Consider the following 105,644-nt stretch of genomic DNA (forward strand, 5'->3'; position numbering starts at 1 on the left):
CCGGAGATGTCGAAGGCGTACTCATCGCCCCATCTCTTCCCGGCGTTCCTCGATCCGCCTCACGATCCTGCCCCGCCGCCATCCGCTGCCCACGCGTCCGGCCAACGCCAGCAGGCCGCCTAGCGCGACCAGCACGCCGCCCAGCCAGATCAGCGAGACGAACGGCTTCCACCACAGCCGCAGCTGCCAGCGGCCATCGTCGGTCTGCTCACCGAGCACGGTATAGAGTTGCCCGTTCCAGCGCGTGTAAAGCGCCGTCTCGCTGGTCCCTTGTGGTGGCACCCAGAACATGCGCGCCTGCGGCTGAAGGTGCACGGGTGCGCCGCCGCGATAGCGGGCGTCGAGCTCGGCCTCCAACGCGGTCCAGTTTGGGCCCGCCTGCGGCTCGATGGCGGCAAGCCGCACGTTCCACGGGCCGACCTGGGTGCTCTGTCCAGGCTTCAGGGCCACGAGGCGCTCGATGGTCCAGTTGCTCTCGCAGCCCATGCCGATCAGCGCGACGCCGATCCCGAAGTGCGCAATCACCATGCCCCACAGCGGCAGCGGCGCCTTCAGGCGGCGGCGCGAGACCAGCGGCATCCACGAGGCCACGGCAAGCCCTGCCCCCAGCACCAGCACGAGGAACGGCAGCACGCTTGCCCCGCCCCACACCAGTACGGCGATGGCGGCCAGCGCGATCATGATCGCGGTGCCGGTCAGCAGCGGCAGCACACGCGGCAGTGTATCGCGGCGCCAGCGCAGCAGCGGCCCGACCATCAGCACCGCGATCATCGGCACCGCGAACAGCGCCGAGACCGGATTGAAGTAGGGCGGCCCCACCGAGACCCGCTCGCCCATGGCCTCGGCCACCAGCGGATAGAGCGTGCCGAACAGCACGATCGCCAGGATCGCCGTCAGCAGCACGTTGTTGAGCACCAGCGCGCCCTCGCGGCTCACCGGCTCGAAGCGCGCGCCTTCGTGGATGCGCCCGGCGCGCAAGGCGAACAGCAGCAGCGCCCCGCCGATGTAGAGCGCCAAAAGCCCAAGGATAAACGTACCGCGCGTGGGGTCGACGGCAAAGGCGTGAACGCTCGTCAGGATGCCGGAGCGCACCAGGAACGTGCCGATCATCGACATCGAGAAGGCGATCACCCCCAGCATCACCGTCCACACCCGCAACGCATCGCGCGAGGCCAGCACGTTCACCGAGTGAAACAGCGCGGTCGCCGCCAGCCAGGGCATCAGCGAGGCGTTCTCCACCGGATCCCAGAACCACCAGCCGCCCCAGCCCAGCTCGTAATAGGCCCAGTATGACCCGAAGGTGATGCCCAGCGTCAGGAATATCCACGCGCCCAGCACCCAGGGCCGCATCGCCACGGCAAAGGCGCGACCCGCCTCGCCGCTCGCCAGCGCGCCGACCGCAAAGCTGAAGGCGATCGAGAGCCCGACATAGCCGAGGTACAGCGTGGGCGGATGGAACGCGAGGCCCATGTCCTGCAACAGCGGGTTGAGCCCCATTCCTGCCGGCGGCGCCGGATCGAGTCGGGCGAACGGGTTCGAGGCCAGCAGCAGGAAGGCATAGAAGCCAAGGCTGACGAAGGCCTGCGCGGCGAGCGTCATGCGCATCGTGCGTTCGGGCAGGCGGTGCTCCAGCAGCGCGACCAGCGCGCCGGCAAAGCCCATCACCGCCACCCACAGCAGCATCGAGCCCTCGTGGTTGCCCCAGGTCGAGGCGAGGCGGAAGATCAGCGGCTTGTCCGCGCTCGAATCGCTGGCGACCAGCGCCACCGACAGGTCCGTCTGAACGAAGCACCAGGCAAGGCAGGCGAAGGCCGCCAGCACCAGCACGCCCTGTACGACCGCCGCCGGACGGGCGAGTGCGCCAAACGCTTCATTGTCTTCGCTGTCGCTACCGCCGCGCGCCGGCAGCACGCCTGCCAGAAGTTGCAGCAGCGCCAGCGCGGCCGCCATCCACAGCATCGCAAGGCCCAGTTCGGCGATCATTGCGTGTGTTCCACGAGTTCGTGTGCCTCTTGGGCGCTCATGCTCGCCATCTCGCGCGGCACGTACTTCTCGTCATGCTTGGCCAGAAGTTGCGTCGCCACGAACAGCTCGTGCCCCGCTGCCCCCGCTTCCATGTGTCCTGATTCCATGTGCCCCTGCGCCACCACGCCCGATCCCTCGACGAACAGCGAAGGCACGATACCGGTGAAGCGCACGGGCACGTTCACCTTGCCGTCGGTCACCTCGAACGCCACCGTCACGCCATCGGCCAGCGTGTGCAGCGAGCCGCGCCGCACCATGCCGCCAAGCCGGACCTCCTGACCGGGCTTGGGCGGATGGGCGAGGATCTCTGCCGGGAGGTAGAAATAGCTCGCCTCGCTGCGCAGCGCCCAGGCGGCCAGCAGCCCTGCCCCCAGCAGCGCCGCGATCGCCAGCAACACCAGCACCATGCGCTGGTTGCGCGCCTTCAGAACAGACGTCCGCATCAGCGACGCCGCTTGATCTTGTCGCGGCGCGTCTCGGCCCGCTTCATCGTCCACAGCGACCACCCCACCAGCGCAACCGTCGCGCCCAGCGCCGCGCCGTAGGCAGCGATCACATAGGGCCAGGCATCGAAGGCCGCGCGCATCAGGCCGCCTCCTCGCCCAGCGCCATGCGGCGCAGCCGCGCATCGGCCTGCCGGTCCGCCAGGATCGCGCGCATGCGCGCCAGCACGCAAGCTGCGAAGATCAGCGTGAAGCCGAGCGTCGCGGCGAACAGCGGATAGAGAAAGATCGGCGCGATGGCCGATTTGCCCAGCGTGATGCTGGGCGGCTGATGCTGGCTGTTCCACCAGATCACCGAATAGTGGATAATCGGCAGGTTCACCGAGGCCACCAAGCCGAATAGCGCCGGCGCCAGCGGCGGCTCCCCCCCCACAGACGCCTCGTCGCTCGCCCGCGCCAGCGCGATCCAGGCAAGGTACAGCAGCAGCAAGACCAGCATGCTGGTCAGCCGGCCATCCCACACCCACCACGCGCCCCACGCCGGGCGCCCCCACAGCGAACCCGTCGCCAGACACACCGCAGTAAACACCGCTCCCGGCACCGCGCAGGCCCGCGCGGCCACCGGCGCCAACGGGTGGCGCCACACGATCTGCGAAAAACTCCCCGCCGCGATCCCCAACCACCCCGCCATGCCCAGCCACGCCGCAGGCACATGCAGGAAGATGATCCGCACCGTGTCCCCCTGAAGCCGCTCCGGCGGAACAAAAAACAGCCCGAACACCAACGCCCCGCCCGCCAGCACGACACCACCGATCAGACACAACGGCATCAAAACCCGCGCCAAACGCACAAAACGAGACGGATTGGCTAAACCGTGCATGCCAGAAGCTACAGGGGCGGAAATCATGCAATATCTCGATTAGTTCTGGCAGGCGGAATGACAGCATTCACGCCTATCATTTCCCGCAAGCATGTCGCGAAAAAACTGCTCAGGGCTCCATAGACACAACTATCGCTCCAGACGGAACGGCGCCTTTCCGAAGTTTCCGGAAGACGCTGGCCGCTCCACGATCGCGAAGGAAGAAAGAGCGCAGCATCGGTGGATTGCACCGGTTGCCAGACCGATCCCCCCGATCTAGATTCATGACTCATTGATTGAGTCAGAAGAAAACGGTGGCGGCAATGCAGATGGCTGACATGAACGTGTCGGCGCATTGGTCGTAGCGTGTGTGAATGCGCCGCCAGTCCTGGGGCCTTAGCGAACAAGTTCTCGATCTTGTAGCGCTTGCGATAGCAGGAAGCGTCGTACGGGATCGGGACTTTCCGGTTTTTCTTCGACGGAATGCAGGCGACGATATTGCGATCCGCAAGCGCCTTGCGAAACCAGTCAGCATCATAGCCCCGATCACAGAGCAGTGCCTTGGCCCTGGGCAAGGCATCGAGCACCAGCGCCGCGCCTTTGTAATCGCTCATCTGGCCTTCGCTGAGCAGCATGACGAGTGGCCTGCCCCTGCCGTCGCACATGGCATGAAGCTTGGAATTCAGGCCGTCTCTGGTGCGCCCGATACGTCTGGGAACAGCCCCTTTTTAGAAGGCCTGCTCCGGTTCGATGTGCCCTTCAGGTGGGTCGCGTCGATCATCGACCCTAGGAACCCCGTGCGACAACGGAAAATACGGCTCGATCCGGCGCATCTGCGCCTCCGACAACCAGATCAGGCCAATCATGGCAACGTCTCCTCGCGCTGCCATCGAATCAACCAACCGCAATCGTCGCAAGCTATTTAATAGGTCCTGAGCCTAGGTTAGGCAGGTCTCTACCCCGGTTCTGTCCGTTTCAATCTGTACGCCTGCATTGCGGGCGCTTGACACCGGTTGCCCACAAAGTAGGATCATAGTCCATAATATGAAATAAAGAAGGGATGGGAGCGTGGTGTCTCTGATGAAGGGCAGCCGTGCCTTGCGACTGGGAGTGACCCTCTCTGCGGCGCTGAATATCGCTGTTTTTCCGGCCGTTGCGCAGGAGTCGACCAAGACAGATGTCCCCGTTCCGCGCGAATGGATTGACGCGAAGACCGGGCACCGGGTGGTGCGGATCTCGAACGAGCCTAACTCTTCCAGCCTCTATTTCAACTACAACGCCTATACCCCGCAAGGCGACAGGATGGCGATCGTCACGCCTGCCGGGATCGCCGCGATCGACCTCAAGACTTTCAAGGAAATTCCGGTCCTTGCCGTTAAGGAGCCGTTCCGGCTGCTGTTCACCGGCCACAAGACGCGGCAGGTCTATTACGAAACCTTTCAGGGTGGCCCAAATGGCGGCAAAACAATCTGGGGGGTGTCGATAGACGGCGGAAAACCAAGGAAAATCGCCTCGGTCGCCAGTGGCGATATCCAGACCATCAATGCCGACGAAACGCTTCTGGGTGGCGTCTCCGTGGATGGCGACCGCGGCGCCAACGCCCTGAAAGCGTTCCAGAAAACCGACCAGCGCTTCGATCAGGCGGACTATCAGGCCACCGGCAAGGACGGCAAGCCGCTGAACTACGCCGACGCCAAGGAAGTCCGCATGGACGAGCGACTAGAGTCCAAGGTGCCGATGTCGATGTTCGTGATCGACATAAAGACTGGTAAACAAAGGAAAGTCTACGGCTCTACCGATTGGCTGAATCACCTCCAGTTCTCCCCCACCGATCCCAACCTGCTGATGTTCTGCCACGAAGGCCCTTGGCAGAAGGTCGACCGCCTCTGGCTGCTGCATCTCGACCGCCCAAGCGCGCCGCCGGTCAAGATCCACACCCGCACGATGAACATGGAAATCGCGGGACATGAATGGTTTAGCGAGGACGGCAAGACGATCTGGTACGATCTCCAGACCCCGCGCGGGCAGGATTTCTGGGTCGCCGGATACGACATCGCGACCGGCCATCGCACGCAATATCACCTCACCCGCAACGAATGGTCGGTCCACTTCAACCGCAATGCCGATGGCACCCTGTTCTCAGGCGACGGCGGCGGACCGGACATGGTCGCCCATGCAAGCGACGGCAAGTGGCTCTATCTGTTCACCCCCCACGCGGTCATTCCCGACGCAGGCATCCCCTCGCCGCATTCCGAAGCGCTGATCCAGCCGGGAACTTTCACGGCGGAGAAACTCGTCGACATGGGCAAACAGGACTATCGGCTGGAGCCCAACGGCAAGTTCTCTCCCGATGGCAAGTGGCTGATTTTCAGGGGCAACATGTTCGGGCCAAGCTATGTATTCGCGGTCGAACTGACTCGCGCCAAGGAGCCTGCCCAATGATCGCAAACACCACCAGCCCTGCCCTCCTGCTGGCGGCCACCGCAGCCCTGCTCGTGGCCGCCGCGCCGCCGCCCGCGAACGACATTCCGCCCGACACGGCCTCTGCCCGCCCCGACAAGCCCGCCGCTCGGGTCTTTATCGCCAGCGATTCCACCGCCGCGCACTATGGCGCTGCGCAGTTCCCGCAGATGGGCTGGGGCATGTTCCTGGGCTGCGCGTTGCCGACAGACGTACAGGTGGTGAACATGGCCCACGGCGGCCGCAGTACGGGGACATACGTGTCGGACGGTTTCTGGAAGCAACTGACCGACGCGCTGCAACCGGGCGACACCGTGCTGATCCAGTTCGGTCATAACGACGAAGACACCACCAAGATGTTCCGTCACGTCGATCCGCCGCAATATGCTGTTAATCTTGCGAAATTCGTCTCCGACGTGCGAGAGAGGCAGGCCATTCCGGTGCTACTGACGCCTATCGCCCGCGACGAGTTCGATGCCGCAGGCCATATCCGCGAAACCCACGGCGCGTGGGCCGAAGCGGTGCGCCAGGTCGCGACCGAGACGCACACGCCGCTCATCGATCTCGACGCCAAGGCCATGGCGTGGTTCGGCGCGAAAGGCCCCGGCAAGACCGGCGCGGACCGCTATTTCCTGATCTATGACGCCGCCGATCACATCGCGCGCTTTCCCGAAGGCCACCGCGACACCACCCACCTGAACGAACTGGGCGCACGCAGCGCCGCCGCGCTGGTGGCGGACGATCTTGCCACGCTCGACGTGCCGCTGGCAAAGCGTGTCCATGTACCCGATCCCGCAGCCCAGCGCGCGCTGGGCGCGCCGACCTGCTGGTAGAGGGCGGCATGATGCGCCGGGATATCCTTGCCGGGAGCGCGGCCTTGGCGCTGATATCGAAGCCGGCGCTCGCGGCACAGACCACCGCTCAGACCTTCGACATCCGGCACTTCGGTGCACGCGGCGACGGTGAGACACTTGATACCGACGCGATCAATGCCGCGATCCGCGCTGCGGTCAAGGCAGGCGGCGGCGTGGTGGCGATCCCGGCGGGACGCTATCTGTGCTTCTCGATCCGCCTTGCCAGCCATGTCTCGCTACGCTTCGAGGCAGGCGCGGTGATCGTCGCTGCCGATCCCGCGCACCACGCCGGGCGCTACGATCTGCCCGAGGATCGCGGGGCGCAGCTCTATCAGGACTTCGGCCATAGCCACTGGCACAACAGTCTGATCTGGGGCGATGGCGTAGAGGACGTTGCGCTCGAAGGACCGGGCCGGATCGAGGGCTGGGCGTTAACCCGCAACGGCCCCGGCGCGCGCTGGCAGGCGCAGACCGGCGAACGCCCGCTGTCAATGCAGCACATGACCGCCACCGAGATCGCCGCGCTGGAGAGCGATCATGCGGCCATGGAAGGCCTCGGCAACAAGGCCATCGCGCTGCGCATGGGGCGGCGCATCCGCCTTTCGGGGCTGACCATCGCGGGCGGCGGCCATATCGCCGTGCTCGCCACCGGCACGCAGGGGCTGACCATCGAGAACCTGACCATCGATACGGGCCGCGACGGCATCGACCTCGACTGCGTGCGCGATGTGACGGTTTCGGGCTGCCGGATCAACACGCCCAACGACGATGCCATCGTCGTCAAATCCAGCCTCGCGCTCGGCGAGAAGATCGCGTCCGAAAACGTGACGATCCGCGATTGCCGGGTCTCGGGCTACGATCTCGGGACGATGCTGAGCGGCGCCAACGGCACCACGCAGGCGCTTGCGCCCGACCGTGACCGCCCGACCGGGCGGATCAAGCTCGGAACCGAGAGCAACGGCGGCTATCGCCATGTGCTGATCGAGCGCTGCCGCTTCGCGCATTGCCGGGGCCTTGCGCTCGAAACGGTGGACGGCGGCGCGATGGAAGACGTGATCGCCCGCGAACTGTTCATGGAAGACGTCACCACCGCGCCAATCTTCGTACGTGTGGGCAACCGGGGGCGCGGCCCTCAAGAAACCAAAATTGGTTCGACGCGCGGCATCCGCATCGAGCAGGTGTTCGCGCAAGGGATCGACCCGCGCTATCCGGCGATCCTCGCCGGCATTCCCGGCCATCCGGTGCGCGATGTGACGCTTTCGCAGATCAACCTGACGTATGCGGGCGGCGGCACCCAAAGCGATGCGGCGCGGCAGGTTCCGGAGGTGCCGAACGCCTACCCGGAGCCCAGCATGTTCGGGGTGCTGCCCGCCTGGGGCCTGTGGATGCGCGATGTGGAAGCGATCACGCTCGACCGGATCGCCCTTGCGACTGCCGCGCCCGACGCCCGCCCGCCTATCGTGCTGGATCGCGCCACCGCGATTACCGCCGATGCCTTTCCGCTCTGGGCACAACGCCGCATCCTGCCCTGATCTGACCGCCCTGATCTGACCGCTTCGAGGAGAGCCGCCCGTGACACCGCCCGAAACATCGCGTCGCAACCTGCTGGCAGGCGCCATCGCTGCGGCGGCGCTTGCGCCGTCACTGGCCCCCACGCTGGCCCATGCGCAAGACCCGAAATTCGCTCCGGCAAATTCCCATGGCCCCGGTGCAGACCTGAAGGTCGAGCGTTTCCCGATCTGGCCGGGAACACCGCCGGGATACCCTGCCGCGGGCGTGAAGGACGTGTTCGTCAAGCGCAGTCCCACCGGCGACGAGGACGATATCGCCTGGACCAATGTGGCAATGCCGATGCTGACCGTCGTTCACCCGGAAAAGCCGAACGGCGCAGCGATGCTGGTGGTGCCCGGCGGCGGTTATCTGCGGGTGGCGGTGGGACGGCACGGATCGGACATTGCCCGGCGCTTTGCCGCACAGGGGATCACCACGTTCGAGCTGCTCTATCGCCTGCCGCACGATGGCTGGGCGGCGGGACCGGACGTGTCGTTGCAGGATGCGCAGCGGGCGCTCCGGCTGATCCGGGCAGGCGCAGGAACGCGCTGGCAGGTCGATCCGGAACGCGTCGCCATCTCGGGCTATTCGGCGGGTGGACATCTGGCGGCACGCGCGGCCTCGCGCCCCGATCTCGTGACCTATACGCCGGTCGATGCGGCGGACCGGCAATCGGCGCGGGTGGACGTGGCGGGGCTGTTCTTCCCGGTCGTCACCATGCTGGATGAGGGCGTGCATCGCCAGTCGCGCGAGCAATTGCTGGGCGCCCGCAAGGACGATCCCGAGGCACGCACGCACTGGTCGACGCAGATCGGCCTGCCTGCCGACATGCCCCCCACCTATGTCGCCTGCAATGCCGACGATCCGGTGGTCCCGCCCGAGAACGCGATCCTGATGTTCCGCGCGCTCAATGCACTCAAAACCCCCACCGAACTCATGATCTTCGAGAAAGGCGGCCATGGTCCGCCAGCGCCGCACAAGGATGGCACGCCGACGCCGTGGATGGCACTGTTCCAGGCCTTTGCCGCCGATCATGGCTGGCCGGTGCGCGCGTGATGGCACCTTCCCCGCTTTCACTACCGGGCGCTTTCGACGGCCTCGCCGCAAGATTGCTGGGAGAGGCCGTAACGGGGCCTGCCTTTGCACTGGAGGACGAAAGCGCCGCGCTCGAAAGTGCTGTCGTCAGCAAGGTCGTGCAGGGCGCCCTCCTCCATTTCCCGGCACCGCACCCTTGCGGTACCAGCGCGCTGGTGATTGGGGGCGGCGGCTACGTCCAGTTGATGGCCGGGCGCGAAGGCGTGCAGATCGCGCGCTGGCTGAACGCGCTGGGCATCGACGCCCATGTGCTGATCCACCGCTTCCCCGACGCGACAAACGGCGTGATGGCGCCGCTGGAAGACGCGCGCGCGGCGATGCAATTCTTGCGACAGACCGGCGCCGCGCGGCTCGGCGTGGTGGGGCTGTCCTCGGGCGGACACCTTGGCGCGTGCCTGCTTGCCTGCACCGACGAGAGTTCACCCGATTTCGCCGTCATCGGTTATGCCCCGATCTCGACCAATGCCGCCGGACGCACGGTGATCGCCGACAAGCCGCCGCTGGCACCGCCGGAAAAGCAGGCACTCTACGATGCGCTCCAACCCGATGCGCAGATGGCGGAAAACCCGCCACCGTGCTTCGTGGTCTATGCGGCAAGCGATCCGGTGGTGCCGGTAGTTAATGCGCGCCGCCTCACCGCCGCGATCGAGGCGCGCGGCGGACATGCCGAACTGCATGTCTTTGCCGAGGCGCCCCACGGCTTCGCGCTCGATACGCCCGGCTTGGCGGTCTCGCTCTGGCCGCAGTTGTGCGAAGCGTGGATGCGGCAGACGGCCATTCTTCCGCCGAACTGACCCAAGGCGACTTGACCAAAAACAGAAGCAGCCCCATCTGAGGGGCGCAGGGGACGCCCCTTGCCTGCACCTCGCGCGCCTGAAGCGCCATGCCGTTATGCAAAGCCGGGACGGCCCGGACATGGAGTTACACATGTCCTGGATTATCCTTGGTCTCGCGGGTCTTCTCGAAGTCGTATGGGCGCTGGCGATGAAGCGATCGCAAGGCTTCACGCGCCTTTGGCCCTCTGCTGTCACGCTCGTTGCCATGGCCGGATCGTTCGGTCTGCTGGCTCTTGCCTTGCGTAGCCTGCCGCTGGGCACGGCCTATGCGATCTGGACCGGGATCGGCACGCTGGGTGCCTTCATTGCTGGAATCGTACTGTTCGGTGAGCCGATCAGCCCCATCCGGTTGGGCGCGGTCGTGTTGATCCTTGGCGGCATGGTGCTTCTCAAGCTATTCTGAACGCGGACGCCTGCATCCATCTGCAACCTTTTCGACAGATCGCGATGCAACTCCCGATATGTGAAATCCATGTCCACAATGTCATTGACACCGGTTTCCAACAAGAATAGCCGTTAGCCCAACGAAGGCGAATCCAACAATCGCCACACACGCGACGGCCGCGTTTCCAGCCGTAGCCCTTGGGAGGGATGTCATGAAATCGAAGGCATGGACAAAATGTGAAACCAGTCGGCTGGGCTTGATTGCTACCGGTGTCTTTACCGGAATTGCGGCGCTTTCGCTGTCCGCACCGGTGCTTGCCCAGACGGCTGCAGCACCAGCCACCCCCTCCACTCCTCCGCCTGCATCCGGCGCCCCGACGCAGACCGCGCCGACGCAACCTGCAGCTGCCGCTCCGACCTCCATCACCCCCGCCACCGCGCAGGAAATCATCGTCACCGGCTTTCGCCAAAGCGTCGCCACCGCGCTCAACGCCAAGCGGTCGGAGATCGGCGCGGTCGATGTCATCAAGAGCGAGGACATCGCCCAGTTTCCCGACAACAACCTGGCCGAATCGATCCAGCGCATCCCCGGCGTGACGATCACCCGCGCCGCCGGTGAAGGCCGCTCGATCACCGTGCGCGGCCTTGGTCCCGGCTTCACCCGCGTGCGCATCAACGGCATGGAGGCGCAGGCGACTTCGGGCGGTTCGGCTGCGGCAGGCGGCATCAATCTGGGGCGCGGGTTCGACTTCAACGTCTTCGCTTCAGAGCTTTTCAACTCGATCACCGTGCGCAAGACGCAGTCGGCAGACGTCGATGAAGGCTCGCTTGGCGCCACCGTGGACCTTGCCACCGCGCATCCCTTCGACTTCAAGAAGACCACCGCGACGATCTCCGCCGAAGGACAGTACAACGACCTGCGCGGCCGGATCGACCCGCGCCTCGTCGGGCTGTTCTCCACCACCTTTGGCGGCAGCGACTTCGGGCTGCTGGTCTCGGGCGCCTACAGCACCAGCCACAAGTACGAAGACGATCAGGGCGGCGCGGGCGGCTGGGACACGGTGAACACCAACGGCGGCTTCTGCTCGCCCCTGGGCGTCACCCCGACCAACCCGCTGGCCGGCAGCAACGCCTACGGCTCCAGCGCCACCCAGTGCTCGACCGGGGTGGACCGCCTGCCCGGCACCGCCAGCAACATTGCCGCCTACCAGACGGCAGAGGGCAACGGCACCGTCCAGATTCCCCACCTGCCGCGCTACGGACGCATCACCCATGACCAGAAGCGCCTCGGCCTGACCGGGTCGCTGCAATGGCAGCCGAGCAGCCACACGCTCGTCACCTTCGATGCGCTGTTCTCGCAGCTGAAGGAAACCCGGCGCGAGATGTACCTGAACGGCATCTCCTTTGCCCGTTCGCTGTCGAGCAACGGCCTGCCGCAGACCAGCGTGACGGACGCCGAAGTCAACGATGCGGGCGATCTGGTCTACGGCGTGTTCGACAATGTCGACGTGCGCTCAGACGACCGTCTGGTGCAGGACAAGACCACGTTCCAGCAGTACACGCTGAACTTCAAGCAGGACCTGTCGGACACCTTCCACATCACCGGGCTTGCGGGCTATTCGGACTCGAAATACTCGAACCCGGTGGACGTCACCGTGTCGATGGATGCGGTCAATTCGGATAACTACAGCTTCGATTATCGGGGCAACAGCCGCCTGCCGCTGATTACCTATGGCTTCGACGTTACCGATCCCAACGCCTACAGCTTCACCAGCGGCAACTCGCTGGCCCGCGTGCGCCAGTACTATGTCGACAACACCTTCAAGACCGGCGAGCTGAACGGCACGTTCGATATCACGTCCGACTTCCACTTCAACTTCGGCGGGTCGTACAAGCAGTTCGACTTCAAGGCCCAGCGTTTCGACCGCAATGCCGCCGAAACCAACGTGCCCGACCTGCCCGCAGGTACCTCGCTCGCCAGCCTGACCGATACCGTCACCGGCTTCGGCAAGGGCATGAACCTGCCCGCAGGTTCGGCCACCAGCTGGGTCACGCCCGACCCGCAGGCCTTCATCGACGCCTTCGACATCCTTTCCGGTCAGGGCACTTGGACGATGGGTAGCATCGACAATTCGGGCGCGCGGGGCGGCAACCAGAGCGTGACCGAGAAGACGAAGTCCGCCTACGGCCAGTTCACCTTCGATACCGACTTCCTGCCCGTCCATGTCCGCGGCGACGTGGGCATGCGCTATATCGACACGCAGCAGACCGCGCGAGGCTATCAATTGCAATCGGGTAGCGCCGCGCTGGTCTCGGTGCAGAACGACTATCACAAGTGGCTCCCGGCGGTGAACCTGACGGCGGATCTGCAACAGAACCTGCTGCTGCGCTTCGGCGCGGCGCGCGTGCTCGCCCGCCCGAACCTCACCAGCCTGTCACCGGGCGGCACGATCCTGGCGCAGGGCACCAAGAGCATCACGCTGGGCAATCCGCAGCTCGCCCCGATCGAGGCGAGCACTATGGACGTCTCGCTGGAATGGTACTTCGCGCCGCGCTCGATCCTGTCGGTCGCCTACTTCCACAAGAACATCCATACATTCGTGCAGACGCTCACCCGGTCAATCCCGTTCAGCGAGACGGGCCTGCCGGACTCGCTGCTGGATGGCTACCCGACAGTGCCTTCGGACATCTTCACCGTCAGCCAGCCGGTCAACACGCCGGGTGGCCCGCTGGACGGTGTGGAAGTGAACTTCCAGTCGGACCTACCGCTGAATTTCCTCCCGGACGTTCTCAACCACTTCGGCGTTCTGGCGAACTACACCTACGTCACGTCGAAGATCAATTACTGCACAAATTCTGCCTGCTCCACGTCCGTCACGGCGGAACTGACCGGCCTGTCCAAGAACGCCGCCAACGCGACGCTCTATTACGACAACGGCAAGCTCTCGGTGCGCGGATCGGTGGCCTGGCGCAGCGGGTTCCTCACCGGGGTGCCCGGCGGCAACACCGGCAACGACGTCAACGGCACGCATCGCTCGGCCGTGGTCGACGCGCAGCTGACCTACACCTTCAACGATCACCTCAAGCTCAAGCTCGAAGGTCTGAACCTGACCGATACTTTCATCGACCAGTACCAGGACTCCGACCGCGACAGCTCGCTCGACTACGAGCACACCGGCCGCCAGATCAACTTCGGCGTCCAGTACAAGTTCTAAGAGCCCCACTCCCCCTCTCGGCCGGATTCGCAAGAATCCGGCCGGTCTTTTTGCATTTGACGCGTGCGTGCGGCACGTTCGCGAAAGAGCCGAGGAGCCACCCGAATGCCCGCCCGTGTTTCCCCCAAAAAACGCCTTGCCCCTCTCGTTACCGCTCTTCTGAGCGCGAATTGCCTGGCGGGCGCACCAGTTGCACACGCACAGACGGCAAACGTTCCGGCCAGCAACGCACAAACCGGCGACGCTTCCGGCCTGCTGTTCAGCCTTTCCGCCGACAAGGGCACAACAGCGGATATGGCCGCCGGTTCGCCTTCCCCGATCTTCCAGAAGGGCGTGCGCACGATTGCCGACGGTGCTTCAGGCCCGGCGCTCGCGATGGACGACAATCTGACGCTGGCATGGTCGGCTCCGGGCAATATCCACGCGCAGCGCGGCACCGTCTCGTTCCTGTTCCGCCCCGGCAAGCCTCTCGACGAACAACCCTTCCCGATCTTCCGCGTCGGCCGCTCGGACGGTTCGGACTGGGACATGACATGGCTGCGGATCGACTGGAACGGCCATGGCTTCGATGCCTTCGTCACCGATACCGGCATGGCCCGTACGCGCCTCAGCACCACCGTCGCAACCATCCCGCCGCCCGACAGATGGATCGCCGTCACCTTCGCCTGGGACGAGACGAAAGGCGTGACGCTGTGGATCGACGGCCAGCAGGTCGCGACCAAAGCGGCGAGGGCCGATTACGATATGGGCCTGTGGGGCTTCGGCTTCTTCCAGCGCACCGTCTCGCCCTGGCAGGTGCAGAGCGCTTACAACTTCCTGCGTTCGGGCGACATCGACGAACTGCGCATTTACGATCATGCACTGGATGACGCCGAAGTGGCCGCGCTGGCGAAAGGGCAGGCGCCGAACGTCGCTGCCCTGCCTGCCCGCACGCTGGCCGATCCGGCGACACGCGGCGAGTGGGCGCTGCGCCACGGTTGGGCCAACGTCACCGGGCCTATCGACTACGACAAAGGCCCGGTCATCGCCGTGCGCAAGGTCGAGTTCGCCGATACCCGCGACCAGAAGGAAAAGATGCTGCGCGGCGCCGACGGCATTCGCGAGACGACATGGCCGGGCGTCTACAACCGCTCGACCCTGCCGGGGCGCGACGACTATTTCGAGCTGCCGGACTGGGACGTTTACTCGACCGGCGGCAGCGCCTACACGCTGGCGCTGCCCGGCGAAGACTGGAACCATATCGAGATCACCGGGCCTGCCTATGGCACGCTCGACTGGTCAGGCGACGGTGCGAAGAGTGAAACCGTGCTGCGCCGCGCGCAGGGTTTTGAGCAGACCTCGACGCAGCTTGGCGGCACGCGTCACGGCGGCACGCTCACCTTCCGCAACCTCGCGCCCGAAACGCCGATACAGGAAATCGGAGCCTACGATATCCGCGCCATCGACGCCCCGCCGCAAGGCATCGCCACGCTGACCTACGCGCTGACGCCCGAGGCCAGTCCCGAAGGCTACGCCAGCCTCAAGCCGCTCACCGACTTCATCACGGGGCGCTATCCGACGGACGAGCGCACGGTTGTCGTCGCACTGCCCGAAGGCGCGCCGCTGGTCCCCGCCGATGCGGCGGTACGCGCCCGTTTCCCCATCGCCAGCGGCAAGGCACTCCCCGAAGTGCGCGTGCTGATCCCCGCGACCTTCCGCGATCAGCCCGCCGGCGAAACCGCACGGCGCTTTTCCTACGGCTGGGAGAACCTCGACGGCGGGCTCGACGGGCTGGTGCTGCGCCTGCACGCGCTCGGCCTGAAACCGGAGAAGGATGGGCTTGTGCCGTTCACGGTGCGTGTCCACGATCCGCTCTGGCCCGAACGCGATCTGCTCGACGTGACCGTGCGGATCGATCCGGGCAAGCCCCAGACGCTGTGGCTCGACACCCGCGACCGCATCCTGCGCCCTGAAGACAGCCTCTCGCTCTCGCTCGCCAGCGCCGATCCCGATTTCGATGCCGCGAGGCTGAAAGGCGCGAGCGTCTCGCTGGTGTTCAAGCCGCGCGAGGCGGCACTAGCCGAACATGAAGCCGACCGTCTGGAACAGGCGCGCGATGAACTCGCCTGGCTGGTCGAGGAACAGCCCTCTACCCGCCTCTACCCCGTCTGGAATCGTTTCGAGCGCGATGTGTCCGACGTGCTGCGCGTCGCGCCCGAAAACCGCGAAGCCCGCGCGCTGTGGAACGAGAAGAACCCCGAACAGCCCTACTGGCAGGTCGATCTTGCGCCGCCGCCGGATGCGAAGACCCCGCTCTGGGCCTGGCGTCAGGTGCAGGATCTGGCGCTTTACCGCCAGTTCGTGGACTGGTGGATCGACCACCGCCAGCTGCCCTCCGGCGTCCCCGGAGCCGGCGAACTGGGCGGGGGGCTTTCCGACGACACCGATCTCGTCAACCAGTGGGTCGGCCTTGCGCTGATGGGCGTGGAACCCGATCGCCTGCGCGCCTCGCAGCGTGCCGTGCTCGATGCGACGCATGAAAACGGCATGTGGAACAACGGCTTGAGCCATATCATGGCCGACCAGTTGCACAGCTATGAAGAGGGCATCAATACCCTCGCGCAGGCGATGATGCTCGATCGCGGGAACCCGCAGCTGATCGAGCAGGCCATGGCCACCGCACGGCGCTATCCCGATCTCATCCGCACCAATCCCGCAGGGCACCTGCATTTCGCCACCGCCTTCTTCAACGGCAGCCGGATGTTCACCAAGGGGCCGCTGGGCTGGCAATATCCCTACAGCTACCTCGTCACCCATCCCGGTATGCTGCTGGTCGACTGGAACGGCGCGCCGCAGGTGAAGTCGCTGCTGATGCACTCGCTCGACGATTGGCTGACCCATGGAAAGCAGGACAGTCAGGGCCACTGGATCTACCCGCAGGAGATCGAGTGGGCGACCGACAAGACACGCGGCACCGGCGTCTCCAGCGCGATCCACAGCTTCTGGGCGGCATGGCGCTGGACCGGCGATCCGAAATACCTGCGCCCGATCGAGCCCAAGGGCCTCGCCGCAGGCTCGCTCAACATGCTGTTCGGCGTCAATGCCGATACGCTGGCGCAAGTCCCCGGCGGCCCGGTCCTCGCCGCCGACATCTCTTCCGGCAAGGTCACGACCGACAGCCACGCCTACGATCCCAACCTTGGCACCGTCTCCGATGCGCAGATCGGCAAGTTCGTGCGCTGGCAGGAAACCGGCGATAACAGCCTGCTAGCCGGGCTCTATGCCGACGAGGCAGTCGAGGACATGCACCGCATGTATTACATCACCGAAGCCGAAGCCTGGATCGACCGCGTTGCCGTACCCAGCGACCTGCTCCAGCGCGCCCGCATGGGCGGCGTCGCGCACCTGCGCAACAACTACTACCCCGGCAATCTCGTCAGCTGGCGGTTTGCCGGACCGGACGATGCCGAGAAGGTCGGTATCATGATCCCACACGGCGACCCGAAACACTTCACCGTGACCGCCTACAACATGACCGACGCCCCGATGCATGCCACGATGATCGGCGGCGAACTGGCATCGGGAACATGGGAGGTGCGATCCGGCATCGACTCGAATGGCGACAATCGTGCCGATGCACCGGGAGCACCGCAAACGATCCAGCTGGAGAAGCAGCTCGGCACCGACCTGACCTTCCCCGCGCACCAGACGGTGGTCTACGAATTTACGCTCAAGACCCCCGGCGATAATCCGGCGACCCGACCAGACGTCGGGCTATCGTCACAGGATCTCGCGTGGAAGGACCGTGCCTTGCAAGTCACGGTCCACGGCCTCGGCGCCAAGCCGACACCGGCGGGCGAGGTTACGATCGCCGGACCGGATGGCCGTGTCTGGGGCAAGGCAGCTTTCCCTGCGCTTGCCGCTCCCAGCGACCTCACGCCCAAAACTGCCACAGTATCGCTAAAAATCCCGGCGGAAGCGCCCAACGCAGGGCTGGCGGCCACGCTGCGCCTCGACGGTGACGTTCATGAGATCACCGCCGACAACAACACCGCATCCGTACCCGCACGATGATACGTCGCGTCCTTACAGTACTGACGGCAGCAATGCTCGCCAGTCCCGCTCTCGCGCACAACGTGCGGGAAGAACCGGCGGGTCAGATGGCAGACGGTCGCCCGGTTTCCGCCTGGTTGCTCACAGGCGACCGTCAACACCCGATCCGTGTGCGTATCCTGTCACTTGGCGGGATCATCAACGCGCTGGAGGTGCCCGACCGACACGGACGGATGACCAGCGTTGTCCTCGCGCTGCCATCCATCGCCGCCTACGAGAAACGGCCGAATTTCAGCGCGGTGATCGGGCGCTATGCCAACCGCATCTCGCATGGCGGCGTGACCGTCGACGGACAGTTTCACAAGCTGGCCACCAATGCAGCCGGAGTCATATCGCACGGCGGCTCGGGCGGACTGGGCGCTCAACTCTGGCGAGGGGAAGCCGTGCGCGAATCGGGCCGCGTCGGTGTGCGACTTACCAATATCAGCCCCGATGGATTCAACGGCTTTCCGGGTGAACTCACCACCACCGTCACCTATACGCTCGGCCCCGACCAAACGCTGCGCATCGACTATGCCGCCACCAGCACGCGCGACACCGTGCTCAACCTCACGCACCATGCCTTCTTCAATCTGGCAGGGGCTGGCTCCGGCAGCACCGATGCGCAGTGGCTGCGCGTCTTCGCCGATCACTATACGCCAAACGATGAGCATAACCTGCCGACGGGCGAAGTCCTGCCGGTCTCCGGTGCGCTCGACCTGCGGGGCTGGGCGCGGATCGGTGAGCGTGTCCGCGCGGATGATCCGCAGCTGCGCATGGCCCATGGTTTCGATGTGAACTACGTCCTGAACGGCAGCGAGGCCGCCTTGCCCGTCGCGGCGTGCGCATACGATCCGAACAGCGGTCGCAGTCTGGTGGTCGCGACAGACCAGCCCGGATTACAGGTCTACACCGCCAACGGCTTCGATGGCTCGCTATTGGAGCGTTCCGGCGCGATGCTGCGGCAAGGCGATGCCTTCGCGCTGGAAACGCAGCATTTTCCCGACAGCCCCAATCACCCGAACTTTCCAAGCACACTGCTGCGCGCGAGGCAGACCTTCCGCTCGCGAACCGAGTTCCGTTTCGGCATCGGGCGAAGGGGCGCGAAGGGGCTCCCGGAAATCAGCGGGTGCCAGCCTGGCCCTTTCGCGAAAAAGTACTGATCCCACGCCCGGCGCACACACCGACCACATGCAGAAGCGCCGTTGCGGCGAGCATCGCAATCGCGAAGGTCCAGTGCGATCCGCTGGCTTCCGTCGCATGGGCATAACCGTGAGCAAGCGCGAAGAAGCCCGTGATGGCAGCGGCGAGCGCAAGGTTGATACGCGGGGCGAGAATGGCCCCCAAAGCGAGCAATGGCATCGAGAGAAGGACGATGGTCTCGGCGGGGATCGTGATACCGGTATGACCAACGAGGAAGCCTGCCGCCATCGCGCTCATGAAGGCTGCGGGCAGTGCCCAGATCTTGCCCGGATAGGCGCGCGCGGACCACAGACCGACACAGATCATAGCGGTGAGATGGTCGGCGCCGGTAAAGGGGTGGACGAAGCCTGCCAGCGCGCCGGTGCCAAAGTCATGCCCGGGATGCGCCAGTGCGGGGCTAGCCGCGAGGAGCGGCAGCAGGGCAGCGAGCTTGGGCCAGTGATGCGTGACGGAACGGCTCATGCGATTTTCTCCGGTTTGAAAAGCGGCCGCGCAGGCGGCAGGCGATGCGGCAGGCCACCCTGCTCGACGATCAGGCGAGCAATGGCATCGACGCCCTGATCGGCGCGGATGTTGGTGAAGACGAACGGCTTGTCGCCGCGCATCTTCGCAGCATCGCGGTCCATCACCGACAGGCTGGCGCCGACCAGCGGCGCGAGGTCGATCTTGTTGATGACCAAAAGGTCCGAGCGGGTGATGCCGGGGCCGCCTTTCCTGGGGATCTTGTCTCCCGCCGAGACATCGATCACGTAGATCGTCAGGTCGGCGAGTTCGGGGCTGAAGGTGGCCGCCAGATTGTCCCCACCGCTCTCGATCAGGATCAGGTCGAGATCGGGGAAGCTGCGGTGCAGCCGATCGACCGCGGCGAGGTTCATCGAGGCATCCTCACGGATTGCGGTATGCGGGCAGCCGCCTGTCTCGACGCCGAGGATGCGCTCGGCCTCCAGCGATCCGGCGCGGGTGAGGAACTCGGCATCCTCACGCGTGTAGATATCGTTGGTGATCGCAGCGATCTGGTAGTCGGCGCGGAAGGTGCGGCACAGCGCGTCCATCAGCGCGGTCTTGCCCGAGCCGACCGGGCCGCCGATGCCCACGCGAAGCGGGCCGTTTGTGGAGGTAAGCGTCATGTTCGGAACAGCCTCGTGTACTGGGTTTCGTGGGCCATGCAGCCAAGCTCGGCCATAAGGCTGGCCGAACCCATCTGCGCGAAGGGGTCCTCGTTCGGATCGAGCACTGCGGCTCGCGCGGCCTGTGCCAGCACTTGCGGCTTCAACGCGCGCAGCACCTGCTGGGCATGGGTCTGCCCCAGCGGCACCAGACGCTGCGCCGCCGAGACGAGATTGGCGACGGCGCCGTGCGCGAAGGCGGCCAAGGCTGGTTCAAGCGGGAGATCGGCCTGCGCCATCAGACAGGCACAGGCGACCGGATAGGCCAGTTCATCCTCGGGAACGCCGTCCAGTCCATTTCCTTCCAACATTACGAAGGCTTCAGCCGAGGCGGCGGCACGGGCGATGCGGCGGAACGCCTCGCCTTGCGCGCACGTCTCTAACCTGCGCTCGCCCCCGGTTGCCGCGGCGTGGGCAAGTTCAGCGATGGCGAGCAACGCCGCGCAGTCGCCTACTTTCGCCGCGCGGAAGGCGTGGGCGAAGAGCACCAGATCGCCCCACAGCGGGCCCTGCCCCAGCAGATCGGCGAGCCAGCTTTGGCACGAAGGCGCATCGGTGATGAAGCGTTCCTCCACCGCCCATTCCAGCCCGCCGGAATGGGTATAGGCGCCCACCGGCCAGGCCGGAGACATCCAGCTGAGCAGGTCGAACAGGCCGGCAGCGCTGACTGCGGCGTCTGTCACTGCGTCCGGCCTAAGATCGAGGGCGATGTCAGGCGTGATGGTGGTGATTTCCATGGTCGTGCCCATGATCATGCGCGTGGTCATGACCGTGCGAGTGGCCGCCGCCGGAATAGGCCCCGCCCTCCGGATCGAACGGCGCCTCGATCCGCGTGCAGGTGCCGCCAAGGCCCAGAACCATGTGCTCGATCACATGGTCGTAACGGATGCGCAAGGTGCCGCCCTTCGCGCCGGACACCAGCTGCGTGGGCAGGTGTCGATTGCCCAGATGCCAGGCGATGCGCACCAACGCCGCGCTATCTTCAGCACCGATCTCCAGCAGCGCCTCGGCGGCAGCGCGCACCAGCACCAGTGAGCCGTCCTCGATCCGCAGCCGCTCGCCATCGCGCAAGTGCACGGCGCTCGGCATATCGAGCAGCAGTTGCCGCCCCGCCTCGCTCGTGAGCACGATGCGGCGGCGGTTGCGGCGGTCGAAGTCGAGCAGGACCGAGTCCTCGCAGGGCTCTTCAGACGGTCCGGCTGGTTCGATGGCATGGATGCGACGCATAGGGGCTTGAACCTTCGCGATCAGTAGAGGAAGTAGCGCTGCGCCAGCGGCAGCACGTCGGCAGGCAGGCAGGTGAGCAGTTCGCCGTCGGCGCGCACCTCGTAGGTCTCGGGGTCGACCTCGATAACCGGCAGCGCATCGTTCAGCTTCATGTCTGCCTTGCCGATCCCGCGCACATTGGCGATGGCCACCACCTGCCGCTTGAGGCCAAGGCGCTCCTTTACCCCACCGTCCAGCGCCGCGTGGGAAACGAAGGTGATGCACGAGGCAGCCATGGCCGCGCCGTACTGGCCGAACATCGGCCTTGCGTGGACCGGCTGCGGCGTCGGGATCGAGGCATTGGGATCGCCCATCATCGCCGCCACGATCGTCCCGCCCTTGACGATCAGATCGGGTTTGGCGCCGAAGAAGGTCGGATCCCAGATCACCAGATCGGCCAGCTTGCCCACCTCGACCGAGCCCACCTCATCGGCGAGTCCATGGGCGATCGCCGGGTTGATCGTGTACTTGGCGACATAGCGGCGCGCACGCAGGTTGTCGTGCTGTTCGCCGTCCGTGTCGCTGCCGCTGTCACCGGGAAGCGCGCCGCGCTGCAGCTTCATCTTGTGCGCGGTCTGCCAGGTGCGGGTGATCACCTCGCCCACCCGGCCCATCGCCTGGCTGTCGGACGAGAGCACCGAGAGCGCGCCCATATCATGCAGGACGTCCTCGGCGGCGATCGTCTCCTTGCGGATTCGGCTCTCGGCAAAGGCGATATCCTCGGCGATGCCGGGGTCGAGGTGATGGCACACCATCAGCATATCGAGATGCTCGTCCACGGTGTTGACGGTGAACGGCATCGTCGGGTTGGTGGACGAAGGGATCACGTTTGGCAGCCCCGCCACCTTGATGATATCGGGCGCATGACCGCCCCCTGCGCCCTCGGTGTGGAAGGCGTGGATGGTGCGGCCCTTGAAGGCGGCGATGGTGTCATCCACGAAGCCGCTCTCGTTCAGCGTGTCGGTATGGATCATCACCTGGACGTTCATCGCATCAGCCACGGTCAGACAGCAGTCGATCGAGGCGGGCGTGGTGCCCCAGTCCTCGTGCAGCTTCATCGCGCAGGCGCCTGCCTCGATCTGCTCGACGAGCGCGGCGGGCTCGCTGGCATTGCCCTTGCCCGCGAAGGCCAGGTTCACCGGCAGCCCCTCGGCCGCCATCAGCATGCGCGCGATATGCCAGGGGCCCGGCGTGCAGGTGGTGGCATTGGTGCCGGTCGCAGGCCCGGTGCCGCCGCCCAGCATCGTCGTGATGCCCGAAGCCAGCGCCTCTTCCACCTGCTGCGGGCAGATGAAGTGGATATGCGCATCGATCCCGCCGGCGGTCACGATCTTGCCCTCGCCTGCGATGATCTCGGTGCCGGGACCAATAATGATATCGATGCCGGGCTGGATGTCCGGGTTGCCCGCCTTGCCGATGGCCGCGATGCGCCCATCGCGAAGGCCAATGTCCGCCTTGTAGATGCCGGTCCAGTCCAGGATCACCGCATTGGTGATCACCGTATCCATCGCGCCCGCCTCGCGGGTTCGCTGGCTCTGGCCCATGCCGTCGCGGATGACCTTGCCGCCACCGAACTTGACCTCTTCGCCATAGAGCGTGGCATCGCGCTCGATCATGATCAGCAGCGCGGTATCGCCCAGCCGCAGTCGGTCGCCCACCGTCGGGCCATACATGTCGGCATAGGCCGCGCCGGTCATCGTGAAGGCCATCAGCGCGGGCTCCCTTCATCTACTGTATCCAGCGCTCCCATCACCACGCCCCGAAAGCCGACGATGCGGCGCGTACCCCGCAAGGGCACCAGCGCCACCTCGCGCGACTGGCCCGGCTCGAAGCGGACTGCGGTGCCCGCCGGAATGTCCAGCCGCTGGCCCAACGCTGCATCGCGGTCGAAGGCCAGCGCCGGATTGGTCTCAGCGAAATGGTAATGGCTACCCACCTGCACCGGCCGGTCGCCGGTGTTGGCCACGGTCAACCGCGTCACCACCAGCCCTTCGTTGAGTGTCACTGTACCGGGCGCGGCCAAAGTCTCTCCGGGGATCATGCCTGCTTCTCCCTTCAACGGATCGGGCTGTGGATGGTGACCAGCTTGGTGCCGTCTGGGAAGGTCGCTTCCACCTGCACGTCGGCGATCATCTCGGCGATGCCCTCCATCACCTGCTCGCGCGTGAGCACATGAGCACCCGCTTCCATCAGGTGAGCGACGCTCAATCCGTCGCGCGCGCCTTCGGCCACGAAGTCGCTGATCAGCGCAATCGCTTCGGGATAGTTCAACTTCACCCCGCGCTCCAGCCGCCGCCGCGCCACCATCGCCGCCGTGGCGATCAGCAGCTTGTCCTTTTCTCGGGGGGTCAGACGCATCGCTCAGCAACTCCAGACACGGGGCGGGGGAAGACCTTCGCGCAAGACCTCCAGCGCAAGGGCAAGATCGTGACGCAGCACTGCGCCGTCAGGCGCCAGCAGACGCAGCGCGAGAATACCGTTCCAGCTGCTCGCCGCAACGCGCCCCTGCGCTCGGCTGAGCGCTTGACGTAGCGGGTCGAGCAGCGCGGCAGCATCGGGCGCCAGCCGCAATACCGTAGCGAAAGCACCTGCGCCTGCACCGAGTGCCGGGCGGGCCATCGTCGTGGCGATGTCCCGGCCCAGCGCCCCCCCAAGCTCCAGCGCATCGGCATAGACAAGCCGACCGCCGCGACGGATCCGCCAGGTATCGCGCAAGTGCCCGGTCGCCATCTGCTCGCCCATCGCCGCGCGGCCCAGCACCACCGCCTCGAGGCCCAGGAACCGCGCATCGGGCGCCATCTCCACCTCGATCGAACGTGACAATCGCGCCGCATCGAACAGGATCGTCTCCTGCGGCATCCACGCCGCGTCCGCGCCTGCCGCCAGCGTCAGTCGCGTCGACACCCGCGCACCCACATCCATCGCGCGATAGACCCGCTCCGCCGCCTGCGAGGTAATTGCCGCGCACGCACCCGCACCCCAGCCGATCCGCTGCTCCAGGACATCGCCTTCGGCAAGGCCCCCGGCGGTGTTGATCAGCACCGCCTCCCCCTCGCCAGACCGCATCGTCAGCCGAGGAAGCCGCACCCGTAGACACCCGCTCTGATACATCTCACCCGCGACAGTCCGTTCCCCCAAACAACGGAATGTCAGGCCGAGCGCCCCTCGGCTGCGAACAGCCGAAAGTGCAGAGGCCGTCGTGGTGACCATAGGGAAAGACGCGTTCAGAGGCTCAGCTCACGCCCGGATTACGCTTCTGCACCGGCCCGGGCGGGCTGATCGTTGCACAGTTCGAGGTTGGCAGCTTGCCTGCCAGCAAGGCCAGCGCGAAGGGGATCGAGTCCTTGGCAGACGTATTCACGGTGCTGCCGTGATCCTCGCCGGCATAAGTATGCCATTGCAGGTTCGTGCCCGCCGCGCACATCGCCTTCACCGCGTTGTACTGACCTTGCGTCCCGGCCATGTCATCCGCAAGACCCGTGCCGACGAACAGCGGGCCGGGGATATGCGCATCCTTGAACTCGAAGTTTGCCTCCATCGTCCCATCGATAGGCTGGAGATCGGGCACGAAGACCTGTTCGCCGGTCAGCTTGTTCTGATCGGCCATGTCGAACAGGGCGTGAAGGCACTGCGTGCGCGCGGCCTTGAGCAACGGATAACCTGCAGGCTGGACGAAAGCTGCCGGATCGAGTTCATGGTGCAGCGAACGATCAATCCCAGCGATGCGCAGCATACCAAAGCCGGGATTCATGAAGTGGACATCGGTCATCGCCTTCGACTTTGCGACATAATCTGCATCGTGCGGCGTATCAAAGGTCATGACAAGACCAGTCGCCACAGTCCCCAGCACATTCAGCTGCGGCGCGTAGCTCTTCGCGAGATACGTCGTGCCCAAAGCCGCACCCGAGCCCTGCGATTGACCGACGACGATCACCCGGTTCGCCAGCGTGCCTTTTTCGGCAGCCAGCGCGGCGCGAACACCGTCAAGCACCGAGCGCCCCTCGGAGCGCCAAATCAGGTAGGGATGGACACCCGGCGTGCCGAGCCCCTCGTAATCGCTGGCAACGACCGCAAATCCAGCCTTCAGCCAGCGACCGAGATATTCCGCGTCACGCGCCGACGGCCCGGTCCACGAAGGGGCGCAAGGATCGGCGAAGCCGGTAGTCCCATGCGCCCAGGCCACTACAGGCCAGCCGCCCTTCGGTACCTTGCCCTGCGGTACGAACATCATGCCCGAAACGATGACCGCTCCTCGCCCGACACCACTGGTCGACGAATAGAGGATGCGCATAGCCTTAACGCCCTGGGGCTGCGGGAGGTTCGCCGGCAGCGCTTCCTGACGCAGCAGGTGTCCGGGCGCTCCGATCTTACCGCTCCAACGATAGAAAGGCGAAACACCGCCATCGCCGTCTATATTACCGAGGTCAGTCGTGGCAGCAGCCGGAGCCGCCATCGCTGGCTGCACATTTGGAATAGCTGCAAGCGCAACAGCAGCTAGGGCGATAATCCATTGCTTCATAAGACATTCCATCATTTCGATCCGCCCCGGTCAAGTGTCCCGGGAACACGAAGTCGTCGCCCGGTCAGCCTAACCGCAAAGCAGCGACGATACCTCCCCCGATCCGGCATCGCCCCATTGCGCTGGCGGCAACACCTTTTCACCGAAACACCCATACCCGGCAACGCACCGAAAAGGACACGCCTCGATGCCGGATACGAACCGGCCTTGCCGAACGGCAGGCTCGGCCTATCCTTCCAGTTACTACCAGCAGCAAACAACAAGGTTCGCCAAGTCCATGGCCCAGTCCGCCACGCCCCCTCTTTCCGCCAGTGCCGCAGAAGCGCCCATGCCTCTGCTCAAAGGCAACTGGACGACGGTGGCGATCGTCTATGCCATCGGCCTTGGCAGCATGGCACTCGTCGGCATCCTTTCGCCGCTGGCGCTGACTGTCACGGCATCGCTCGGCGCCCCCAAGGCGGCGATCGGCTTTGCCATTGCCCTGTTCTCGCTTCCCGCGACCATCGTCGCGACAGTAGGCGGGTCACTCGTCGATCGCATCGGCCCTCGCAGAGCGCTGCTGTTGACCTCACCGGTCTTCGTGCTCGCCGACCTCGTGGTCTGGATGGCGCATGACATCTGGCTACTCAACCTAGGCGTGCTGCTCTCCGGTATCGGTTATCTCGGCATCCTCAACGGCGGTGCAGCCATGCTGATCGGCTCGCTCGAAGGCCACGCCCGCACTCGCGCGATGACGCTATGGTCGACCTATGCGCCCACCGGCTTTGCTCTCGGCCTGCTTCTTGCAGCGCCATTCACGCAAGGCGAAGGCTGGCGCGACGCGGTGGCACTGCATGGCGCCTTCATGCTGATCTGCGCGGCCTGCGCCTTTGCGCTGCCCCACGTTCCCGCCATGGTGAAGCACAGCGCCACGGCGCGCGAAAAGCTGGCTGCGCTGTTCGCCGGCCTGCGCCATCCCCCGGTATTCCTGCTGGGTATTGCAATGGCGATGCCGGCGATGATCTCCTACGGCACAAGCCTTGCCGCACCGACCTACCTCGCGAAAGTCCATGGCGTTTCGCTCGCCGCTTCCGCCAGCATCGTCGCCATTGCCAAGATCGTCGCAGTGCTGCTGGGCGGTACTGTCACCGGCGCACTCCTGAGCCGCGAATTCCCACCGCGCCGCCTACTGGCGATGGTCGTCGTGCTCGGCATCGTCGCACAGACGCTCCTGTTCCTGCCGTCGAGCCCGCTCGCGCTCGCCATCTTCGGGCTGATGGCCTGGCTGTTCACTTATGGTGCGGCGACCGGTGTATGCATGGCGACGATGCCCGCGCTGTCGAACAAGGATCTGGGCGGAGGCAGTGTGGCAGGCCTCGTCAACCAGTTCGTCTCACTCGCCTCGCTGCTGACGCCCACCATCTACTTTGCCCTGACGCACTGGACAGCCTATATCGCACTGGCGGTCATCGGGTTGGTCGTGTGCCTGCTGGCCCTGCCGAAATTGAGCAAGGCCGTCTGATCAGACGGCCGTATCGCCACCATCCACCGGCATCATCGCACCGCTGATGTAACTCGCCTCACGCGAAGCCAGAAAACGTATCAGCGCCGCGGCCTCGGCAGCGGAACCGTGACGACGCAAGGGGATACGCCCGTCCACTCGCCCCCGCTCCAACTCGGCATCGGGCACCGTCTGCCAATATCCGCGCGTCAACGGCGTATCGAGCCAGCCGCCGAGCACCGCATTCACCCGCACGCCCTCCGGTCCCAGTTCCGCGGCCAGGCTCCGCACCAGTCCGGCGACGCCTGCCTTGGTAGCCTGATAGGCATGCGTGAACGGCTGCCCCCTCATCGTCGCAGTAGAGGAGATAAAGATTACACTGGCGTTCGGCGAGATACGCAATGCAGGCAAAGCTGCCTGCACGGTCAGGAACGGAAGGCGCAGGTTCACGGCAGAGGCACGGTCCCACATGGCTGCAGTCCATTCGGCAACGGGTGCGCTGGCCATCGCCGAAGCCGCGACGATCACGGTATCGAGCCCGCTTGCATGCGCCAGCGCAGCGGTAACGGCCTGGGCGCCGGTGTCAGTTGACTCCAAGTCTACTGCCTCGAACCGGACCGCATCGGGCAATCCCCCCGGTGCTTCCCCCTCATCCGCCAGCAGTACCCGATCCCCGCCATCTGCGAAGGCGCGCGCCAGTTCGCCGCCGAGCCCGCTTGCGCCGCCGATGATAAGAATACCTGCCATGATGCTCGCGCTTCCTCGATTTTTCGGACCTTGAGTGGCACTGTACGACAGCCAAGTCCCATCGCCGCCTAGGCAACGGGAGAGGCCCAAAAAAGCAACTCTCGGCAACACCCATGGTGCTATTGAAGCCTTCATGACACAGAGCGCCCTGCCCGCGACAGATCTCGATCCCGGTTTCGACACTTCGGACCCGGTCGCGGTGCGCCGCGCGATCCGCTCGGGTACTTTCACCGGCTTTACCAATCTGGTGGCGCGCGGCCATGTGCAAGGCAATCTGGTGGCCGTGCCCGCCAGCCATGCGGACTCCTTCGAGCTTTACTGTCGCTCGAACCCGCAGGCGCTGCCGATCCTCGGCCGCAGCGAGCCCGGATCGCGCGCAATTCCGGCTTTGGGCGCAGACCTCGACATTGCGCGAGATACCGGCGGCTACATGGTGTTTCGCGATGGCGAACTGATCGATACGCCCCGCGATGCCGCGCCGGTATGGCGCGACGATCTTGTGTCGTTCGTGCTGGGCTGCTCGTTCTCGTTCGAGGCGATCCTGCAGAAGGCCGGTGTACGCCTGCGCCATCTCGACGAAGGCAACGTCTCCGCGATGTACGAAACGAGCCGCGAAACCGTGCCGGTCGGGCCGTTCGGCGGCAAACTGATCGTTTCGATGCGCGCGTTATCGCCCGCCGATGCCATCCGCGCGACGATCCTTTCAGCGCAATTCCCGCGTTTTCATGGCGCGCCTGTCTCGCTCGGCTTGCCCGAAGACCTAGGCATTGCGGACCTGACAAAAAGCTATGGCGGCCATGGCCTTACCCGGCTTCATCCCGGCGAACTTCCGGTTTTCTGGGCCTGCGGCGCCACCGGCCAGAACGCCGTGCGCGCTGCATGCCTGCCTTTGTGCATCACCCATTACAAGGCGCACATGGTCGTCACCGACCTGCCGCTTCCCGATTTGAATACGCCCAGCGTTTCCACCAAGGACATGTCCGATGAATGTTGACGAGATCGTTTCGCACTACGACGAGCACGGCTATGTCGTCGTCCCCGGCCTGCTGCAAGGCCCGGTGCTCGACAAGCTGCGCGCGCTGACCGACGATGTCGCCACGCGCGCCGCAGCAGTCGAAGCGGACGACGCGTGGTTCGATTTCGACACCGACGCGGCCGGCCAGCGCACGATCCAGCGTATCAAGAAGCCCAACCGCATCGATCCCTATTATGCCGAGCAGGCCGGAAACCCGCAGATTCTCGAAATTCTCACGCGGATCATCGGCGATCTGGTGCGTCTGTCGCACACCAAGATCAACATGAAATCCGCCAACGGCGGCGCCGCGCTGGAGTGGCATCAGGACTGGGCTTTCGCGCCGCACACCAACATGTCGACCTGCGTCGCCTCGATCATGCTCGATGGCGCCTCCGCCGCGAACGGCGCGATGCAGGTGATCCCCGGCAGCCACAAGCAGCCCCTGCTCGATCACCATGACGAAGAAGGGTTTTTCTGCGGCGCGGTGGACATCGATCAGGTGGACCTGTCGAAAGCGGTGCTGCTCGAAGGGCCTCCGGGGACCGTCAGCTTCCATCATCCGATGACGCTGCACGGATCGAGCGTGAACCGTTCGGGCGATCCGCGCCGTATCCTGTTCTACGAATATGCTGCCAGTGACGCATTTCCGCTGTTCTACAAGGTGGACTGGGACGAATACGAATCGCGCCTTGTTACCGGCGGTTCGACCACGGGTGTTCGCTTCGAGGACAACTATGTGAAGCTGCCATTCCCTTCGCGCGCGGGCAGTTCGATCTACAAGATCCAGGCCGGGTCCAAGCGCAAGTTTTTCGCGGACGCACAGTGAGTTACGCCTCCGAAGCAGTACGCCCGGTCGCCTTCGTCACCGGCGCCAGCGCAGGCACCGGACGCGAGATCGCGCTGGCGCTGGGCGCGGCGGGCTATGACCTCGCCATGGTTGCGCGGCGCACGGTGGAGATGGAAGCCGTGGCCGAGACGGTGCGGGCGCAGGGGCGTCGCGCACTGGTGTTGACCGCCGATGTGCGCGACGCACAAGCGCTTGAAACTGCGCTGGATTCCTTCCTCGATTGGTCGCAAGGCCGGGTCGATGTGGTGGTGAACGCCGCCGGCTACACCGGGCCGCTCTCGCCCGAAATCGGCGACTTCTCGATCGACGAATTCGACAGCACCGTGGCGACGAACTTGCGTGCGCCATTCATCGTACTCTCGCGCCTGCTGCCGATTATGCGCGCGGTGAAGGCGGGACGCATCGTGAATATCGGCGGAAATCATGGCATTAGAGGGCGCGCCGGACGCTCCAGCTACTCCGCATCGAAGTGGGGCCTGCGCGGCCTGTCGCGCAGCGCGGCGCTGGAGGCGGGGCCGGACGGCGTGACAGTGAACTACATCGCGCCCGGCCCGATCGCGGTGCCGCGCATGAAGGAAAACTGGCGCAAACTCGCGGTTTCGCGCGGTCTTTCCGAGGAAGAGGCGCTCAAGCTCTACGTCGCCGACATGGGCATTCCGCTGGGCCGCCCCAGCGAGATGGAGGACATCGTCGCCATGGTGCTTTACCTCGTTGGTGAGGGCGGCCGCAATGTCACCGGACAGGAACTGGTGGTCGACGGCGGCGCCACGCTGTAGCGCGTGATTGCACCGGGATGCACGTATTCGCAACCGGTGCAACACACTTGAAACAGCCCGAATTCCTTGGCTTTTCACCTCTTCAGGTGCATATCGTCCCTGTAAAAGAGGACGAAAAGCCATGACCGAGTCTGCGCAGACTGAAACGGGCCTAGAAGAGGCTAAAGGGGGTCTAGAGGGGGGCAAGACCGACCTGGAGGGTATCGGCGACTACGCAGGCCCGGCAGGCGGATGGGGCGCCCTGCGCGCCGTCGCCAAAACCGTTCGCCAGCAGATGAAGGCCAGCCCGGACACCCGCGCGCTGCTCCAGATGAACCAGCCGGACGGGTTCGACTGCCCCGGTTGCGCCTGGCCCGACCCGCGCCATACCTCCAGCTTCGAGTTCTGCGAGAACGGTGCCAAGGCGGTGACCTGGGAAGCCACCGTCAAGCGCGTCGATCCCGATTTCTTCGCGCAGCACACCGCCTCCGAACTGTGGGAGTGGAGCGACCACAAGCTGGAGGACGCCGGACGCCTGACCGAACCCCTCGCCTACGATGCCGTGACCGACCGCTTCGTCGCCATCAGCTGGGACGAGGCCTTCGCGCGCGCCGGGGCCGTGCTGCAGTCGCTCGACCATGCCGACCGTGCCGAGTTCTACTGCTCGGGCCGCGCCTCGAACGAATCCGCGTTCCTCTACCAGCTGTTCGCGCGCGAGTTCGGGACCAACAACTTCCCCGACTGCTCGAACATGTGCCACGAGGCGACCAGCGTCGGCCTGCCCAAGTCGATCGGCATCGGCAAGGGCACGGTTACGCTGGAGGACTTCGACCACGCCGACGCAATCTTCTGCATCGGCCACAACCCCGGCACCAACCATCCGCGCATGCTCGGCACGCTGGCCGAAGCCTCGCGCCGGGGCGTGCCGATCGTCGTTGCCAACCCGATGCGCGAGCGCGGGCTGGAGCGCTTCAAGTCGCCCCAGCACCCCAGCGAGATGCTCTCGCCCAAATCGACACAGCTCGCCTCCGCCTATCATCAGGTGCGGATCGGCGGCGACATGGCAATGCTGAAGGGCATGATGAAGCTGGTGATCGCCGCCGACGCGCTCGACCACGCGTTCATCGCCCAGCACACCGAGCACTTCGAAGCGGTGAAGGCCGATATCGAGGCGACCTCGTGGGACTGGATCGAGACCACCTCGGGCCTGCCGCGCGATGCCATCGAGGATATGGCGAACGTCTACATGGCGGCAGAACGCGTGATCGTGTGCTACGGCATGGGCATCACCCAGCACCACACCGGCACCGACAACGTGCAGGCCATCGCCAACCTGCTTTTGCTGCGCGGCCAGTTCGGCAAGCCCGGCGCCGGGATCTGCCCGCTTCGCGGCCATTCCAACGTGCAGGGCGACCGCACCGTGGGCATCACCGAAATCCCGACCGAAGCGATGCTCTCGCGGCTCGATGCCGCTTACGGCATCTCCTCGCCGCGCAAGCACGGGCACAATGCCGTGGAAGCCTTCGCCGCGATGCGCGCCGGGGAATCGAAAGCGCTGCTCTCGCTCGGCGGCAATCTTGCCGTTGCCATGCCCGATCCCGAGGCGTGCTTCGAGGCCGTCCGTAGCCTCGATCTGTCAGTGAACATCGTCACCAAGTTCAACCGCACCTGCCTGCTCACCGCGAAGGAAACGCTGGTGCTGCCCTGCCTCGGCCGCACCGAACTGGACGTGCAGGCAGGCGGCCCGCAGGCGGTGACGGTGGAAGATTCGATGTCGATGGTCCATGCCTCGCGCGGGAAGCTGAAGGCACCGGGGCCGCACGTCCGTTCGGAACCGGCGATCATCGCCGGGCTCGCCAAGGCGGCGCTGCCTGCCACCAAGGTCGACTGGGATGCCATGGTCGCCAATTACGACCGCATCCGCGACGGGATCGAGGCGGTCTATCCCGATTTCCGCGACTTCAACGCCCGCATCCGCACGCCCGGCGGCTTCCGCCTGACCGTGGGGCCGAGCAACCGCGTCTGGGCGACGCCCAGCGGCAAGGCGCAGTTCATCGCCCACCCCCGCGAGGCGAGCAAGACACTGCCGCCGATGCTGCTCACCACGATCCGCAGCCACGACCAGTACAACACCACGATCTACGGTCTGGACGATCGCTATCGCGGCGTCACCGGGCGGCGCGACGTGATTTTCGCCAATGAGGTCGACATGGCGACGCTCGGCCTTGCCCATGGCGAGAAGGTCGATCTGGAAACGCCTTCAGGCCGTACACTGAAGGGCTTCACGGTGATCCGCCACGCCATCGCGCGCGGCTCGCTGGCGGCGTATTACCCGGAAGCGAACTGCCTCGTCCCGCTCGAAGAGCACGATGCGGCCAGCGGTACGCCTGCCTACAAGTCGATCCCCGTCACGATGCGCGCGGCGGGGTAAGGTTCAAGCAGTTCTGCCGCCAGAAGGAGCAATAAGTCCCCCTTCCGTTCGTGTCGAGCACGCTGCTTGAGCGTGTCTCGACTACGCTCGACACGAACGGAAGGGGCTCCATGTGCCCGAACCGCCGTCACGCCTCGGGTAATGTTCCGGTCTGGCGAAGCGCCTCGCCCAGCGCGAGCGCCGCCGAGGTCGCGAGATTGAGCGAGCGTACTTCGGCGCGCAGCGGAATCCGCACGCGCGCATCGCAGACGGCGGCGACGCTTTCGGGCACGCCTGCGCTTTCCTTGCCGAACAGCAGCACGTCATCGGGGCGGAATTCGAAATCGTAAGCCGAAACGCTGCCTTTGGTGGTGAACAGCACCAACCGCTGGCCCGGTGCGGTCTGGCGGAAAGCCTCAAACCCGGTGTGGCGCGTGATCTCCACATGATCGATATAGTCCATCGCGGTGCGACGCACCCGGCGGTCGTCCCAGGCAAAGCCCATCGGCTCGATCAGGTCGATATGCGTGCCGAAGCAGGCGCCAAGCCGCAGGACGGCGCCGACGTTACCGGCGATCTCGGGTTCGTAAAGAGCGATGCGCATGGCCATGCTGCTAGGCGGGCACGGAAGACGCGGCAAGGGGTTCGTCGAATACCACCTGTCCCAGCCTGCGCTTCACGGATGGCGGGACAGCGGGCGGTCACGACACAAAAAACGGGGCCAAACGAAAACGGGGCAGGCCAAGGCCCACCCCGTCTCCCGGTCGCGATGCGCCGCGACCGTATATCTCAAAGCGTCCGGCCTCAGATCCCGTCGGCAGCCTTGCTGACGAGCACGTTCACCGCGACGCGGCGGTTTTCCGCCTTGCCCTGATCGGTGTCGTTGCTGGCAACCGGATCGGCCATCGACATGCCGGTGGGGGTCAGCATGCGATAGGGCTTCCAGTGGCAGGCCTGCTGCAGGAAGTTCACCACGCGCGTCGCACGCTTTTCGCTGAGCGCCTGGTTCAGGTCTTCGCCGCCGGTCGAGTCGGTGTAACCGACCACCAGAAGCAGGGCGTTGTCGACGCCATCGGCCTGCTGCGCGGTCTGACACAGCGCGGCCTTGGCTTCGGGCGAGAGGTCGGACCTGCCGGTGTCGAAGTTCACGTTGACCGTGCTCTTGACGTTGTACTTGTCGATATCGCCCACGCGGCCGCGCAGCGCCTCGGTGGCGGCGGTCTGCTCGGCGAAGCCCTGCGCCGTGCCGGTGCGGATCATCGAGGCGGTCCTGATGTCCTTGTTCTGGGTCTTGATCTCGGTGGCGACCAGATCGCCACCGCCCTGCATGGTCTTGATGCTGACCGGCAGGCCGTTCATCAGCGCGTCGCCTGCCAGCTTCTTGTTGCCAAGGCCCAGGAAGCCGCCCTTGCCGCTGATGCGGGTGCTGTCGTTGACAGCAATGATGGTGCTCTGGCCGTTGGCCGACGTCACCTGGATGCGATCGCCCTTGCGCGCCGAGATGATGCCCTCGACTTCGGGGCCTTGCGTCATCTGCGAGGCGTCGGCGGGGGCATCGCCGGGGCGCTGGCCATAGACCGTGGCGGCAACGTCGGCCTCGGCCGGATCGCTCGGGCGGTCCTGTGCCTGCACGGCAATACTGGCCGATGCGGCGGTGGTCATCAGTGCGGCCAGAAGAAATACTTTCGAACGCTTGGAAATGACAGTCATTGCGCGACTCCTTCAAACTCGTGTGTCGGGCCTGCGGGATCGCAGCTTCTCGTCCGACCGCCGCTGCCGGGATGGCGAGCGCGGCGACCGGAGCCCCCTTGGGTTCATGGTTTGGGCAACGACAATGCTGCACCTGAACGCCTTGGAAGACCTGACTGTTCAGAAATACCTTGCGGCTGGATGAACGCACACGACAAGATGGGTCTCAGTGCAGATGGTTCGAGAACATCTTGCGACGAACCGAAGTGGACCATGCTGCACAAACGGATATTTACGCATTTGCAGTATTACTCAAGCCGATCGGGACAAAGCGCCCTTGCAGACGGACAACTGCTGTAAAATCGCGTAATTTTTGCGTCGGTAATGGAGCATGATTCGCCTGACAGACTTATTAAGCAGTCTATTCTTGCGACATCTTCACCTCTGCTTGCGATGAACCGAAGGAATGGCGCGGAACAAAGGATTACGGGGCTTTTGGCGCCCCCCATCTCCCCTAGCCGACACCCTAACCGCCCCCCTGACCGACCAGCGCGCGCTTCAGGGCGGCGAGCTTCGAATCGGTGAATCGGCGCGCCAGATCGGTCTGCGCGGCGATTCCATCGAAGGCATGATACGCGCCGGGGACGACGTTCAGCGTCACCGGGATACCGGTATCGGCCAGGCGGCGGGCATATTCGATGTCCTCGTCGGCAAAGAGATCGATCGCGCCCACGCCGATGAAGGCGGGCGGCAGCCCCGCCAGATCGCGCGTGCGCGCCGGCACGCCGCGTACCGGCACGTTCGCGCCGCCGGGTTTCATCCCCAGGAAAGCCTCCCAGCCATAGCGGTTGTAGGCAGGCGTCCAGATCAGATGGCCCATGGTGGGCGGCACCGCGCGGCTCGATCCGGTGCGGTCGTCGAGCATGGGGTAGACGAGGCACTGGAACGCCAGCGGCACTTCGCCCCGATCACGCGCGGTGATCGCCAGCAGCGCGGCATGGCCACCGCCCGCGCTCTCGCCCATCACCGCAATGCGCGCCGGATCGACGCCGAGGCTGGCGGCATTGTCGTGCAGCCATTTGAGACCGGTATAGTTGTCCTCGATCGAGCCCACATACGTCGTCTCGGGCGCGAGCCGATACTCCACCGTTACGATGGTGCAGTCGAACGCATCGCACACCGCCTGCAGGCCCGGCACCGAACGCGCCGCCGATCCCATGACATAGCCGCCACCGTGGGTGTGGAGGATCGCCGGGCGCTTCTGCCCCGGTTGCCCCGCATTGATGACATAAACCGTCACCTCACCGCCGCCTGCCTTGGTAGGCCGTGGCAGGCTTTTCATCTCGACCGGATACTTGCCCTGGGATGGCCGCGCGATGCCGGGGCTGCCGCGCCACTTCGCCAGGCTGGCGGCAGAGAGCGGTGGCCGGGCGGCGACTTCGCGACCCAGCGCCTCGATCGCCGGGCGCAGTTCGGGCGCGACCAGATCGAACCGCAGATCGGCGTCGGAGGCGGCTGGCGTCGCCGCCAGCGCGCGCGCCAGGGGGCCGGGCAAGGCCGCCATAAGACCGCCCGCACCCCAAAGGCCAGCGCTGCGCAAAATGTCCCTACGATTCATAACCCCTCCAGGAATCCGCTTTATGGAACGGCGTACCACCTGCGAGAACCAGCTTCAATTTCGAGTTTGTTTTGCGCATTATCCACAATTGCCCTGAGGCAGAGAAAAACCAATTCGCAAGCGCTCAGCCTTAGCCTTGGCGTCATGGAAAACCCTGCTTTTTGCTCACCCTTCGCCCTTCGCGACAGCGGGCGCCGCGCGCACCGATCGCGTTTCCGCAACCTTGCCGCCGTGCTCGCACTGGGCGCCGCGGCAATCATCCCGCTGTCTGCACAAGCCGCGACGGCCACCGATCCGATGGCGGTCACCGCCTCGGTGATCTCCGCCTGCATCATCGATGCCGCCGACCTGCCCTTCGGCAACTACGATCCGACCTCGGCCACGCCCAAGGACATGAACACCACGATCACCGTCACCTGCACCGTGGGCACGCCCTTCACGGTGGGCCTGAACGCAGGCAGCACCAGCGGCGCCACCGTGACGACGCGCCAGATGGCGAACGGCGCTAACCGCCTCGGCTATGCGCTCTACAGCGACACCGGGCACGCCACCAACTGGGGCAACACCTCCGGCACCGACACGCCCGCACAGGCGACCGCCACGGCAACCTCCACCGTCATGACCGTCTACGGTCGCATCGCCGCGCGCCAGAACGTGCCTGCGGGCAACTACACGGACAATGTCACGGCAACGGTCTATTATTGAGATGCCCGCCGCCCTGACTTCGCTGGGCAGGGCGGGCATGATCGCCGCTTGCCTTGCGCTGTCGGGGGCATTTCCCGTCGCTCCAGCGAGAGCAAGCAGCCTGCGCGTCACACCGATCCGCGTGACGATGCCCCCCGACCGGCGCTTTTGCAGCCTCACTCTGGCCAATGACGGCGATGCACCCGTCAGCGTCCAGATCCGCGGCTACGACTGGGACCGGAGCGAGGACGGAGAGGATATCCTGACCGAAAGCGGCGCGATCCGGGTCAATCCCGGCATCGTCACGCTTCCTGCGCATGGTGCGCAGTTGATCCGCTGTGCCGTCCCCGAAAAAACATCGTCGGAAACGAAAACGTCGCCGATGGAACAGGCCCCGCCCGTAGAACAAGCCTGGCGGCTGGTATTCGATGAACTCCCTCCGCCTGCCGGGCTGACCCCCGGCGGCACGATCCTGACGCTGCTGCGCATCAGCGTGCCCGTGTTCCGGGGCGCGCCGGGGCTTGCCCCCCATGTGATCTGGTCGCAGCAGGATACGGCCGATGGTCGCCCTGCGCTGGTGCTGGATAACACCGGCAGCGCCCATGCGCAGATCCGCAGCATAAATATCACCACCGATCCTGCCGTCGCAGCACCGCAAGCCTACGAACAGGGGTTTTATCTTCTTCCAAAAGGACGGCTGGTGATACCGCTGCCTGCTGGTTTTGCTGCGCCGCATTCGGCGCGGATCACCGGCGTTACGGTACAGAGCCCGGAGGGCCCGCTCACCGTGGTCCCCGCCCGCTGAGCCGGGCCCCGTGTGGAGGTGGCCCTCTTCGCTACTCCCTCACGCCGGGTCGGGCGGGCGACCATCCTGCACCGGGGCGCGGCATCGGGCGTTCTATGCATCGCCCTTGCGGCATTCCCGAGCGCCGTGCGTGCCGATCCGGCTCCAGCGGCGACTTCACGAACCGAATGCACGGCGCCTGCGCTGGCCAATGCCCAACCGATGCCGGTCAGCGTGGTCCTCAACGGTGCGCACCAGCCCGAACCGGCGCTGGCCTTCCAGGCTGGCGACTGCCTCTATCTGCGCCTTGCCGATGCCCGCGGACTGGGCCTTGAGCCAGCACCCGATGCACCGATCATGAGCGTGGAAGGCGAACCCTATCTGACACTGGGCGCAAAGGCCGGGTTGCCGGTTTCCGCGCATCTCCTTGACGACGGCACGCTGGACATCACCGCGTCCGCCACCGCTTTCGCTGCCCGCCATCTTGGCGATGTCGACCATGCCGTCGCGCTGTCGCCGGTCATCCCGGCGATCTTTCTGGATTACGACATCGACGTTCTGCACGATGCAGGCGGCACGCGTGCCACCGCACTGCTGGAGGGTACGGTCTCGGGAGCGTGGGGAGCCTTTTCGACAAGCGGCATTGTGGCAGGTGGGCTTGAAACGGGTGGGCGGGGCGTCGGAACTGCGCAAACGGTCCGGCTGGACAGCAGCTGGGTGCGCGACTTTCCCGCCCAGCGCCTGAGGCTCGTGCTGGGCGATACCCTGACGCGCGGCTCGTCCTGGACCGGACCGGCGCGCATCGCAGGGATACGTCTGGGCACGGAATTCTCGCTTGCCCCTGAGTGGCTGACCTGGCCTCTTCCCGAGCTAGCGGGAAGTTCGGTGCTGCCCTCCACGCTGGAGCTTGTCGCCCAGCAGGACCGGCGCGACATCCCGCTTGCCCCCGGCGATTTCACCTATGCCTGGCGTCCGCAATTCAGCGGCGCGGGCACGGTGACGATGACCCTGCGCGACATATCGGGCGCGGTGCGGACGGTAACGCGCAGCTACTACGCCTCTCAGGGGCTGTTGCGGCCCGGCCTGATCGACTTTTCGGTCGAGACAGGCGCGCTGCGCCGAAACTATGGCGTCTCCAGCTTCGATTACGGGGCGCTGATGGCGGGCGCCACGTTGCGCCGGGGCATGACCGATCACCTGACGCTGGAAGCCCGGATCGAGGGCGGTGACGGGGTAGTCATGGGCAGCGCGGGAGGCACGATCCTCATCGCGGACTTTCTCGAAGTAAACCTTGGGGGTGCCCTGTCGCGTGGGCCCCTCGGCGAGGGCCATCTCGCCCAGATACAGGCGCAGCGGTTGACGCAAAGCTATTCGCTCACCGCCAGCTATCGACTGCGCAGCGCACAATTCCGGCAGGTGGGTGAAGTTCTCCTGCCCGGAAGCGGTGCCAGTCGCGAACTTGCGCTTTCCGGCAGCCTTGCCCTGGGTCGTGGCGGCAGCGTGACCGCCGGCTATCTCCGTGTCGGCCAGGGCGCATCGCGCTATGCCATCGCCTCGCTGGGCTGGAGCGGCAACTGGCGCAAGGCCTATGTCTCGCTCGGCGCCCAGCGCACGATACGAAGCACAAGCGATGGCGGTAGCGACACCAGCCTGATCGCCGGGCTCACCGTGCCGCTCGGCGGTGGACGCAACATCAGCCTTTCGGCAGACCGCAGCCGCAGCGTCGCCGCGATCGACCGCAGCCCACCGGGCAATCTCGGCCTCGGCTATCATCTGGCAGGCGGATACGAGCAGAGCATGGGGCCGACACTCGACGGGCAAGTGCAATGGCGGACGCGGGTGGGAGAGGTCGACGTTGCCGGACTCTACCGCGACGGGGCGGCATCGGCCCGGATCGAACTACGCGGCGGCCTTGTCGCAGCGGGTGGAACCATCAGCGCCACTCCGCGTATCGAAGACGCGCTCGCGGTCGTGGACGTCGCTTCGGATGCGCGCGTGGAGGTCATGGTCGAAAACCGCCCGACCGGTTCCAGCACCGACAAGCACCACGGCGCCATCGTCACCGGACTTCAGGCCTATTCGCCCAACCACATCTCAATAGATCCCGACCAGCAGCCACTGGAAGACACGATCGATACCGCCGAAAAGGTCGTAACCCCCGGCTGGCGACAGGCGGCCCGCGTCACGTTCGGCGAACAGGGCAGTGCGCCGGTTCGCCTGCGCGTACGCGATTCTTCCGGCGCCGCTCTGCCAGTGGGACTGTCGGTATTCCTCACCGGGACAGGGACAGGCGCGATAACGGTGACAGGCCACGACGGGGAAGTTTTCCTCGCCTCCTACCCGCCCCCGAACACCACATTGCGCATCGCCGGGGCGACCCAGGGCGCCTGCCTCGTGCCCCTGCCCGACCATGCTCCGGCAGGGACACTGGCCAGGCCGCTGATCTTGACCTGCCGCCCCGACATCCGGAGTCCCTCCCCATGATCGCGAGACTCCCTTTTGCTGCCATACTCCGCCCCATCCCCCGCGCCGGGATCGTTCGGGCGATGCTGGCAACGTGCGCACTGCTTCTGCCCGCGCAGACCGCACAGGCACAAGTCACGGTATGCCTTTTGTGTTCGTGCGGCGTAACCTCGACCGGGCTCGCTTTCGGAAACTACGACGCCGGCGCCTCTGCTCCTCGCGATGTCAACGCAACCGTTACGGTAAACTGCACCTCGCTTGCCCAGATCAACGGCGGTGCGGTGATTTCGCTCAGCGGCGGCGGATCGGGCAATCCCGCCGCGCGGCGCATGGTCAAGGGGGCGGACACGCTGACCTACCAGATCTACAGCAATACGGCGCGGACAACGGTGTGGGGCAACGGCCCCGGCGGCACCTCCACCGTTACGGTGTCGCTGACCGGGCTGCTTTCATCCAGCGCGAGCGCGACCGCCTATGGCCGCATCCCCGCGCACCAGTTCGTGCGTGCCGGGGCCTACACCGACACGGTCACGATCACCGTCACGTATTGAATGCCACGACACACCGTGCAGAAACACTTTGTCATGCACGAGACCATCTGCGGACACGGGCACGCCGCTATCAGGAGGGCAACAGACACAGTCCCCTGGAGTGAACCTCATGTCCCTGCTTGCCTTCGTTGCCGTTGCCATTTCGCCCGCCCTGCCCGTCACCGCCCAGCCCGTCACCGCCCTGCCGGTGCTTCCCGCCACTGCAGGCTACGGCTGTGTTGTTCATGACAACGGCACCAAGGCCGCCTGCCCCGCCTCTCCCTACCGCGTCGCGCAGGGCAAGGGCATGACCGCCCCCACCCGCACCCACAAGGCAAAGACGCAGGCCGGCCCGACCCCGGTCTGCCACCCGGACCCGATGAAGGGCCGCGCCTGCCGCCATCATGAAGCTCAGCGCGAGGATGCGACCCTCGAGGCGACCGCCGTCGCCGTTCGCTGACACCCTGCCGGGCGGGGTCGACAGTACTCCCGTTCCCTGAAAGCCCCGTCCGGCATCCCTTTTTTTCCGATATAACGGCGGCCCCCACCTCTTCATGACTTCCCCCCGTATCCTGCTCGTCGAGGACGATCACGCCCTCCGTTCCCTCACTGCCCGTGCGCTGCGTCAGGACGGTTTCGAGGTCTGCACCGCCGAAACAGGCGCCAAGATGTGGACCCTCTGGCGAGAGGAGAATCCCAGCCTTCTCGTGCTGGACGTCATGCTTCCCGACGCCAACGGCTTCGATCTGTTCCGGCAGTTGCGCCGGGAAAGCGAAGTGCCGGTGATCTTCGTGAGCGCGCGAGGCACGGAAAGCGACCGCGTTCTCGGGCTCGAACTGGGCGCCGACGACTATCTCCCCAAGCCCTACAGCACACGCGAATTGTCCGCGCGCGTAGGGGCCGTGCTGCGCCGTGGTCGCACGCGTCCGGGCGAAGCAGGCCCCGCCGAACCTTCCAGCAGCGACACGATCACGTTCGAGGGCTGGACCGTCAGTCTGGCACGGCGCGAACTGCGATCGCCCACGAACGCGATCGTCGATCTGACCGGTGCCGAGTTCGACCTGCTGGCCACGTTCCTTTCCCACCCTCAGCGCGTTCTCGGGCGCGAGCGACTGCTCGAACTTTCGCGCGACCGGCTTTCCGACCAGTCCGATCGCAGCATCGACGTGCTGGTCAGCCGCCTGCGCCGCAAGTTGCGCAGCGGCGAGGCCGAAGCCGTCATCACCACCGTGCGCGGCGTCGGCTACATGTTCCGTGCCGAGGTGGAACGCGCCTGACCCCTTTGCCGCCCTTCTCCCGCCCCCCTTCCGCCGACCGTCGCCTTTGTCCTCAATCCGCTCCAGACACGCGAATTGAGGACATTTGCTGTCGCCGTCCGACGCCACCACGCAGCAATCCATCCCAAAGTTTCCTCGGGAAACATTTTGTCACGTTCGGGCAAAGGCCGGGACACCACCTCTGGATAGGGTGATCCGCGAAGCCGGGAAAAAGACCTCGCCACATCAAGCGCGACGGCGTCGGCTTCCGCAGGGTGGAACCATTTGAACCACCATAAGAACATGAGGGAAATCAACACTATGAAGATGCGTCTTCTCGCCGCCCTGGCGCTTGCCGGATGCGCCACCCCCGCCCTTGCGCAGGAAGGCGATACCGCCCCGCCCAAGGACATCACCGTCACCGGCAGCGTTGCCCTCGTCAGCGATTACCGTTTCCGCGGCGTCTCGCAGAGCGACAAGGAACTGGCGGTTCAGGGCGGCCTGACCGTCACGCACTCCAGCGGTTTCTATGTCGGCACCTGGGCCTCGAACCTTGCCGGCTGGGGCACCTTCGGCGGCTCGAACACCGAACTCGATCTGGTCGGCGGCTATTCGACCGAGATTTCCTCGGGCACGACAGTCGACGTCGGCCTGACCTGGTACATGTATCCGGGTGGCGCCAGCAACACCGACTTCGCAGAGCCCTATGTGAAGCTTTCGCACACCCTGGGTCCGGTGAAGGCCCTGGTCGGCGTGGCCTATGCCCCCAAGCAGCAGGCGCTCGGCAACTATTCGGCCACATCCTACAGCCGCGGTCAGAAGCAGGATAACCTCTATATCTGGGGCGATGCCAGCGCCGGAGTGCCGAACACCGCACTCAGCCTGAAGGCGCATCTCGGTTATTCGAACGGCAACCCCGGCCTCGGGCCCAACGGCACCAGCGTCGCTCCCACCGGTGAGTATTTCGACTGGCTCCTCGGTGCCGACTACGCGCTCGGCCCGGTCACGCTGGGTGTCGCCTATGTGGACACCAATATCAGCAAATCCGAATCGGCGTATCTTCTGCCCAACTTCTCCTCAAGCAAGAACGGCTCCTCGATCGCCGCTTCGCAAGTGGTGTTTTCGGTCTCGGCAGGCTTCTGAACCCCAATCTGCTGAGATCGATTCGGCCCGTCTCGACAGTTGTCGAGGCGGGCCTTCGCTTTTTCTGATGATAGAGTTCTGCGTGGCGCTGGACTGAATATCTTTAAGCGCATATGAACTTAAAGACGTTCAACGAAACGGGCTACCCCTTCGATGCATTCAGAAGTCGAGCGCATTGCCGAAATGGCACAGGCGGGCGAGCGCATGATCGAGCGCCTGCGCCGTCAGGCTTTCCTGCCCGAATCGCGCAAGGGCCTCAATATCCGCTTCGGAATTGCCGAAGCCGCTGCCTTGCTGGGCTGCTCGACGAATCGCATCCGCATGGCAGAGGACGACGGGCGCCTTCCCCCGCCCCGCCCCACCGAGAACGGCCGCCGTCCGGGATATTCGGTGGAAGACCTGCTGAATATGCGCGAAGTGCTCGGCGCCTCGCCTGCACGGGCACCGCTCGACAATCCCGCGTTGATCGCCGTGCAGAACTTCAAGGGCGGTGTCGGCAAATCTACGGTCACCACGCACCTTGCGCACTACTTTGCCGTGCAGGGCTATCGCGTGCTGGTCGTCGACTGCGACAGTCAGGCGACGACGACGACCCTGTTCGGTTTCAACCCGCACTTCAACATCACGCGCGAACAGACGCTCTATCCCTATCTCTCGATCGACCCGACACAGACCGACCTGCTCTATGCCGTGCAGAAGACGCCATGGCCGAACGTCGATCTGATTCCCTCGAACCTCGAACTGTTCGATGTCGAATATGAGCTTGCCGCCAGTGGCGCGGATGGCGGCTCCGTGCTGGCCTCGCGCTTCCGCAAGCTCAAACAGGGCCTGCATGATCTGGCGCGCAACTACGATGTCGTGATTCTCGATCCGCCACCAGCCTTGGGCACCATCAGCCTGGCGGTGATGCAGGCCGCCAACGCCCTCATCGTGCCGCTTGCCGCCACGACGCCGGATTTCTGCTCGACCGTGCAGTTCCTCTCGATGATGGATCAGGTCACGAGCCAGCTCGCGCAGGCGGGCATCTCTGTCGATTACGATTTCGTGCGCCTGCTGTGCTCGAAGTTCGATTCCAACGATCCCAGCCATGCCATGGTGCGTCAGATCATGGAGCAGACCTTCGGCCCTGCCCTCCTGCCCGTTCCGATTCTGGAAAGCGCCGAGATCAGCCATGCCGCCTTGCGGATGATGACTGTCTACGAGCTGGAAAAACCCATCGGTACGCCGCGCACGCACAAGCGCTGCCGCGCCAACCTTGATGAAGCGATGGCGCAGGTCGAAGCGCTTGTCCGTCGTGGCTGGGGCATCGCGGAACCCGCCAGTGAACAGGACGTGATCAATGCCTGACGGCGGCCCAACGCCCTTTTACGTTCTCTGTATGTACCCCGTCATTTCGGGAACGGACCATGACGTCCGCCGAAGCCGCACCGGGAGGAACTGACCGATGGCCCGCAAACAGTCCGACTATCTCGCCAGCCTCCTTGCCGAAGAAGCGACTGCCGCGTCACAGAGCACGACCTCTGCCGATGCTCCCATCGCAAGCGCTCAGGCGAAGTCCGAGGAAGCGTCAGCGCCGGTAACGACGCCACAGGCCGACGCGCCGGCATCCTCCCCTGCCCCGCGCGCGTCCGCGCGTGCCGGTCTGTCCTTGCTCGGCCGCGAGAATGCCCTTGCCCGTGTCGCCAGCGGCGAAGTTCGCCAGGTCACGCAACTGCTGCTCGACCCCGCCCGCGTGCGGGTGTGGGAAGGCAACGCGCGTATCCAGTCGAAGCTTTCGGAAGAAAGCTGCCGCGATCTGATCGATTCCATCCTGGCAGAAGGTGGGCAGCGGGTCGCCGCTGTCGTGCGCCACATCAGTGGCGACCCCGATCATGATTACGAGTTGATCGCGGGTAGTCGACGCCATTTCGCCATTTCCTGGCTTCGCGCGCATTCCTATCCGGACATGCGGTTGCTCGCGCAAGTCGCTGATCTAGATGATGAATCTGCCTTCCGCCTGGCCGATATCGAGAACCGGGCGCGCAAGGATATCTCGGACATCGAGCGCGCGCGCAATTATGCCGATGCGATCCAGCGCCATTACGGCGGCCGCGCCGTGCGTATGGCCGAACGCCTCAAGCTCTCGAAGGGCTGGCTTTCCAAGATGCTGAAAGCCGCGACGATCCCGGAGACGATCCTGGTCGCCTTCGCCGATCTCCATGAATTGACGCTCAACCCCGCCTATCGTCTCGCCCTGGCAATCGACGATCCGGTGCGGGCCAAGGCCATCCGTCGCGAAGCCGATGCCATCGCCGCAGAGAATGCCAAGGCGCTCTCGACCGGCGGATCGGCCCTGCCCGGCTCCGCAGCGCTCGCGCGTCTGATGGCCGCCACCGGCAATACCGGGCGCCCTCGTGAAGCGGGCTTCGCGTTCGACATCAACAATGCGCATGGCCGTCCCATTCTCTCGCTCAAGGCGGTGAACCGGCAAGGCCTCACGCTCCATGTCCCCATGGCGAGCGGAGCCGGCGACGAACAGCTTGCCGAAGCCTTGCGTCAGGTTCTCGCAACTTTGCGCGACAACGGCATCTCGGTCGTCTGATGCATCAGGTCGGGGGCGCATTTCGAGGAAAGTTTCCTGGAGGAAACATCGGCGGTATCTTCTGTGTGAGGGACCGTAAGCGATGAGTCCCGTCCGCGAACCGGCGGCCGCCAGCGAAAAGTTCGATCTGTTTCTCCCGTACGTGGCGGACCTGGCCTTGCGCGACCAGCGCGAGATGATGGAGCGTCCTTTCTTCAGTCTGGCCAAATCGAAACGCGTCAAACCGATCGACTACACCAGCCCGGACGGCGATGTGCACGTTCACGTCTCGGCAAACCCGGATTACGGAATGGCGACCATCTGGGACGCCGACATTCTGATCTACTGCGCCAGCGTATTGGCGGACATGGCCCGGCGCGGTCGCAACGACCTGCCCCGCACCCTGCACATCATGCCCTATGATCTGCTGCGCGCAATCGGCAGGCCCACGACCGGCAGGGCCTACGAACTCCTCGGGCAAGCCCTGGACCGTCTCGTCGCGACCACGATCAAGACCAATATCCGGGCCGATAATCGCCGCGAAGCCACGTTCTCCTGGCTCGATGGCTGGACCCAGCTGGTTGACGAACGGACCGAGCGGTCCCGCGGCATGACGCTGGAACTGTCCAACTGGTTCTGGGAAGGTGTCACCATGAAAGGTGGCGTGCTCTCGATCGACCGCGCCTATTTCGACATCACCGGCGGCCGCGAGCGCTGGCTCTACAGAGTCGCCCGCAAGCACGCCGGCGGCGCTGGCGAAAACGGTTTTGCCATCACCATGCCCGTCCTGTTCGAGAAATCGGGCGCCGAAGGGCAGTACCGGCGCTTCAAGTTCGAGGTGCTCAAGCTGGCCGAAAAGGACGAGCTTCCCGGCTACGCCCTGACGGTCGAAACAGCGCGCGATGGCGAGCCGATGATCCGCATGCGCCGCATCGATGGCAAAGGCGGTGCAGACGGTGTGCTTGAACGCAAGGTCGCTCCATCCGGAACTCCCGCGGGCCCGTCGCGCCTCTCGGGCTCAGCTTCCATTGCGGTGAGTACGACGGGCAAGGCATCGCCGACGGCAAAAGTTTCCCCGAGGAAACCCGGTGCTTCCAGCGATGTTTCGCGCGCGACCCAGCCCTCCCCTTCGACAGCCACCGATGTCGTCGATGCCCGCGCGCTGATCCGTTCGACTGTCGCAGGCCTGTCCGATGCGGCAACGCGCGGTTTCATGACCGACGAAACGATCGATCTGTTGCGCCGAGAGTGCCCGGGTTGGGATCTTCACGCCCTCCACGCCGAATTCGAGCGGTGGATCAACGCCGATGTCGAACGCGTCCCCGCCGATTGGCAGCGGGCATTCATCGGTTGGGTCCGTCGCCACCATGCCCGCAACGGCCACCAACTGCGCGGCTGACAGCCCGGTGCCGGCATCCCGGCCCGGCAGCCTGCCCTTACCCGTCATCGTTGTTACCGGTTCACGAAGGGGGGCGTTTGCGCCCCCCTTCTCTTTTTCGCCGTCTCCGTCTTCCCTCGACGCGCAGTATCCTCGCCTCGGGTCTCCCAGCTTTTTTCATCGTACAGTAGCGACCGCAGTCGCATCTTTGTGCGACATAGGCATCCTCTGTCCGAAGCCCCCCTCCCCGAATGCTTTCTACCGGAGCGATCGGTCATCGCCAGAAAGTGCGCCCTCCGGATCATATGGCGCGGATGGCTTGCAACCCGTCCGCATATTACGGTCCTGTCCCGTGTGACGAGAGGCGCTCCGCTTCAGAAAGCGCTCTATGGAGATCCTGCCTCCCCGATCCGCCGACCTTCCACTTCGGCCACACCAGAACCGAGCCTGACCGCGATCTTCCCGCTCGCTGAGGAACACGCCCCTCATGCGGAACCAATGACCATGCGAATGCCATCAGGAACAGGCCCATCCTGCACTCCCGACACGCATCGCGCCCCACCATCGTGGGAGGGTTGGCTATGGCGATTGTCCGATTCATACGATCCCGGCCCGGTATTGCCGAGCACGCACCATGCAGGAACATCCCTGCCGGTCTACACCCGGCGAGACCATACCCCACCACAGCTCGGGCTTGCCTCTGTCGGGAAGAGTAGCACGCTACGCCTCAGACTGCGGCGCAGCTCTGGGGACGGCTTCGGAACGCCGCTCTGCGTCCTGCGGACAATATCATGCAGGAAGACCGAAGAGGGCAGGGGCCGAACGCGACTATCGGCAAGTGCGAGGCTGGAGACAGGATCAACAGTAGATCCAATATCCGTATCAAAGACACTCTCGACGGATCGCATCAATCATGTCGCGGTCCACTGGTGATGCTGTCGTCAGCCGTTCCCGAAGTGTCGCGTCATACAATGTCATTTTCCAGCGACTGCTTCATCGGTCGCGCAAGTCGCCTCCGATTGAAGCTCCTTCGGGGGTTGCGCATAGAAAGTAATTCAATGGCTGTGGACAACCATGCCCGATTTCGGGGCATCGACACTCCGGGAACGCTTCAAATGCAGGCCTTCGCTCCATCGGGAACGCCTGATCGTCACAACGGGAACAACAGGCTCGACATTCCGGGAACGGAACACCGTCACAACAGGAACGGGCCAGACGAGCGACTCATGGAGTCAGCGCGAGTCACGAAGCAGAGCGGGGCCTCTAACCTTGTAACAATATCTTCTAAAAAGCTTTCTAACCTTCAGAAGTCTCTACGAGGTCATGAAAGGGTGAGGGTGCCCAGCCGAACCGGAATTTGCATCACATCAGGCACCGGTCAGGTCAAAACCCTTCAACACGAGGGCAGATCCAGAGCATTGCTGAGCATCCCTTTCCACACCGCGAATCACTCTCCGCGTTTATCGGAAGGTAAACTTGCAAGCTTACCTTCCGATGTGCATATAGTCCTTCATGACCGACATTCCGACAGAACACCTCGTTGAGGAATTGCTCCGCTCGATTGGCACGCTGCGCCGCCGCCTGCGGGCAGAAACCAATCCCGACGAGCTGACACTTTCCCAGATTTCCTCGCTTATTCGACTGCACAAGCAAGGGCTTGCGACGACCGCCGACCTTGCCAGACTGGAAGGGGTCAAGCCGCAGTCGATGGGTTCTACTCTCGCCAGCCTTGAAAAGCTCGGCCTCGTGATCCGTTCGGCAGATCCCAACGATGCCCGCCAGATGCTTTACGAACTGACTGCCGAGGGCATTGCCGCCCGCGAACAGCAACGACTGCTCAAACGGGCATGGCTAGGTCAGGCGGTGTCCCGGCTGACCGAGGAAGAGAAGGGCGCCCTGGGCATTGCCCTTGATGTGTTCAACCGGATCGCGAAGAGCTGACCATGACCATTGCTCCTTATTCCCGACCGGAAGGCAGTGCCGCTCCCCGCAAGGGGGCGCTGCGCTCGCTCAAGCATTACAACTATCGGTTGTGGGCAGGCGGGGCGCTTGTCTCCAACATCGGCACATGGATGCAACGCACCGCGCAGGACTGGCTGGTGCTCACGCAGCTCACCCATCACGACGCGCGGGCGGTCGGTCTGGTCATGGCCTTGCAGTTTGCCCCGCAGTTGCTGCTGCTGCCGCTTTCGGGTCTTGCCGCCGACCGGATGGACCGGCGCAAGCTGCTGATCTTCACGCAGGCTGCGATGGGCATCCTCTCACTCGCATTGGGGCTGCTCGTCATCTTCGGCGTGGCCCAGTTGTGGCAGGTCTACATTTTCGCGTTCCTGTTCGGATCGGCAGCCGCGCTTGATGCGCCGGCGCGCCAGACCTTCGTGGGCGATCTGGTCGGCGAGGACGATCTGGCGAATGCCGTGGCGCTCAATTCCACCTCGTTCAACGCTGCCCGCATGGTTGGTCCTGCGGCGGCAGGACTGTGTATCGGCGCGGTGGGGACGGGCTGGGCGTTCCTGATCAACGGCATCTCCTTTATCGGCGTGCTGATCTCGCTGCTGTTCATGCGCCGCAGCGAACTGAACGCCGGGGTGCGGGCGCCGCGCAAGAAGGGCGCCTTGCTGGAAGGTTTCCGATACGTCTGGAAGCGCCCTGACCTGCGCGCGATCCTGATCATGCTGTTCCTGATCGGCACGTTCGGTCTGAACTTCCCGATCTTCATCTCGACGATGGCCGTGCAGGTCTTCCACTCGAATGCAGCGGGATATGGCTTGCTGAGTTCTGCCGTGGCGCTGGGAACCGTGACAGGGGCCTTCATGGCGGCACGGCGCGACGAGCCGGGCTTCGGCTATCTGGTGCGAGGATCGGCGCTGTTCGCCTTCGGTTGTACGCTGGCGGCGCTGGCGCCGGACTATTACCTGTTTGCAGGCGCGCTGGTGGTGGTGGGGCTTGCCTCGCTGACGATCACCAACAGCTCCAACACGCTGATGCAGCTATCGAGTGAGCCGGAGATGCGCGGGCGGGTCATGGCGATCCGCGTTGGCGTCGCTCTGGGCGGAACGCCGATCGGGGCGCCGGTCGTGGGGTGGGTTGCCCACACGATGGGCCCGCGCTGGTCGCTGGGCGTGGCGGTGCTGGCGGGTGTGCTCTCGCTGGCGGTGGGCCTGCATTACAAGCATACGCAGGGTCGGGAAGGGAAGGGGGCTGCTTCCACCGCCTGATCTGGCCCGCAGAAGGCCTTCAGAGCGCCAATGCTGCGCAAAAACGAAGGGGAGCCCATGGCTCCCCTTCTTTGCGTCTCACAGGGCGTCCAGAGCCTTTCGCTCGCGCCGGAAGCGGTGGAGCAGAGGTTCGGTATAGCCGTTGGGCTGTTCGACAGCCTCGAATACCAGTGCTCGGGCTGCCTTGAACGCGACCGAGCCTTGCGGATCGGGCGCCATCGGACGGTAGGCGGGATCGCCCGCATTCTGGGCATCGACCTTCGCGGCCATGCGCAGCAGTGCAGCATCGACCTCATCCGCCGAGCACACCCCGTGCAGCAGCCAGTTGCCCAGTGACTGCGCGGAAATGCGAAGGGTCGCGCGGTCCTCCATCAGCCCCACATCGTCGATATCGGGCACCTTGGAACAGCCCACGCCCTGGTCGATCCAGCGCACGACGTAGCCGAGGATGCCTTGCGCGTTGTTATCGAGTTCGCGGGCGATCTGCTCGGGCGCCCAGTTGACGGAACCGGCGAGCGGCACGCGCAGCAGGTCGACAAGCGGGGCGACCGGTTCGGTAGTGCGCTCGGCCTGACGGGCGGCAACATCCAGCGCGTGGTAGTGCGTGGCATGCAGCACGGCGGCGGTGGGGGAGGGCACCCAGGCGGTGCTGGCGCCGCTCTGCGGATGGGCGATCTTCTGCGCCAGCATGTCCGCCATCCGGTCGGGCGCGGCCCACATGCCCTTGCCGATCTGCGCAGCGCCAGAAAAGCCGCAGGCGAGGGCGATCTGCACGTTGCGGTTTTCGTAGGCGGCGATCCAGTCGGTGGCTTTCATCGCGCCCTTGGGCAGCATGGCGCCCGCGCGCATCGAGGTGTGGATCTCGTCGCCCGTGCGGTCGAGGAAGCCGGTGTTCACGAAGACCACGCGGTCCTTCACCGCCGCGATGCAGGCGGCCAGATTGGCGCTGGTGCGGCGTTCCTCGTCCATCACGCCGATCTTCACGGTGTGGCGGGCAAGGCCGAGCATGTCCTCCACCGCATCGAACACATCGTTGGCGAAAGCGACCTCGGCGGGGCCGTGCATCTTGGGTTTGACGATGTAGACCGAGCCCGTCGCGCTGTTGCGCAAGGGGCCTTCGCTCTTGAGGTCATGCAGCGCGATCAGGCTGGTGACAACCGCATCGATCAGCCCTTCGAAGGCTTCCGAGCCATCGGCCATCAGCACCGCAGGCGTGGTCATCAGGTGGCCGACATTGCGCACCAGCAGCAGGCTGCGGCCTTTGAGCGTGAAGGCGCTGCCGTCGAGCCCGGTATAGGTACGGTCCGCTGAGAGGCGGCGCGTCATCTCGCGGCCGTCCTTGGCGAAAGTCGCGACCAGATCGCCCTTCATCAGCCCCAGCCAGTTGGCATAGCTGTCGCGCTTGTCAGGCCCGTCCACCGCCGCGACCGAATCTTCCAGATCGACGATGGTGGAGACCGCCGCTTCCAGCTGGATATCGGCGATATGCGCGGGGTCGGTGGCGCCGATGGGGTGGGCGGGATCGATCACGATCTCGATGTGCAGGCCATGGTGGCGCAGCAGCAGATTGGCGCCGCTGCGTCCGATCAGCGCGGCAGGATCGGCCAGTACCGGATCGCCGCCTGTGAAATCGGCCCACGAACCTTCGGCCAGCGGCACGGCGCTGTCGAGGAAGCGACGCCCCCAGGCGATGACTTCGGCGCCGCGCTGCGGATCGTAGCCCGGACCTTGGGCGTGGCCGGGCAGGGCGTCGGTGCCGTAGAGCGCATCGTAGAGGCTGCCCCAGCGGGCATTCGCGGCGTTGAGCAGGAACCGCGCATTGAGCACCGGCACCACCAGTTGCGCGCCCGCGATCTTCGCCAGTTCGGGATCGACGTTGCGCGGGGCAATGGCGAAGGGTGCGGGCTCCGGCACGAGATAGCCGATCTCGGTGAGGAACGCGTGGTATTCGGCTTCGTCGAGCGGCTTGCCGGTGCGGGCCTCGTGCCAGGCGTCCAGCTTCGCCTGAAGGTCGTCTCGCGTCGCCAGCAGCTCGGCATTGCGCGGGGTGAAGCGCGCGAGCAGGGCGGCAAGGTCGGCCCAGAACGCTTCTGGCGCGATGCCGGTGCCGGGCAGGGCGTCTGCTTCCAGAAAGGCGCAAAGCGCGGCATCGACCGACAGACCGGCGCGGGTTTCGTAAGCTATGGTCATCGCAGCGTTCCTCAGGCCTTGGCAGTCAGGCCTGCGGCGGCGATGGCGGCCAGCGCGCAGATCTCGTCATTGTCCGAGGTATCGCCGCTGACGCCGACCGCGCCGATCGCCAGACCCGCCTCGTCGACCACCAGCACACCGCCCGCCGCCGGGAGGATACCCTGCGGCGCGATGCCACCCAGCGCGGCGACGAAGGAGGGGCGCTCGGCGGCCATTTCGGCGACCTTGCGCGAGGAGGTGCCCATGGCCAGCGCCGTCGCCGCCTTGCCCGAGGCGACCTGCGGGCGCAGCAGTGGAGAGCCGTCCTCGCGCGCGAAGGCGATCAGGCTGGCGCCATGGTCCAGCACCGCGACAGTGATGGGCTTCAGCTCCATCTCGCGGGCTTTCAGCAGGACTTCGGCAACGATGGTCTGGGCCTGAAGGAGGGAAATCGGCATCTCTGGGCTCCGGTATCTTGTTCTAGAGCGATTTCCGATCCGGTTGCACCGGATCAATCGCTCCAAGTTTCTGGGTTGTCGCATTTTCCGAGTCATCAGGCGATTTCGCCTGATTGGAAAATGCTTTAAACAATTGTGAGAAAGTAGAAAAAAGGCGGGCACCGCATCATGGCGGGCCCGCCCGAGTGAGGGAAGCGGAAAGGAAAGGCGGCCTGACCTCAGTAGGTCTTGCCGCGCTTTTCCAGAATGGCCTTGGTGGTGGTGTGGGTGTTCTTCGGCGTCGGCGTCGGCATCTGCTGCACGCGGCGCACGTTGAGGCCGTGACCCATCGCGTCGGTGCAAAGTTCGCCGTCGCGCATCACGAAGCGCCCGCGCACCAAGGTATGGATCGGCGCGCCGGTGGTCTCGAAGCCCTGGAACGGCGTGGACGAGCCCTTCGACTTCAGCTCGGCGGAATCCACCGTGATCGTCTTGGTCGGGTCGATCACCACGATATCGGCGTCTGAGCCCGGCAGCAGCGCACCCTTGCGCGGATAGAGCCCGAAGGCCTTGGCAGGGGCGAGCGAGGTCATGCGCACGTACTGGGTCAGCGTCATGCGGCCATTGGCGACTTGCGTCAGCATCAGCGGCATCTGCGTCTGCACGCCGGTAAAGCCGCAGTCGGCGCGCCAGATGTCCTCGTTGTGCTTTTCGGCATGGCTGTGCGGAGCGTGATCGGTGGCGATCATGTCGATGGTGCCGTCGGCAACGCCCTGCCACAGCTGGTCCTGATGGGTCTTTTCGCGCACCGGCGGATTGACGCGGATCAGCGAGCCCTTCTCGGTATAGGCATGCTCGTCCAGCAGCAGGTAGTGCGGGCAGGTCTCTGCGGTGATGTCCACGCCGCGCGCCTTGGCCTCGCGCAGCGGGCGCAGTTCGTCGCCCGAGGAGACGTGCAGCACGTGGATGCGCGCGCCGGTCCATTCCGCCAGGATCGCCGCGCGGGCGACCGCTTCGACCGCGACCACAGGAGGCCGTGCATCGAGGTGGGCGAGGGGATCGCAGCAGTCGTTCTCGCGCAGGATCTTCGAGCGGCGCGCCATGATCGAGGCGTTCTCGGCGTGCAGCGCCACGCGGTAGCCGTGCTTGGCGACGATCTCGAACCCTTCGAGGATCGCGCCGCTGGGCGGCGAGGGCAGGTTGCCGAAGGTATTGCCCATGAAGCACTTGAACCCGGCGACACCGCCTTCGATCAGCGCTTCCAGCTGGTCGAGATTGTCCTCGCCCAGCAGGCCGTAGATGCCGAAATCGACATAGGCCTTTTTCGCCGATTCCAGCTTCATGTTGAGCGCATCGACCGTGCCGGTGGGCGGGTTGGTGTTGGGCATCTCGAACACCGTCGTCACACCGCCCATGGCCGCGCTGGCGGTGCCGGTCTCCCAGGTTTCCTTGTGGGTATAGCCCGGATCGCGGAAGTGGACGTGGGCGTCGATGGCACCGGGCAGCACGTACTTGCCGGTGGCGTCGACCACCTCGTCCGCCTCGGGCATGGCTTCGGCCGCGCCGATCGAGAGGATCGCGCCGTCCTTGATGGCGATCGAGGCTGCGAACATGGCGCTGTCGGTGACGAGCGTGGCGCCGTTGATGACGATGTCGGCTTTCATGGTTCTTTCCGTCAAGAATTCAAAGGTTCAGAAGGTTTCAGAGCGCCGCCCAGCCACCGTCGACCGGTAGGTCTACCCCGGTGATCTGGCGCGAGACGTCGGAGGCGAGGAACAGGCAGGCGGATGCCACGTCCTGCGCGGTGGAGATGCGGCGCAGCGCATATTCCTCGGCATGTTCGGCGATCACCTCGTCCTCGGTCATCCCGCGTGCGGCGGCCATGCCGGGCATGACCTTGGTGCGAAAGCGCGGCCCGTCCACCATGCCGGGGGCAACGATGTTGACGTTGACATTGTACGGCCCCGCCTCGATCGCGGTGGACTTGGTGATGCCGCGAAGGCCCCACTTGGAGGCCGAATAGGCCATGCGCCCGGCGCGCCCGCGCATCCCGAAGGTGCCGCCGACGTTGACGATCTTACCATAGCGTCGCCCGGTCATGCCCGGCAGAACCGCGCGCATCATCAGGAAGCAGCCGCCCATGTTGAGCTGGACGATCTCGTCGAAACCTTCCGGGCTGGTCTCCCACGCGGTCGCGCCGACAGGGCCGGTGCCGCCCGCGACGTTCACCAGCACATCGACACGCCCGAAGGTGGACTCGGCCGTGGCGACGGCGGCCTCGCAATCGGCAGGCACGGTCACATCGCAGCGCACGACGAGAGCTTCGGTCAAAGACGAAAGATCCGCTTTCAGACTATCGAGCGCATTGGTATCGCGCCCGATCAGCACGAGTTTCGCCCCTTCTTCGGAGAAACTCTGGCAAATGGCCGGTCCCATGCCCTTTCCAGCGCCGGTAACAATGACAACTTTGTCTTTAAGGTCGAGATTCATCTATCCACCATGGCAAAATGCATTGTCCGAAAAGGTCTCTCATCGAAAATAATGCTGTTGATTATTTATTATTCGTAAAATATAGACTGACTGAAGGCATTTCATATCTGTCCGTTCACACGGCTTTGATAAAGGATGTGCCGTTGCCGAAGTGATGCTAAACCTCCGGCGCGGTGTAGCCTAAATGTGAACGGAGCAGCCCCATGGCGCTACGCAACCAGCGTATCTGGCAGTATATCGACGAAGTCGCCCGCGTGGGCTCGGTGCGGCAGGCGGCAGAGCGCCTCAACGTCACGCCCTCGGCCCTGCTGCGCCGTATTCAGGACGTGGAGCACGACCTGAAAGCGATGATCTTCGAGCGGCACACCTCGGGCGTGCGGCTGACGGCGGCGGGCGAAGTGCTGATCGGCTGGATCCGCTTGCAGGGTGCCGAACTGCGCCGCGTCTATTCCCAGATCGAGGAACTGGAAGGGCTCCAGCGCGGCGAAGTACGGATCGCGTGCAGCCAGGCGGTGGCGCGCAGCTTCGTGCTGCGCCACGTCTCGGACTTCCGCAAGAAGCATCCCAACGTGAAGTTCAAGGTCACGGTGACGGACCACAACACGGCGGTACGCGCGCTGATGGAGTACGAGATGGACCTCGTGCTGATCTTCCGCCCGCTGCGCTCGTCCGAACTGCACCCGATCATGTCGATCGGGCAGGGGCTGGTGGCGGTGATGGCGGCGGACCATCCGCTCGCCGAAAAGGACGTGCTGCGCCTGCGCGAATGCGCGCACTACGAAGTGGCGATGCCCGACATGGCCTTCGGCGGGCGCGAGATCGTCGAGAACCGGCTGCTCTCCGCCTCGGCCAAGCTGAATGTCGCGGTGGAGGCCAACAGCTTCGATTTCCTGGGCGAGCTGGTGGCGACGAGCGATCTCATCACCTTCCAGATCGACATCGGCGCCGATGTATGGCGCAACGACCCGCGCTTTGCAGTGCGCCGCATCAGCGATATCGACCGTACGTATGGTCCGCTGGTACTCGGCCAGTTGAAGGGCCGCCCGCTGCCGCTGGTCGCCGCCAAGTTCGCCGAGCAGATGTCGCGCGATCTCAACGAATGCCGCTCGCTGCCGACGATCCCGGGGGCAGACATCTACGATCCCGATTCAGAAGAGGACGACGCCGATCTCGAACACGAGGTGGGTATCGAGCCGGAGGTCGGGCTAGAGGGGTGAGGGGGCGGTGCTGTTCTCGGGGGGATAGGAGAACCAGTCGTTGAAACCTCTTTTCCTGTCATAATAGCCGCTGCCTCGCAGCCGATGCCCGCCACAGGTATCCGGCTCGGCGGCATGGGGGATCAGCGCCGTCGCCGTGACCACGCAACGCGTTTGCGTGCAGGTGATCCGGGTCGTGCCCAGTAAGCCTGCATCATTTTCCACCGAGTGGACAACGGTCGTGGAGCTGCCGGCCGTATCCGGTGCCAGTTTGCCGTGAGGGGCGCAGGCTTTTAAGATATCGAGAATTTGCGCGCGGGCCGCAGGACCATCCTGCGCGGCATTCGCCACTTTTCCCATGGCCACGCTCGGCATGTAGGGCGGCGTGCCATACAAAAAGACGAAGGCGATCGCCGTGACCGGTGCAATCAGGCTTCCCAGAACCAGTTTTGCGGCGTTGTCCATGGCCCCGTTTACTGTTCGAGGCGCTAATGAAAAGTGACCGCCCGGCAATAGGCCAGTTCCGGGACAACAGGATTTGTGCTGTGCTCAGGCGTCGCAGCTGTTCCGATGGACCGGACCTTCCTGCCTCTCCCCGCCGCAGGCAAACGGGGAGAGGACGCCGCGTTTGCCTACTCCGCAAACCCATAGTCGCGCTTCGCGGCCTGTGCGCTGACCATGCCTTCGGCGATGTCGTGGGCGATCTTGCCGGGCGCGCGGGTGGCGGGATCGCCGAGGCCTGCGCCGCCGGGGATTTCCAGCACCAGACGCTCGCCCGCCGGGATCGCCTGAAGCCCCTTGGCGCGCATCGGCTTGCCGCCCGAGGTGGTGACGACGCCCGCCGCGCCGTCATGCCCGCCGTCGCGGCCCTTGGCGGGGCGCTCGACCCGTTCGAACATCGCCAGAACCTCGAAGCCCGAACCGTCGCGCATGGCGACTTCGACCGTCTGGCCAAGGCCGCCGCGTCGCTCGCCCGCGCCACCGCTGTCGGTGCGCAGTTCCTTGCGCCAGATGACGATCGGCGCGGCGCTTTCGGTCACTTCCACCGGCATGGCGCGCACGCCGCTGGGGAAGGCGGTGCCCGAAAGGCCGTCCTGCTCGGGCCGGGCGCCCGATCCGCCCGAATTGAAGAAGATCGCGTCGAACGGATCGCCCGCCTGACCGTTGCCCCTGGCGGGAAGGTTGCCGCGCAGCTGGACCGACCACAGGCACGAGGAGCCTTCCGCCGGAACCCGGTCCGGTATCGCCTGCGAGAGGCAGCCGAACACCACGTCGGGCAGCATCTGGCCGATGACATGGCGCGCGGCGACCGGCCAGGGGCGCTGGACGTTGAGGATCGAGCCCTCGGGTGCGGTCACGACGAAGGGATCGAGCGCGCCGAAGTTGTTGGGAACTTCGGGCGAGATCACGCAGCGCAGACCGAACACGGTATAGGCGCGGCAGTAGTTGAGCACCACGTTGATGCCGCGCGGCAGGCACGGATCGGTGCCCTCGTAGTCCATCGTCAGCGTATCGCCGGCGATGGTCAGCGTGCCGACGATCGTCACCGGCTTGTCGTAGCCGTCGATCACGAGCGTACTGGTCCACTGGCCATCGGGCAGCCTGGCGATTTCCGCCTTCGTTGCGGCGAGCGACTGGGCGACGATGTAGTCCGCCACCCCCTGAAGATCGGCCATCGCGAATTCGCCGAGCATCGCCGAGAGGCGCCGCGCGGCGGCCTCGTTGCTGGTGATGTAGGAGAGCACGTCGCCCTTCACCTGCATCGGCATGCGCACGTTCTGGCACAGGATATCGATCAGATCCTGATTGAGCCTGCCGCCATTGGCCAGCTTCATCAGCGGAATCTGCAGGCCTTCCTCGTAGATCGAGCGCCCGTCCGGCCCCTGACCCAGCCCGCCGATATCGACCTGATGGCAGCACACGCCGAACAGGCCGACAACCTTGCCGTCGTGGAACGCGGGCGAGACGACGGTGACGTCGTGCAGGTGCCCGGCGGTCAGCCAGGGGTCGTTGGTGATGAAGTGGTCGCCCTGCTTCATCGTCCCGACCGGGAACTTGTTCAGGAAGTGGCGCACGCCCTCGGCCATCGAGTTGACGTGGCCCGGCGTGCCGGTGACGGCTTCGGCCACCAGACGGCCCTCAAGGTCGAACAGCGCGGCGGAAAGGTCGCCCGCATCGCGCACGGTGGTGGAGAAGGCGGTGCGCATCAGCGTCTGCGCCTGTTCCTCGACGATCGAGATCAGCCGGGTCCAGATCACCTGCATGCGCAGCTGGGTGAGCGCGTCGGAAGAAGAGGTCATGCCGGGGCTCCTGCTGCGCGGCGGGTAAGGACCAGATAGCCGCGCTCGTCCATGCGGCCATCGAAACGGGGGGAGACGACCGTGGTGGTCTCGCGCTCGGCGACGAGGGCGGGGCCACAGAAGCGCTCGCCGGGCTGCATCGCCTCGCGGGCATAGAGCGCGAAATCCATCGCCTCGCCCGTGGCCGGATCGACCACGCGGCGCGAGCCGACCGGGGTGGCGGTGCTCTCGGGTGCGGTGGCGGCGCCGTCCAGTGTCGAGGCGAAGCCGCCGGCGCTGACGGTGACGCGCCAGGTCAGCATCTCGATCGGCAGGTCCAGCGTCATGCCGCCATATTGCGCGCGATAGGCGTTCTCGAAGCCTTCGCGCAGCACCGCCACATCCTCGGCGGTGAGGGTGCGGGCCGGGAACTCGAAGGGAATTTCGTAGCCCTGCCCCTGATAGCGGGCGAGGCAGACGCGCTTTTCGGTCTGCGCGGCGCCCGGCGCGCCGGTGGAGACAAGAGCGCGGGCTTCACCCGCCATGTCGCCCAGCAGGGCGTTGAGGCGGGCGATGTCGGCCTCGTCGAGGTGCATCGTCAGGCTGCGGGCGACCTCATAGGAGACCGGTGCGCGCAGGAAGCCGACAGCGGAGCCGACACCTGCGCCCGAAGGCACGATCACCCGGCTGATGCCCAGCTTCTCGGCAAAGCTCACTGCGTGGAGCGGGGCGGCACCGCCAAAGGCGATCAGCGCGCGCTCGTCGAGCGTCATGCCCTGTTCCACGGCATGGACGCGCGCGGCGCTGGCCATCGTCTCGTCGACGATCTCGCTGACGCCGACCGCCAGAGTGGTCGCCTGCCCGTCCCACAGGCCAAGGCCCGCGAGCGCGGCGTCGGACTTTTCGGGCGAGAGCGTGACCTTGCCCCCGGCAAAGCGCGAAGGGTCGATCCGGCCGAGCGCGATATCGGCATCGGTCACGGTCGGGCGGGTGCCGCCGCGACCGTAGGCGGCGGGGCCGGGCTCCGAGCCTGCGCTGTGCGGACCGACCGCAAGGCGTCCGGCGCTGTCTACCGAAGCGATCGAGCCGCCGCCCGCGCCGATCTCCACCATCTCGACGACGGGGATGCGCAAGGGCAGGCCGCTGCCCTTGCGGAAGCGGTGGGCGCGGCCGACCTCGAAGACCTGCGAGGTCTGCGGCGCGCCGTCGTTGATAAGGCAGATCTTGGCGGTGGTGCCGCCGACGTCGAGCGCCAGCACGCGATCCTCGCCGCATTCGCTGGCGACGGACGCTGCAAAGATCGCGCCGCCCGCAGGGCCGCTCTCGACCAGGCGCACCGGGAAGCGCGCGGCGGTATCGACCGTGGTGAGCCCACCCGAGGACAGCATCAGGTAGAGCGGGCAGGTGAAGCCCATCTCGGTCAGCCGCCCTTCCAGGCGGCGCAGGTAGGCATCGACCAGCGGCTGGACATAGGCATTGGCGGCGGTGGTCGAAAAACGCTCGTACTCGCGCATTTCAGGCGAGACTTCGCACGACAGCGAAATCGCGACGCCGGGCATTTCCTCGCGCAGGATCGCGGCGGCGCGACGTTCGTGATCGCCGTTGACGTAGCTGTGCAGGAAGGCGACCGCAACGCTCTCCACGCCCTCGGCGCGAAAGGTTGCGGCGGCGGCGCGCACGGCGTCTTCGTCCAGCGGTAGCAGCACGTTACCCAGCGCATCGAGCCGTTCGGGCACGCCCAGACGCAGGCGGCGCGGCACCAGCGCCTCGGGCTTTTCCATGCCGATGTCGTACTGATCGAAGCGGCTTTCGGTGCCGAGCGCCAGCGCATCGCGGAAGCCCTCGGTGGTGAGCATCGCCAGCGTCACCCCGCGCCGCTCGATCAGCGCATTGGTGGCGAGCGTCGTGCCGTGGACCACCAGCGAGACCTCGGCAGGGGTGATCCCCGCCTCGTCCAGCAGCAGCGTCACCCCGTCGAGCAGCGCGCGTTCGGGGGCATCGTAAGTGGTCAGCAGCTTGGTCGAATGACGGCGATCGCCGATTTCCAGAACGACGTCGGTGAAGGTGCCGCCGATGTCGGCGCCGATTTTTGCGGAAGGCTTCATGTCAGGAATAGGCTTCATGCGGGTTCTTCGAGAGCTGGCTGTAGAAGCGCGAGAGGTGATCGGCCACGCGCACGGGTTCGTAGCGCGGAGCCTCGCCGTTCAGCAGTTCGGGCAGCGGGGCGACGGTGACGTCGCGGTCGGGATTGGCGAAATAGGGCACCGAGAAGCGCTCTACGTCGGTGCGGTTGCGCACGCGGTGGTAGTTCGAGATGAACCGACCGTTCGACCACCACATCATCATGTCGCCCACGTTGATCGTGAAGGCGCCCTTGACCGGCGGGGCCTGGATCCACGCGCCGTCGCGGCGTTTGACCTCCAGCCCGCCGACCGCGCCTTGCGCGAGGATCGTGAACGGCCCTTCGTCGGTGTGAGAGATCATGTTCGAAACGTCGCTCTCGGCCTCCAGCGGCAGCACCGGGTAATAGTTCACCGAGAGCTGCGAGGGCGGCTGGCGGAAGGTATCGTCGAAGCGGTTCTCGTCGAGCCCGAGGCCGAGCGCGAAGGCGCGCAGCAGTTCGCGGCCCAGCCCCAGCATGGCGGCAAGGTACGCCTCGCCCGCATCCTTGAAGGCGGGAAGCCCCTCGGGCCAGCGGTTGACCTGATCGAAGATGCGCGCGTGCTGCATGTCCTTCGCATCCGGCCCCCATTCATGCTGCAGGCGATACTGCTCGAACATGCGGGTGTTGCGCGACATCGGCTGGCGTTCGGGCATCGGGATATAGCCGCGATACCATTCGGGCGTCGCATTGGCTTTCGCGCGCTCGGCGTCGGGTAGCGCGAAGAATTCGGCGGCGGTGGAGAAGATCGCATCGACCACCGCCTGCGGCACGCCATGGCCGGTCAGGTAGAAGAAGCCGATCTCCTCGCAGGCGTGAGCGATTTCGTCGGCCACGGCCTGTCGCGCGGCGGCATCGCCTGCCAGAAAGGGTGCGAAGTCGATGACGGGGACTTCCTCCAGCGAGACGACGGCGGCTGCCGCAATATCGTCCTCGCTTCTTTCGCTACGGCTCATGTCTGCCCAACTCCTGTGTTCCTTGCGCGGCGCTTCCCTTGTCGGCGGTGAGGCCGGAGCGGCTCGCGATATGTGCGTCGCAACGCGGATAATTCGTCCCGTGAACTGTTTAGGGCAACACAAAGCATGCCCGCTGTGCTTTTTAGTGACGGGTCCGTCGCCTAATCATCACCTTGGCGATTGCGCGCGATGCGCTACCACCCGTGACCTGTAGAGACTTGAACCCCGCAGCGGATGTCGCATCGATGAATGAACCCGGAAATTCCCGCCACCTCGCTGGCTCCCCCCTTGCCGGCTCACACGCGCTCGTCACCGGGGGGACGCGCGGGCTGGGACTGGGCCTCGCCCGCGCGCTGGCGCAGGCAGGCGCCGCCGTCTCGCTGGTGGGGCGCGATGGGGCGACCGGCGCGGCGGCGGTCGAGACGCTTGCGGCCGAGGGTTTGACGGTTCGATCCTACGCGGCGGATGTTGCCGATGCCGCTGGCCTGAAAGCCGCCGTAGAGGCTGCCGAAGCGGCTTCCGGTCCGGTCGAGGTGCTGGTCTGCACCGCAGGCGTCGGCGCGCCGCGCCGCCCGGTGTGGGAAGCGACGGCTGAGGACTATCGCGGCTGCTTCGACATCAATGTGCTCGGCGTCGTCAACGCGATGGCGGCCGCGATGCCGGGGATGGTTGCGCGCGGAAGCGGGCGGGTCGTCGCCATCGGCGGCACGTATGGTCACAAGGGCGTTGCGGGCTTCTCGCTCTATGCCGCCTCGAAGTGGGCGCTGCGCGGGCTGGTGAAATCCGCAGCGCTCGACGGTGCGCCCTACGGCGTGCGCGTCAACATGATTTCGCCCGGCGGGGTCGAGGGTGAGCGCATCCATCGCCTGTTCCGCGAAAGCGCCGCGCGCAATGGCGAGCCCGAAGGCGCGCCGCTCGAACGCTTTCTCGCCACCACCGCGCTGGGGCGTCTCGTCACCGAGGAAGACATTGTCGCCGCGCTGCTGCATCTCGTCGGGCCCGGTGGGCGCATGATTACCGGGCAGGACATCGTCGTCGATGCCGGCACCGTTGTTTAACCGGCACGTCGTTTAAGGAGTATCCCCTCGTGACCGATCCCAAGACCGATCTCACCGATTTCCGCCGCGAGACGCAGGCGCTTCACGCCGGGCGCGATCCCAAGGCGAACTTCGGTGTCGTCAATCCGCCGGTCTACCACTGCTCGACCGTGCTGTTCGATTCGGTCGAGGATCTGCTGGAGACCCGCCGCGATCGCGCTTCGGGCGCCTTCGTCGGCTTCACCTACGGACGCGAGGGCACGGCGACGACGCGCGCGTTCGAGGATGCGGTAACACTGCTCGAAGGCGGCTATCGCGCGATCACCACCAGCTGCGGCCTCGGTGCGATCTGCGCTTCGCTGACGGCGTTTCTGGCGGCGGGCGATCACCTGCTGATCGTCGACAGCCTCTATGGCCCGGCGCGCGATTTCTGCGAGAGCGTGCTCAAGAAATTCGGCGTCGAAGTGACCTATTATCGCCCCAACATCGGCGCCGGGATCGTCGAGCTGTTCCAGCCCAATACCAAGGTGGTCTATCTCGAAAGCCCCGGATCGCTGACCTTCGAGATGACCGATGTGCCCGCGATCACCGCGCAATGCCGCGCGCGGGGCATCAGGACGATCTTCGACAACACCTGGGGCTCGCCGATCAACTTCCGCCCGCTGGAGCACGGCGTGGACGTGTCGATCAACGCGGCCACCAAGTATATCTCGGGCCACTCGGACCTGATGCTGGGCATCGCGGTGACCACCGAGGAAGCGTTCGTGCCGGTCAAGAAGATCGCCTCGCAGTCCGGCTACTGCGCCGGGCCGGACGATATCTACATGGCGATGCGGGGCCTGCGCACACTGCCGCTGCGCATGAAGCAGCACCACGTCTCGGGCCTTGCCATTGCCGAGTGGCTGGCGGCACGCCCCGAAGTGCACCGCGTGATGCATCCCGCGCTCCCCTCCGATCCCGGTCACGCGATCTGGAGCCGCGATTACGATGGCGCCTCGGGCCTGTTCGGCTTCGTGCTGGAGGCCTGCACCGAAAAGCAGTTCGCGGCTTTCATGGACCACATGGACCTGTTCAAGCTCGGCTATTCCTGGGGCGGGTACGAGAGCCTGGTGGTGCCGACCTACCCCGAAACGCTGCGCTCGGCCTCCGAGTGGTCGGCGCCCGGACCTTCGGTGCGCATCCACGTCGGCCTCGAAGCCGTCGAAGACCTGATCGACGATCTGACCCGCGCCTTCGCGCGCATGGCCGCCGCAGCCTGATCCCTTGGCCTGACTTTTTAGCGAAGAGACACCGATGACCACGCTGATCGATATTGTCGCCGGCCCCTACAGCTTCGTTGCGAAGCTGGAAGAAGAGCTTGCCCCTGTCACCGCCGCGCGTTTCAAGGCGATGCTGCCTTATGACGAGAAGCTGATCCATGTCCGCTGGAGCGGCGAGGGCGTGTGGATTCCGCTGGGCGATGCGGTCTACGACCTGCCCTGGGAAAACCCCACGCGTTACCCGGCGCCGGGCCAGTTCATCTTCTATCCCGGCGGCTACAGCGAGTGCGAGATCCTGCTCGCCTATGGCGGCGTGGCCTTCGCCAGCAAGCTGGGGCCGCTTGCGGGCATCCACTTCCTGACCATCGTCGAGGGGTTGGAGCACCTGCCGGAGCTGGGCAAAAAGGTGCTCTGGGACGGCGCACAGAGCGTCAGCTTCCGGCTGAGGGACTGATCGCATGAGCGCTGAGGTGACGGGCAGTGTGACGAGCAAGCAGCTGCTGATCGACGGCGTCTGGACCGATCCGGTCTCGGGCGAGTGGTTCGAGACGCGCAATCCGGCGACCGGCGAACTGCTGGCGCAGATCGCGCTGGGCGGTGCGGCGGATATCGACGCGGCGGTTGCCGCCGCGCGCCGGGCGTTCGAGAGCGGGCCATGGGCGAAATTCTCTCCCGCAGACCGACAGGCCCTGATCCTGCGGCTGGCCGATCTGCTCGAAGCCCATGGCGAGGAATTCGCCCGGCTCGACACCACCGAAATGGGCTCGCCGATCCGGCACACGCGCGGATCGGTGGCGTTGCTGGTCGACCTCCTGCGCTATTACGCAGGGATCGCCCGGTCGATCGAGGGCAGCGTGCCTGCACCGTCGGACCCGGCGCTGTTCGTCGCCACGGTGAAGGAGCCGGTGGGCGTGTGCGGGGCGATCATCCCGTGGAACGGGCCGCTCTGGGCCTCGGTCCTCAAGCTCGGCCCGGTGCTGGCGAGCGGCTGCACGCTGGTCCTGAAACCTGCCGAGGATGCCAGCCTTGCCCCGTTGCGGCTGGCCGAACTGGCGCTGGAGGCAGGCGTTCCCGCCGGTGTGTTCAACGTCGTCACCGGGTTCGGCACCGATGCGGGCGCGGCGCTGGCGGCGCATCCGGGCGTCGACAAGATCGCCTTCACCGGCTCCGAAGCGACCGGACGGCGGATCGTGCAGGCCTCTGCGGGCAATCTCAAGCGGCTGTCGCTGGAGCTGGGCGGCAAGTCGCCCAACGTGGTGTTCGCCGATGCCGATCTGGAAAAGGCGGCACAGATGGCGGTCGTTGCCGCCTTCGCCAATTCGGGGCAGGTGTGCAGCGCCGGCACGCGGCTGTTTGTCGAGCGCTCGGTCCACAGCGAGTTCGCCCGCGAAGTGGCGCGGATCGCCGCGACGCTGAAGATCGGCAATGGCCTCGATCCCGAGACCGACCTTGGCCCGCTGGTTTCCGCGCGCCAGCTGGAACGCGTCTCGGCGCATATGACCGATGCTTTGACGGCAGGCGCGGAGGCCATCTCGGGCGGGGGCAGGCTGTCGGGCGAGGGGCTCGACGCCGGGTTCTTCTTCCCGCCGACCGTGCTGGTCGAGGCGCAGGACGACATGCGCTGCGTGCGCGAGGAAATCTTCGGGCCGATTCTGGCAACGCTCCCCTTCGACAGCGAGGAGGAGGTCATCGCCCGCGCCAATGCCACCGAATTCGGCCTTGGTGCAGGGCTTTGGACGCGCGACCTTGGCCGTGCGCACCGGATGTCGCGCGCGCTTAAGGCCGGATCGGTCTGGGTGAACTGCTACAACCGGATCGATCCGGCGGTATCGTCGGGCGGGATCAAGGCAAGCGGGCAGGGGCGCGAATACGGTCGCCAGCATGTCGAAGAGCACTTCCAGACCAAGTCGATCTGGATCGACACGTCGGTGTGAGGAAGTCGGGGAAGGAGCGCCTTACTTCCCCGCCATGGCGACCGCAGGCGAGGTAGCGGAGGGCGCCTTTTCCTGCAGCAGCGGCACCAGCACGCTGTTGAGGTCATCGAGGTCGAACGCGGCGGCTTTTGCGTAGCGCAGGCGCCCCGCGCGATCGATCACGAAGTTCGTCGGCACACCTTCCATCGGGCCGTAAGGCCCCTTGATGCCGCGCGCTGCGGGTATCCTCATGGCCGAGAACAGGGCCTTCAGCTTGAAGGGCGGCAGTGAGTCCTCGGTGGTGATGGCAAAGACCTTGAGCCCATGCTGACGCATCGCGGCGTAGTAGCCGTCCAGCAGCGGCAGTTCGGTGCGGCAGGGTACGCACCATGTGGCCCAGAAGTTGAGCACCACGACTTGTCCCTTGAGGTCGGAAAGGCGCACCTTGGTGCCGTCCATCAGCGTCAACTGGAAGTCGGGTGCGGGCTGGCCGACGACTGGCGTGCCCTTCGCCAGAGCAGGGACAACTGGCACGGAGGCGATCAGCAAGGCTGACGCGATTGCACCGATACTCTTCTGCCAGACTGTCATGTTAACCCCACCCGTTACAATCCGGCAATGTAACACTGGGCTGAGCCAACGCCAGCGGCTTTGGTCATGCCGTGCGGTTAACTTTCGGACATGCTGGATACCGCCTAGACCGGTTCCGGCATCCCTTTGGCAAACACTATGGGCGGCTGGCCGACGTGGCGGGTGAAGGCGGTGCTGAAGGTGCTGGCCGAGGTATAGCCCACCCGCGCGGCGACTTGCGCCACGCCGATGCGCTCGCGCCGCAGCAGATCTTTCGCCAAGGCCATGCGCCATGCGGTGAGGTACTCCATGGGAGCGAGCCCCACTTCGCGGCGGAAGCGATCGTGGAAGCTCGATCGCGAGAGCGCCGAAACGCGCGCCAGTTCGTCGATGGTCCAGCCATGCACGGGGTCCGCATGGATCGCGCGCAGCGCCACGGCCAGGCGCTCGTCCGCAAGGCCGCGCAGCAGGCCGGGCGGGGCACTGGGGCCGGAGGTGGTGCGCAGCGCCTCGATCAGCAGGACCTCGATCAGCCGAGCCATGACCACTTCCCGCCCCGGACGGCGGGCACGGGCTTCTCCGTTGACCAGTTCGACCAGCATGGTCAGCCGAGGCTCGCCGCGTACATGGACGAAGCGCGGCAGCAGCGAGAGCAGCAGTTGCGTATCGTCCGAGCCGAAATCGCAGTGGCCCACGACCATGCGGATCGTTACCGGATCGTCCGGTTCACCTAGGCGATAGTGCCCCGGCGCCAGTTCGACCGGCCAGGTGTCGATCCCCGGCGGCGGTGGCACGAGGCTGGTGTTGGTGAAGTCGTTGACGAGACTGGGCACCAGCGCGAAGTCGCCCGCGCGCAGTTCCACCGGCTCGCCGTCCTCCAGTCGGAACGAGCAGGCGCCCTCCAGCACCGCGCAGAAGAACGGCCGGTCGATGCCGATGCGCGGCACCCGCCAGCGGCCATGCCCTTCGACCAGCTTGGAATAGGTCGTACTGGGGCGCAGGAGCCCGACGATCTGGGTCAGCGGATCATGGGCCAGCGCGGTGGTGGGAAAGGGATCGAAGGCGCAAGGATCGGTCATGCCGGTAAGTTAGGTATCGGTTCGGACAAATTCAAATGAATGGCGGACGATGGATCGTGGAAGGTCCGGATTGGCATACCTACTCTGGGGCATGCGCCGCAAGGACGGTGCCCACAACAGGAGTTTCATGTCATGAACACCGTTCTCATCACCGGTTGCTCGTCGGGCTTCGGCCTTGAAACCGCGCGTCTGTTCCAGACCCGCGGCTGGAACGTGATCGCCACGATGCGCAAGCCGAACGCAGAGCTTCTCCCCGCCGCCGACAACCTGCGCATCCTGCCGCTCGACGTCACCGATGCGGACAGCATTGCGGCGGTGGTCGAGGCCGCAGGTCCGGTCGACGTGGTGGTCAACAATGCCGGGGTCGGCCTGCTCAACGCGGTCGAAGGGCTGACGATGGACAACGTGCGCGAGGTGTTCGAGACCAACACCTTCGGCACTATCGCCATGACCCGGGCCTTCATTCCGCAGATGCGGACGCGCGGATCGGGGACCATCGTCAACGTGACGTCCACGGTCACGCTGGTGCCGCTACACCTGCTGTCGGTCTACACCGCCAGCAAGGCAGCGGTGAATGCCTTCACCGAAAGCATGGCGCTGGAACTGGAGCCGTTCGGCGTACGGGCGCGGATCGTGCTGCCCGGCCTCGCGCCCAGCACCGCATTCGGTGAGAATGCGCGTGAGCGCATGGGCATGGATATTCCGGAAGCCTATGCCGATATCGCCGCCGCGATCTTCGCCAACTTCCAGAATGCCGATCAGCCGCTGACCCATCCGATCGATGTGGCCGAAGCAGTCTGGCGTGCGGCCACCGATGCGGATGCACCGATGCGCCTGCCGGCCGGGGCCGATGCGAAGATCTGGGCCGCAAAGGCGGGTTACGAAGTGGCCTGAGAGCCCGTTTGAAAATTCGCGGAACGCGAATTTTGCGGCACCGGCCCTCTCCCGCTTCGGAAAAATGCCCATCAGGCATTTTCCAAACAGTCTCTGAGGCGGGTAGGCGGCGCAGGCGAGGTGCCTCAGCCGCTTACAGCCATTTGGGCACGACCGGCTTCTCGAAGGCGGCCAGCGCGTCGATCAGCGCGTCGGGTTCGCCTTCGAGGACGACGCCGTTGCGGTGTTCGGGCGGCAGGAACTTCTGGGCGATCATCGTGTCGATGAAGGCCATGAACGGCTCGTGGAAGCCGCCGACATTGTAGAGGCCCACCGGCTTGTCGATCTCGCCCAGCTGGTTGAGCGTCCAGGCTTCCATGAATTCCTCCAGCGTGCCGATGCCGCCGGGTAGCGCGATGCAGGCATCGGCCACGTCCAGCATGCGCTCCTTGCGCACGCGCATCGAGGGGACGATCTCGTGCTCGGTCAGGCCGGGGTGCAGGTGGCCCCGGTCGAACAGGCGCTGGTTGATGACGCCGTGGACGCGGCCGCCTTCGGCCAGCGCCGCATCGGCGAGGATGCCCATCAGCCCCTTGTGCGTGCCGCCGTAGACGATGCCGATCCCGCGCTTTGCCAGCGCGCTGCCGAGCGCGGCGGCGGCTTTCTCGTAGGTATCGCCAAGCCCGGTGTTCGAGCCGCAGAACACGGCGACATGACGGATTTCGCGGATTGGCTGGGGCATCGGGACTCTCACGACAGGAAGGATTGGAACGGACTCGATCTGTATGGCCGAAACGGCAACGCTTCAAGCAGGCGCGTTGTCGCATTCGGCAACGCGCTGGCCCCCACTCGGCAACACACGCGGGCGCGGGTCTGGGGCATGAAGGAGGAGAGATGCTCCGCCACAGGGGGCACCGGATTTTAGCGACGGATACGAGAGCCATGACACCCGAACAGAACGATCTGGTCACGCTGAGCGGCAAGGACCGCCCGCTGGGGGCGCTGCTGCGCCGCTACTGGCAGCCGATCGCGCTGCTGGAGGAACTGGAAGGTCCGCGTCCGGCCAAGGCGGTGAAGGTGCTGGGGCAGGACATGGTGCTGTTCCGTGATGAGGCGGGGCGGCTTGGCCTGCTCGATCGCGACTGCCCGCATCGCGGTGCCGATCTGGCCTTCGGGCGACTGGAGGATGGCGGCCTGCGCTGTCTGTTCCACGGCTGGCTGTTCGACGTGGACGGCAACTGCATCCAGACGCCGGGGGAGCCTGCCGGATCGAAGCTGTGCAGCCGCGTGAAGCAGCGCGCCTATCCGGTGGTGGAGCAGGCGGGGATGATCTTCGGCTTCCTGGGCGAAGGCGAGCCACCGGCCTTCCCCGGCCTCGACTGCTTCGCCGCGCCGACAAGCCACGTCTTCGCGTTCAAGGGCTATCTCGACTGCAACTGGCTGCAGGCGCTGGAAGTCGGCATCGATCCGGCCCATGCCAGCTTCCTCCACCGCTTCTTCGAGGACGAGGAGGCGGATGCCTATGGCAAGCAGTTCCGCGCCCGCTCGGCCGACAGCGACATGACGATGATCCAGGTCCTGCGCGAGTTCGAGAACCCGGACATCAAGATCACGCCCACCGACATCGGCTTTCGCCTCACCGCGCTGCGTCCGCTGCCCGAGGGGCAGACCCATGTGCGCATCACCAACCTGTTCTTCCCGCAGGCTTTCGTGATCCCGCTGTCGGAGACGATGACGATCACCCAGTGGCACGTCCCGATCGACGACCATTCGTGCTACTGGTACGCCGCCTTCACCAGCTTCACCGAGGCGGTGGACAAGGCGGAAATGCGCCGCCAGCGTCTGACGCTCTACGAATTGCCGGACTACAAGCCGCGCCTCGGTCGGCACAACGACTATGGCTACGATGTGGTCGAGCAGAAGAGCAAGACCTACACCGGCATGGGCGAGGACATCAACGTCCACGACCAGTGGGCGGTGGAATCCATGGGCCGCATCCAGGACCGCACGCGTGAGCATCTGGGCACGACCGACAAGGGCATCGTCGCCTATCGCCAACTCCTGCTGAAGCAGATCCGCGCGGTGGAGAAGGGCGAGCGACCGCTGCTCGACCTCACGCCCGAGGAAGCGCTGGCCGTCGCCGATCCGGGCACAGTGGACGGCGTGGCGCCCGAAGGGGCCGATCTCGATGCCTACTGGCGCATGGTCGATGCGCGCCGTCGCGAAGCCGCGCCGTGGTTCGCAGGGATCGCGGCTGAGTGAGTGCCGATTTCATTGCCGACCACGGCTTGTGGTCGGACGAACAGCGCCGCCTCGCGGGTGAAGTGCTCGCCCGTGTCGAGGCGGAGGGGATCGAGACGATCCGCCTCGTCTTCGCCGACATGCACGGCATCCCGCGCGGCAAGACGCTGCTGGCGGCCTCGCTGAAAGGCGCGTTCGAGGACGGCTGCGCGATCACCTCGACGCTGCTTTTGAAGGATACCGCGCACCGCACTGTGGTTCCCGTATTCGCGGCGGGGGCGGGGATCGGCAATGCCGACCTGCAGGGCGGCGGCGACGTGGTCATGGTGCCCGATCCGGCGACCTTCAAGGTGCTGGGCTGGGCCAACAGGGCCGGGTGGATCCTTTGCGATCTCTACCATCACGATGGCCGCCCGGTGGTCGCCTCCACCCGGCGACTGGCGCGCGAGGCGGCGGATCGCCTTGCCGAGCGGGGCTTCGAGTACGTCAGCGGGCTGGAGGTGGAGTTCTACCTCACGAAGCTGGAAGACGCAGGGCTCGCGCCCGAGCACGCCGGACAGCCGCCCGCCCCACCGCGCGTTTCGTTGCTGCACCGGGGCTACAACTACCTGACCGAACAGCGTTACGACCAGATCGAGCCGATGGTCGAGATCCTGCGCGGGCATTGCCTTGCGCTCGGGTTGCCGCTGCACTCGATGGAAGTCGAGTTCGGGCCGAGCCAGTGCGAGTTCGTGTTCAAAACCGGCACCGGGATCGGCCCCGCCGATGACATGGTGCTGTTCCGCTCGATGGTGAAGCAGGTCGCGCGGCGCCATGGCTGGCACGCCAGCTTCATGTGCCGTCCGCAATTGCCCGAGGCGATGGCGAGCGGATGGCACCTCCACCAGTCGCTGCGCGATACGAACACCGGCGCCAACGTCTTTGCGCCGCAGGACGGCGCGCGGGGGCTGTCCACGCTCGGTCGCCGGTTCCTCGCCGGGCTGCTGGCGGGCGCCACCGCCGCCGCGCCGCTCTCGACGCCGACGATCAACGGCTACAAGCGCTATCGCCCCAATTCGCTCGCGCCCGACCGGATCGCCTGGGGGCAGGACAATCGCGGCGCGATGCTGCGCGTGCTGGCGAATGGCGCGCCCAGGCTGCGCCGGATCGAGAACCGCGTGGGCGAGCCTGCGGCCAATCCCTATCTCTATCTCGCCTCGCAGATGGTGACGGGGCTTGCCGGGATCGAGCAGAATATGGAGCCGCCCGCGCCGGTCGAAAGCCCTTACGCTGCGAATGTCGAAACCCTGCCACGCACGCTGGAGGCGGCGCTCGGCCACCTCGATGCCAGCACATTGCTGCGCGAGAAACTGGGCAGCGATTTCGTCGATCACTTCCTGCTCATCAAGCGCGCCGAGGTGGAGCGCTATAATCAGGCCGTGACAGACTGGGAGCAGCGCGAGTATTTCGACCTGTTCTGAGAGTGTTGCTTCGCCGTCCTCCGCCCGGTAGTCCGTCTCTCGCACAACGAGGAAGGATTGCCGGGCAATGGCAACAGCAACACGGGCCACGGCGATGCTGGGCAAGGCCGGGATCGCCTTCGAGACCTTCGAGTACGATTACGACCCCGGCGTCGACAGCATCGGCGAGGCGGCGGCAGCAGCGCTGGGCGTCGATCCGGCCTGCGTGTTCAAGACGCTGATGGTCATGGCCGATGGCAAGCCCGCCTGCGCCATCGCGCCGAGCAGCGGCGAAGTATCCCTGAAGCGCGTCGCCGCTGCGCTGGGCGTGAAGGCCGCCGCGATGATGAAGCCTGCCGATGCCGAGCGGATTTCCGGCTACAAGATCGGCGGCATCAGCCCGTTCGGCCAGACCCGTCGCGTGGCCGTGGTGATCGACGAGAGCGCGCTGGCCCATCCGGCAATCTATCTCAACGGCGGACGGCGCGGTTTGCAGGTGCGGCTGGCAGGCTGCGATGCGATCGAGGTGCTGGACGCGAAAGCGGCGGGAATCGCGGCGTGAGGAGCCTGACCATGCGCAAAATTGTCGCTCTCGTATCCCTGCCGCTGCTGGCGCTTCCGGCTGCGGCGATGGCGGGCGTGTTCTACAACAATCCGCAGGGCCATCAGGCCGAGCCCCAGGCGGCGATGCGCCAGGCATGGCTGGTGCGGGTGAAGCCGGGCGCCAAGGCCTATTTCTATCAGAACGTCGTCACGCCGGGCTGCCCGAACCTGACGGCGGCCTGCAAGCGCAAGGGCTATCTGTTGCCGGGCGACGTGGCGGTCGCGTCCTATACCATGAGTGCGTTCACTGTGGTCGATTTCGTCGGGCCAACCGGCACGCCCAGCGACGGCGCGATCGAGACGCGGCTGCTCGAGAACGTGCCTGCGCCGCAGTCTGGCGCGCAGGACTGGATCGGCCACTGGCAGGACAGCGAGGAGCAGCAGATCACCGTGACGCGCAGTGCCACGCCCGGTGTGCTTGCGTTCATGGGCGATGCGACATGGGGCGCGGGCGATCCCGAGCGGGTGCGCAACGGCGGCGTCCATCTCGGCAATTTCGCCGCCTATGTGAAGCCGACCGGCGGCTGGGGCGGCTTTGTGGCTGAAGTGGACGGCGGGGAGTACGATCACGGTTTCCACTGGCCCGCGTTGTCCGCGCAAAAGGGGCTGGCTTCCGACTGGACGCGGGTGTTTCCCAAGGACGATGCGCAAGGTTGCAGCGCCAGCTTCCGCCTGCTCGGCCCCTATCTGATAGCCTATACCCCGGTCGATGCCTGTGGCGGCATGAACGTGACCTTCACCGGGGTCTATCGCAAGCTGGCGCCGCGAAGGCGCTGATCTGAAGCGCTGACTTACAGGGTCACGCCGCGCTTCCAGATGCCGATGGCGCGCTCGTCATTGGCCTCGTTGCGGGCGGGTTCGCCGCTGGCGATGGCGAGAATCCGCGCCAGCAGCGCCTCGGCAGCTTCGCCCATGCCTGTGGTGAGCGCCTGCGAGGCATCGAAGTCGATCCACCCCGGCTTGTGTGCGGCGAGCGCAGCGTTCGAGGCGATCTTCATCGTCGGCACCGGACTGCCAAGCGGCGTGCCGCGTCCGGTCGAGAACAGCGTGACCGTTGCGCCTGCCGCCGCCAGCGCAGTGGTGGAAACTGCGTCGTTCCCCGGCGCTTCGAGCACGACGAGACCCGGCGTCAGCGGCGCGGCGATCCGCGCACCGTAGTCGAGAACCTCGACCACCGGCGCGAGGCCACCCTTCTGCACCGCGCCGAGCGATTTCTCCTCCAGCGTGGTGATACCGCCTGCGATATTGCCGGGGCTGGGGTTTTCCGAAACCGGCTCGCCATGGTCGATGAAGTAGCGCTTGAAGCGGTTGACCAGCGCGGCGAGGCTGTCGAACACCTCGCGACTGGTGGCGCGCTCCATCAGCAGGGTTTCGGCGCCGAAGATCTCCGGGATTTCGGTCAGGATCGCAGTGCCTCCGGCCTGTGTCACGGCATCGGCCATCAGCCCGATCAGCGGATTGGCGGTCAGCCCGCTCATCGCGTCAGAGCCACCGCACTTGACGCCGAGGCGAAGGGCCGAGAGCGGCGCAGGCGCGCGGCGGTCGTCTGCCATGACTTCCAGCAGTTCGGCCAGCAGCGCTTCCCCGGCGGCGAACTCGTCGGCCTCGGACTGCGCGCGCAGCACGCGCAGACGGTCGCGGCGCTCGGGCGGAATGCGCGTCAGCAGCGCGTCGAGCTGGTTGGATTCGCAGCCCAGCCCCAGCAGCAGCACGCCGCCCGCGTTGGGGTTCATCGCCAGCGCCGCCAGGATCGCGGCAGTCCCGTCCAGATCGGCCCCCAGTTGCGAGCAGCCGAACGGGTGGTTGAAGGCGTGAACGCCATCGATCTGCGGCATCGTCGCGCAGAGCAGGTTGCCCCGCGCGGCAAGGCGCTCACCCAGACGCCCAACGCAGCCGACGGTCGGGAGAATCCATACCTCGTTGCGCGTGCCCACGCTGCCATCGCCGCGATGGTATCCGGCGAAGCTGGGGGAGGGCTCGGAAGGGGGCGAAAGGGGCGCGGCGGAAGCGGTGAAGACGTACCCCTGCTCGCCGCGAAGGGCTGTCGCCAGATTGTGCGAATGGACATGCTCGCCCGCCGCGATGGGGCGAGTGGCGATGCCGATCGGGGCGCGATAGCGATGGACCGCTTCCCGCGGTTCGATGGCACGCACGGCGAACTTGTGCCCGGCCGGAATGTCATCGTGCAGGATTAGGCTTGTGTCGCCGCAGGTCGCTCTCTGCCCCTTCTGAAGAGGTTTCAGGGCGACTGCCACATCGTCGCTCTTGGCGATGCGCAAGGCCTCGGGAATCGCGGTGGAAGAAGGTGCGCAAGGGGCTGGCGGAGAGGCGGTAACGGTTTCACGCATATGGCGGATTTACGTCATTGCCAGCGTTGGCACAAGCGGCTAGTCGAAGGGCGACAGGAGAGATACGATGCCCCGCCTCACGCTTCATCCCGACCGTCTGTTCCCCGCCGATCCGACCACACGGGCGATCGCGCGTGAACTCTATGCCGACATCGCCGACCTGCCGATCGTCAGCCCGCACGGGCACACCGATCCGGCGTGGTTCGCCGGGAACGAGGGGTGGTCGAATGCGACCGAGCTGCTGCTGGCGCCAGACCATTACCTGTTCAGAATGCTCTATTCCCAAGGGGTTGCGCTGGATGCTCTGGCGGTGCCGCGCAGGGGCGGGATGCTGCCGGACACGAACCCTCGCGAGGCGTGGCGCACGTTTGCCAGTCACTGGCACCTGTTTGCCGGAACACCGTCGAGCATGTGGCTCAACCACGTGTTCGCGCATGTTTTCGGAATCGAGGTCACGCTCGATGCAGGGACGGCGGATCACTATTACGATCTGATCGGAGAGGCGCTGAAAACGGCGCAATTCCGGCCTCGCGCGCTGTTCGAGCGGTTCAATATCGAACTGCTGGCAACCACCGAAGGCGCCGATGACGACCTTGCGCATCACAAGGCGATCCGCGCTTCGGGCTGGCGCGGAAACGTCGTCACTACTTATCGACCGGACTCGGTGATCGACCCGGATCATGAGGAATTTTCCAGCGCGATCAAGCGTTTCGGCGAACTCTCGGGCGAGGACGTGCTGAGCTGGAAGGGCTATCTTGCCGCTCATCGCCGTCGCCGCGCCGATTTTCGCGCGATGGGCGCGACGGCGACGGATCACGGCTTCCTGACCCCCCGAACAGCCAATCTCTCGACTGCCGAGTGCGAGGCATTGTTCGGAAAAGTCGTTTCCGGCCAGGCGGATGCAGGCGAGGCTGAGCTGTTTCGCGCGCAGATGCTCACCGAAATGGCGCGCATGAGTCTGGAGGATGGCATGACCATGCAGATCCACCCCGGTTCATGCCGCAACCACAACGCCCGGCTTTTCGCCAGCCATGGTCGAGACAAGGGCGCCGACATTCCGCAGGCCACCGAATATGTCGAGGCGCTGCGCCCGATGCTCGATCTGTTCGGCAATGAGCCGGACCTGACCGTGATCCTGTTCACGCTGGACGAGACAACCTATTCGCGCGAACTGGCGCCGCTGGCCGGGCACTATCCGGCGTTGCGTCTCGGGCCATCGTGGTGGTTCCATGACAGCCCCGAAGGCATGCGCCGCTTCCGCGAAATGACCACGGAAACCGCCGGTTTCCACAATACCGTGGGCTTCAACGACGATACGCGCGCGTTCCTCTCGATCCCCGCGCGCCACGATGTCGCACGCCGGATCGACTGCGGTTTCCTTGCGCGTCTGGTCGCCGAGCATCGCATGGAAGACTGGCAGGCCGCCGAACTTGCGCGGGAACTGACGGTAGGGCTGGTGCGCAAGGCCTATGGCCTGAAGGCGCCGCAACCGGAAATGGTCGGCGCCTGATGCGCCTGTCGCAAGCAGCCTTGGCAGCCCTGCCCGCAGACGTGGCAAAGCCGGGCTATGATCGTACCGAAACGCGGTGTGGCGTCGTCCATTTCGGGCCCGGCGCGTTTCATCGGGCGCATCAGGCGGCGGCATTCGATACGCTGCTGGGCCACGATCCGCGCTGGGGCATCACCGGTGTCAGCCTGCATTCGCGTGGTGTTGCCGATGCGCTCAATCCACAGGACGGACTTTACACGCTGGCGCTGCTCGACGCCGTGACGGACTATCGCGTGATCGGTAGCATCGGGCAAATTCTGACCGCAGACCAGACTGCGGCGATCCTGGCTGCGCTGACCGACCCGCAGACCCGGATCATCTCGGCTACCGTGACCGAAAAAGGCTATTGCCTTGGCGCGGGCGGCGCTCTGGATTTCGGAAATGCCGCGATTTTGGCCGATATCGATGCCGCCGGAAACGGTCCTGTGTGGCAGCCTTCCTCTTTCCCCGGCTGGGTGGTGCGAGCGCTTCAGGCGCGGCGCCATTCCGGTGCAGGCCCGATAACGGTACTGTCGTGCGACAATCTCACCGATAATGGCCGAAAGCTCGAAGGCGCCGTGCGTTCGCTTGCTGAAACAGTCGATCCGGAACTGGCGCGGGCATTGCCGGAATTGGCCAGCTTTCCCAATGCGATGGTCGATTCGATCACACCGGCGACCGACGATGCCCTGCGCGCGCAGGGCATGGCAGCAACCGGCCTGGAGGACGCCTGGCCGATCCAGCGTGAGCGGTTCTCGCAGTGGGTGATCGAGGATCGCTTCGTAACCGAGCGCCCCGAACTTGAATGCGCGGGCGTTACGTTTGCGACGGACGTCCGCCCGTTCGAGCAGGCCAAGTTACGGTTGCTCAATGGTGCGCATTCTTCGCTTGCCTACATCGGACTGGGACGGGGCCACGAAACCGTCGCGGATGCGATGGCCGATGCCGAACTGGCGCGCTTTGTAGAGCGGCTTATGCGTGAGGACATCGCACCTACGGTGTCCCCGCCACCCGGACTGGACCTTGCGCAATATATCACCGATGTTCTGGCGCGCTTCGCCAATCCGGCGATCCGTCACCTGCTCTCGCAGATCGCCTGGGATGGATCGCAGAAATTGCCCTATCGTCTGCTGGGGACGGTGCGCGATACGCTTTCGGCGGGACGCGGTGTCGAGCGGCTGGCACTGCCGGTCGCCGCATGGGTGCGATTTGTGGACCGTGCTGCGCGTGAGGGCCGTTCGCTTGTCGATCCGCTGGCCGATACGTTGTTGGCGCGGGCTGGCGAGTGGCGGGCGATGTTGGCCCTGACAGAGGTGTTCGGCGATCTTGGCGCCGATAGTCGCTTCACGAATGCAGTCGAGCATGGTCTGGCGGTGCTGGAAAGGGGAAGCCTTTCCTAACCCGTCCAGCGCGCGCAGGATTCGCCGGGATCGAGCGTGAGCGCGGGGATGGTGGCTGGTTCGCTGTCGATATTGTCGATGCGATCAAGCAGGCGTCGTGCCGCTTCGCTGGCGATCCGGTCGAACGGACGGATCACGGTGGCAAGGGCCGGGCTGACCATACTGGCCAGCAGGCTTCCGTCAAAGCCGATCACGGACAGGTCGTGCGGCACGGCAATGCCATGCTGTGCTGCGTATTTCAGAACGCCTGCTGCCATGACATCGTTGGCGGCGAAGATGGCGCTGGGGCGCTCGTCGGAGGACAGAAGTATGTCGGCGCCGGTGATGCCTGAGGCAAACCCGTAGTCCCCCGGTGATTGCGTAACCGTAATTCCCGCATCTTGGGCGGCCGACAGGAAGCCCTGGCGACGCTGCGTGGCCGAGGCTGTCTCTACCGGGCCGTTGATCAAACCCAGATGGCGATGTCCCATTGCGATCAGGTGGCGGGCGACCATCGCGGCAGCCTCCTGTTCGTCGCTGAGAATGACTTCACCATAATGGGGCAGCGGCACCGAGGATACCGCTATGGCGGGTAAGCCATTCCTGGCGAGAACTTGGGCCAATGGTTCCAGCCCGGAAACGGGCGGCATCACGATGAGCCCATCGACGCGCGAGCGTTGGAGAAACGACAGTACGTCCAAGGCGGCGTCTTGCGGGTCAAGCGGGCAGGGATGCACGACCAGTTCGTAGCCGCGTGCGCTGGCATGGTTGACGATCCCGCGCTGCACGGCGTCAAGCACCAGCGCATTACGATCGTTATGAACCAGCCCGATCAGGAACGAGCGCCCCATGGCGAGCGCCCGGCCACGCGGGGAGGGACGAAAGTCGAGCCGCGCAATGGCGGCCTCGATCCGCTCACGCGTGGCCGCGTTGACCTTCGGAGACTTGTTGAGCACGCGCGAGACGGTGCGGATCGAAACACCGGCCTCGCTGGCAACGTGTTCGATGGTCGGACCGGAGGCGGTAAAGGGGCGTGCCATGCAGGCGTGGTAACGCAGATGCAGGGGCGATCAAGCCGAAAGCCTTGACCGGAAGACTCAATTCCCGGGCGTGGCCGGGGTGGTTTGCGGATCGCGTTGCGCGGGTGCGCTTGCCTTGGTCTTGGTCTTGGTCTTGGCATCCTTCAGGGTCGCACCGGTGATGCGGTTCATCTTGCGTCTGGAAAGCACATTTGCGACATCGGCATAGGCTGCTTTGAGATAGCGGCGGTAGAAAGCCGACATTTCGTTCGGCATCGTGGCGTCCGTTTCGAACAGGCTCAGGATCTTGTCGGCGCTGCCATCGCCCGATGATCGGGACCCACCCAGCGTCCGCCTGGCGGCATAGTCGGCGATCTGTGTCGATGTGATGCCAAGCCCCCCGTTTTGCCGGAGGCGTGAGCAAACGCGAAGGCAGCGTTGTTGTCGATAAACGAGGAAGAACGGTAACTGACGCTCAACGACATATTGATCCAGATTTCCTATCGATAGATCTTATTTCATATATTGGACTATCGGCTGCGTTGCGTCCATGGGCGAGGCATGACGCTGGAGACAACTGGATCAGAGCCTGATGAGATGCCCGCGGGTGTTGCAGGGATCATGCTGCGGGCCGAGGGTGAGGTGCTGGGTAGCGCCTATGAAGGCATCGAGAGTGGTACGCGCGACTATCGCCGAGCCGGCATTGCGCTGTTCCTTGCCGGTTTCGCAACCTTTTCGCTGCTTTACTGCGTGCAGCCGCTGCTGCCCGAGTTCACGAGAGACTACCACGTCAGCCCGGCGACAAGTTCGCTGGCGCTTTCGCTGACGACAGGCGCGCTCGCGCTCGCGATTTTTGCCAGCGGTGCTGTGTCGCAGTTGCTGCCGCGGCGCCCTCTCATGTTCGGATCGATGGCGCTGGCGGCGCTGTGCAATCTGGCTGCTGCTGCGGCGCCGACGTGGACGCTGCTGCTGCTGGCGCGTTTGCTGGAAGGGGTGGCGCTCGGCGGCGTTCCTGCCGTGGCCATGGCGTATCTGGGTGAAGAGATGCACGCCCGGGATCTGGGCAAGGCCATGGGGCGCTACGTCGGGGGAACGGCTTTCGGCGGCATGATGGGGCGTGTCGGCATGGGGCTGCTGACGGAGTTTACCTCATGGCAGGTTGCGATGGCAGCCTTGGGTGGTCTGGGCATACTTGCTGCGGTGGGTTTTGCTCTGCTGTTGCCGCCGTCGCGGCGTTTTGCCGTTCAGAAGAGTTTCGAGCCAGCCTACCACGCACGCGCCTGGGGTGGGCATCTGAACCATCGATACCTGCCGCGGCTGTTTGGTGTCGGTTTCGTGCTCACCAGCGTATTCGTCGTGGTTTTCAACTACGCTGGCTTTCGCTTGTCGGCGCCGCCCTATAGTCTGGGCGCGACAGCGATCAGTCTGATTTTCCTGAGCTATGTTTCCGGCATTTTCGTTTCGCCATGGGCGGGGCAACTCGCGGACCGCTGGGGGCGCCGCTGGCCATTGGCCGGTGCCCTCGCGCTGATGGCCATCGGATCGCTGGTAACGCTGGGCGCCTCGCTGGCGCTGATCGCGCTGGGCATTCTGCTTGTAACGATAGGGTTCTTCGCAGCCCATGCCGTTGCCAGTTCATGGGTTGGGCGCCTGGGTGGCAAGGCCAAGAGCCATGCGACATCGCTGTATCTTCTGGCCTACTACCTTGGATCCAGCGTGACCGGTTCGATCGGCGGATGGGTTTGGCAGCACGGTGCCTGGCCAGGTGTGGTGGCCTTGACCACGGCACTGGCGGGGGCTGGCGTCGCTCTGGCGATTTCGATCCGTCACGAAGGAGCTTGATGGCCCGCGTGGCCGCTGATTGGCTGCAAAAGGCAAGATAGCGAAACCTCGACACCGGCGAGCGCGCCTTACGGCCACCGATGCAAGACCGTGCAAGTTCGCTGAACCCGGTATCCGAAATTTTCGATACAGCACGTTACAGGATTGCTAACGCGAATGGATTTCATTAGCACGCGTTTCCGGAAGGGGCCGGGAATGCGGCGCGAGGCCAACCGGCACGCGTGATTCCCTCAGATGTTCCGGTCGAACGTCGGCCGGGACGGCGGGGAGCGAACACGACGTGCTGCGAAGAGTGCTGTTTCAGATTCACTGGTTTTTGGGAATTACCGCCGGATTGATCCTGGCGGTGATGGGCGTGACCGGTGCGCTCTTGAGCTTCGAGGACGAGATCATGGCGCGGTTGAGCCCTGGGATCGTCGTGCTGGCGCCCAACGGCCTTGCGCCGCAGGCGCCGGAGAAAGTCTTCGAGCAGATTGCTGCGCAGCGGCCGGGCGCGACGATCCAGCGTCTGACCATTGAAAGCGACCCGAAGCTGGCATGGCAGGTCCGGCTGGCGCCCGCGAACGGGAAACAGGGGCGCGGCGAGCGCTCGTTCGTCGATCCGCGCGATGGTCGTCTGCTGGGCCAGGCCAACGGTGCGTCGTTCTTCGAGACGGTCGAAAATCTCCATCGCTGGCTGGCGATGCCGGGCGGACCGCGCGGCATTGGGCGGCAGTTAACGGGCATTTCAGCTATCGCGCTGGTCTTCTTCGCGGTTTCGGGGCTTTATTTGCGCTGGCCGAAGAAGGCGCTCGACTGGCGGGCATGGCTGGTGCTCGATTGGCGCAAGAGTGGCCGTAATCTCTGGCGAGAGCTTCACGCAGTCATCGGCGGCTGGGTGGCGCTGGCCTATCTGCTGAGCGCGACGACGGGGCTGTGGTGGTCCTATGGCTGGTATCGCGATGCTGCGCAGGTGGTGCTTACCGGATCGGCGCAGTCTGATGACGGCGACGCACGCGGCAAGGCGAAGAGGCATGAAAAATCGCCCGCTGCCTCGTTGACCCAGGCATGGTCGGTGTTCGCCCGTACGATGGACGGGCGCTGGGCGTCTGTCACGATCTTCATGCCCGATCACGGCAGCAAGGCACGTTTCCGCGCGACACCGCCCGATGCCCGCTTCGAGCGGATGACGGATGACGTGAAGATCGACCTTGCGACCGGGAGGGTGCTCGATGTCGATCCTTATGCGAAGCGCTCGCTGGGCAAGGTGATCGCAGGATCGATGCTCGATGTGCATCGCGGCGCGATCTTCGGGCTGGCAGGGCGCATCGTGATCCTGCTGACCAGTCTGACGATGCCGTTGTTCACGATCACCGGACTGCTGCTCTATTTCGCCCGTCGCCGCCGCAAGCGGGCACTTGGTCTGGCCGCAGAGGCGGCCCCTGCCGTGGCGGGGCACGGGTCAGACATATTGGTGGCCTATGCCAGCCAGACCGGATCGGCCGAGCGCCTTGCGCGTCAGACAGCCTCTGCGCTTGGCGGCGCGCGAGTGATCCCGCTGGCAGACGTCGATGCCGCAACGATGTCGCAGGCGCGGCGCGCCCTCTTCGTGGTGAGCACCTACGGCGAAGGGGAAGCGCCCGATCGCGCCCGCCGCTTCGCGCGCGAGGCGATGGCGACAGCGCCCGAGGCCGCAAATCTCGACTATGCCGTTCTGGCGCTGGGCGATCGCGAATATCCGCAGTTCTGCGCCTTCGGGCACGAAGTCGACCGTTGGCTCCATTCCGGCGGTGGTCGTAGGCTGTTCGATACGATCGAGGTCGATGGCGAGGACGCCAATGCCGAGCGTCTGTGGCAGCAGGAACTGGCGGCGCTGGGGGCAGACACGATGGCGGCGGACTTCGCGCCCGCAGCCTATGCACCGTGGCGGCTGGTTTCCCGCGTTCGCCTCAACGAAGGCAGCGCGGGCGGGCCGGTGTACCATGTCCGGCTGGAGCCGCTCGATGGCACCGCGCACGATTGGCAGGCGGGCGATATCGCAGAAGTGCGGCCGGGCAACGATCCGAACGCAGTCGAGGCTTTTCTGGCCGCGTCCGACTTCGATGGCGAAGAGCGCGTCGAGGGACGTTCCCTGCACGCCCACCTGATGCGCTCGGTGCTTCCCGAGCGGGCAGACGGGACGCCGGAAGTGATCGTGGCCGATCTGCGCCCGCTTCCCCACCGCGAATATTCCATCGCCTCGATTCCTGCCGATGCTGGCATCGAACTCGTGATCCGTCAGGTTTCCCGCGAGGATGGCACTCTGGGCTTGGGGTCCGGGTGGCTGACGCATCATGCACGGATCGGCGACACGATAGCGCTGCGTCTCCACGCCAATCCCGGTTTTCGCGTGGGTGACGCCAAGGGACCGCTTGTCCTGATCGGCAACGGCACCGGTATCGCCGGTCTTCGCGGGCATCTGCGACAGGCCGCCGCGCAAGGGCAGAGCGGTCACTGGCTGCTGCTGGGCGAACGCAACCGCGCGCATGATGCGCTGTTCGACGACGAACTGGCCGCGTGGCTGGCGGATGGCACCCTGTCTCGCCTCGACCGGGCATGGTCACGCGACGCAGGCGCCGGGGCCCGATATGTGCAGGATCTGATCCCGTCCGCCGCCGACCTGCTGCGCGAGGTTGCCGAGGGCGGCGGCTCGATCCTCGTCTGCGGCAGCCTGCTTGGCATGGCGCCGGCGGTCGATGCCGCGCTGCGCGAAGTGCTGGGCGATGCGCAACTCGAAGCGATGGCCGAGCGCGGCAGGTATCTCCGCGACATCTACTGATCCGTTTTTCTTTTTTCTCACTGCGACAACACCGAAGGAGCAACCAAACCATGGTTTCCCTGCGCATTCTTGCGCCTCTGCCCCTGCTGGCACTGGCAAGTTCCCTGACGGCGAGCCCCGCATTTGCGGCAGACGAAAGTGCTGCGGGCGCCGCTGCCGACGATACCGATCCGGCCGAGGCGATCGTCGTCACGGCACGTGCGCAGACACTCTACCGCGTGCGCGATACCGATGTCGGCAAGATCCCGGCCAACCCGCTCGACATTCCGCAGTCGGTACAGGTCATCAATTCGGAGATGATGCAGGATCAGGGCGCACGCGACATCACCGATCTCTATCGCGATGTGCCGGGCGTCAGCGCCAATAACTACGCCACCGTCACCTATCGTGGTTTCTCGCAGGACGTGACGTTCTATGACGGCCTGCGCGGTGATCCGTTCCAGACCTTCTCGGTGCCGCAACTCTTTACGATCGACCGGGTGGAGTTCCTGAAGGGCCCCGCGGGCATGCTCTATGGAGCCGGGTCTCCGGGCGGCACGATCAATTACGTGACCAAGAAGCCGCAGGATACGTTCGCGGCCAACGTGCGCGCGATCCTGGGCGGACGCAGCCGCTACGGCGGCTCAGTCGATGTCACCGGGCCGCTCGACAAGGATGGTATCCTGACGGGCCGGATCGGCGGGTTTTACGAGGACTATGACAGCTACCGCGATCACGCGAGCAGTCGGACCCTGATCGGCGATGCCGGGCTTTCGGCCAAGCTTGGACCGGATACCAAGCTGACCGTGCAGGTGACGGACTACGATCAGAACCTGCCCGGCAACCGCCTGCGCGGCATTCCCGTGGACGCCAACGGCAATTTCCTGACGTACCGCAGCTGGAATCACAACGATCCCGACGATTTCATCCGCTACAACGGGCTGGTCACGCAGGCGCGGCTGGACAGCAAGCTGTCGGATGCGATCTCGTTCAATCTGGCGGGGCGCTGGTTCCGCTATAACGAGCATCAGGAATATCACGAGCCGGTGGCGCTCAAGGATACCGATGGCGACGGTGTCTACGATACGGTGACGCGCGAGTACCGCGATCAGCGCCGCCATGTGGAAGGCCTGTCGTTCGGGGCGAACATGGTCGGTAAATTCACGACCGGGCCGTTCAGCCACACCGTGCTGGTCGGTGCCGACTGGTATCGCGAGCTGTCCACCGGCACCAATTACGCGACGCGCGATGTTCCTGCGCTGTCGCTGACTGACCCCGACTACAGCGATTCCACCAAGCCCGATCTTTCCGGCGTGACGCCTTCGCTTACCGATTCGAAGGCGCTTCGCCGGGGCGTCTATGCGCAGGAGCAGCTGGGTATCGGTGAACATGTCATCCTTGTCGGCGGCGTGCGGCGCGACTGGTTCGACGATAACGACTATATCGAAGGCGAAAGCGCCAGCGAGGCGGCCACGACCTGGCGCGCAGGCGCGATCTACAAGCCGCGCCATGACCTTTCGCTCTACGTCAGCTGGTCGCAGGCCTTCGAGCCGCAGGACGTGGCCGATCAGTCATCGGCGGCAGGCGGCCCGTTCAAGCCGGAAAGTGGCAGCCAGTGGGAAGTCGGTGCCAAGAGCGATCTGTTCGACGGCAAGGTGCAGGCGACCCTGGCCGCCTATCGCATCGTGCGGCGCAATGTGTTGCAGGTGGACGTCTCGCAGGACTCCGTGAACGGCGTGGACCAGTTGGCGCCTGTCGGCGAAGTCACCAGCAAGGGTATCGAGGCGACGCTGACCACCGACCTGACGAAAAACTGGGTGCTCAGCGTCAATTACGCCTATAACGACACGCGGATCACCGGAACGGTGGAAGGCCAGTCGATCGACAATTCGGTGGGCGATCGCTTCCCGAACACCCCGCACCATCAGGCCGGGTTCTGGACGCGCTATCAGGTGGCGCCGATCGACACGGCCTTTGCCTTCGGCGGCCAGTACGTTTCCAACCAGCTGGACCGTTCCGGCGACAGGCTGAAGCCCTTCACGGTCTTCGATGCGACGATATCGCACGACTTCAAGGTGTTCGAGGCGATGTTCCGGATCGAGAACATCTTCGACAAGTACTATGCCACTTCGGGCTTCACCGGGCCGAAGGGCGCCTACATCGGCAATGCGCGCAGCTGGTTCATCGAACTGCGCCGCAAGTTCTGAGGTTAGTCAGGACTGGCCGGGGCATGGCGCGGAAACGTGACTGTGACGCGCAGCCCCGGCTCGGCATCCTCCAGTGAGACACTGGCGCCGAGCCGCTCGGCGGCGGCCTTGACGATGGCAAGGCCAAGCCCCGAGCCTTCCGGGCCGCCTGCCCCCTGAAGCCGGGCGAAGCGCGAGAACGCCTGCTCGCGCAGCGCCGCCGGAATACCGGGACCGGTATCGATGACGCTGAGGCGCACGGCATCAGGGGCGGACTTGATCGCGATCACGGCCTCGCCGCCCCGATGGTTGTAGCGGATCGCATTGTCGACAAGGTTGGTCAGCATCTCGAAGGCCATCGTGCGGTGCCCGTTTACGAAAACCGGGGCATCGCCTGCGCAGTCGAGCCGCAGTTCGACATCCGCCTCGATCGCCTGCCGGATGCGACGCGAGATCACCACGCGCGCCAGTTCGCGCAAGTCCAGCTTCTCGAACGGCGGCTGAGTTCCGGCCTCGTCGGCGCGGGCAAGGGCGAGCAGCTGGGTCAGCAGCCTCTCCAGTCGGTCACTCGCCTCTTCGATCTCGCGCAGGGCCTCGCTCGATCCGCGCCGGGCGAGGGCGACCTGCACCTTGAGCACCGAGAGCGGCGTGCGCATCTGGTGCGAGGCGTCGGCAGTGAAACGCCGCGTCGCGCTGGTCGCATCGTCGAGACGGCCCAGGAGACGATCGAACGACAGCGCCAGCGGCCGCAGCTCGGCAGGCAGGGGGCCGGTCTGGAGCGGAGAAAGGTCAGGCGCGGCGCGGGTGTCGCGCGCCTCGACCACGCGGCGCAGTTCGGAAAGCGGGCGCAGGCTCCAGCCAAGGGCGGGTCGGATCAGCAGCAGGACCATGCCGACCAGCACCAGCTCGCCGATCAGCAGGGCGGTCATCAACTGGTTGCGTTGGGCGCGCCTGTGATCGAGCGTTTCGGCGACCTGCACCACGACAGGCGCCGTGATGCGGGGCAGGTCGCGGCGGGTCTCGGCAATGCGGATTTCCTGTCCGCGATAGGACGCGAAGCGGAAATGCGGCTCGTCTATGGTCAGGCTGGCAAGCTGTGGAGGCGGCAGGTCGGCATAGCCGGTGAGCAGGCGGTCGCCTACGGCGATGCGGTAGTAGACGTTGTCCCGCTCGGCGTTCTCCAGCATGCCGAAGGCTGCGGGGGGAAGGTCCAGCGTGACCTCGCCATCTTCCACCTGCACCGTTTCGGCAATCGCGCCGAGAGCGCCGCCCAGCACGCGGTCGCTGGAACTGCGCACGACGCCGGAAACCAGCCCCCATCCGACCAGACCCAGCACCAGCGCGGGGATCAGCACCGGCCCCAGCATCGCGATCAGCAGGCGATGGCGAAGCGCAATGGCCCCCTTGCGCGGGCTTGTGACGGGTTCCGGCGCGGAGCCGGTCATGAACGGTCCAGCATGTAGCCTACGCCGCGCACGGTGTGGATCACCGGGCCGTCCGCGCCCAATTTGCCGCGCAGGCGTGTGACGTTGACCTCCAGAGCGTTCGAGCCAACCGGTTCGTCGAACCCGAAGACTTCGGCCTGCAGGGTCTCGCGCGGGACGATCTGACCGGCGCGGGTTGCCAGCGCCTCCAGTACCGCCCATTCGCGGCGCCTCAGATCCACCGGTCGTCCCGCCACTTCCACGCGGCCCGTGGAGCGGTGGATCGTCATGGCGCCAATACGCATTTCCGGCGCTGCATCACCGCCGCGTCGTCGGCTGAGTGCGCGGACGCGGGCCTCCAGTTCCTCGACCTCGAAAGGCTTGCGCAGATAGTCGTCGGCGCCAAGGTCCAGCCCGCGCACCCGGTCGTCGAGGCCATCGCGCGCGGTCAGCATCATGACCTGCGCCTGATCGCCCCGCGCGCGAAGGCGGGCAAGTACCTCGAAGCCATCGATATCGGGCAGGCCGACGTCGAGGATCACCAGCGAGAACGGCTCTGTCGCCAGCACCGAAAGCGCCTCCTCGCCGCAGTCCACGTGGTCCACGGCGTGCCCTGCGGCATGCAGAAGCGACACGATTCCGCGCGCCAGCGCCGCATCGTCCTCAACGATCAGAATGCGCATGCTGCACTCCATGTTGCGGCCCGTTGGCCGTGAAAGGTGCGTGAAAGGTTGAATCGGTAGGCCATCCCTCGTGCTTATCCGACAACAGAGACGGAAAGCGAGAGGAGTCGGAAAATGCGTTTCCCCATGACTGTTCTGGCGCTGGGCGCTGTGCTGGCAACGCCGGCATCGGCGCAACACGGCCCTGGCGAAAGCGCTGTCTCGCAGCGGCCCGCAGGCTATCCCAGGTCCTATGACCGGCTGATTTCGCAGGCAAAAGCCGAAGGCGCCGTGCGTATCTACGCCAATGCAGACCGCGCCGAACTGGTGCCGGTCGTCGCCGCGTTCAAACGGGCCTATCCGGGGCTGAAAGTGTTCTACGCGGACCTTGGCTCGACCGAGATGTTCCGCCGATACACCTCCGAAGTGCGCGCGCGGCAATATTCGGCGGACCTCGTCTGGTCCTCGGCGATGGACCTGCAGGTCAAGCTCATCAACGATGGCTATGCCCAGCAGTACGCCAGCCCCGAAAAGCCCGCGCTCCCCGAAACGGCGGTGTGGAAGAACATGGGCTTCGGCGTCACGGCAGAGCCGATCGGGTTCGTCTACAACAAGCGGCTGGTTCCTGCCGGAGAAGTGCCGCAGGACCACCACGGCCTGGAAGAACTGCTGCGCCGCCACCGCGCGGACTTCGCGGGCAAGGTCGCGACGTTCGATCCAGTGCGCTCGAACACCGGCTATCTCTATCTTTCGCAGGATTACCAGATCACGCGCGATACGCGCAGTCTGGTGCAGGCGATTGCGGCTACGCGCCCGATGCTCGCCACGAACACCGGGCCGATGCTCGATGGGGTCGCCTCCGGCAAGCTGGCGGTGGCATACAACGTCATCGGTTCCTACGCGCTGGAGCGGGCGCGCCGTCAGCCGCAGATCGGCGTGGTGTTCCCGCGCGACTACACGATCCTGACCTCGCGTATCGCGTTCATCTCACGCGAGGCGAGCCATCCCGCTGCCGCGCGGCTGTTTCTCGATTTCCTGCTGTCGCACAAGGGCCAGTCCCTGCTGGCACAGCACAGCCTGTGGCCGGTGCGTACCGATGTGCCGTCGCGCCGCCTTCCGGCAGGCCAGACGCGCGTCATCCGCGTCGGTCCGCAGCTTCTCGTCAATCTCGATCGCCTGACCCGCCAGCGCTTCCTCAGCGCGTGGACGGCGACCCTCCAGTCCGAAAGTGCTCTCCGATGAAATCGCTGTTCAAGAGCGGCTGCGCGATTGCCGCCGTTATCGCCGCAACGCCTGCACTCGCCGCCGAGCCGAGCCGGGACGATCTGGCCGAACTCGTGCGCGAGCAGGCCGCCGAAATCGCCGCGCTGCGCCAGCGCGTGGAAAAGCTGGAGGCCGGGGCTGCGCCGTCGGGCGGAGGCAATGCGCCCGCTCCTCAACTCGCCGCGCAGGCGGGATCGGCCAAGGCTACCCCGCCCCCCGTGGTCGTGCCACCGCCGCAGATCGTCGTGGCGCCTTATGCGCCGCAGCTGGTGCCGCCGGGGCCGGCCTCGCGCGATGTGGATCGCGCGAAGGCAGCGGCTGTCGCCGTGGAGGCTGCAGGCGGCACGACCGAATGGGGTGCAGGCCTGCCGGTGTTCCATTCCGCCGACGGGCAGTTCACCTTCAAGCCGCGTGGCCGCATCCTGACCGACATCTCCACGACGATGGGATCGAAGGACAAGGGCCGCAACATCACCACCACGGGCATGCGCGCGCTTCGCCTTGGCCTTGAGGGTAGTGTCGGCACGCACTTCTTCTACCAGTTCGAGACCGATTTTTCGGAAAATCAGGTCGATATCGTCACAGCCTTCCTCGGCTGGCGTAACCGGATTTCACCGGGGATCGAGTACGACGTGCGAGCAGGCCACCTGTTCAACGATCGCAGTTTCGAAGGTTCGACCGGCTCGGACTCGACGCCGTTCCTCGAACGCACCGTGGTCGCCACCGCGATCATCCCGCAGCGCGCGTTCTACGGCGTGGGCATCATGCCGCGCGTGTTCTGGAAGAGCGGTCACGCCTCGCTGACGGTTACCGGCGATCGTATCGACGGGGACCAGTCCACCTCGGACAACCGCACGGTGCTGGGTCGCGTACACTGGAACCCGATCAAGACGAAGAATGCCGTGCTGCACCTTGGCCTGTGGGGCTTCGATGAAATGCTGCACCCCGGCAAGAACACGCTGACGCGCAACACGGTGATCGGCGGGCGCTTCAACGGCGCGCTGCGCCTCTCCACCGGCACGCTGGAAGGCGGCACCGGAACGACCGGCTATGGCGCCGAACTGGGCGGCTATGTCGGCCCGGTCTGGATCATGGGCGAGGCGGGCGAGCGCCATGCGCGGCTGGACAACGACCGCCCCGATTTCATCAGCAAGGCCTGGAGCGTCTCGGGCGGCTGGTTCATCACGGGTGATCTGCCGCCGTACAACCCGCGCCTCGGCAGCTTCGGCCAGCCCAAGGTGCTGAGCCCCGTGTTCGAAGGTGGCACCGGTGCGATCGAACTGACCGCGCGTTACGAAAGCCTGGAATTCGAGAACATCGCCACGCCCGCCCAGGGCTGGGCCGCGACGCTGGGCGTCAACTGGTATCTCAACAGCTTCACCCGGTTCCAGGTCAACGCGATCCACTGGAACACGGACAATATGGCCGGTGCCTATACCGGTCAGGACTCCGGCGAGACGCTTTCCGCGCGCGTCGGCGTCACCTTCTAAGCCTTTCACACATAAAGAATAACGAGACGGGACCGGACCGATGAACCTTGCCCTGATAGGCTTCCTGATGGTGGCCACTTTCATGACGCTGATCATGACCAAGCGGATGACCCCGCTGGTCGCGCTGACCGTCGTGCCCACCGCCTTCGCGCTTGTCGCCGGGTTCCATGCGGGGCTTGGCGACATGATGATCGAGGGGCTGACCAAGCTGGCGCCGACCGGCGTCATGCTGCTGTTCGCGATCCTGTTCTTCTCGACGATGACCGACACCGGGCTGTTCGATCCGCTGGTGGGCAAACTGATCCGGCTGGTCCACGGCGATCCTATGCGTATCCTGATCGGATCGGTGGTGCTGTGTGCGCTGGTCAGCCTGGATGGCGATGGATCGACCACCTACATCATCACGATGGCGGCGATGCTGCCGCTCTACAAGCGCTATGGCATGAACCGCCTGTACCTCGTCTGCCTGTTGATGGTGACGAGCGGGGTGATGAACCTGACGCCGTGGGGCGGCCCGACCGCCCGCGCCGCCAGTGCGCTGAAGCTCGACCCCGCCGCGCTGTTCCTGCCGCTGATCCCCGGCATGATCGCGGGACTGGCGTTCCTGATCGGCCTTGCCATCCACTTCGGCCGCAAGGAGCGTCGTCGCCTTGGCAAGGTGGAAGCAGTCGGCGAACTGGCGCAGAGCGATCTGGCCGTATCGCAGTATCCCGAAGCGCGCCGTCCGCGCCTGTTCTGGTTCAATGCGGCGCTGGTGATCGCGCTGCTGGTGCTGCTGGTCTGGGGCGTGCTGCCGCTGCCGATCCTGATGATGCTGGCCTTCGCGATCGCCATGATTGCCAACTATCCCGATACCAAGGCGCAGAAAGAACGTATCTCCGCCCATGCCGGTAACGTGCTCTCGGTGGTCTCGCTGATCTTTGCCGCGGGCATCTTCACCGGCATCCTGTCGGGGACTGGGATGGTCGAGGCGATGAGCCAGCAGGTGGTGGCGTTCATTCCGCCGGTACTGGGGCCGTACATGGCGCCGATCACCGCCGCGCTCAGCCTGCCGGGCACGTTCTTCATCTCCAACGATGCGTTCTACTTCGGCATGCTGCCCATTCTGGCGCAGGCCGGGGCGCATTATGGCGTCGAGCCGATGGCCATCGCCCGCGCATCGCTGATGGGACAGCCTGTCCACCTGCTCAGCCCGCTGGTGCCCTCGACCTACCTGCTGGTAAGCCTTGCCGGGGTGGACCTTGCCGATCACCAGCGCTTCACGCTGATCCCGGCGGCGCTGTGCTGTCTGGTGATGACCGTTGTGGGCATGCTGGTCCTTGCCTTCCCCTTCGTGGGGTGACGGGCAGGGGGGAAGGCGCTACCCGGACGCCTGTCCCCCCGTCCTGCCAAGGAGCACCAGAGCATGACCGCACCAGATCCGCTGACCCAGAAGATCGCGCTGCTCTATCAGGCGATCGAGCCGCCGGTGATCGATGGCCAGCGCAAGGAAGCCAAGCCCGGCGGCTATTCGGACAGCGGCGCCGACATCGGCTTCGCGCTGGCCTCGGCAGGATGCACGCTGGTGACGCCGGTCGTTAACCCGGACGTGATGCAGGTATTCGACTGGGTCTGGCCAGATACGCAAGCGGGTATCGACGCGGCGCTGGCGGCAGGCGCGACATTGCTCTGGGCCAATACCGTGGTGTTCGCCGGACATCCGATCGAGCGTACTGCCGATCGCGCGTGGGTGGTCAGTGCCGACCCGGAAAGCATGCAGGAGGTCGACGACAAGGCCGCCACGAACGCGCGTCTGCGTGAGGCGGGGCTTCCGGTTGCGGCTTCGTGGCTGGTCGAGGGCGATGCCCCCGATCTTGCCGCGCAACTCGCAGGATATGCCGATCACCTGCCGCTGGTCGTGAAGCCGCTGCGGGGTCGGGGCAGTCAGGGTGTCAGCATTGCGCGCACTGCTGAGGCTTTGACAGCACAGGTTCGCGCGCTGGCGCAGAGCGGGCGGTTCGGCAGCACGATCATGCTCGAACAGTTTCTGCCGGGGCAGGAAATCACGATCACCGTCATGCCTGCCGCCGCGCGGGAAGGCGCTGCGTCTCCGTTCGCGCTGCCGCCGGTGCTGCGCTTCGACCAGCATGACGACGTGGCGCCGTATAACGGCGATGTGCCGGTCAGTGCCAACAGCCGGGCGATGACGCCCGAGCAGTGCGCCGACCCCGCGATCGTCACGGTGACGCAGGCCTGCGAGGCCGCTGCGGCGATACTGGACATTCGCACGCCGATGCGGATCGATTGCCGGGCCGACGCCGCCGGGCGCTACTGGCTTTTCGACGTCAATATCAAGCCGAACCTCACCGGTGCCGGGCGCCCCGGCCGTGAGGATCAGGACAGCCTTTCGACCATCGCCGCCGCAGCCTGCGGCTGGCGTTATGCAGACCTGCTCGTCGCGACCTTGCGCGGCGCGTGGACCAACAGGGACCAAGTTTCATGATCGACCTGTGGCAGCACATCGTTGCCGATTTCTCCAACATCGGCTCGCCCTCCGAACTCACCGCCTTCGGGCAGGTGGTGCTGATCGACGTGATGCTCGCCGCCGACAACGCCATCGTCGTCGGTGCGCTGGCGGCCGGACTTCCCGCCGCGATCCGCCGCAAGGTGATCCTCGTCGGAATCATTGCCGCACTGGTGCTGCGAGTGATTTTCGCGCTGGCGGTCACGCAGATCCTGCAGATCGTCGGGCTGGTCTTCGCCGGTGGCCTGCTCCTGCTGTGGGTAGCATGGAAGATGTGGCGTGAGTTGCAAGAGGCAGGCGACGGCAACGAGAGCGATGATGTCGCTCCCGCCAAGGCGCCTCGCACATTTGCTTCGGCAGCCTGGGCTGTTGCCATCGCTGACCTGAGCATGAGCATCGACAACGTGCTTGCCGTGGCAGGGGCAGCGCGCGAGCATCCCGGCATTCTGGCGGTCGGACTGATTCTCTCGGTAGCGCTGATGGGAGCTGCCGCGAATGTGCTTGCCAAGGTCATCGAACGATACCGCTGGCTGACCTATGTTGGTCTTCTGGTTATCCTCTATGTTGCCGGCAAGATGATCTGGGAGGGGCTTGTCGACCCCGCTCGCGGAATTATCTCCTTGTTTTGAGATAGTTCGCCCGGCGCGCGTCGCCGGGCGACACACGATTGCAATAAAGAAAACCAAATTTGCTAATTGGTATTGCAATAACCCGACCAATATGACACGTTTGTTGCGTCGCAAGGATCGGTGCGCCCTGGGGAGGGAGTGCCGGCGATAGCGCTCACAGGGTCATTGAGGGGGATTTGATGGGGACTTCCCGGCGTACCGCGTTGCAGATGGGGATTGGCGCAGCCGTTGCGGCAGGCGTCGCTTCGCGTGCCAGCGCGGCGACCACGACATCGCCCGATTCGCCAGCTCTCATTGTGTCCACCTGGGATTTCGGCGCGGCGGCCAACGCCGCCGCCTTCGCAAAGCTGCAGAACGGCGGTTCGCTGCTGGATGCGGTCGAGGCCGGGGCGCAGGTTCCCGAGGCCGACGTTTCCAATCATTCTGTGGGCCTTGGCGGCTATCCTGATCGCGACGGCCACGTCACGCTGGACGCCATCATCATGCACGGGGATGGCCGCGTCGGTGCCGTCGCTGCGCTCGAAGGCTTCGTTCACGCGATTTCCGTCGCGCGGCGGGTCATGGAAAAGACCCCGCACACCTTCCTTGTCGGCGAAGGTGCCCGCCAGTTCGCACTGGAGCAGGGCTTTGCCGAGCAGAACCTGCTGACGCCCGAAGCCGAGAAGGCTTGGCGAGAATGGCTCAAGACGGCGCAATATCAGCCGGTCGCCAATATCGAGAACATGAAGGCGGATGACCTCAAGGGGCGTCCCGGCCATCGCGGTTCTTCGCTCGATCACGACACGATCGGCCTGCTTGCCTGCGATCCTGGCGGACAGCTGGCGGGCTCGTGCACCACGTCTGGCATGGCGTTCAAGCTGCGCGGGCGTGTGGGCGATTCGCCGCAGGCCGGTTGCGGTCTCTTCGTCGAAGGCGGCGTCGGCGCTTCGGCATCGACCGGCGTGGGTGAGGAAGTGACGCGTATCGCGGGCACCGCGCGCGTGGTTGCCTCCATGCGTGCGGGCATGAGCCCGCAGGATGCCTGCCGCGAAGCTGTCATGCATATTGCAAAGCTGCGCGGCGAAGCTGTGCGCGATGCTCAGGTCGGTTTTCTGGCTATCGATACGAAGGGCAACGTTGGCGCCTATGCGCTGCTGCCCGGCTTCACCTATGCGGTGACGGATCGCAGCGGCAAAACCACGATCTATCCATCGAAGAGTTTGGCCGCCGGATAACCGGGAGCGGGCCGCATTAAACCCGTCGCGGGGGCGATGGGTGGGGATGACCGAATACTGAAGTCCATGACCGTCCGCACCGTAGCTGTGCGCGGCGAACGAAACGTCATGTCGCACAGGCGCGGCAGGGCTGGGGAATGCACGTCCGGGCGGGAAGGGCCGCAGGGGCGGGTTGAGCAAGCAAGGGGAATTGCGATGAAGTCGGTGACAAGAGTGCTGCTGAGTACCACCTGCATAACAGGACTGCTGCTGGTGCCCGCAATTGCGCAGGCACAGGATGCGGCCGCCACCACCACGTCCGTTGCGACCGGCAGCGATGACGGCGTGGACACTTCGGAAGGCATCGTCGTCACCGGCAGCCGCATCAACCGCCCGAACTCCACGGCAGCGGCCCCGATCACGTCGGTCACGTCGGATGCGATCCACGCGCAGGCGGCCGTGAACATCGAGGAAGTGCTCAACCGCATGCCGCAGATCGCGCCTGACAGCCAGCAGGGCTATCAGGATTCGGACGGCCGCCAGCGCATCAAGCTGCGTAACCTTGGCTTCGAGCGCACGCTCGTTCTCGTCGATGGCAAGCGCCTTGGAACCATGAACGGCGAAGACGTGGGCATGATCCCGACCGCGCTGATCAAGCAGGTCGACGTGCTGACCGGCGGTGCTTCGGCCGTCTACGGTTCGGACGCTGTGGCCGGTGTCGTCAACTTCATCATGGACGACGATTTCCAGGGCGTTCAGCTCAACGCGAACTACAACTTCTACCTGCATAACAACAAGGCCGGCATCGTCAGCAAGACGGCGGCTGCCTATGGCTTTGACCAGCCTGCCAGCGGCATGACCGCAGACGGTGGCCGCGCCGACATCTCGCTGACGGCCGGCACCAAGCTGTTCGACGATCGCCTGCACATTTCGGGCTACGTCGATTACCGCAAGGCGAGCCTCGTGCGCTATTCGCAGCGTGAGACTTCGGGTTGCCAGCTGGCACAGACCGGTGACGGTCCGCTGAGCTGCACCACTTCGTCCTATACGCCGCTCGGCTATGTCTCGCCGCTCTCGGGTGCGAATGCGGGCAACACTTACGTCAACAATCCCGATGGCAGCGGCACCTTCCTGCCCTACTCGGACGAATACGCGGCCAATCCGTACGACGGTTATTCGCTGCAGCGTGCCGACCAGCGCGTGAACGCTGGCGGCTTCCTGAAGTACGAAATCTCCGACGCCGCGACGATCTATGCCAACGCGATGTGGTTCCACGACAAGTCGACGAACCCCTACCCCGCGCGCATCTACAGCTACACCGCCTTCGGTTCCGACCCGTACCAGATCAGCTGCAGCAACCCGCTGCTCTCGGCTTCGCAGGCGAGCACGCTGTGCGGCAGTGCGGCAGGCACGAATACCACCGTGCCGACGGAACTGCGCTATCGCCTTGGCAACGTGAGCGACCTCGATGACGTCTACATCAATGACGGTCTGCGTATCTCCGGTGGTGTGCGTGGTGATATCGGTCATGGCTGGAGCTACGATGTCGGCGGCGTCTATGCCCACAACAAGAACCAGTATCAGTGGGCCATGCCGAGCTGGACCCGCCTGAACCAGGCGCTCGACGTTGTGCAGAATTCGGATGGCAGCTATGCTTGTGCCTCGGGCGCCAGCGGCTGTCTGCCGCTTGATCCGTTCAACGCGAACTCCTCGCTGAACACGCAGGCCGCGTTCGATTGGGTCGCTGCCGGACAGTACGAGAAGTGGACGACCACTACCTCGCTCTACGATGCGATCGGCACGCTGCAGGGCGACCTTGGCACCTACGGGATCAAGAGCCCCTGGGCGGATGACGGCATCGCCATCGCGGTCAGCGGCGAATATCGCAAGGACACGCTGCAGGGTCGCTACAACGATGTGTGGGTCGAATACAACGGCGGCACCGACAGCAATCTTGCGCAGAGCGTGTGGGAAGGCATGGTCGAGTTGCAGGCGCCGGTTATCGAGCACAAGCCGTTTGCCGACCTGCTGCAGTTCAACGGCGCCTATCGCATGTCGAAGTACTCCAGCAACCCTTCGGCGTTCTCGACCTGGAAGTTCGAGGCCGTGTGGTCGCCGATCCACGACATCACCCTGCGTGGCTCGATCAACCGCGCCCAGCGTGCGCCGACTGTGGTCGAACAGAGCCAGGCGAGCAATTCGAGCTATGGCCGCGTGACCACGGCGTTCAGCGACTTCTGCGCCCCGACCGTCACCTACACCACCGGCGCGGATGGCCAGCAGGTTCCCGTCTACGGTGCGCCGGTAGCATCGGAAGCTGTCTGCGCGGCGACCGGGCTTTCGCCCGACAAGTACGGCAGCGCCACGCTGCTGTGCCCGACCGACGTCGGCTGTACGTACAAGAGCGGCGGTTTCACCGTGGATCCGGAAACGGCCTATACCAAGACCCTCGGTGTGGTTCTGCGCCCCAGCTTCCTGCCTGGCCTGACCGTTTCGGCTGACCGCTTCATGATCGATCTGAACGACTCGATCGGCTACAACGACTACTCGTACTTCGCGAACGGCTGCCTTCAGACTGCCAGCGATTTCTTCTGCTCGATGTTCGTGCGTAACTCGGACGGCACGCTCTACAGCGATCCGGCTACCAACCCGACCAGCGGCTATATCCGCCAGGGCACCACGAACTACTACAAGAGCAAGTCGCACGGCTGGGACTTCCAGGCACAGTACGCGCTGCCGCTGGGCCGCGCGGGCAAGCTGGACTTCGACTTCGCCGGCTCGCTCACCACGCTGGCGGGTGGTCAGGATTCGCCGATCCTCGCGAAGTACAACTGCGCAGGCTACTATGGTGGCACGTGTGGTCAGCTGATCCCGAAGTGGTCGCACACCCTGCGCACCACCTACACGACCGACGACAAGTTCTTCTCGGCCTCGCTCAACTGGCGCTTCATCGGCCCGCTCACCAACGTCACCAATTCGGGCAAGACCAGCCTGGGCTGGAGCGCGGATACCGAGCGCACCACGTACTATCACATTCCGGCGTACAACTACTTCGACCTGGCGCTGGCCTTCCGCGTCACCGAGAAGTATTCGCTGCGCTTCTCGATCAACAACCTGTTCGACAAGGCGCCGCCGATCGTGCCGAACTCGTACAACTATGCGCTGTCGCGCAACAACACGCTGTCGGCCCGCTATGACTCGCTGGGCCGTCAGGTTGCCGTGAGCACCACCGTCAACTTCTGACGATTTAAGGCTTGCTGAAACAGGGCCGCTCTTCCTCGGGAAGGGCGGCCCTTTTCGTTGTCAGACCAGAGCAGCGGTCTGGTTCAGCACGATGTCACGAAGGTCTTTGGCAAGTGTGTCGACACATTCTTCGCGCGTGTCCCAGGCGAACATGAAGCGAGCGCTCCCGCCGATGAACGTGTAGAATCGCCATCCGCGCGTGCGCAGCGCATCGAGAACTTCGGCCGGTGCCTCCAGAAACACCGAGTTGGCCTGCACTTCGAACTTGAGCGACAGTCCGGGAAGATCTGCGACCTGCTGTGCCAGCCTTTCGGCGCAGGCATTGCCATGGGCCGCGTTGCGCAGCCATGCACCGCTCTCGATCAGGCCGATCCATGGTGCGGAGAGAAAGCGCATCTTCGAGGCGAGCTGGCCCGCCTGCTTGCAGCGGTAGTCGAAATCGGCGGCGAGAGCGCGGTCGAAGTAGAGGATCGCCTCACCCACGGCCATGCCGTTTTTCGTGCCGCCAAAGCACAGCACATCGACGCCTGCCTTCCAGGAGATATCGGCCGGTTCGCAGTCCAGCGCGGCGCAGGCATGGGCGAAGCGGGCGCCGTCCATGTGCAGCTTCAGGCCCAGTTCGCGGCACACAGCGGAGATCGCCTCGATCTCATTGACGGTATAGACCTGCCCGGTCTCGGTCGGCTGGGTGATCGTGACCACGCGCGGCTTGGGAAAGTGGATGTCCGAGCGGCTGGTGGCGAGCGTGCGGATCGCCTGTGGTGTCAGTTTGCCGTCATCCGCGGGCGCGACGAGTAACTTGGAGCCGTTCGAGAAGAACTCCGGCGCGCCGCATTCGTCGGTCTCGACGTGGGCAGACGAGGCACAGATCACGCTGTGGTAGGACTGGCAAAGCGAGGCCAGCGCCAGCGAGTTGGCCGCCGTTCCATTGAAGACGAAGAACACCTCGCCATCGGCGCCGAACAGTGCGCGAAAGGCGTCGGCGGCGCGATGCGTCCACTCGTCATCGCCATAGGCGACAGCCGATCCGCTGTTCGCCTCGTTCATCGCGGCAAGCGCCTCGGGACAGATCCCGGCATAGTTGTCGCTCGCGAACTGCTGGTCGCGGCAGGGGGAAGAAGTATTCGTCGTCATGCGTTCGGACCCTTGTCAGCCGCCCGGATGGCCGGACGGTGAGGCGGATCGACGTGATATGCGGCGCGAAAATCCCGTTTGTTTGCCGGTTCGGCCACATCCCCCGCTGTGAAAGCGAGGCACCACCTTGCCCGGTAGGCAGGTTGGCGTCGGACGTCGATCCGACTCTTGATGCTGGGGCCGCCTTTAGGGGCGCGCGCGGAGGCTGGCAAGAGGAATGGATCGTCGATCCTCTGCGCCTTGGCGTACGCGCGAAGATCTCTCGAAAGTCGATCGACCCAACGGACGCAGGCTTTTTGCGTTTCGCGATTATTCTGCGGCTTCGCTCAAGCGTTCGGCTTCGGCTGCCTGACGCGCCCACATCTGGGCATAGAGCCCGCCTTCGCGCAGCAGTTCGCCATGGGTGCCGCTTTCGGCCAGACGTCCCTGATCGAGCACGAGGATGCGGTCGGCATCGGCGATGGTCGAAAGGCGGTGGGCGATGGTCAGCGAGGTGCGGTTTTCCGAGACGCGGTGCAGCGTCGTCAGGATGTCCTGCTCGGTCCGGGTATCCAGCGCGCTGGTCGCCTCGTCGAGCATCAGGATCGGCGGGTTCTTGATCAGCGTGCGGGCGATGGCGACGCGCTGTTTTTCACCGCCTGACAGCTTGAGCCCGCGCTCGCCCACTTCGGTGTCGAAACGACCGGGCAGCCGGTCGATCAGGTCCATGAGTGCCGCGCCGCGCGCGGCGGCCTCGATCTCGGCCTGGCTCGTCCCGTCGCGCCCATAGCCGATGTTGTAGCCGATGGTGTCGTTGAACAGCACTGAATCTTGCGGAACGATGCCGATCGCGGCGCGTACCGAGGCCTGCGTCACTTGCGCTATGTCCTGTCCGTCGATCAGGATGCGGCCCGAAAGCGGATCGTAGAAACGGAACAGCAGCCGGGTGATGGTGGACTTGCCCGCGCCAGATGGCCCGACGATGGCATAGCTTTTGCCTGCCGGAACCTCGAACGAGAGGCCTTTGAGGATCGTGCGACCCGGATCGTAGCCGAACATCACGTTTTCGAATGCCAGCGACGGTTCGCGAATGATCAGCGGCGGGGCGCCGGGGCGATCCGCCACTTCGACATCGGTATCGAGCAGGCGGAACATCTCGGCCATGTCGATCAGCCCCTGCCGGATGGTGCGATAGACCATGCCCAGCATGTCGAGCGGACGGAACAGCTGGGTGAGATAGGTCTGCACGAACACCAGTTGCCCGGCGGAATAGCGGCCCTGATACCAGCCCCACACCGTCCACGCGAGCGCCAGCGCCATCAGCACGTTGATGACTACGGCCTGCACGATATTGAGCAGGCCGAGCGAGTTCTCGCTCTTCACCGCTGCGGCGGTATATTCGCGCGTGGCCTTGGCATAGCGCGCTTCCTCGCGTGCTTCGGCACCGAAGTATTTCACCGTTTCGTAGTTCAGCAACGAATCCACCGCGCGCGCCAGCGCCTGCCCGTCGAGCCGGTTCATCTTTTCGCGCAGCGCCGTGCGCCATTCGGTAATCGTGCGCGTCACCCAGATATAGGCGGCGATGGAGATGGCTGTGGCGATCACCAGCGGCAGGCCGAAATCGATGTAGAAGATAACCGCCACGACGATCAGTTGCAGGATCGTGGGCGCGATGTTGAACAGCATGAAGTAGAGCATGTTGTCGATGCTCTTGGTGCCGCGCTCGATCGTCTTGGTCACTTCGCCGGTTCGCCGCGCAAGGTGGAAGCGCAGCGAGAGCTGGTGGAGCTGCGCAAAGACGCTTTCCGCCAGCGCGCGGGTGGCGTCCTGCCCGACCTTCTCGAACACCATGTTGCGCAGGTTGTCGAACGCGGTCTGCACCAGTCGCCCGGCGGAATAGCCCAGCACCGCCAGCATCGCGAGCTGGACCAGCTTCGGCCCGCTCGTGCCCATCAGGTCCACCGCCCACTTCATCGCATAAGGCAGCGCCAGCTGTGTCGCGGTGGAGAGCACGATGAACACGCAGGCGACGACGATGCGCCAGCGCAGCCCCTTGCCGCGCGCCGGCCACAGATAGGGCAGGAAGCGCGTCAGCGTGCGCCAGCCATCGTGGCGGGCAGGGGGGTTGCGGGCGGCAGGCGTTTCGGGCGGCATGGCGGCTATGTAGGGGACATGGCGCGAAACGGAAGGTTTTATGGCGATGTCAGTTTATGGCAGGGTCAGGAAAAACCCGTCATGCGCGTGATCGACCTTGCGGATAAACCATGCGCCGCTGGCAAGGATGGCGGCGCGGTCGGAGGCGTCCAGCGTGCGGGGGCTGGAACTGCCTTCAGGGAAATCGGCATAGCGCAGGTTCGGAGTGATACGCGCGGCGAAGCGGTGCGCGATCAGCGTGGGCACGACGTGCTCGTCGGCACAAACGGTCCCCCGCAACCGTCCCGAGGCGAGCAGCTTGGGCAGGTGCTGATCGAGATAGGCCAATGCGTCGCGCGGTAACGACCAGCGCTGCGTGCCATAGACCCACGGGCCAAACGGACGCGAGCGCTCGCGTCCGAGCTTCGTGCGTAAAGCGTCACCCCAGCGCGAGAGGCGGCGCAGTTCCCAGGTCAGCGCATAGGCGCGGCGCTGGCGGACAGGATCGACGCGCAGCCAGCGGTCATCGAGCCGGAAGGTCTGCATGCGCGCTTCCATATGGCCTTCGCGCACCTCGATCCGGCATTCGCCTGCGCGCATCCCTTCGACCAGCGTCTCGCGCGGAACGACCGGCCAGTCTACACCGCTGATCAGGTGCGCCGCATCGCATCCCGATTGCACGGCCTCGCGCACCAGTAGCGCCTCCGCCGCGACCTGGCTCCAGTGCCCCCAGCGCACGGCCACAGGGTGTGCGACAAGCCGCACGCGCCCGACCGGGCCGGGGAGGGCTTCACGAAGCTGCGCATAAAGGGCCGAGCGGCGGTCGGCATGGATGATGGCGATATCGTCGTTGTCGGCGAGCAGGCGGTCGATCAGCAGTTCCAGCTGGCGCGGGTTCTCGTGCGCGAGGATGAGATAGGCCATCTCCATTGTGGCTCAGCCCCGTACACGCGCCAGCACCGGACGGGCCAGCGCGTCCAGCATCATGCGGATTTCGGTCCAGGCGGGGTGGCGCGTCAGCACCAGACTGGCGAGCCAGCACAGCACGCCCGCGCCGCTCAGCACCAGCAGCATGATCAGGGAAAGGTTTGTCAGGTTCATGCCGCTCAGCGAGGCGAGGATCAGCGGAAAGCCCGCCGCCAGCGCGCAGATCCCGCTGCGCAGGTAAACCGCCAGCAGCGCGCTGAACCGGAAACCGATCAGGCGGCGCAGGTACACGGCATAGATAGCCCACCATACGAAGCCGTAGATCACCCGGCTGATCCCTGCCGCCTCAAGGCTGATGAAGCAGCCCGCCGTCAGGATCGCGACAGCCGCCAGCGTGTCTAGCAGGTTCACCCAGACGAGCCGACGAATCTGTCCCAGCAGCAGCGGCACGTCCATCTGCAGGGGAATCGCCACGAAGAATATCTCGCCCAGCGCGGTCCAGCGCAGCAAGGGCGCCGAGCCCATCCAGTTGGGGCCGTATAGCAAGTTGACGAGCGGCTCGGCGGTCAGCGCCAGCCCGATCATCGCCGCCCAGTTAAGCACGGTGTAGCACGAGACGAGATGCAGGTAGGGCTCGGCGAGCGGCTCTCCGGCATCACGCTTGCGCGCGAAGGCGGCGTAGAACACGCTGCCGATCGCGCCTGTGACGAGGGTCGTCAGTTGTCCGGCGAGAGCGCTCGCCCGGCTGAACAGTCCGGTCGCGGCAATGCCCAGCAGGCGCCCGACGATCAGATCCTGCGAGCGCTGGCCGACGGCGGCACTTGCGCTCAGAACGAAGGACATCGAACTGAAGCCCAGCATTGGCCGGACGCTGGCCATGTCGCGTGGGCGGCGAGGGCGCACCGGACGCCCCCAGTTGGCCAGGATCGCGCGGGCGGCAGCCGTCGCCAGCACGCCCCAGGCCAGGGCGCTTGCCCCGAAGCCGCAGGCGGCCAGCGCCAGCGCGGTGCCGTTGCCCGCCAGCGCGCTTCCGGCATTGACCGTGAACAGCGCGCGAAAATCCATCTCGCGCACCAGCAGCGCCGCGGGCACCGTGGCATAGGGCGTCAGTACATAGGATGCCGCGATCAGCCACAGCAGCGGGGCCAGCGCTGCCTGGTGATAGAACAGCGCGACCAGCGGCGCCGCGATCGCCACCACGACGGCCACCGTCCAACCGATGATAACCGCGACCCCGGCATAGTCGGGCAGCAGTTCACGCTGCATCTGCGGTTGGCCGGAGATGAAGCGGGTGATGCCCAGATCCTGAAAGATCGAGACCATCATCGCAGCGGCCAGCGCGACGGAGAACAGGCCGACGTCGGCAGGCAGCAGGAACAGCCGCGAGATCAGGACGCTGGCGGTAAACTGGATCACGAAGGTCGCGTATTGCGCCCCCATCGACCATAGTGCGGCACGACGCACGCTCATGAGGTCGGAGACCGGCGCGCCGTCATCAATGTCGTGGCAAGACGCAGGGCGCGCAGCGGTTCGCCGAAGCGCAGGAGGCGGGCGACCGTGCGCCACATGCCGTCGCGTCTTCCACCATGCCGGAGATTGTCCAGCAGGAGCCCGAACCCGTCGGAGCGCAGAGCCGATTCCGAATATCGCAGGCTCAACGCCACCTGTTCCCGCACCTGGCGCGATACGCCATCACGATGGAACAGCGTGTCGAGCGCTTCGATGGGCGGCAAGCTCGCCAGCTCTGCGGTAGGGTCGGCGCGCCCGGCCTGTCGTTCGGCCCAGGCAAAGCGGGCAACGGCGGTGCCGATCTGCTGCTCGGTCGAATGACGCGAAGAGACCTGCCCGGAATACCGCCGATAGCGCAACAGGCGCAGCGGAATGTTGCCCAGCTTGGTGACGCTGGCGAGCCGAAGCCACAGGTCGAGATCCTCGCAATGCCGGAATGCGGCATGATAGGCCCCGACCGACAGTACGACATCGCGACGGAACATGGCTGCCGGATGGCAGATAAGCTGTCCGCCTTCGTCGATTGCAGTAAGCATATCGTCGTGCGTGAGCGGATGATCCTCTCCGGTGCGGAAGATTGGTCCGCCGTCCTCGCCCATGTCCTCACTCCAGCTGCCGACCACGCCATAGTCGGGGTTGGCGGTCAGGAAGGAGTACTGGCGCGCAAAGCGGTCCGGCTGGCTGAAATCGTCGGCGTCCATGCGCGCGACGATAGGGGCCTGTGCCAGCTCCAGCATTTCATTGAGGCTGGCGACAAGCCCGCGATTCTCCCGGATGATCGGCCGGATGCGGGAATCCGCAGCGGCATAGCGGCGGATGATGGCCGCAGAACCGTCGCTCGAACCATCGTCGACGATCAGGAATTCGAAATCGGTGAACGTCTGCGCAAGAATGCTCTCGATGGCGAGCGCCAGAAAGTGCTCGCCATTATAGACGCTCATCGCGACGCTGATGGCCGGGGGCGGCGTTGCCAAGGTGGTATCCGTTCCTTCGTTGTCCATGGACGCGCATGGGCTCCATGCATTTCCATAGCCGCCTTGCGGTAAACAAACGATGAGATGCACGCCAGCGGTAACCGGTGTGTTTCACGGGGCAGGGTATCATGGAGCGTCAGGGCGTTACGGGCTGTGTGAACTTTTTTTGAAAAGGCTGTTGACCGACTCACTGATGGGTCTTAGAGGGCCTCTCACCGCAGCGGAGCACGCTTCTGCGACGGTCGCCAGACACTGACGGGCAACATGCTCTCCGAGG

Annotated in this window: 87 protein-coding genes, 1 pseudogene and 1 riboswitch (1 of these 89 only partly in view); of the genes and pseudogenes, 48 read left to right on the top strand and 40 right to left on the bottom strand. The window is 65.3% G+C overall.

Annotation, left to right across the window (positions count from 1 at the left end):
• From AC3EC3_RS16050 to AC3EC3_RS16075, 6 genes and pseudogenes are all read right to left on the bottom strand, one after another.
• On the bottom strand, positions 1–25 hold the 5' portion of the coding sequence (locus AC3EC3_RS16050) for a DsbE family thiol:disulfide interchange protein (RefSeq protein ID WP_488490610.1). The gene continues 548 nt to the left of window position 1, outside the view; the window shows 25 of its 573 coding nt (coding positions 1–25); the start codon lies at positions 23–25; its stop codon lies off the left edge, out of view.
• On the bottom strand, positions 22–1,983 hold the full coding sequence (locus AC3EC3_RS16055) for a heme lyase CcmF/NrfE family subunit (RefSeq protein WP_488490611.1): 1,962 nt from the start codon (positions 1,981–1,983) through the stop codon (positions 22–24). The genes AC3EC3_RS16050 and AC3EC3_RS16055 overlap by 4 nt, the downstream gene beginning before the upstream one ends.
• Positions 1,980–2,468 carry a cytochrome c maturation protein CcmE gene (gene ccmE, locus AC3EC3_RS16060; RefSeq protein ID WP_488490612.1) on the bottom strand — a complete coding sequence of 163 codons (489 nt, stop codon included), beginning with the start codon at positions 2,466–2,468 and terminating at the stop codon, positions 1,980–1,982. Before ccmE ends, AC3EC3_RS16055 begins: the two co-directional genes overlap by 4 nt.
• Positions 2,468–2,611, bottom strand: a complete 144-nt coding sequence (gene ccmD, locus AC3EC3_RS16065) for a heme exporter protein CcmD (RefSeq protein ID WP_488490613.1) — start codon at positions 2,609–2,611, stop codon at positions 2,468–2,470. Before ccmD ends, ccmE begins: the two co-directional genes overlap by 1 nt.
• A complete protein-coding gene (gene ccmC, locus AC3EC3_RS16070; RefSeq protein WP_488490696.1) occupies positions 2,611–3,348 on the bottom strand; it encodes a heme ABC transporter permease CcmC in 738 nt (245 codons plus the stop codon). The genes ccmD and ccmC overlap by 1 nt, the downstream gene beginning before the upstream one ends.
• 280 nt (positions 3,349–3,628) lie before the next feature.
• Positions 3,629–4,193, bottom strand: a pseudogene (locus AC3EC3_RS16075) (IS5 family transposase).
• A gap of 214 nt (positions 4,194–4,407) precedes the next feature.
• Between AC3EC3_RS16075 and AC3EC3_RS16080 the strand changes: the two are divergent.
• From AC3EC3_RS16080 to AC3EC3_RS16120, 9 genes are all read left to right on the top strand, one after another.
• Complete coding sequence (locus AC3EC3_RS16080; protein ID WP_488490614.1) at positions 4,408–5,769, top strand: oligogalacturonate lyase family protein; 1,362 nt, start codon at positions 4,408–4,410, stop codon at positions 5,767–5,769.
• On the top strand, positions 5,766–6,620 hold the full coding sequence (locus AC3EC3_RS16085; protein WP_488490615.1) for a rhamnogalacturonan acetylesterase: 855 nt from the start codon (positions 5,766–5,768) through the stop codon (positions 6,618–6,620). The genes AC3EC3_RS16080 and AC3EC3_RS16085 overlap by 4 nt, the downstream gene beginning before the upstream one ends.
• Positions 6,621–6,664: 44 nt before the next feature.
• Complete coding sequence (locus tag AC3EC3_RS16090) at positions 6,665–8,173, top strand: rhamnogalacturonidase (RefSeq protein WP_488490616.1); 1,509 nt, start codon at positions 6,665–6,667, stop codon at positions 8,171–8,173.
• Positions 8,174–8,213: 40 nt separating this feature from the next.
• Positions 8,214–9,248, top strand: coding sequence for an alpha/beta hydrolase (locus AC3EC3_RS16095; protein ID WP_488490617.1), 1,035 nt, complete (start codon positions 8,214–8,216; stop codon positions 9,246–9,248).
• Positions 9,248–10,081 carry an alpha/beta hydrolase gene (locus AC3EC3_RS16100; protein WP_488490618.1) on the top strand — a complete coding sequence of 278 codons (834 nt, stop codon included), beginning with the start codon at positions 9,248–9,250 and terminating at the stop codon, positions 10,079–10,081. The genes AC3EC3_RS16095 and AC3EC3_RS16100 overlap by 1 nt, the downstream gene beginning before the upstream one ends.
• Positions 10,082–10,214: 133 nt before the next feature.
• Complete coding sequence (locus AC3EC3_RS16105) at positions 10,215–10,526, top strand: DMT family transporter (RefSeq protein WP_488490619.1); 312 nt, start codon at positions 10,215–10,217, stop codon at positions 10,524–10,526.
• 238 nt (positions 10,527–10,764) lie between these two features.
• Entirely contained in the window at positions 10,765–13,722 is a 2,958-nt protein-coding gene (locus AC3EC3_RS16110; RefSeq protein ID WP_488490620.1) for a TonB-dependent receptor, read from the top strand.
• 105 nt (positions 13,723–13,827) lie between these two features.
• The gene (locus AC3EC3_RS16115; RefSeq protein ID WP_488490621.1) at positions 13,828–17,775 is read left to right on the top strand and encodes a LamG-like jellyroll fold domain-containing protein; all 3,948 of its coding nucleotides are present in this window, start codon (positions 13,828–13,830) and stop codon (positions 17,773–17,775) included.
• Positions 17,772–18,956, top strand: coding sequence for an aldose epimerase family protein (locus AC3EC3_RS16120; RefSeq protein ID WP_488490622.1), 1,185 nt, complete (start codon positions 17,772–17,774; stop codon positions 18,954–18,956). Before AC3EC3_RS16115 ends, AC3EC3_RS16120 begins: the two co-directional genes overlap by 4 nt.
• On the opposite strand, the gene AC3EC3_RS16125 is transcribed toward AC3EC3_RS16120, so the two are convergent.
• From AC3EC3_RS16125 to AC3EC3_RS16165, 9 genes are read right to left on the bottom strand one after another with little or no spacing between them, the layout of a single operon-like run.
• On the bottom strand, positions 18,916–19,458 hold the full coding sequence (locus AC3EC3_RS16125; RefSeq protein ID WP_488490623.1) for a HupE/UreJ family protein: 543 nt from the start codon (positions 19,456–19,458) through the stop codon (positions 18,916–18,918). The genes AC3EC3_RS16120 and AC3EC3_RS16125 overlap by 41 nt on opposite strands.
• Positions 19,455–20,123, bottom strand: a complete 669-nt coding sequence (ureG, locus tag AC3EC3_RS16130; RefSeq protein WP_488490624.1) for an urease accessory protein UreG — start codon at positions 20,121–20,123, stop codon at positions 19,455–19,457. The genes AC3EC3_RS16125 and ureG overlap by 4 nt, the downstream gene beginning before the upstream one ends.
• Positions 20,120–20,929 carry an urease accessory protein UreF gene (locus AC3EC3_RS16135; protein ID WP_488490625.1) on the bottom strand — a complete coding sequence of 270 codons (810 nt, stop codon included), beginning with the start codon at positions 20,927–20,929 and terminating at the stop codon, positions 20,120–20,122. Before AC3EC3_RS16135 ends, ureG begins: the two co-directional genes overlap by 4 nt.
• Complete coding sequence (locus AC3EC3_RS16140) at positions 20,874–21,389, bottom strand: urease accessory protein UreE (protein ID WP_488490626.1); 516 nt, start codon at positions 21,387–21,389, stop codon at positions 20,874–20,876. Before AC3EC3_RS16140 ends, AC3EC3_RS16135 begins: the two co-directional genes overlap by 56 nt.
• Before the next feature lie 20 nt (positions 21,390–21,409).
• Positions 21,410–23,137 carry an urease subunit alpha gene (gene ureC / locus AC3EC3_RS16145; RefSeq protein ID WP_488490627.1) on the bottom strand — a complete coding sequence of 576 codons (1,728 nt, stop codon included), beginning with the start codon at positions 23,135–23,137 and terminating at the stop codon, positions 21,410–21,412.
• Positions 23,137–23,469 carry an urease subunit beta gene (locus tag AC3EC3_RS16150; protein WP_488490628.1) on the bottom strand — a complete coding sequence of 111 codons (333 nt, stop codon included), beginning with the start codon at positions 23,467–23,469 and terminating at the stop codon, positions 23,137–23,139. The genes ureC and AC3EC3_RS16150 overlap by 1 nt, the downstream gene beginning before the upstream one ends.
• A gap of 14 nt (positions 23,470–23,483) precedes the next feature.
• A complete protein-coding gene (locus tag AC3EC3_RS16155) occupies positions 23,484–23,786 on the bottom strand; it encodes an urease subunit gamma (RefSeq protein ID WP_260928872.1) in 303 nt (100 codons plus the stop codon).
• Between the two features lie 3 nt (positions 23,787–23,789).
• Positions 23,790–24,638 carry an urease accessory protein UreD gene (locus tag AC3EC3_RS16160; RefSeq protein WP_488490629.1) on the bottom strand — a complete coding sequence of 283 codons (849 nt, stop codon included), beginning with the start codon at positions 24,636–24,638 and terminating at the stop codon, positions 23,790–23,792.
• 22 nt (positions 24,639–24,660) lie between these two features.
• On the bottom strand, positions 24,661–25,881 hold the full coding sequence (locus AC3EC3_RS16165; RefSeq protein ID WP_488490630.1) for a lipase family protein: 1,221 nt from the start codon (positions 25,879–25,881) through the stop codon (positions 24,661–24,663).
• Positions 25,882–26,134: 253 nt separating this feature from the next.
• On the opposite strand from AC3EC3_RS16165, the gene AC3EC3_RS16170 reads away from it, so the two are divergent.
• Positions 26,135–27,448 (top strand): MFS transporter, encoded by a 1,314-nt coding sequence (locus AC3EC3_RS16170; protein ID WP_488490631.1) that lies wholly within the window; start codon positions 26,135–26,137, stop codon positions 27,446–27,448.
• On the opposite strand, the gene AC3EC3_RS16175 is transcribed toward AC3EC3_RS16170, so the two are convergent.
• Positions 27,449–28,174, bottom strand: coding sequence for an SDR family NAD(P)-dependent oxidoreductase (locus AC3EC3_RS16175; protein ID WP_488490632.1), 726 nt, complete (start codon positions 28,172–28,174; stop codon positions 27,449–27,451).
• Between the two features lie 133 nt (positions 28,175–28,307).
• Here AC3EC3_RS16175 and AC3EC3_RS16180 point away from each other — a divergent pair, with 133 nt between their 5' ends.
• From AC3EC3_RS16180 to AC3EC3_RS16195, 4 genes are all read left to right on the top strand, one after another.
• Positions 28,308–29,168 (top strand): D-glutamate cyclase family protein, encoded by an 861-nt coding sequence (locus tag AC3EC3_RS16180; RefSeq protein ID WP_488490633.1) that lies wholly within the window; start codon positions 28,308–28,310, stop codon positions 29,166–29,168.
• Entirely contained in the window at positions 29,158–30,015 is an 858-nt protein-coding gene (locus AC3EC3_RS16185) for a phytanoyl-CoA dioxygenase family protein (RefSeq protein WP_488490634.1), read from the top strand. The genes AC3EC3_RS16180 and AC3EC3_RS16185 overlap by 11 nt, the downstream gene beginning before the upstream one ends.
• Positions 30,012–30,812 carry an SDR family NAD(P)-dependent oxidoreductase gene (locus AC3EC3_RS16190; protein WP_488490635.1) on the top strand — a complete coding sequence of 267 codons (801 nt, stop codon included), beginning with the start codon at positions 30,012–30,014 and terminating at the stop codon, positions 30,810–30,812. The genes AC3EC3_RS16185 and AC3EC3_RS16190 overlap by 4 nt, the downstream gene beginning before the upstream one ends.
• 121 nt (positions 30,813–30,933) lie before the next feature.
• The gene (locus AC3EC3_RS16195) at positions 30,934–33,222 is read left to right on the top strand and encodes an FdhF/YdeP family oxidoreductase (protein ID WP_488490636.1); all 2,289 of its coding nucleotides are present in this window, start codon (positions 30,934–30,936) and stop codon (positions 33,220–33,222) included.
• 127 nt (positions 33,223–33,349) lie between these two features.
• Here the strand turns inward: AC3EC3_RS16195 and AC3EC3_RS16200 are convergent, their stop codons facing one another.
• From AC3EC3_RS16200 to AC3EC3_RS16210, 3 genes are all read right to left on the bottom strand, one after another.
• Complete coding sequence (locus AC3EC3_RS16200; protein ID WP_488490637.1) at positions 33,350–33,805, bottom strand: tRNA (cytidine(34)-2'-O)-methyltransferase; 456 nt, start codon at positions 33,803–33,805, stop codon at positions 33,350–33,352.
• Between the two features lie 200 nt (positions 33,806–34,005).
• Positions 34,006–34,911, bottom strand: coding sequence for an OmpA family protein (locus AC3EC3_RS16205; RefSeq protein WP_488490638.1), 906 nt, complete (start codon positions 34,909–34,911; stop codon positions 34,006–34,008).
• A gap of 505 nt (positions 34,912–35,416) precedes the next feature.
• Positions 35,417–36,454: an alpha/beta hydrolase gene (locus AC3EC3_RS16210; protein ID WP_488490639.1), complete on the bottom strand. Its 1,038-nt coding sequence runs from the start codon at positions 36,452–36,454 to the stop codon at positions 35,417–35,419.
• Between the two features lie 198 nt (positions 36,455–36,652).
• Between AC3EC3_RS16210 and AC3EC3_RS16215 the strand changes: the two genes are divergently transcribed.
• From AC3EC3_RS16215 to AC3EC3_RS16270, 12 genes are all read left to right on the top strand, one after another.
• On the top strand, positions 36,653–37,213 hold the full coding sequence (locus tag AC3EC3_RS16215; protein ID WP_488490640.1) for a Csu type fimbrial protein: 561 nt from the start codon (positions 36,653–36,655) through the stop codon (positions 37,211–37,213).
• Between the two features lies 1 nt (position 37,214).
• The gene (locus AC3EC3_RS16220; protein WP_488490641.1) at positions 37,215–37,997 is read left to right on the top strand and encodes a fimbrial biogenesis chaperone; all 783 of its coding nucleotides are present in this window, start codon (positions 37,215–37,217) and stop codon (positions 37,995–37,997) included.
• Between the two features lie 126 nt (positions 37,998–38,123).
• The gene (locus AC3EC3_RS16225; protein WP_488490642.1) at positions 38,124–40,460 is read left to right on the top strand and encodes a fimbria/pilus outer membrane usher protein; all 2,337 of its coding nucleotides are present in this window, start codon (positions 38,124–38,126) and stop codon (positions 40,458–40,460) included.
• The gene (locus AC3EC3_RS16230) at positions 40,457–40,990 is read left to right on the top strand and encodes a Csu type fimbrial protein (RefSeq protein ID WP_488490643.1); all 534 of its coding nucleotides are present in this window, start codon (positions 40,457–40,459) and stop codon (positions 40,988–40,990) included. Before AC3EC3_RS16225 ends, AC3EC3_RS16230 begins: the two co-directional genes overlap by 4 nt.
• A gap of 109 nt (positions 40,991–41,099) precedes the next feature.
• Positions 41,100–41,429: a hypothetical protein gene (locus AC3EC3_RS16235; protein WP_488490644.1), complete on the top strand. Its 330-nt coding sequence runs from the start codon at positions 41,100–41,102 to the stop codon at positions 41,427–41,429.
• Between the two features lie 94 nt (positions 41,430–41,523).
• A complete protein-coding gene (locus AC3EC3_RS16240) occupies positions 41,524–42,246 on the top strand; it encodes a response regulator transcription factor (protein WP_488490645.1) in 723 nt (240 codons plus the stop codon).
• A 300-nt stretch (positions 42,247–42,546) separates the two neighbouring features.
• On the top strand, positions 42,547–43,368 hold the full coding sequence (locus tag AC3EC3_RS16245) for a TorF family putative porin (RefSeq protein WP_488490646.1): 822 nt from the start codon (positions 42,547–42,549) through the stop codon (positions 43,366–43,368).
• A gap of 153 nt (positions 43,369–43,521) precedes the next feature.
• On the top strand, positions 43,522–44,715 hold the full coding sequence (locus AC3EC3_RS16250) for an AAA family ATPase (protein WP_488490647.1): 1,194 nt from the start codon (positions 43,522–43,524) through the stop codon (positions 44,713–44,715).
• A gap of 97 nt (positions 44,716–44,812) precedes the next feature.
• Positions 44,813–45,949 (top strand): ParB/RepB/Spo0J family partition protein, encoded by a 1,137-nt coding sequence (locus AC3EC3_RS16255; RefSeq protein ID WP_488490648.1) that lies wholly within the window; start codon positions 44,813–44,815, stop codon positions 45,947–45,949.
• Between the two features lie 82 nt (positions 45,950–46,031).
• On the top strand, positions 46,032–47,327 hold the full coding sequence (locus tag AC3EC3_RS16260; protein WP_488490649.1) for a replication initiator protein A: 1,296 nt from the start codon (positions 46,032–46,034) through the stop codon (positions 47,325–47,327).
• A 1,491-nt stretch (positions 47,328–48,818) separates the two neighbouring features.
• Complete coding sequence (locus AC3EC3_RS16265; RefSeq protein ID WP_488490650.1) at positions 48,819–49,247, top strand: MarR family winged helix-turn-helix transcriptional regulator; 429 nt, start codon at positions 48,819–48,821, stop codon at positions 49,245–49,247.
• 2 nt (positions 49,248–49,249) lie between these two features.
• Positions 49,250–50,524, top strand: coding sequence for an MFS transporter (locus tag AC3EC3_RS16270; protein WP_488490651.1), 1,275 nt, complete (start codon positions 49,250–49,252; stop codon positions 50,522–50,524).
• Positions 50,525–50,602: 78 nt separating this feature from the next.
• Here AC3EC3_RS16270 and AC3EC3_RS16275 read toward each other — a convergent pair whose 3' ends face one another.
• From AC3EC3_RS16275 to AC3EC3_RS16290, 4 genes are all read right to left on the bottom strand, one after another.
• A complete protein-coding gene (locus tag AC3EC3_RS16275) occupies positions 50,603–52,714 on the bottom strand; it encodes a malate synthase G (RefSeq protein WP_488490652.1) in 2,112 nt (703 codons plus the stop codon).
• A gap of 11 nt (positions 52,715–52,725) precedes the next feature.
• A complete protein-coding gene (locus AC3EC3_RS16280) occupies positions 52,726–53,151 on the bottom strand; it encodes a GlcG/HbpS family heme-binding protein (protein WP_488490653.1) in 426 nt (141 codons plus the stop codon).
• 218 nt (positions 53,152–53,369) lie between these two features.
• On the bottom strand, positions 53,370–54,794 hold the full coding sequence (allB, locus tag AC3EC3_RS16285) for an allantoinase AllB (protein ID WP_488490654.1): 1,425 nt from the start codon (positions 54,792–54,794) through the stop codon (positions 53,370–53,372).
• A gap of 37 nt (positions 54,795–54,831) precedes the next feature.
• Positions 54,832–55,620, bottom strand: a complete 789-nt coding sequence (locus AC3EC3_RS16290) for an SDR family NAD(P)-dependent oxidoreductase (protein WP_488490655.1) — start codon at positions 55,618–55,620, stop codon at positions 54,832–54,834.
• A gap of 203 nt (positions 55,621–55,823) precedes the next feature.
• Here AC3EC3_RS16290 and AC3EC3_RS16295 point away from each other — a divergent pair, with 203 nt between their 5' ends.
• Positions 55,824–56,837 (top strand): LysR family transcriptional regulator, encoded by a 1,014-nt coding sequence (locus AC3EC3_RS16295; protein ID WP_488490656.1) that lies wholly within the window; start codon positions 55,824–55,826, stop codon positions 56,835–56,837.
• Here AC3EC3_RS16295 and AC3EC3_RS16300 read toward each other — a convergent pair.
• The 4 genes from AC3EC3_RS16300 to AC3EC3_RS16315 all read right to left on the bottom strand — a co-directional run bounded on the left by AC3EC3_RS16300 (position 56,826) and on the right by AC3EC3_RS16315 (position 62,212).
• On the bottom strand, positions 56,826–57,281 hold the full coding sequence (locus tag AC3EC3_RS16300) for a hypothetical protein (protein ID WP_488490657.1): 456 nt from the start codon (positions 57,279–57,281) through the stop codon (positions 56,826–56,828). The genes AC3EC3_RS16295 and AC3EC3_RS16300 overlap by 12 nt on opposite strands.
• 167 nt (positions 57,282–57,448) lie before the next feature.
• The gene (locus AC3EC3_RS16305) at positions 57,449–59,116 is read right to left on the bottom strand and encodes a hydantoinase B/oxoprolinase family protein (RefSeq protein WP_488490658.1); all 1,668 of its coding nucleotides are present in this window, start codon (positions 59,114–59,116) and stop codon (positions 57,449–57,451) included.
• Entirely contained in the window at positions 59,113–61,218 is a 2,106-nt protein-coding gene (locus tag AC3EC3_RS16310) for a hydantoinase/oxoprolinase family protein (protein ID WP_488490659.1), read from the bottom strand. Before AC3EC3_RS16310 ends, AC3EC3_RS16305 begins: the two co-directional genes overlap by 4 nt.
• Positions 61,202–62,212, bottom strand: a complete 1,011-nt coding sequence (locus tag AC3EC3_RS16315; protein ID WP_488490660.1) for an isopenicillin N synthase family dioxygenase — start codon at positions 62,210–62,212, stop codon at positions 61,202–61,204. Before AC3EC3_RS16315 ends, AC3EC3_RS16310 begins: the two co-directional genes overlap by 17 nt.
• Positions 62,213–62,457: 245 nt before the next feature.
• Here AC3EC3_RS16315 and AC3EC3_RS16320 point away from each other — a divergent pair, with 245 nt between their 5' ends.
• Genes AC3EC3_RS16320 through AC3EC3_RS16335 form a run of 4 tightly spaced genes read left to right on the top strand, consistent with a single transcriptional unit; the run spans position 62,458 to position 66,442 of the window.
• The gene (locus AC3EC3_RS16320) at positions 62,458–63,270 is read left to right on the top strand and encodes an SDR family NAD(P)-dependent oxidoreductase (protein WP_488490661.1); all 813 of its coding nucleotides are present in this window, start codon (positions 62,458–62,460) and stop codon (positions 63,268–63,270) included.
• Between the two features lie 29 nt (positions 63,271–63,299).
• On the top strand, positions 63,300–64,508 hold the full coding sequence (metC, locus tag AC3EC3_RS16325; protein ID WP_488490662.1) for a cystathionine beta-lyase: 1,209 nt from the start codon (positions 63,300–63,302) through the stop codon (positions 64,506–64,508).
• A 34-nt stretch (positions 64,509–64,542) separates the two neighbouring features.
• Positions 64,543–64,962 (top strand): DUF3830 family protein, encoded by a 420-nt coding sequence (locus AC3EC3_RS16330; RefSeq protein ID WP_488490663.1) that lies wholly within the window; start codon positions 64,543–64,545, stop codon positions 64,960–64,962.
• 4 nt (positions 64,963–64,966) lie between these two features.
• A complete protein-coding gene (locus AC3EC3_RS16335) occupies positions 64,967–66,442 on the top strand; it encodes an aldehyde dehydrogenase family protein (protein ID WP_488490664.1) in 1,476 nt (491 codons plus the stop codon).
• Between the two features lie 21 nt (positions 66,443–66,463).
• Here the strand turns inward: AC3EC3_RS16335 and AC3EC3_RS16340 are convergent, their stop codons facing one another.
• Together AC3EC3_RS16340 and AC3EC3_RS16345 are read right to left on the bottom strand one after the other, a co-directional pair.
• Entirely contained in the window at positions 66,464–67,012 is a 549-nt protein-coding gene (locus AC3EC3_RS16340; RefSeq protein ID WP_488490665.1) for a TlpA family protein disulfide reductase, read from the bottom strand.
• A 104-nt stretch (positions 67,013–67,116) separates the two neighbouring features.
• Positions 67,117–68,070, bottom strand: coding sequence for an AraC family transcriptional regulator (locus AC3EC3_RS16345; protein ID WP_488490666.1), 954 nt, complete (start codon positions 68,068–68,070; stop codon positions 67,117–67,119).
• 132 nt (positions 68,071–68,202) lie between these two features.
• Here AC3EC3_RS16345 and AC3EC3_RS16350 point away from each other — a divergent pair, with 132 nt between their 5' ends.
• Positions 68,203–68,964, top strand: coding sequence for an SDR family oxidoreductase (locus AC3EC3_RS16350; RefSeq protein ID WP_488490667.1), 762 nt, complete (start codon positions 68,203–68,205; stop codon positions 68,962–68,964).
• Positions 68,965–69,097: 133 nt separating this feature from the next.
• Here AC3EC3_RS16350 and AC3EC3_RS16355 read toward each other — a convergent pair whose 3' ends face one another.
• A complete protein-coding gene (locus AC3EC3_RS16355) occupies positions 69,098–69,685 on the bottom strand; it encodes an LOG family protein (RefSeq protein WP_488490668.1) in 588 nt (195 codons plus the stop codon).
• Between the two features lie 200 nt (positions 69,686–69,885).
• Between AC3EC3_RS16355 and AC3EC3_RS16360 the strand changes: the two genes are divergently transcribed.
• From AC3EC3_RS16360 to AC3EC3_RS16375, 4 genes are all read left to right on the top strand, one after another.
• Positions 69,886–71,205, top strand: coding sequence for a Rieske 2Fe-2S domain-containing protein (locus AC3EC3_RS16360; RefSeq protein ID WP_488490669.1), 1,320 nt, complete (start codon positions 69,886–69,888; stop codon positions 71,203–71,205).
• Entirely contained in the window at positions 71,202–72,644 is a 1,443-nt protein-coding gene (locus AC3EC3_RS16365) for a glutamine synthetase family protein (RefSeq protein WP_488490670.1), read from the top strand. The genes AC3EC3_RS16360 and AC3EC3_RS16365 overlap by 4 nt, the downstream gene beginning before the upstream one ends.
• A 67-nt stretch (positions 72,645–72,711) precedes the next feature.
• On the top strand, positions 72,712–73,185 hold the full coding sequence (gene ybaK / locus AC3EC3_RS16370; RefSeq protein ID WP_488490671.1) for a Cys-tRNA(Pro) deacylase: 474 nt from the start codon (positions 72,712–72,714) through the stop codon (positions 73,183–73,185).
• Positions 73,186–73,196: 11 nt separating this feature from the next.
• A complete protein-coding gene (locus AC3EC3_RS16375) occupies positions 73,197–74,003 on the top strand; it encodes a hypothetical protein (protein WP_488490672.1) in 807 nt (268 codons plus the stop codon).
• Positions 74,004–74,017: 14 nt separating this feature from the next.
• Here the strand turns inward: AC3EC3_RS16375 and AC3EC3_RS16380 are convergent, their stop codons facing one another.
• Positions 74,018–75,574, bottom strand: a complete 1,557-nt coding sequence (locus tag AC3EC3_RS16380; protein WP_488490673.1) for a UxaA family hydrolase — start codon at positions 75,572–75,574, stop codon at positions 74,018–74,020.
• Positions 75,575–75,641: 67 nt separating this feature from the next.
• Between AC3EC3_RS16380 and uxaC the strand changes: the two genes are divergently transcribed.
• Together uxaC and AC3EC3_RS16390 are read left to right on the top strand one after the other, a co-directional pair.
• Positions 75,642–77,084 carry a glucuronate isomerase gene (gene uxaC / locus AC3EC3_RS16385; protein ID WP_488490674.1) on the top strand — a complete coding sequence of 481 codons (1,443 nt, stop codon included), beginning with the start codon at positions 75,642–75,644 and terminating at the stop codon, positions 77,082–77,084.
• Entirely contained in the window at positions 77,084–78,502 is a 1,419-nt protein-coding gene (locus tag AC3EC3_RS16390) for a mannitol dehydrogenase family protein (protein ID WP_488490675.1), read from the top strand. The genes uxaC and AC3EC3_RS16390 overlap by 1 nt, the downstream gene beginning before the upstream one ends.
• Here AC3EC3_RS16390 and AC3EC3_RS16395 read toward each other — a convergent pair.
• Complete coding sequence (locus AC3EC3_RS16395) at positions 78,499–79,521, bottom strand: LacI family DNA-binding transcriptional regulator (protein ID WP_488490676.1); 1,023 nt, start codon at positions 79,519–79,521, stop codon at positions 78,499–78,501. The genes AC3EC3_RS16390 and AC3EC3_RS16395 overlap by 4 nt on opposite strands.
• 57 nt (positions 79,522–79,578) lie before the next feature.
• Positions 79,579–79,776 carry a hypothetical protein gene (locus tag AC3EC3_RS16400; protein ID WP_488490677.1) on the bottom strand — a complete coding sequence of 66 codons (198 nt, stop codon included), beginning with the start codon at positions 79,774–79,776 and terminating at the stop codon, positions 79,579–79,581.
• A 285-nt stretch (positions 79,777–80,061) separates the two neighbouring features.
• Here AC3EC3_RS16400 and AC3EC3_RS16405 point away from each other — a divergent pair, with 285 nt between their 5' ends.
• From AC3EC3_RS16405 to AC3EC3_RS16415, 3 genes are all read left to right on the top strand, one after another.
• Positions 80,062–81,342 (top strand): MFS transporter, encoded by a 1,281-nt coding sequence (locus AC3EC3_RS16405; protein WP_488490678.1) that lies wholly within the window; start codon positions 80,062–80,064, stop codon positions 81,340–81,342.
• 280 nt (positions 81,343–81,622) lie between these two features.
• On the top strand, positions 81,623–84,139 hold the full coding sequence (locus tag AC3EC3_RS16410) for a PepSY domain-containing protein (RefSeq protein ID WP_488490679.1): 2,517 nt from the start codon (positions 81,623–81,625) through the stop codon (positions 84,137–84,139).
• Positions 84,140–84,189: 50 nt separating this feature from the next.
• Entirely contained in the window at positions 84,190–86,325 is a 2,136-nt protein-coding gene (locus tag AC3EC3_RS16415; RefSeq protein WP_488490680.1) for a TonB-dependent siderophore receptor, read from the top strand.
• A 2-nt stretch (positions 86,326–86,327) separates the two neighbouring features.
• Here the strand turns inward: AC3EC3_RS16415 and AC3EC3_RS16420 are convergent, their stop codons facing one another.
• Both AC3EC3_RS16420 and AC3EC3_RS16425 read right to left on the bottom strand, forming a co-directional pair.
• Entirely contained in the window at positions 86,328–87,749 is a 1,422-nt protein-coding gene (locus tag AC3EC3_RS16420) for a sensor histidine kinase (RefSeq protein ID WP_488490681.1), read from the bottom strand.
• Complete coding sequence (locus tag AC3EC3_RS16425) at positions 87,746–88,411, bottom strand: response regulator (RefSeq protein ID WP_488490682.1); 666 nt, start codon at positions 88,409–88,411, stop codon at positions 87,746–87,748. Before AC3EC3_RS16425 ends, AC3EC3_RS16420 begins: the two co-directional genes overlap by 4 nt.
• 114 nt (positions 88,412–88,525) lie before the next feature.
• Here AC3EC3_RS16425 and AC3EC3_RS16430 point away from each other — a divergent pair, with 114 nt between their 5' ends.
• From AC3EC3_RS16430 to AC3EC3_RS16460, 7 genes are all read left to right on the top strand, one after another.
• Positions 88,526–89,632 (top strand): ABC transporter substrate-binding protein, encoded by a 1,107-nt coding sequence (locus AC3EC3_RS16430; protein ID WP_488490683.1) that lies wholly within the window; start codon positions 88,526–88,528, stop codon positions 89,630–89,632.
• Positions 89,629–91,143, top strand: a complete 1,515-nt coding sequence (locus tag AC3EC3_RS16435) for an OprO/OprP family phosphate-selective porin (protein ID WP_488490684.1) — start codon at positions 89,629–89,631, stop codon at positions 91,141–91,143. Before AC3EC3_RS16430 ends, AC3EC3_RS16435 begins: the two co-directional genes overlap by 4 nt.
• A 40-nt stretch (positions 91,144–91,183) precedes the next feature.
• Positions 91,184–92,485: a CitMHS family transporter gene (locus AC3EC3_RS16440; protein WP_488490685.1), complete on the top strand. Its 1,302-nt coding sequence runs from the start codon at positions 91,184–91,186 to the stop codon at positions 92,483–92,485.
• 63 nt (positions 92,486–92,548) lie between these two features.
• Complete coding sequence (locus tag AC3EC3_RS16445) at positions 92,549–93,625, top strand: ATP-binding protein (protein WP_488490686.1); 1,077 nt, start codon at positions 92,549–92,551, stop codon at positions 93,623–93,625.
• Entirely contained in the window at positions 93,622–94,275 is a 654-nt protein-coding gene (locus tag AC3EC3_RS16450; RefSeq protein WP_488490687.1) for a YjbE family putative metal transport protein, read from the top strand. Before AC3EC3_RS16445 ends, AC3EC3_RS16450 begins: the two co-directional genes overlap by 4 nt.
• Positions 94,276–94,454: 179 nt before the next feature.
• A complete protein-coding gene (locus AC3EC3_RS16455) occupies positions 94,455–95,489 on the top strand; it encodes a glycosylasparaginase (RefSeq protein ID WP_488490688.1) in 1,035 nt (344 codons plus the stop codon).
• A gap of 195 nt (positions 95,490–95,684) precedes the next feature.
• Positions 95,685–98,711, top strand: a complete 3,027-nt coding sequence (locus tag AC3EC3_RS16460) for a TonB-dependent receptor domain-containing protein (RefSeq protein WP_488490689.1) — start codon at positions 95,685–95,687, stop codon at positions 98,709–98,711.
• Between the two features lie 60 nt (positions 98,712–98,771).
• Here AC3EC3_RS16460 and AC3EC3_RS16465 read toward each other — a convergent pair whose 3' ends face one another.
• From AC3EC3_RS16465 to AC3EC3_RS16485, 5 genes are all read right to left on the bottom strand, one after another.
• The gene (locus tag AC3EC3_RS16465; RefSeq protein ID WP_488490690.1) at positions 98,772–99,845 is read right to left on the bottom strand and encodes a threonine aldolase family protein; all 1,074 of its coding nucleotides are present in this window, start codon (positions 99,843–99,845) and stop codon (positions 98,772–98,774) included.
• A 68-nt stretch (positions 99,846–99,913) separates the two neighbouring features.
• A riboswitch (SAM-I-IV-variant riboswitch) is annotated at positions 99,914–100,025 on the bottom strand.
• 129 nt (positions 100,026–100,154) lie between these two features.
• The gene (locus AC3EC3_RS16470; protein ID WP_488490691.1) at positions 100,155–101,978 is read right to left on the bottom strand and encodes an ABCB family ABC transporter ATP-binding protein/permease; all 1,824 of its coding nucleotides are present in this window, start codon (positions 101,976–101,978) and stop codon (positions 100,155–100,157) included.
• A 54-nt stretch (positions 101,979–102,032) separates the two neighbouring features.
• A complete protein-coding gene (locus AC3EC3_RS16475) occupies positions 102,033–102,881 on the bottom strand; it encodes a beta-1,6-N-acetylglucosaminyltransferase (RefSeq protein ID WP_488490692.1) in 849 nt (282 codons plus the stop codon).
• Between the two features lie 12 nt (positions 102,882–102,893).
• Positions 102,894–104,354 carry an oligosaccharide flippase family protein gene (locus AC3EC3_RS16480; protein WP_488490693.1) on the bottom strand — a complete coding sequence of 487 codons (1,461 nt, stop codon included), beginning with the start codon at positions 104,352–104,354 and terminating at the stop codon, positions 102,894–102,896.
• Positions 104,351–105,394, bottom strand: coding sequence for a glycosyltransferase (locus AC3EC3_RS16485; RefSeq protein ID WP_488490694.1), 1,044 nt, complete (start codon positions 105,392–105,394; stop codon positions 104,351–104,353). The genes AC3EC3_RS16480 and AC3EC3_RS16485 overlap by 4 nt, the downstream gene beginning before the upstream one ends.
• Between the last annotated feature and the right edge of the window lie 250 nt (positions 105,395–105,644).

The organism is Novosphingobium sp. BAM6 (genome assembly GCF_057784955.1).

Coding starts and splice junctions, on each gene's coding strand:
- AC3EC3_RS16405 (WP_488490678.1), top strand. CDS start 80,062: ATGACGCTGGAGACAACTGGATCAGAGCCTGATGAGATGCCCGCGGGT.
- ccmD (WP_488490613.1), bottom strand. CDS start 2,611: ATGCGCGCGGCCTTCGATGCCTGGCCCTATGTGATCGCTGCCTACGGC.
- AC3EC3_RS16305 (WP_488490658.1), bottom strand. CDS start 59,116: ATGACCTCTTCTTCCGACGCGCTCACCCAGCTGCGCATGCAGGTGATC.
- AC3EC3_RS16340 (WP_488490665.1), bottom strand. CDS start 67,012: ATGACAGTCTGGCAGAAGAGTATCGGTGCAATCGCGTCAGCCTTGCTG.
- ccmE (WP_488490612.1), bottom strand. CDS start 2,468: ATGCGGACGTCTGTTCTGAAGGCGCGCAACCAGCGCATGGTGCTGGTG.
- AC3EC3_RS16345 (WP_488490666.1), bottom strand. CDS start 68,070: ATGACCGATCCTTGCGCCTTCGATCCCTTTCCCACCACCGCGCTGGCC.
- AC3EC3_RS16280 (WP_488490653.1), bottom strand. CDS start 53,151: ATGCCGATTTCCCTCCTTCAGGCCCAGACCATCGTTGCCGAAGTCCTG.
- AC3EC3_RS16395 (WP_488490676.1), bottom strand. CDS start 79,521: ATGGCACGCCCCTTTACCGCCTCCGGTCCGACCATCGAACACGTTGCC.
- AC3EC3_RS16420 (WP_488490681.1), bottom strand. CDS start 87,749: ATGACCGGCTCCGCGCCGGAACCCGTCACAAGCCCGCGCAAGGGGGCC.
- AC3EC3_RS16270 (WP_488490651.1), top strand. CDS start 49,250: ATGACCATTGCTCCTTATTCCCGACCGGAAGGCAGTGCCGCTCCCCGC.
- AC3EC3_RS16185 (WP_488490634.1), top strand. CDS start 29,158: ATGAATGTTGACGAGATCGTTTCGCACTACGACGAGCACGGCTATGTC.
- AC3EC3_RS16170 (WP_488490631.1), top strand. CDS start 26,135: ATGCCGGATACGAACCGGCCTTGCCGAACGGCAGGCTCGGCCTATCCT.
- AC3EC3_RS16460 (WP_488490689.1), top strand. CDS start 95,685: ATGAAGTCGGTGACAAGAGTGCTGCTGAGTACCACCTGCATAACAGGA.
- AC3EC3_RS16350 (WP_488490667.1), top strand. CDS start 68,203: ATGAACACCGTTCTCATCACCGGTTGCTCGTCGGGCTTCGGCCTTGAA.
- ureG (WP_488490624.1), bottom strand. CDS start 20,123: ATGACGCTTACCTCCACAAACGGCCCGCTTCGCGTGGGCATCGGCGGC.
- AC3EC3_RS16055 (WP_488490611.1), bottom strand. CDS start 1,983: ATGATCGCCGAACTGGGCCTTGCGATGCTGTGGATGGCGGCCGCGCTG.
- AC3EC3_RS16355 (WP_488490668.1), bottom strand. CDS start 69,685: ATGCCCCAGCCAATCCGCGAAATCCGTCATGTCGCCGTGTTCTGCGGC.
- AC3EC3_RS16140 (WP_488490626.1), bottom strand. CDS start 21,389: ATGCGTCGCATCCATGCCATCGAACCAGCCGGACCGTCTGAAGAGCCC.
- AC3EC3_RS16155 (WP_260928872.1), bottom strand. CDS start 23,786: ATGCGTCTGACCCCCCGAGAAAAGGACAAGCTGCTGATCGCCACGGCG.
- AC3EC3_RS16440 (WP_488490685.1), top strand. CDS start 91,184: ATGAACCTTGCCCTGATAGGCTTCCTGATGGTGGCCACTTTCATGACG.
- AC3EC3_RS16135 (WP_488490625.1), bottom strand. CDS start 20,929: ATGACCACGCGCATGATCATGGGCACGACCATGGAAATCACCACCATC.
- AC3EC3_RS16415 (WP_488490680.1), top strand. CDS start 84,190: ATGGTTTCCCTGCGCATTCTTGCGCCTCTGCCCCTGCTGGCACTGGCA.
- AC3EC3_RS16400 (WP_488490677.1), bottom strand. CDS start 79,776: ATGCCGAACGAAATGTCGGCTTTCTACCGCCGCTATCTCAAAGCAGCC.
- AC3EC3_RS16390 (WP_488490675.1), top strand. CDS start 77,084: ATGCGCCTGTCGCAAGCAGCCTTGGCAGCCCTGCCCGCAGACGTGGCA.
- AC3EC3_RS16195 (WP_488490636.1), top strand. CDS start 30,934: ATGACCGAGTCTGCGCAGACTGAAACGGGCCTAGAAGAGGCTAAAGGG.
- ybaK (WP_488490671.1), top strand. CDS start 72,712: ATGGCAACAGCAACACGGGCCACGGCGATGCTGGGCAAGGCCGGGATC.
- AC3EC3_RS16260 (WP_488490649.1), top strand. CDS start 46,032: ATGAGTCCCGTCCGCGAACCGGCGGCCGCCAGCGAAAAGTTCGATCTG.
- AC3EC3_RS16480 (WP_488490693.1), bottom strand. CDS start 104,354: ATGAGCGTGCGTCGTGCCGCACTATGGTCGATGGGGGCGCAATACGCG.
- AC3EC3_RS16430 (WP_488490683.1), top strand. CDS start 88,526: ATGCGTTTCCCCATGACTGTTCTGGCGCTGGGCGCTGTGCTGGCAACG.
- AC3EC3_RS16180 (WP_488490633.1), top strand. CDS start 28,308: ATGACACAGAGCGCCCTGCCCGCGACAGATCTCGATCCCGGTTTCGAC.
- AC3EC3_RS16165 (WP_488490630.1), bottom strand. CDS start 25,881: ATGGCGGCTCCGGCTGCTGCCACGACTGACCTCGGTAATATAGACGGC.
- AC3EC3_RS16330 (WP_488490663.1), top strand. CDS start 64,543: ATGACCACGCTGATCGATATTGTCGCCGGCCCCTACAGCTTCGTTGCG.
- AC3EC3_RS16245 (WP_488490646.1), top strand. CDS start 42,547: ATGAAGATGCGTCTTCTCGCCGCCCTGGCGCTTGCCGGATGCGCCACC.
- AC3EC3_RS16380 (WP_488490673.1), bottom strand. CDS start 75,574: ATGCGTGAAACCGTTACCGCCTCTCCGCCAGCCCCTTGCGCACCTTCT.
- AC3EC3_RS16320 (WP_488490661.1), top strand. CDS start 62,458: ATGAATGAACCCGGAAATTCCCGCCACCTCGCTGGCTCCCCCCTTGCC.
- AC3EC3_RS16475 (WP_488490692.1), bottom strand. CDS start 102,881: ATGGCCTATCTCATCCTCGCGCACGAGAACCCGCGCCAGCTGGAACTG.
- AC3EC3_RS16205 (WP_488490638.1), bottom strand. CDS start 34,911: ATGACTGTCATTTCCAAGCGTTCGAAAGTATTTCTTCTGGCCGCACTG.
- AC3EC3_RS16210 (WP_488490639.1), bottom strand. CDS start 36,454: ATGGCGGCCTTGCCCGGCCCCCTGGCGCGCGCGCTGGCGGCGACGCCA.
- AC3EC3_RS16240 (WP_488490645.1), top strand. CDS start 41,524: ATGACTTCCCCCCGTATCCTGCTCGTCGAGGACGATCACGCCCTCCGT.
- AC3EC3_RS16120 (WP_488490622.1), top strand. CDS start 17,772: ATGATACGTCGCGTCCTTACAGTACTGACGGCAGCAATGCTCGCCAGT.
- AC3EC3_RS16235 (WP_488490644.1), top strand. CDS start 41,100: ATGTCCCTGCTTGCCTTCGTTGCCGTTGCCATTTCGCCCGCCCTGCCC.
- AC3EC3_RS16105 (WP_488490619.1), top strand. CDS start 10,215: ATGTCCTGGATTATCCTTGGTCTCGCGGGTCTTCTCGAAGTCGTATGG.
- AC3EC3_RS16085 (WP_488490615.1), top strand. CDS start 5,766: ATGATCGCAAACACCACCAGCCCTGCCCTCCTGCTGGCGGCCACCGCA.
- AC3EC3_RS16265 (WP_488490650.1), top strand. CDS start 48,819: ATGACCGACATTCCGACAGAACACCTCGTTGAGGAATTGCTCCGCTCG.
- AC3EC3_RS16215 (WP_488490640.1), top strand. CDS start 36,653: ATGGAAAACCCTGCTTTTTGCTCACCCTTCGCCCTTCGCGACAGCGGG.
- AC3EC3_RS16150 (WP_488490628.1), bottom strand. CDS start 23,469: ATGATCCCCGGAGAGACTTTGGCCGCGCCCGGTACAGTGACACTCAAC.
- AC3EC3_RS16375 (WP_488490672.1), top strand. CDS start 73,197: ATGCGCAAAATTGTCGCTCTCGTATCCCTGCCGCTGCTGGCGCTTCCG.
- AC3EC3_RS16295 (WP_488490656.1), top strand. CDS start 55,824: ATGGCGCTACGCAACCAGCGTATCTGGCAGTATATCGACGAAGTCGCC.
- AC3EC3_RS16335 (WP_488490664.1), top strand. CDS start 64,967: ATGAGCGCTGAGGTGACGGGCAGTGTGACGAGCAAGCAGCTGCTGATC.
- AC3EC3_RS16255 (WP_488490648.1), top strand. CDS start 44,813: ATGGCCCGCAAACAGTCCGACTATCTCGCCAGCCTCCTTGCCGAAGAA.
- AC3EC3_RS16450 (WP_488490687.1), top strand. CDS start 93,622: ATGATCGACCTGTGGCAGCACATCGTTGCCGATTTCTCCAACATCGGC.
- ccmC (WP_488490696.1), bottom strand. CDS start 3,348: ATGCACGGTTTAGCCAATCCGTCTCGTTTTGTGCGTTTGGCGCGGGTT.
- allB (WP_488490654.1), bottom strand. CDS start 54,794: ATGAAAGCCGACATCGTCATCAACGGCGCCACGCTCGTCACCGACAGC.
- AC3EC3_RS16315 (WP_488490660.1), bottom strand. CDS start 62,212: ATGAGCCGTAGCGAAAGAAGCGAGGACGATATTGCGGCAGCCGCCGTC.
- AC3EC3_RS16465 (WP_488490690.1), bottom strand. CDS start 99,845: ATGACGACGAATACTTCTTCCCCCTGCCGCGACCAGCAGTTCGCGAGC.
- AC3EC3_RS16175 (WP_488490632.1), bottom strand. CDS start 28,174: ATGGCAGGTATTCTTATCATCGGCGGCGCAAGCGGGCTCGGCGGCGAA.
- AC3EC3_RS16160 (WP_488490629.1), bottom strand. CDS start 24,638: ATGGTCACCACGACGGCCTCTGCACTTTCGGCTGTTCGCAGCCGAGGG.
- AC3EC3_RS16310 (WP_488490659.1), bottom strand. CDS start 61,218: ATGAAGCCTATTCCTGACATGAAGCCTTCCGCAAAAATCGGCGCCGAC.
- AC3EC3_RS16250 (WP_488490647.1), top strand. CDS start 43,522: ATGCATTCAGAAGTCGAGCGCATTGCCGAAATGGCACAGGCGGGCGAG.
- AC3EC3_RS16470 (WP_488490691.1), bottom strand. CDS start 101,978: ATGCCGCCCGAAACGCCTGCCGCCCGCAACCCCCCTGCCCGCCACGAT.
- uxaC (WP_488490674.1), top strand. CDS start 75,642: ATGCCCCGCCTCACGCTTCATCCCGACCGTCTGTTCCCCGCCGATCCG.
- AC3EC3_RS16425 (WP_488490682.1), bottom strand. CDS start 88,411: ATGCGCATTCTGATCGTTGAGGACGATGCGGCGCTGGCGCGCGGAATC.
- AC3EC3_RS16275 (WP_488490652.1), bottom strand. CDS start 52,714: ATGACCATAGCTTACGAAACCCGCGCCGGTCTGTCGGTCGATGCCGCG.
- AC3EC3_RS16455 (WP_488490688.1), top strand. CDS start 94,455: ATGGGGACTTCCCGGCGTACCGCGTTGCAGATGGGGATTGGCGCAGCC.
- AC3EC3_RS16300 (WP_488490657.1), bottom strand. CDS start 57,281: ATGGACAACGCCGCAAAACTGGTTCTGGGAAGCCTGATTGCACCGGTC.
- AC3EC3_RS16445 (WP_488490686.1), top strand. CDS start 92,549: ATGACCGCACCAGATCCGCTGACCCAGAAGATCGCGCTGCTCTATCAG.
- AC3EC3_RS16125 (WP_488490623.1), bottom strand. CDS start 19,458: ATGAGCCGTTCCGTCACGCATCACTGGCCCAAGCTCGCTGCCCTGCTG.
- AC3EC3_RS16100 (WP_488490618.1), top strand. CDS start 9,248: ATGGCACCTTCCCCGCTTTCACTACCGGGCGCTTTCGACGGCCTCGCC.
- AC3EC3_RS16485 (WP_488490694.1), bottom strand. CDS start 105,394: ATGGACAACGAAGGAACGGATACCACCTTGGCAACGCCGCCCCCGGCC.
- AC3EC3_RS16115 (WP_488490621.1), top strand. CDS start 13,828: ATGCCCGCCCGTGTTTCCCCCAAAAAACGCCTTGCCCCTCTCGTTACC.
- AC3EC3_RS16435 (WP_488490684.1), top strand. CDS start 89,629: ATGAAATCGCTGTTCAAGAGCGGCTGCGCGATTGCCGCCGTTATCGCC.
- AC3EC3_RS16080 (WP_488490614.1), top strand. CDS start 4,408: ATGAAGGGCAGCCGTGCCTTGCGACTGGGAGTGACCCTCTCTGCGGCG.
- ureC (WP_488490627.1), bottom strand. CDS start 23,137: ATGGCCTTCACGATGACCGGCGCGGCCTATGCCGACATGTATGGCCCG.
- AC3EC3_RS16230 (WP_488490643.1), top strand. CDS start 40,457: ATGATCGCGAGACTCCCTTTTGCTGCCATACTCCGCCCCATCCCCCGC.
- AC3EC3_RS16290 (WP_488490655.1), bottom strand. CDS start 55,620: ATGAATCTCGACCTTAAAGACAAAGTTGTCATTGTTACCGGCGCTGGA.
- AC3EC3_RS16200 (WP_488490637.1), bottom strand. CDS start 33,805: ATGCGCATCGCTCTTTACGAACCCGAGATCGCCGGTAACGTCGGCGCC.
- AC3EC3_RS16360 (WP_488490669.1), top strand. CDS start 69,886: ATGACACCCGAACAGAACGATCTGGTCACGCTGAGCGGCAAGGACCGC.
- AC3EC3_RS16220 (WP_488490641.1), top strand. CDS start 37,215: ATGCCCGCCGCCCTGACTTCGCTGGGCAGGGCGGGCATGATCGCCGCT.